Origin of the sequence: Thalassobacter stenotrophicus (genome assembly GCF_001458315.1) — a bacterium.
Lineage (GTDB): Bacteria > Pseudomonadota > Alphaproteobacteria > Rhodobacterales > Rhodobacteraceae > Thalassobacter > Thalassobacter stenotrophicus.
The window spans coordinates 223,320-325,098 of the sequence record NZ_CYRX01000011.1 but is presented as its reverse complement, the minus strand read 5'-3'; the positions used below and the strand labels follow the sequence as shown (position 1 = coordinate 325,098).

Sequence of the window (101,779 nt, the reverse complement as noted above, 5' to 3'; positions counted from 1 at the left end):
AATCCGTCCGGGGTCAGGGGAAACACGTCCCCAAGCGGGTTTGTGCAACAAAGCCAACATGATCGCCTCTGGCTCATATGCTTTGTCTGCCTGCACATCGCCCATTCTAGATTGATAAATATCAAGGTTTCGCGTGGTGGAGCCGCGATAATTGGGCGATGTAATGCGAAGGCTCGACCCAATATGTGGCATGATCAATCACCTCAGCCCTCTAGATTGACTGCTACAGTTACTGAGGTTCTTGATGCCTGCGCCCCACGTGTTTCGATTGGAATGGGTCGGGTGATTACGCGGCCGTTTGCGCGGGACAGGTGGCTTTTGACGCTGGTGCCGGAAGTGGTGGATGGCGCGGGTTTTGGCGGGGCGGCATTGGTGCTTTCCTGCGATCACCGGGCTGCCCGATGCGTACTTTCACCCGGATATTTGATGGAATTTGAGGCCTTTGAACCTGCTGAAACCCCACATGCTGAAATAGAGGCGATCGTGGTTACGCCGGAGGGGATAGACACGTTGATGGCGGGCTCACGCGCCATCCGGGCGTTGATTTTTCAGGCGTACAGCCAGCAGATGAGCGAGTTGCTCTTGGGGCTTGGGTCTCACCGCGACCAGTCTGAGCGGCGCTGCCGTAGCCCTGAACTCAAGGCGCTGCTTTGCGACACAAAACCCTTTGGACGCCCCGTTTGAGCAAGCGAAAAGTGAGGATTGGCAATGCTCGTTAATATGGGCCAAATCTACCAATTTTTGCGTCTACTTTTGGCAAGATTCTGAGTGGATCTATCGTGGTTTTATGCTGCTCTAAGTCCTTGCTGGTGCCACCTTCTGTTTGAAAACGAGGGGGCTTTTCTAGCCGATGCTGAGTGTCAGCCTTGTGGATTGTAAAAGCCGTTTATGTATTCGCAGATTACCGCTTCGGCCTGCAGTTGCGTTTCCTATTGCGATCACTAGATCAGTTTTGATGGTCTTAAAAAAGATTTCGACTGCTGCAACCATCTTGTTTTAGCCATCGAGGTTCTCGCTGTGCTCAGAACCCACAGCTAGAATATAGCGGTTGCGGCGAGTGCGATTGCAGAAAGGAAGGTCTTTGTACTTCTGGTGTAAGGGGTTGCTACGTGTTGCCAGTCCTTCCATCTGCCAAAGCTGATCTCAATCCGGTTACAGCTCTTGTGGTGACGCTTGCCATACTGGATTGCTTTGTATCATGATTTTCAACCTAGAATGCAGGACGGGATACCCGTGCCCACAAGCGCTATGGCTCCCGTATAATCGCTCACCTGACCAGCCGTCATGAAGAACCGGATTGGTCGCCCATTGTGTCAGTCGCAGCACGCAACTTTGTGTTCATACGGCCTCTAGTGTGCCCTATGCGACGTCCATGTTGCGCTTTTTGACCGACAAGTTGGAGGCTGTCCGGTGGGATTTGAAGTAACTTGCCTCAATTGAAACCGTTTTGGCGGGACCGTATTCTTGGGATAAATCAAACCAACGTAAACCATTACGGTCGATGAAGATATGCCAGCTGTGATACGTCAAGTATCAACAAGCGGTAGGCCATGGCTTTTGGAAAATAGGGTCGAAGCCGCTCCGTTTGGTCTTCGTTCAGCTAGTAAAGATTACTCATGAAGTCCCAAGATTGAGGGCCTTAAGTCAAGTAGCCATATCAACATCAAGTGGCCCAATGGCCCTGAGCATAGAACTTGATTTGGCTCGAAAGCGCTGTGATCGTATCTTCGCTTAGCCCCATGGCGCGGCCTACTTCGCGTACCGCCCGTTTTCCACGGTAATGAATGACGGTGACACATAGACCGGCGGGGTGGCGACCATAGCGCTCGTAAATGTGCTGAATGACTTCTTCGCGGCGTTCATGTTCAAAGTCGACGTCAATATCGGGCGGTTCATTACTCGCCTCAGAGACGAAACGTTCAAGCACCATGGTGCCGATTTCGGGTGAAACGGAGGTTACACCCAATGCGTAACAGGTGATCGAGTTGGCAGCTGAACCGCGGCCCTGACACAAGATGCCTCGGTCACGGGCGAAATCTACAATGTCGTGGACCATTAGAAAATAGGGTGCAAAGCCGAGTTTATCAATTAGACGCAGCTCGTGCGCCAACTGGTCAGAGGCTCGTTGAGGGACGCCCGCGGTATAGCTCCATCGTAAACCTGCCGTAGCCAACCGGGCTAGCCGTTCAGCCGCTGTTTCTTGGCCGATCAGCTCTGAAGGGTACTCAGAGCGTAATTCATCGAGGGAAAAGGTACAGGCGCGGGCTAACGCTGTGGCATTTTCAATCGCATCGGGGTGGTCTGCGAATAAACTGCGTATTTCATGTGCACTTGCACTGCGCAGTCGCTGTTCCGCATTGGCCAAGGCCTTGCGGCCAAGATGTTCAATGCGTAGCCCCTCTCGTATAGAGGTTAACACATCTGCCATCTGTCGCCGCCTTCCGTGGTGCATAAGCGGCGCAGTAGATGCGACAGGTAGTACGCCAAGGCGCTGGGCAAGAGCTTTGATCGCTTGAAAGCCTTGGGCATCACCGCTGTCGTATTGTGGAGATAGGATCACATAAACATCGCCAACAAAGCCACATGCGCGCGGACAATTCCAGCTACAGAATTTTCATCCGCAATCGCAAAGGCCTCAATCCCCATCTCCGCCGCACGATGCGCATATTCCTCAGGATGCGAAGCGCCGGTGAGAAAGGTGAAATTTGAGGTGATATGAAGCTCAACGACTCCCATCCGTCATATATTCATGTTTTGTTCTTATTTGTGTAGCCTCAAATTTCTTTGGTTCACAAACATCCCGGAAAGCGCGAGAGGCAGCGCCTCTCGCCTACATTCCACCTGAACTATTCGCCCAGCCCCGCTTCTGCCTCAATCGCTTTGCGGGACTTACGGGCCCGCTCAGTGGCGGATTTTAGCTGACCGCAGGCCGCCATAATATCTTCACCACGAGGCTTACGGATGGGTGACGCATAACCCGCATTGTAAACAATCTCAGAAAACGCACGAATCCTATTGTTAGAGGAGCGTTTGTATGGCGCGCCAGGCCATTCGTTGAATGGGATTAAGTTAATTTTAGCTGGAATGCCTTTGATAAGGCTTACTAGCCGATGCGCATCCTCATCGCTATCGTTCACGCCATCCAGCATCACGTATTCAAATGTAATTCGCTCAGAGTTCGAGAGCCGGGGGTATTCCCGCAACGCGCTGAGCAAAGCTTCGATGTTCCAGCGCTTATTGATGGGCACAAGCTTATCGCGCACCTCATCGGTTGTTGCGTGGAACGATACGGCCAAAAGGCAGCCAATTTCCTCTGCGGTGCGCGCGATCTCGGGCACAACGCCAGATGTTGATAGAGTGATCCGACGCCGCGATAGGGCGATACCCTCGGGATCCATCGCGATTTTCATCGCGTCCCGCACGCCCTCAAAATTATAAAGTGGCTCGCCCATTCCCATCAGGACAATGTTCGACAAAAGCCGAGTTTTATCCCGGGGCGCGCGGCCCAGTTCGGGCCATTCGTCCAGATCATCGCGCGCCAACATAACCTGACCAATGATCTCACCTGCGGTCAGATTTCGCACCAACCGTTGCGTGCCCGTATGGCAAAACGAACAGGTCAAAGTGCAGCCAACCTGGCTGGAAATACACAGCGTGCCGCGCCCTTCTTCGGGGATGTACACCGTCTCGACCTCATGGCCGCCGGCGATCCGCACCAGGTATTTGCGTGTGCCATCCTCAGACACCTGACGGCTCACGACCTCCGGCAGCTCGATGACGAAATGTTCAGCCAGTTTTGCGCGGTAATCTTTGGCGAGGTTTGACATCAGTTCAAACTCGCGCACGCCTTTTTCATAGAGCCATTGCCAAACCTGACCTTGGCGCATCTTGGCCTGCTTTTCCGGGGTGCCCACTTCGATCAGGGCGTCCCGCAGTTGGGTGCGGGTCAAGCCGATAAGATTGCGCTTGCCGCCCTCGGGCAGCTTGCGCGGCAGGGTCAGCATGTCTTGGGTGATCGGCGCAGGGGTCGACGGTGGTGTCGATGCGGTTGTCATGGGGCTCTCCAACGGATGAACCCCCCATATACGGTCGAAATTGCGGTTTCGCTAGCCCTCAGCCGCAGCGGGCTTCGGCATCTTCGATCGAGGCGGTGAAACCCAAAAGTGAGAACGTGTCGCGTGTTTTGGTCCCACGCGATGAAACGCCTGATACAACTGCCTCAGACCCGCGCTTCATCGCGGAGACAATTTTGGCATCGTCGGCAGGGGTGTCGGCCCAAGCCAGTTCACCATCGGTGAACAAAAGGAACTTTTCTGAACCGATTTCGATCTCAACCCGAGACAGCTCTGCAAAGGGGTAGCCCCCGGTGAAACTCACCTCTGCGCGCTTATCACTTTGTGGCCAATAAGAGACAAATAACCGGATGTCGCCGCGCCGCGCGGCCACAACACGACCGTCGCGGGTGTTCACGGTGTCCTTGGGGGCCGAAACAACCCAGCACTGGGTCGGGTTGTCCTGTACGAAAACGCTCCAATCAGTATTGGCGCCAACGCGATTGGACACGTCTGCCTGCGCCCAAACTGGGGCTGCCATTACCGTTAACGCAACAACGGAATAGATCCAAACCATCAATGATTTCATCGCTTTACAGCCTCGCTGCTTTTGCCTCTGCATCCAGCTTGTTGCTTCCCTTGTCGGGGTAAGTCTTGGAGATAAGCGGACGCGTGTTTTCAATTCTGCACAGAAAGGATACCTACAAAGCGGGCTGCGGAAAAGCCCCGGAGCCAAGTTCGTTGGCATAAAATCGCGCAAAAGAGGCAGAAAAATGAAGGCTCAGAAGCTGGTAGAAGTGCATCGCGGTCCTTTTGAGGAGGGCGAGCATTGGGGGCACGCTGTCATCTGTGACGGTGCGGGCGATGTGGTTGAAGCGTGGGGCGACCCGGATGCTGTGATCTTGCCGCGTTCTTCTAGCAAGATGATCCAAGCAATTCCTCTGTTGGAGAGCGGGGCGGGGGCCAATCTGACGACGCAACAGTGGGCTTTTGCGTGTGCTTCACACGATGGCGCGCCCTTGCACCGGGACATGGCACGCCTTTGGTTGAAGGATTTGGGCCTAGGCGATGATGACCTTCGATGCGGCGCGCAGGTGCCGATGTCACGTAAGGTGGCTGATGATATGATCCGCGCAGGTGAGACGCCATGCCAAGTGCATAACAACTGCTCGGGCAAACACTGTGGATTTTTGATGCTATCACAGCACCTTGGCGCGGGGCCCGAGTACGTGGAACCTGATCACCCTGTGCAACGTGCCGTGCTGGATGCTCATGAGCATGTGACTGGGATGACGAGCCCGGGATATGGCATTGATGGATGTTCTGCGCCTAATTTTGCCACGACAATGACGGGTCTTGCGGCGGCGATGGGCCGTTTTGCAGCGGCGCGTGCCGATGGTGATGGGCGGGAACGGGCGATGCATACGCTGACCCGGGCTATGGCCGCTCATCCCGAATACGTTGCGGGCGAGGGGCGTGCGTGTACGGAATTGATGCGCGCAATGAACCACAAGGTTGCAGTGAAAACGGGGGCGGAAGCTGTGTATATTGCGATCGTGCCCGAATTGCAGCGCGGTATCGCGGTGAAGATCCTCGATGGTGGCACCCGCGCGTCCGAGGCCGTTATCACTGCGCTTTTGGTCCGGCTGGGTGTGTTACAGGCCGATCATCCCGTCGCACGTCGCTATATGGAAAGCCCTATCCGCAACTGGCGCGGGATCGAAACGGGCGGACTGCGGACTGTCGCGGCCCTGAGGGCTTAGCCTTCGTCTGGTTGTGTGAGGTTAATTTCTGAGGGCGCGAAACGGTGTAGTGCGTCCATCAGAGCGGACTTTTTGAATGGTTTGGTCAGATAGTGATTGATGCCGGCAGCTTTAATGCGGTCTTCGTCATCCTCCATCGCGTGTGCGGTCATTGCGATAATCGGCGTTTGTGGAAGCCCATGTTCCGCTTCTAGTTTTCGGATTTCGCGCGCAGCCTCCATCCCGTCCATTTCGGGCATCGAGATATCGGTGAAGATAATATGTGGTTTGAGGTCAAGAAATGCCTCAACCGCGTGACGACCGTTTTCGACCATGGTCAGGTCCATCTCGACGGCTTTGAGCATCTTTTGAAACACGAACTGATTGATCATGTTGTCCTCCGCAGCCAGCATGCGCAGGGTTTCTAGCGGGGCTGTGTCGCTTTGTGAGGGCTGGCGCGGTTGGATCGCGGAAATCACGGTCCTAAGGTCGGCGTTCGCGGTGGGCCAAGACAGGTGGGCTTTGCAACGCGCGGCCAATTGTTTTGGCGTGTGGGCGTGTGTGCCGACACAGATGATTGGCAAATCCGTTGGTGCTACTTCGCTGATCTGAATCTGAACTGCTTCTGGCAGGCAGGTGCAAATGAACACCGCATCCGTGTCTAGATCGGCGATTTCGTCTGGCGTAACGGTTTTGACCCTTACACCAAGCGAGGCCAATTCGTTTGTCAAAAACTCTGCGGTAGGCCCGTGATACCCGCACAGCGCCAATGTGCGAGGTGCTGGGGGAAGCGCTGTTGGTGAGGAACTGCGAAGGTCAACTTCAAGCGGGAGGGTGACTGTGAAATGTGATCCTTTGCCCAAGTCGCTCGCGACGGTCAGTGTGCCTTCTAACCGCTCAACGATGCCCTTGGTGATTGCCAACCCAAGGCCGGTGCCCTCAAACTTGCGGTTCATTTCGTCCTCGACCTGATTGAACTCGCCAAAGATATGGGCCTGCATCTCATCCGGAATGCCGATCCCACTGTCCCGGACAGTAATCTTGACCATCGAACGGCCAGCCGCGTCAGGTGTGCCGGGGTCCACATCCACAGTCACGTGACCCTCGGGCGTGAACTTGATCGCGTTGCCGATCAGGTTCGTTAGAACCTGTCGCAGTTTGCCCTGATCAGTGATGAACCCAGTTTGCCCCATGATGGGATAGTGCAGAGCAAGGTTCACGGGCTTACCATCAAGGCTGGCTTCCGACAGGCGCAGCAGTTCTAGCAGCAGGACCTCTAGGTCCATTGGCTCAGGCCGAAACTCCATCTTGTCGGCTTCAAGCTTTGAGAAATCGAGGATGTCATTGATGATGACCAGCAGCGATTCACCTGAGCTGCGGATGGTTTCGGCGTATATCTGATCCTCATTGGTTAGCTCGGATTCTAGCAACAGCTCCGCCATGCCCACCACACCGTTCATAGGGGTGCGGATTTCGTGGGACATCTTCGCGAGAAAGGCGGACTTGGCTCGGTTGGCGGCCTCGGCAGCATCACGAGCCTCTCGCATCGCGGCCTCGCGTTCTAGGCTTTCGGTGATGTCGGTGCACATAGACACCATGCCACCGTCCGAGGACACCTTGTCCTGAAGCTGGATGCTGCGGCCATTATACAGTTTGATGACTGTGGTTTGAACGGGGCGATTTTCCCAGCGGGCAAGCATTTCATCAACCCAATCATCGGGATTGGCATCGCCGATATCCACAAGGCCTTCGTCCATCAGGACTTGCAAAACTAGGTCGTAGGGCGCGCCAAGACCGACATCCTCAATCCCTTCGAACAAGCGCATGTAATGTCGATTTGCGGCGACGAGACACCAATTCCGATCATACACGGCGAACCCATCGCCAATAGCCTCAAGGGAGTCCCACAGGCGCTGTTCCGCTTTTCCGGCTTGTTTGGTCGCAAGATCTAGGTGAGCGAGTACCTTTTGGTTTTCGCCTGCAAGGGTCGCGTTCTCTTCGCGCTGTTCGATCACGGTGTACGACAGTTTGTCCGCATGCGTTGCCAACTGACGATTGGCTTCGAGCAGTTCATTCGACTTTTGTGCAAGCAACCGCTCCGCCGCGAGGCGACGGCGGCGTTCTTGTTGAATAAAGTCATCGTGCGATTGGATTGACATCTGACCCTCTACTAAGGCCCGAGTATTTATCCAAAAAACGTGAATCCCGTCTTAACTTACGACCACATTTCTTTAACGGTTAGGCAGCGTACGCTGGGGTGCGCCGACGCCTAGTTCATGTCAAAGTGTAGGGGGTATTTTCCGCCATCAAACGCACCGAATAGATCGTCGATATCTGGGTGCGAAACAGGCTCACCTGTTTGATCTTCCACCAAGTTTTGCTCTGACACGTAGGCTACGTAATAGCTTTCGTCGTTTTCTGCGAGCAGGTGATAAAACGGCTGATCTTTGCGCGGACGGGAGTGTTCGGGAATGGCGTCATACCATTCCTCGGTGTTCGCAAAAACGGCGTCGATATCAAAAACAACACCGCGAAACGGATGTTTGCGGTGGCGGACAACTTGACCGAGATTGTATTTCGCATGGCTTTTGAGCATAGCGCATCGACTCCTTGCTCGATTTACTATCCCTTGCGCGGACTGATTGTCCATCGGGGTTACCTAAAAATAAGGGAAACAAACTGTGGAATTGGTCTTAACGGTTCTTGAGATCACCTCACCTGTCTTTTTGTTGGCTCTGGTGGGCTACATTTGGGTGCGTGCAGGGTTTGAATATCGGGTGCAATTCGTGACCCGGCTGGCGATGACGCTGGCGGTGCCGTGCTTGATTTTCACGGCCCTCATGAAGACTGAGGTTGAGCCTGCCGCGCTGAGCCTTGTGACCATTGCTGCGATCGTGGCCTATGGCGCCGTGACCGTGGTCACCTGGGCGTTGGTCGCCGGTTTCAGCTTGGACCGGCCAACGTATTTGGCGCCGTTGATCTTTGGCAATACGGGCAATTTGGGCCTGCCGCTGGCGTTGTTCGCATTCGGGCAGGAAGGGTTGGGCTATGCCGTTGTGATTTTCGCGGTCATGGCTGTCATGGCGTTTACGTTCGGGATCTGGCTGGTATCGGGCGGTGGGTCGTTGCTCAAAGCCGTGCAGGAGCCGATGGTTTCTGCTACGCTGTTGGGCGCGCTATTCCTATGGCAAGGCTGGAAAACGCCAGTGTTTGTGACCAACACGCTTGAGTTGATTGGGCAAATGGCGATCCCCTTGATGCTGATTACGCTTGGGGTTGCGGTTGCGCGATTGACACCGGGGGGCATCGGGCGCGCGCTTTGGTTGTCACTGGTAAAGGTCGGAATTTGCGTTGGCTGCGCGCTGGGCGCAGGACTGTGGCTGGACCTGCCGCATGTGGCTTTGGCTGTGTTGGTGTTGCAGGTGGCGACACCGGTTGCCGTGACCTCATACTTATTGGCGGAAAAATATGAGGCAGACGCCGATGCAGTGGCGGGTTTGGTCGTGATCTCGACCCTGTTGTCCGTGGTCAGCATCCCCGTTGTGTTGGCGTTCTTTGTGTAGGGATTGCCGAGGGTCGGGACCATTTTCAAAATGCTCGTTTTGCGCTATACTTTTTCTTAAACAAAACCGAGCAGGTTATAGACATGAGATGGTATTACGCACTGGCCCTTTGCTTGGGCCTATCCGCCTGTGGCGGTGGCTCAAATCAGGCTCCACGCAACCTAGACAATGCGTGTTCCATACTGGAGCAACGACCGGGCTATCTGAGGGCCTTTCGCGCGACAGAGCGGAAATGGGGCGTGCCTGTCTCTGTCCAGATGGCGACGATCTATCAAGAGAGTAAGTTCGTTTCCCGCGCACGGCCACCGCGACGCTATAAGCTGGGCGTGATCCCGATGGGGCGGCAAAGCTCGGCGCTGGGCTATTCGCAGGCGCTGGATGGGACATGGGCGGACTATCGTCGTGAGGCGGGCCGCATCGGCGCACAGCGGACCAACATTCGCGACGCTTCTGATTTCATGGGATGGTACATGAACAAAACCGTGCAGCGGAATGGCATCGCCTTGACCGATGCACGCAACCAATACCTTGCTTACCATGAGGGGCACACTGGGTACTCGCGCGGCAGCTACCGTCGCAAAGGATGGTTGATGCGGGTCTCAAACGAAGTCGCGGCGCGCGCCTACGTCTATCAACAGCAATTGGCCAGTTGTCGCGTGCGGCGCTGATGGCAAAAAGCCCCGCCAGGTCTTGGGCGACCGGCGGGGTGAAGTTGCACGCACCGACATTTCTGCGGTGCGCGCTGGCGGTAAACTTTTGAAGCTCTTAGAACAGCTCTTTGCGTAGCTGTTGGCGCAACTGGTCAATCGGCACGGTTTTGCCGTCGCGCTTAAAATGCCAGTAGGTCCAGCCATTGCAGCTGGGCGCGCCCTCTAGGGCAGCCCCAACCTGGTGGATTGATCCGGTGACATCTTTGCGCACGAGTGTGCCGTCGGACCGCACCTTGGCAGTGTAGCGACCATTCAGTGAGGTCAGGCTCTCGCCGGGGCGCAGCATGCCGCGTTCGACCAGTTGACCAAAGGGAATACGTGGCTCGGCGCGTTTCGATTTCGAGACTTGGATCGCGTCGCTGTCAAACTTGCGCACGCGTGCAAGCCGCGCCTCAGCCACCTTGCGGTATGCCGCTTCGCGCTCAATCCCGATATAATCACGACCCAGCATTTTGGCGACAGCACCTGTAGTGCCAGTGCCAAAGAACGGGTCCAGCACAACATCGCCGGGGTTAGTCGTAGCGACCATCACACGGTGCAGCAGGCTTTCGGGTTTTTGTGTCGGATGAGCTTTGTCACCCTTTTCGTCCTTGAGCCGCTCGTGCCCTGTACAAATCGGCAGCACCCAGTCTGAGCGCATTTGCACGCCTTCGTTCAACGCTTTCAGCGCTTCATAGTTGAAGGTGTATTTCGATTTTTCGGATTTTGACGCCCAGATGAGTGTTTCGTGAGCATTGGTCAGCCGCTTGCCGCGAAAGTTAGGCATCGGGTTGGTTTTGCGCCAAACGACGTCGTTCAGCAGCCAGAAACCTTCGTCCTGTAGGGTCGCACCGACGCGAAAGATGTTGTGATAGCTGCCGATCACCCAGATGGCACCATTTGGCTTGAGCAAGCGGTGCGCTGCCTTGAGCCATGCCTTCGTAAAGTCGTCATAGGCCCGAAAGCTATCAAACTGGTCCCAGTGATCGTTGACTGCATCAACGTGACTGTTGTCGGGGCGATGCAGATCGCCCTTTAGCTGTAGGTTGTAGGGGGGGTCCGCGAAGATCAGGTCAACGCTTTCCGCAGGAAGCGCGTTCATCCGTTCGATGCAATCGCCGTCCAAAATAGTATTGATCGGAAGCGTCGCCGCTACCGTTTTTGATGTATCTGCCATGTCCGCCTCGTGAGTCGCGTTTTGCACGCTTATTGCGACTAGAATGCGCCCGGCGGGAATCGCCGTCAAAGGCTAAAATGTGGCACAAATTGGATCACTTTAGGATCCCAACATGTTGTGTATAGGTTTGAAGGAACGTCTATGGTGTGGGGTCACCCCTAGACTTTGCAGCCCGGCGCGGTGCGCAGCGGTGCCGTATCCGGCGTTTTTTTCCCATCCGTAGCCGGGGTACTGTTGCGCCAATGCCACCATGCCCCAATCTCGCCTTGTTTTGGCCAAGACTGACGCCGCTGCAATCGAAAGGCACTTTCCATCGCCTTGAATGATTGTTTGCGCTGGGCATGGCAGGCCACGCGGCAGGTCGTGACCGTCGATCAAGAGGTAGTCAGGCACTTGGGGTAGTGCGTCGATTGCGCGGCGCATCGCTAGGTGGGTGGCTTGGCGGATGTTGATCTCATCAATCTCTTCTACGCTTGCCTCGCCGTAGCCGATCTCTGCAACCTGTTCGAGCAACGGCACCAGCGTCTCGCGCCGCTTGGCGGTTAGTTTTTTGCTGTCGTTCAACCCTGCGGGGGCCGGGCCACAAAGCCGCACGGCACAGGCCACCACTGGACCCGCCCATGGGCCACGCCCAACCTCATCCACACCAACGATATAGTGGTGCCCGCGCGCGGCGAGCGCCTCTTCGAATTCCAATGTAGGGACTGTTTTCATCCCATCGGAGTGACACAGACCGCCCCAATAAAAAAGCCCCCGAGGTTGAGTTCCCCGGGGGCCGTCGGCTGTGTACATGGGCGTGCGATTTTACCCACGCACCCAGCCGTTCCGCCGCAAGCACCGCTCGCTGTACAGGTTTCTTGTCCCGCGGCGGGTGTCTATTTGGCGGATGCACTGCGGGGGCAGGGCACCGGCGCGGCGCACGGTGTTTTGCATGCAGCGCGCGCCGTACCCGCGGCGAATTTCCCCGCGTGAAACGACCTCGCGAAAGCAACGGTCGGGGATCACTTTGTTGCGGTGTCCCACATGTCTACGGGGTGTCGCGGTCGTTTGACGCTGCACGCGGGGTGTTGCGTTACTGTCATCAATCGCGCGCCCGATTGCGTATAACACGACCAGCCCGCCGAGGACCTTTGCGATGTCTTCGCCGCCCGCCCGAGCAGGTGTTGCGGAAACAGAGGTGAGGATCAGTGACAGCACGAGGGCGCTGGCCATAAGAGGTTTGAGCATTGGACACTTCCTTTCTGGGTCATCGCGTCTGTCTGACCTTCGCCGTAGGGGTGTTCGTCGCTCAATATCGGGGGGCTGATATTGGATAACATGCGCAAGGATATTGAATATCTGCTCGCAGTTGCTCACGATAAAACTATGAAACAGATCCTTCTGACCTTTGCCGTTTTGATGATGGCCGTTCCCGCGACTGCGGCTTGCTTTGCTGACTACAAGGCTAAGCGGGACAACCCCTTACGCCTGCACTACGGTGTGGTTGAGGTCACTGGCGCCTGTACTGTTCAGGCCGCCAGGGCCGAGATTGCCCAGCGGATTGCACGGGATGGGTGGCAGTTGCTGAACGTCGTTTCCATTTTTGGCCCTGAGGGGCTCGCTGAAAGGAAAGAGAGTGCCGGCACCTATTTCCTCCGCTTCTGAGGCTCGCCGCTCAGGTGCGCGCATCGTGGCGTTGGGCATCGCGGCGGTCGTCATCATCCTTGGGGTTGCGGCCGTTGTGTTGTTTCTGACGCTGCCGGACGCAAACGCGTTTAACGCACGGGTTGAGCAGATATTCATCGAAAATGACGATCTTACCGGTGCCGCTGAATTGCGCTTGTTAGAGATCCTCGCACAGTCCGGCACCGCGTTTTCCGATGTCCTCAGCAGTTACCGCATGGTGATTTATGTACTGCTTGTCTTCGCGGCTTCGCTTTTGATTGCTGCGTTGGTGTTTCTGGTGTCCTTGGTTGGTCTTAACCGCCGCATGGGCGAGATTGAGCGTCAGGGATTGCAAGTTTCCTCCCTGATCGTGAGCCGGATGGACCGCGTGGTTTTGCTTAATAACATGGAATTCAAGCTGACAGATGCCGCGTTGGAGACGCTCTCGGTGTTGGCAGAGGCGCGGTTGGATGATGACATCCTGACCGGTGCGCAGATTGAGGGGATGATTTCTGGCCGACCCGCCGAAGATTGCGATGAAGCGGCTGGCGCCACGCGGATCAAGCGGCTCCGTGATACGTTGGGCAACCAGATGGTGAGTGAGATGTTGGTGCGCAACATCGCGCGCCGGGGCTACGTTTTGTCGATCGATCGGGACGTGATCAAGATGATCTGACGGTTGCGTTCAGGCGGGCTTGAGCGCGTTTGTCGCAAGATTTCGCGCCATTTGGTTTTCGCTTGAGCCGGTTTATGTGCAATTGTGAATGATATCGGTGTGTTGCCGCGCCTGCCCTTCGCCCATTCGGGCGTCGTTTTGGCAGTCAGGGTTCTGCGTCGGTGCCAGAGTTTTGCTTGAGGTGACTTTATGAAAAACCATTTGAAAACAGCTTTTGCCGCAATCGCCATGACCGTCGTGAGCATTGCAGGCGCATCGGCCCAAGACGTTGCCAACAACACGCCGTTCGGCGATTGGCGCGTTTCGTGTGATGCGGTCAGCGTTTCACAGACATTTTGCCAGTTGGTACAGCAACAATCGGTGCTTGATACTAATGAACTGGCGGGACGGTTTGCTGCATTTCCAGCTCAAAATGGCGGTGCAATTCTTTTGGCGCAGGTGCCTATCGGGGTTTACTTGCCAGGGGGGGCCGTCTTTCGGTTGGACGATAACGACGCGACCCCGCAACAGGAAATGGTTTGGCAGCGGTGCCTTGGACCCATCTGCGAGGCCGCAATCCTGTTAGATGAGGCGACCGTGTCCCGAATGAGTTCATCGGGGGCGATGTTGTTTGGCTACCGAATGGATTCCGATGCGGAGCCGATTGTTTTGCGCGTGAATTTGAACCGTTTTGGTGAAGGCATCGAGGCATTGCGCGGCGCGCAGTAAGGTAGGCATCGAAGGCCAGTCTTCGCTTTTTTCAGCATTTGGTTGATATCTTAAGATATCAAATGTAAACTATCGTTGAGACGAGTCGATTAAATCAAACCGATATCGACCTCATCCGATCCATTTGCCGCATGCGGAGCGAACTTGAATTGAAGCTGGTCATCAAATTTCAAAGCCACGTCCTGCGCCTCCAGATCGGACGCCGCCGCCAAAATCATGACCTTGCGCTTGCCCTCACGCGTCATCGCGAACTCAAGCAGCGATATCTGTCGACGGCCAACATAAATACATATGGCCAAGTACAGCCCTGTGCCGAACCATGGGTGGATTACAGCGGCGGTCAGCAAAACGCACAATAGGCCGACCAAAGCCTCCCACTGTCGTTGAAACACTAGCCAAAATGGCGGGACGAGCATCGCCCAGAATGAGCGACGCAACTCAACCACATCTGCCTCAGAGCCGCTGCCGACATAGATCGCAAAGCGGGTAAGGCGTTTGTTGTCTTTGGGCAGTTTCGTTGGCTTGATACCGTCTAGCTGGCTTACCTCAGGCTCCTCTAGAACCTCCCATTTGCTATCGAGCGGTGCGTCGGTGAAGATGTTGAACACCTGCCCGTCGCGCCAAACGGTCAGCAGGACCGGGCCTGTGTCACTCTCGATTAGTTTGGAAATGGCTTTCTGTACTGATGCGAGGCGCGTCCACAGGATGCCGTTCACCGCGACCACCAAGTCGCCCTTTTCCAGCAACATGCTGTGGCTCGCGCCCTGCGATCTGGTCTTGGTCAGGCGTATCGGGCCCGGTGGTGGAGGGGATCGATGTGCAGCCTTTTTCGGTGCAAAATCCGACGACCCGTCCATCAGGGGTATTTGATCACATCAGCTTGGGGTGGTGCGGCGCGGCGTCTGGTGGCGGTGGTATTCGCCTCAACAACGCGGTTCAGACGCATGTTCATCTCATTGATACGTGCGTCCAATTTTTCCTGCAATTCAGCCGCGGCAGCCGAACCGCCACTAGTGTCCATTGCGCCCACCGCCTCGGAGATGTCCGCAGCCAGTGCCTTGTAGGCATCCAACTGGACGGCCAGCGCGTCTTGGGTCGCAACAGAAACGCTCATGGCGAGTTCGCCGTTCAAGGTCGCGATGCGATCGGCTGTTGTGTTGTTGATGGTTTCTGCACGAATTTGCGCGGCTTCTTGGGTCTCTAATGCGGGCAAATCCAAGATGATCTGCGCGACATTGGCACGCAAGTCGGTCATTTGCGACGCATCGACGGAGATGGTTTCGAGGCTGGTTTGAATGCCAGCAAGGGTTTCAGATAGTCCGGCGACCTTTTTGTCCATCACGGCCAGCGGGGCCATGCGTTCTTCGAATGCGGTGACGTTTTCGGTCAGGATGGTCAACAACTGGGTGTTCGTCGCGGCGAGCCGTTGCAACCCCAAGGACGAGCGTTGCCAAACCATACCCATGATCACCACAGCCAAAACTGCGATGCTGCCTGCGGCAATCAAACTGATCCGTGAGATTTTCTCTAGCCGTTCAGCCTTTGTCGCGGTCTCCGCGAATTGTGCCGAGATACGCTCAAATTCAGCCGTGACATCCATAGAGGCGTCGGCTGCGTCCAAAGCTATCTGGATGCTTTGATCCAAATCGGCCGTCTGGGCCTTTTTCAGCGGTGTCGTGGCCATTGTCGTCGGTCCTGTCCTCAAGGTTTGGGGCTGCGCCGCGCCCTTGGGGTTTTGTATGCACATTCTGTGCCAGTTTCCCGCAGGACCACGCGCGCCGGAAGCTCTCGCGATTTGAAGCCAAAACGCGTACAACTCCAGGGTTGGTGGGGTTGATAGGTCACGCCCAGATACTTGCAGTCACCGCAAACGCCCTGCGTGGTTCGCTTGGTTGATGCTGTGGGTTTCATTTTCGATAACCCGCCAGTTTCAGCCACAAATTGTGGATGTGAAACCGTAGGCCAGCGGCCACACACAGCACGGCGCACAGCCCCATGGCGCCGCCTTTCAACTGGGCACCCTCATGCCACAAAACACGCGCCTCCCCAGCAAAAAACAGGCCGACAAGGACAAAACAGAACGTGCTGATCATTTCGCCTCGGCTGCGGTGTGCGCGGGGGCGGTGTTGGGGATTTTTCATGAAATGACCTTTCCGTTTTCATCAAAACGCATGTCTTCCGGCAGATCCACATCGGGGGGATCAACCTGTTCGTCGTTGTTTAGCCGATAGATAAACGCGAGCACTGCGGCGACAGCGGTATAAAGCGGCCCCGGAATTTCATCGCCAATCTGACCTGCAAAATAGAGAGCCCGCGCGAGCAATTCGTTGCGAAAGATCGTGACGCCGGCGTCCTTGCCGATCTCGATGATTTCTTGCGCCTGATTTCCGCGCCCCATGGCCAAGATCATTGGCGCGCCTTCGGTGCCAACTTCGTATTTCAGAGCAACGGCAAAGTGGGTCGGGTTGGTGATGATTGCGGTTGCCGTTGGGACGGCCTCCATCGCGGCTTTACGCTCTTTGGCGCGGGACACAGCCGTCATCTGCATCCTGCGAATTTTGGCCTTCACCTCAGGTGAGCCTTCGGTTTGCTTGCTCTCGTCCTTAACCTCTTGGAGGGTCATGCGCAGCTGTTCGTTGTGTTGGTAATGAGACCAGATCACGTCAAAGACAGAGATCGCGGCCAGCACCAACAAGAAGACAATGATCAGCAGCAAAAACACGTCGCCCATGCGTGAAAGCCCCCCCATCAGGTGGGTGCTGGGCGTGGTGAACAGCGCATCAATTGTGGCCATAAAGACCAGCAGCGCAGTCCCGATCAACAACGTTACCTTGCCAATTGCCTTGAGCATCTCGACCAAGGCCTTCACGGAAAACATTCGCTTGATCCCGCTCAGCGGGTTGATGCGGTTGGGCTTGAACGCCAGTGCTGAGCTGGACCAGTTGATCGCGCCCGACATGCCCATTTGGGTCAAAATCACGATGATCAGAAGCGGTATCGCAAAGATCACTGATTTCCAGAACATGAATTGAAAGCTGGCGCCGAGGTTGCGATAAATCTCATCCATGACGCCCTTTTGACCCGCAAAAGAGAAGAGGCTGGACCATTCCTGTAGCAGCGACGGCATCAATGGCATCAGCCCGATGTATAGTAACAGCCCCACCAGCAGCGTTGAGAAAACGAATAGCTCTTTTGAGCTGGCGACCTGACCGTCTTCCTTGGCTTTTTCCAACCGTTTCTGGGTTGGGTCCTCTGTCTTTTCTTGGCCTTCGCTTGCGCCTTCTGCCATCAGCTCGCCCCTGCCACTGTATCGCGCACGAATTCTAGGACGAACTCAACCATGTCTCGGATCGCGTAGCCCATGGGCGTCGTCGCCAAGTAGAGCGCGAAGAAACACGTCAGGATCGTGAGGGGAAAGCCAAATGAAAAAAGGTTTAGCTGCGGTGCTGATCGGGTGACCACGCCCACAGTCACGTTGGCCAGAAGGAGTATTGAAACCACGGGCAGCGACAGAAGGGATGCAATAGCGAACATATGGCCGCCGGAATCCAAACCTGCCGAAATCAAGAACGACATGTCGCGCAATTGCCCCAAGGGGAGGACTTCGTAGGTCATGCGCATGATCGCGATACAGTGCAGATGCCCGTCCATCGACAGGAAGACGGCGATTGCGAATAGGTTGAGAATTTGGCTCACAACCGGGGTTTGTCCGCCTGAATTGGGGTCGACCTGCGCGGCAAAGCCCAACCCCGCCGAGGCAGCAATCTTTTCGCCCGCTAGTGCGACAGAGGAAAACAGCACTGAGAGGATGAGCCCCAGCGACAGCCCAATCGCGACTTCGATAAAGATCACCTCGACCAATGCGAGAAACGGAAGGCTGCGTGGGTCCGGGACTTCGATCAGGCCAAAGAGGGCAGATGAAATCAAGACGGCTACGATAATACGCGCCTGTACCGGGATTGCCGCTGCGCCAAAAAACGGCGCCGACAAAAAGAACGCGCTGAGCCGAATGGTATGAAGAAAGAAAACCAGTCCTAGGTCAAACACCTGCTGCAACTCGATCCCGCCGATCCCCATCAACGCATCAAGACTGGGGGCCTCCGCGATCATTGGAGAAGGCGGATCTGCTCAAAGATGGTCGCGAAGTAATCCACCATCTGCTGCATCATAAAGGTCGATAGACCTGCCATGGCCGCCAATACGATGACCAGTTTCGGCACAAAGCTAAGGGTCATCTCGTTGATCGAGGTTGCCGCCTGCAAAATCCCAATCACCAACCCAACCGCTAGCGCGACAGCCAAAATCGGGCCGGATGCCATGATGATTTGCCAAAATGCGCCGCGGAGGCTTTCGATATTTGCATCAAACTCCATGGGTTAGTTCACGTATGTCGATGCAAGGGAACCGATGGTCATCGCCCAGCCATCCACCAGCACGAACAGCAGCAGCTTGAACGGCAGGGAGACCAACATCGGGCTGAGCATCATCATGCCCAGCGACATCAGGATGGATGCGATGACCAAGTCGATCACAAGGAATGGCAGGAACAACAAAAAGCCGATTTGGAACGCGGTCTTTAGCTCAGACGTGATGAACGCAGGAAAGAGGACTGTATACGGGACTTCATCATTGCTGCCGTAGGGCGCATCGCCCGCCATTTCGGCAAACATCGCCAATTCGGCTTCTCGGGTGTTGAGGATTAGGAAATCGCGTAGGATCGATGCGCTCAGTTCGATGGCGGGCACCGGTCCGAGTTGACCGTTCAAGTAGGGTGAGATCGCCTGCGTGTACATCTGCTCAAACGTTGGGGCCATGATGTAGAACGTCAGGAATAGTGCGATTGAGATCAGGACTTGATTGGGCGGCGTTTGTTGCGTCCCCATGGCTTGGCGCAGGATCGACAGGACGATGATGATGCGGGTGAACGCCGTAATACCCAGTAGGAAAGACGGGAGGATCGTGAGCACCGTCATCAGCGCCAGGATCTGGAGCGAGAGCGAATAGGTCGTCTCACCGTCCTCGCCTGTGCGCACGTTTAGCGCGGGCATTCCGTCAATCACACCTTGCGACAGTGCTGGCCCGGCAAGCGTGATCAGCAGGGCAGCTAGGCCGAATGGTGCGAACGATCTAGGGGGCATCAGCATGCTCGCCCTTCAGAGTGTTCAGGTCGACTGACGCGCCATCCTCTAGTTTGATCATCGCGGCTTGGCCGCGCGCACCGTGTAAAACCGCAACGCGCGAGCCGCCAATATTCAGCAATGACACCTGTAGCGAACGTTCCAATTTATAGGCGTCCAATAGAACGATCTCACGCTCGCTTGTGCCGAGCTTGGCTTTAATTGTTCCTGCCTTTGCGACAATAATTTGACGCACCGCAATCAGCGCACCCAAGAACGCGAGCACGATGAAGATGCTACTTAGATCAGGGGTGACGGTGGCCATGTGCCGGGCTCCGGTTCTGGGTTGGATGGGGGCGTGGGGTGATCTTTGGAGCTCTAGATCCGTTCAACGCGTTTTTCGGGGTCCACAATGTCGGAAAAGCGGATGCCGAAACGTTCACCAACCATGACGACTTCGCCCTTTGCGATCATCGTGCCGTTAACCAAGATATCCAGCGGCTCACCTGCAAGACGGTCCAGTTCAACCACCGACCCCTCGTTCAGGCGCAGAAGGTCCGCGATTGTGATTTCGGTGCGGCCAACCTCAATCGACATCTCAACTTCGATATTTTCGAGGGCGCGCAGTTTGTCGGCTTCGCTGACGCGCGGTAGGGTTTGCTGATCATCATCTGACATATTGAGAACTCACTTTTCTGCGCTGGATTTATCCAGCTTGCGGGTGATCGTGATGGCGCTTGTGCCGCCAACCTCGCCAATATCGGCGACAAACATTTTCTGTCCTTTGACAATCACACTCAGCCCTTCCGTCAGTTTGATCGGAAACACATCGCCGATTTCCATGGCCAACATGCTGCGGAGCGAAAACTTGGGTTTGCCCAGTTGTACATTGAGCGGCAAAGGTACCTGCATGACGGCGTGTTCAAGCCGCTCGCGCCATGTCAGGTCATCGTCGATCACTTCGGACTGCATCCGTGACCGCAGCTGTGCAGCAATCGGTTTGAGGGTTTGTAGCGGATACAAGATGTCGATTGAGGATGGTTCGCTTTTGGGCAATTGGACCACAAATGAACACACGATGATCGTCTCAGTGCCTTCGACGAATGACGCAAATTGCAGGTTTTCTTCGCGGGCGTGTTCCGAGAAGGTGAGGGGCATCAGATCTTGCCATGCCATCAGAAGTATTTTGTTAAGACCTTCGGTGATGATCTCAATGACGCGGGTTTCAGTGGCCGTGAATTCATTGCGGGGCATGTATTTGAGCCCCAAGTCGCCGCCGTAGTATGCGTTCGTCAGCGCCGAGATAAATTCCGGCTGGATTACCATCATCTTGGTGCCGCGCAGCTCATCAATGCGAGAGGTGCTCAGGCTCATCAGCGATGCGGCGCCTTCGCAATACTCGTCAAAGGTTTTGACCGTCGGCATCTGTGCCGAGATACGCGGTTGAACCCGCAGCATCGGTTGAAACACGACCCGGGCAAGGCGGGCAAAGCGCTCATTTATAACGCGTAGGGCGTAGTAATCGCCGAGCAGTGACAGATCGTCTTCACCAAAGGCAAAGTCTCGCACATCCTTTTCGGAAACGGTGCCAACGCCCGACGCGCTGCCGTTTTGATCGAGGCTGCTGATCAGCGCATCGACTTCGTCTTGCGAGAGTTTTTTGGAGGACGACATGCCGGCTTTCTCGGGGCTATTGCATCACATAGGACGTCAGGTGAACGCCCTCGATGCCACCGAAACCTTCTAGCCGTTCCAGTTCAACATTGATTGAATCCCGCAGGTCTTCGGACAACAGCCTGCGTGCCTCGCGGCCAACAACGTCTTCTTCGCCGTAGTCGCTGAGCGTTTCGAGGATCGCGGCCTTGATCGCAGGCAGGTGCATTTCGACGTTACGAAGGATTTCCTCATCGTATTGCGTCGAAACGCCGATCCCCAACTGCAAGAACCGCCGCGAGTCCCGCAGGTTGGTCGTTAGGTTGCCGGGGATCTCATAGTAGAGCGTCTGAAAGACCTCTTCCTTGGAACTTTCCTTGACGACCTTGGAGCGGCGCTCTCCCTCGCCCTCTTCTCCTTCGCCCTCGTCCTCAGGCTCCGCTTCGGGGGCAGTGGCGCCGTTGCGTTCGATGATCTCAGACGCCAACTCCTCTGGGGAATGGGGCTGCGTGCCAAACATAAAATACCCAGCGCCAAGGCCAATGCCCAGCACTGCCAATGCGGCGAATACCATGATCAAGATTTTGACTAGGCCGGATTTTTTCTTTGGCTCGTCTTCTTCTTCGCTCATGTCTGGGTCCTCGTTCGAATTCTTATGCGATGATGCTGATCAGGGATGAGGTGTCCGCAGTGGCCTGCGGTGCCTCATCAACCGTATTTGCGGATGCGGCTATGCCGGTGGTGTCACGACGTTCATTCGGGGTGTCGCCGCCTTTGCCTTGCCCGCCAGTGTTTGCGGAGAACGAGGCAAGCTTCAGGCCCGCCTCATCAAACGCTCCTGAAATCTGCGTCTCGACGCCGCGCAGCATCGAGGCTGTGGATGCGACCTCTGCGGTGATGCGCAGTTCCATGCCCTTGCGCCCTTCGCTCAGCTTGAGCGTGATTTGCCCCAAGTGCTGCGGCAGGATGCTGAGGGTCAGGGTGCCGCCAGCCTGCACGGATTGTGCGGCGCGGTTCACGAGCGTTTTGGTCCAGCCTTGGTGGCGCACGTCCAGCATGGCACCCGCCATCGCGCTTTGCTGCATCGGCCCCTGGGCAGGTGTTGGGCCGGGCGCAGGGGCGCCGGTCGTGCTGGTCGGAACTGGGGCTGAGGTCATCACTGTTGCCTCGCCGTTTGGACGGGTTTCAGGGGGCATCTGAGGTGTGGCGTCACGCGGCAGTGTCCCGCGCAGCCGAGCGGTTGATCGCAGGGTCGCGCCTTGGTCACTTGTTGTTTTGGTGTTCAATCCAGTGGCATCATCAATGCTCAGCCCGATGGTCGGTGCCGGGCCCGAGGGTATGCGCGTGGGGTCTGTTTTGCGGGGTGTCGTCTGGGCCGAGGTTGCCGTCACTGCGGGGACAATTGTCGTTAGTTCCGGGGCCACCAATGTGGCTGGGATGGTAGCTTGTTGCGCAACCTCAGGTGGGATTGCGGTTGTTTGGATGATCGGTCGGGCGACGGTGTCGATTGTGCTGTGTGGCCTTGATGTTTGCAGCGCATCAGTGGCTTCGACTGGCTTCACCTCGACCGAGACGGCGTCTGCCACTGGGCCAAGGTTGGTCAGGGCGGGCGATGGGCTTTGCTGTGGCAGGCCTTTGAATTCCGCCGGAGCAGGTAGGGTCACACCTTCGTTGGGGTTCCCGCCTTGGCTAAGCGGGACAACCTTAGCAGCAGGGTAGGGAAGCATTTCGAAATGAGGTGAGATAGCCTTGGCTGCCATCAATTCGGTAACGGGAACACTGGTGATGGCTTGGCCAACTGGCTGCGAAACCAATTGTGGAGCAGCATCCAAGAGAATGTCGATGTTAGAGACGACCTTGGATGCAGCTTCGGTCAAATCAGTGGGCACATCGGTGGTGTGCAGGGCCAATGTGACTTGCGCCACAGGTAGTGATGCGCCCAGCGTTTGATCGACAGGGGCCAGCATCATCTCGACCTCAGGGGTGTCGATCAATGCGTCGTTTGTTGGCGCCTTGAGCCCTTGGGGTAGCGTAAGTTCGGGTAACGCCTGCGTTTGAGGCGCGGCGTTCAGCAATGCGGTGATGGCTGCGATGTCGACGGTTGGCGCCTCTGGTGCCATCAGAATATTGCCGGGTGCGTCGGGCACTAGATCGGTCAAATCTGCTTGCTGAGATTTCGGAAGGACCTCTGCGCTCTGCGCCACGGCGAGTGCATCTGAGAACACCTCATCCACGCCTTGCGTCGGAATGGCCCCCAACTCAGCGGACACAGATGCAGGTACGACGCGGGGGACGCCCTGTGGGGCAGACATAGGCCGCAAAAAGCCCTGCCCTAAGTCCAAAATTTGTGTTGGTCCGTTCATCGGAGGTGTCGCTTATCCATTTGATCGGAAAAATAATGCAAGCAGGGTGCCAATCCGTGCAGTCTGGGTGGCAAAATCGCGTCAGGTCCGTTTGATCCTGAAAGGTGCCGCGTTTGCGTGCTCCTGCTTGGCTTCGCGGTCTTGTTTCGCGGTGCGCTGGGCGTCTTGGGCTTTTTCAGACACCCGCTGCACTTTGTGTCCGATTTGCGCAATCGTCGCGGTCACTTGCTCCAGCTCGGTGCGTAGAAACTCAAGCTTGTTGTCGAGCGTCTGCATCTCTTCGATTAGGCGTAATTCGTACCAGCGGTTGGTTTGTAATCGGTGTGCCTGCATCACGTCGTTGCTGCGGGCGTCTTCGCGCAGCTTTTTGATCCGTACCAAAAGGTCATCTAGGTGGGTGATTTCTTTGATCAGGCTCTTTTGGCGCTGCACATACTGCGGCATGCGCGCTTGCTCTTTGAGCGCCATGTTCTTGAGCAGTTTGACCTTGCGGTCGCTCATCACACACGCCCAACGATCGCGCTTAGGGTTTGTTGGCTTTCGGACAGGCTTGCGCTTTGGCCGGCGGATTGGCTGATGAAGGACATCATTTTCGGCCATGACGCTACGGCCTCATCCAGATCGCTATCCTGCCCCGAAATATAGCCGCCCATGAGCATCAAGTCTCTGTTTTCGTTGTAAAGAGAGACCATGCGTTTGAATTTGCGCGCCGCGGCTTGTTGTTGTGGTGTCACGATGTCGTTCATCACGCGGCTGATGGATGAGGGAATATCAATCGCGGGATAAATGCCCATTTGCGCGATGGACCGGCTGAGGACGATGTGCCCGTCAAGAATGGCACGGGCGGTATCAACGACTGGGTCGTTGTCGTCATCACCATCGGCCAAAACGGTATAGATCCCGGTGATGGAGCCTGCGTTTTCGCCAACACCCATGCCTGCGCGTTCAATCAGGGTCGGGATCATTGAAACGACAGACGGCGGATACCCCTTGGAGGTCGGTGCCTCGCCCAAGGCCAGGCCGATCTCTCGTTGGGCGTGGGCCACGCGGGTTAACGAATCCATGATGAGCAGTACGTTTTTGCCCCGATCACGGAAATGCTCCGCAAGTGCGGTTGCGCGGCGTGCAGCCCGGATGCGCAATAGGGGTGAGCGGTCGGCCGGAACGGCCACGATGCTGATCCGCTCACGGGCTGCGGGGTCCATGATGCTGCGAACCATTTCGCCAACCTCACGGGCGCGTTCCCCGATCAGCCCCATAACCACGACATCAGCAGACGTATAGCGCGCCATCATGCCCAAAAGCACGGATTTACCAACGCCAGAGCCCGCGATGATCCCGATCCGCTGTCCGCAGCCAATCGTCAGCAATCCGTTGACCGCGCGAACCCCGACATCAAGCGCGCCAGGGATCAGGGCGCGCGCCAGCGGGTTGAGCATCTGGCCATTTAAAGGCACGCTGGATGCGCCCTTTGGGACGTCTTGGTCGTCGAGGGGGCGGCCCAATGCGTCAACAACGCGGCCCAAGTAGGCATCGCCGACATCGACTGAGATGCCCTGATCCAACAACGATACGCGCGCGCCTGCCTGCACAGCTGCACCGGATTCGTATAGGATTAGCTTGTTGCGGCCTTCGTCGTAGCCGATCACCTCGCCCAAAACATCGACACCATGCGCCGTTTGGACCGAACAGACGGAACCGACAGACACGGGAAACCCGTCGCATTCCAGCAGCAGGCCGTCATAGCGCGATACACGGCCGCTCAGCGTTGTTTTTCCCGCCGCATTGCCCACGGGGCGCATGATTTGGTCGGTTAAGTTCATGCCGCTAGGCGTCCGCCTTAATGGGCGGCTCCTCAACAGGCTCGGGGTCTGCCCAATCCAGCGTGTCGCTTATTTCGGCCCCCCCCACCCGGAGGCGCGCGTCGCCACGGTGCAGGGATGGGTCGCTCCGCAATTGCAGAGGCGGTGGATTTTGGTGCGAGTCAAACCCACGTCGCACAAGTTCCAGATCATCGGGTGCGACGAACAATTCTCGTATGCCCGCCAGATGAGCCATGTCCGCGATCAAGGTTTCAATCCGCGTGATCATCACGTCGGGCATGTCCTCTAGCGCAAAGCCAATGCGCTGTGACGCGAGTTCAAGTACCGAGGCATGGATGCGCCCAGATAGCACATCAGTCTCGATCAGGTCGTCTGCACCAAGCCGTGCGATGATCTGCTCGAGCTGTTGAAGCTGCACGCTTAGCTCGTGTTCGCGCGCGCTTTCGGTCATGGCTTTGCCAGCTGACAGACCTTCGGCGTAGGCATCATCGCGGATGCGTTGCAACTCAGCCTCGTCAATCGCGGGAGGGGCGGGCGGCTCATCCGATGGTTGAGCGTCTTCTGCTATTTCGGGGGCTGGGTCCACCTCTGGCTCTGGGGTGGCCTCTGTTTCAACCGGTTCGGACGGATGATCATCCTCTGCCGGTATTTCGGTGGTTTCGTTCGTGTCCTCAGGATCTGTGGTGGTTTCGCCTTCGGGGGTATCTTCGACGGGCACGGGGGGCTGATCGGCCAATGGTACGGCAACGTCGCTCCAAGATAGGGCGCGAAAGGTCGTGTCGCTTGTGCTGCGAACAGTCTTGGCGAATTGCCCGGTGGTGGCAGAGCGACCTAATGCGAGCAGGGCCTCAATATTCGCCGCAGGGGGGGCTTTTTTCTCGCGGATGCGGCTCATTAGACCATCTCATCGCCGCCGCGACCCGCCAGCACGATTGTGCCTTCGTCGGACATTTTACGCGCAACTTCGATGATCTTCTTCTGCGCGGTCTGCACCTCGGTCAAACGCACTGGTCCAAGGACTTCCATTTCGTCTTTGATGTTGGCGGCGGCTCGTGAGGACATACAGCCAAATAGCTTCTCTTGCAGGTCTTCGGGCGCGCCTTTCATTGCCATGATCAGGTCCTCGGATTCCAGTGCCCTGAGCAGGGTCTGAAGCGAACGGTCGTCCGACATGCCGAGGTTTTCGAAGGTGAACATGTTGTCTTGGATCGCGCCCATCAGTTCCTTGTCTTCGCGTTTGATCGCGCCAAGGATGCGTTTTTCCATATTGGCTTTGGTGAAGTTCATGATCTTCGCGGCAGCTTTTACGCCGCCAACTTTTGACGACCGCAGGCTGGTGTTGGCCTTGAACTTCATCTGCATCACGGCTTCCAGTTCGCGCAGGGCTTCTGGGTCGACGGTTTCTAGCGTGGCGATGCGGTGAATGATCTGAGGCTGCAAATCGTGCGGCAATAGGTTCAAAACATCGGAGGCGAGGCTATAGTCCAAATAGGACGACACCAGCGCGATAATCTGCGGGTGTTCGTCCTGAAGAAGTTCGGCGATAGACCGGGCGTCCATCCAGTCCAGAATTTCGATGGGCCGTTCGCTGCTAGCGGGGGTAATTCGACTAAGGACCGATTGCGCCTTATCCTCGCCCAAAGCGCGGTTCAGGACGTTGCGGATGTAGTTGCCTGCGCCCAGACCCAGACTTGTCTGCTGTTTGATAATCGCCAAAAATTCGTCAAGTACGGCATTCACCGTTTCCTGATCAGTCCCGCGCACGGAATACATGGCTGCCCCAAGGTGCTGCACCTCGCGGGGGCTGAGGTGTTTGAGGATTTCGGCGGCTTCTTCTTCACCCAGCAACATCATCAGGATCGCAGATTTTTGCGTTCCGGTCAGTCGTGCGGTGATTTCGGCTGCTTCTTCGGTTGCAGCGTTTGCTCCGTCCATGCGGCTATCCCTCCCGCTCGCGGATCATCCTGCTTGGTCCATGTCTTCTTCCATCATGGCCTTGAACACGTTGGACACGCGGCCTGCTTCGTCGCCGACGATCATGCGAATAAGCCTGATCTTGTCGTCGTAGCTGTTGGCGGTATCCAACATCTCGGCAGAGATGGTTGATTTCTTGGGCTTGAGCTTGGCTTTGATCTCTTCCAGCGTTTGACCTGCCTCCATCTCGATGGATTCCATATCGATAATGTCGCCATCATCAGAGCTAATCTTGCGCGTACTGTAGGCATCGCCCGGCGCGGTCAGGAACTGGGTGAGCAGGGGTTTAACGATCCCCAGCGTGACAACCGCCAGCACCGCAACGCCCAATAGGTTGCGTAACATGTTCCGGACCCAAGGATCCTCATGCCATTTTTGTTCCAAATCACCGGACATGGAGGCGATGACCGCCTCAGGTGAGATAAACGGCAAGCTCGACACGATCAGTGTGTCGCCGCGTGCGCCATTGATGCCGACCGAGCGTTCAACCAGCGCCTTGATTTCCCTAATGCGCGTGGGGTCCACGCCGATTGAGGGCGGGGCGACGGCCTCTTCGTCGTCCTCAGTGATGGGGAGGGGGTCTTGTTCACGCAGCAGGACGGCCACATGGACTCCCGCGAGCATCGCCATGGGGCTGCTTTCGGATGAGACTTTGCGGCTGATCTCATAGTTGCGCAGGTTGTTGGACGACCGCATCGTTGACTCTGGGCTGGAGCTATCTTCGACCGCATCACCTGCCCCTTCCTCAAGGGCGGGTGTGGGGGGAGGGGTGTTGGAAACAGCACCGGGGATGCCGCGGTTGTTCTGTGATACTTCTTCTTCAAGCGCCATCTGCTCGCTCAGCAGGGCGGATTGGTCCGGGACGACCATGTCCTCTGTGATCTCGCGGCGTGTGAAATCAATTTCGAGGCTGACCTGCGCCGACACATTGCCGGGCCCGACGATCGGCGTCAGGAGACTTTCGATCCGTGTGCGGTAGATGTCCTCTAGGCGCAGTTGATATTCTAACTGCCGATCCGCCAATGTTGTGGCGGGGTCGTCCACGGTGTCCGACAAAAGACGGCCATTCTGATCGACCACCGTGACGGCGGTTTTGGGCAAATTTGCGATGGACGAGGATACGAGGTTCACAATCGCCGTAACCTGCTGCGAGCTAAGGCTGCGACCCGCTTTGACCTGTACAAAGACCGATGCAGTGGGGTTCTGCGCATTGCGCGCAAATGCAGACCGTTCGGGGATGGCAAGGTGCACGCGTGATGCCGAAATTACGTCAATCTCATTGATCGAACGAGCCAGCTCAATTTCTTGGCTTTGCTTTAGGCGCATACTCTCAACGGAGCGGGATGTGCCCATCGGCATATCCGCAAGGGCGCTGTAGCCATCCGGCATGGACTGGGGCAAACCCTGCGCAGCAAGCGTCATCCGAGAGTTATAGTAGTCCGAAACGGGCACAGTCACATCGCCGGTTGCGGGGTCGATCTGCACATCGGTGCCTGAGTTGCGTAGCGCGTCCAGCACCGCGGCCTTTTCGGCCTCCGGCAGGGAGGCAAACAGCGTCGTGCGCTGCGGTACTTGCAGCGACATGTAGAGGATCAGACCCAGCACAACGAGCAGTGCCGCAGCGATAACAGGGAACGCTCGCTGAACCGCAGGCTGGGTGTAGACCATACGCAGCTCTTCCAACGTCTGCGTCACACGGGTCGAGAAACCCGCGCGTGCTGGCGCAATAGGAGAGTTGGTAGAGCGGTCGCTCATGTGCCTGTTGTCCTCAATTCTGTTCTACTCGTGGTCTGCCCTAAACAGGCATGTTCATTATGTCTTTGTATGCGCTGAGCGCTTTGTTGCGGACATTCAGGGTCAGCTGAAATCCGAGCGATGACACCTGCTGTGCCACCATAACTTTGGTCAGGTCCGTTTCTGTGCCCATCTCAAAATCGCGGACCAGTTTTGCGGCGTCACCTTGGGCTTCGGCGACATTGTCGAGCGAGTCCTTGAGCCGTTCGCCAAAGCTCGGGCCGTCTGGGCGCATTTCGATGCCGTTGCCGGCCGCGCGCTGTGTCATTTCTTTGGCGCGGTTCAGAGCATCTGTGGCGGTGATCGAAGTCGTGGCTCCGACTGCTGGAACACTTGTCATGTTTACCTCCTATGTCTTGTGGGGCGCGGCTACGGCCTGCCCCATCGCTGCCTGTGGATAGGAAAATTGGGTCGAAAACTGGTCGATCATAATGGCGTCTTCGGTGATGCAAGGACCTGATTTCAGAACCAAAGCCCGTTGCATGACATTTTCCAACTCGCGGATGTTGCCGGGCCAGTCGTAGGCCTCTAGGGCGCGGATCGCGCAGGGTGCCAGATAGGCTACATCGGTAACATCGCGTACGTGACGGACCAAAAACTCTTGCGCGATTGGCAGTATATCGTCTGGCCGTTCGGACAATGGCATCGTTGCCACGGGAAAAACGTTGAGCCGATAAAAGAGGTCTTCACGGAAACGCCCCGCACTACATTCTTGCTGCATATTGCGGTTGGACGTGGCGAGGACGCGGATGTCGACATCAATTTGACGGTTGCCGCCAAGCGGGGTCACGGCCATCTCTTGAATGGCGCGGAGTAACTTGGCCTGAAGCGTCATCGACATTTCCGAGATTTCATCCAGCAGAAGCGTGCCCCCATCTGCCGCGCGGATCAGCCCAACATTTGCGGCGGCAGCGCCAGTGAACGCGCCTTTGGTATGCCCAAACAACATGGCTTCCAGCATGTTTTCGGGGATTGCAGCGCAGTTAATCGCCACAAATTCGCCAGCACTTCGGGTGGAGCGGGCGTGGATGTACTTTGCCATCACTTCTTTGCCGCTGCCGGTAGGGCCGTTGATAAAAACACTGACGTCTGCCTGGGCTACCCGCGCAGCCATATCGAATAGTCGTACAACGTTTGAATTTCGCACGATTGCTCGGCCGGTGCCGTGTAGCAACGCAACTATAAAGAGGGCGGCGTATTCATCGGTTATCTGATTGCCCAAAGCAACGATTGCGATTTTTCCACCCAATTCAGTAGTAATGGAATACTCGGTCGCATTTTCATTGATGACCAAAACCGACCGTGCGCCAATGGCTTTTGCCGCCTCAATCAGACCACCATCTTTAGCCAGTGTTTCTGCGCGATCCTGCGATAGAACTAAGAAATCTGTGCCCGTGCGCTTTTGTGATGTATCAAAATCTGCATATTCAATTGCCTCAACGGAATGCTCCTGCAGTAATTGCAAAATTTTGCCAGCTAGGGCAAATTGTGCTGCATCGATTATAGCGCGTGGCATGCTCAGGCCTCCTTATTGAGGTCTACAAGGCAAGTCTGATGCCAAGAGTCGGTAGCAGAAATATTTTTTCGTAAATTTTACGTGTGGGTGGAAAAAGATGCGGGATGCGTGTCTTTTGTTCACCCTATCTCTTTCGATTGCATTTGTATCCGTTTGATACTTTTGTCGAGATTGCATTGTTAAGTGCCATTGGCAATATTGTTGACAATTAATGGTATTTAAAAATGGATAAAAAAATGTCTCCGTCAATTAATGGGCGTTACCAAGACAATTTGATCGTGGGGCGGTCCCCCGCAATTGCTGGTATGTTGGCTGATATTCAGAATGCGGCACCCTATAATGTCAATATTTTGACGAGTGGTCCAACCGGCGCCGGAAAAGAGCTTGTCGCGCAGACAGTGCACGCAAAGTCAAAGCGAAATGGCGCTCTGGTGAGTGTAAATTGCGCTGCCATTCCCCGCGATCTTTTGGAAGCTGAATTATTCGGTCATGAGAAAGGTGCGTTCACGGGTGCGGCAAGCCGCAGGGTTGGACGCTTCGAGGAAGCCGATGGAGGCACACTTTTTCTTGATGAAATTGGCGATATGCCACTGGATTTGCAGACAAAACTACTTCGTGTTCTCGAAACGCGAGCGATCTCACGCATCGGATCCAACAAAGAAACGGCGGTGGACTTTCGCCTTGTTTGTGCGACGCATCAGGATCTAAAGGCAAAGACTGCCCGTGGCCTTTTCCGCGGAGATTTGATGTTTCGTTTGTCTGTCATTGAGATTCGAGTGCCTCCCCTCAAGGACCGTTTGTCCGATATCCCCGAGCTGCTCAGCAAGATGGCGGAGCAGATGGAAAACGATGGTACTGGGTTGATTGCGCCAGAGATGACACAGGCGGGTCTGGATGAGTTGATGCGCTATGATTGGCCGGGGAACGTAAGAGAACTTAAGAACTTCTTTCAACGCGCGGCCGTCTTGTCACGTGGTGAGCCGATCGATAATGCATGGGTTCGGAGGTTGTTGTTCGGTGAGATCAAGCTGGTCGACGAGCAGGAGCAAATCTGGAATGCAATTCAAGTTCTGCCCCGATCAGAACAAGTCTCTTCCTGCGATTTGATGTCAGAGGCCACTGATGGGCTATCAGTTTCACGCGACGCGATCCGTGCGTTCCTTGAAAATAAGGCTGTCTTTTCCGTCAAGGACCATCTTGCGTCGCAAGAAAAGGATACAATCGAAATTGCGTTGGATTTGGCCGACAATAATGTATCACGCGCCGCACAACATTTAGATCTAAAGCGGACGACGCTCACTGCTAAAATGCGGAAATATGGTATTGGCTGTGATGCGTCTGTAGATGACTAAGTGAGCACTATTGAACAGGAATACTCCACGATATATCCACAATTGAGCAATGGCGAAGTGTATCCGGTTGTAAATAACCGTCTTCTGTCAATATTAGTCGTTCCCTTAACGCCAATAGAACGGACGCTGGTCTCGGTGGCGTGCCGCTTAGTAGGGAAATAAGTGTGTCAAACTGGCTGCGCCCAACAGTGACGCTCGCTTGCATCACGGGCCGATTTTCTTCGATCTCAAGCGTCCCGATGATACCAACAGCTCTGCACTGTGCCGGCTGAAGCGTCAGAACGACATGCCCACGCGCAACGTTCTTAAGCGTCCCATTCACAACCAGATGCGGATCAGTGTCATGTCCTATCAAGGTAATCTCAGCCGATTGAACGGTCACATGCACGATATCAATGTGTTCCACGACGCGTGTCCTTTTCATTCGGGTAAATGAAAGCCGTATTCATTCGGGAGTTACCCCTTCGAAATACTCATGCAGCATGGGCTGCATTCTCTTGAATGCGGCAGACTTGATTTGAGAAATGCGCCCGGGCGACACATCTAGCACCGCGGCAATCTCGTAAATGTTGAGCTCTTCAACGTAGTAGAGCTGTAAAACCATTGCTTCGCGGTCTGGTAGTTGTTTTAGCGCATCAAGCAAAGCTAGCTTGAGGCGTGACCCATCCAACATCTGCTCAATCGGAGCATCTTGGCTGGCAAACCACATCGAGTGTTCGTCATATTCCTCCTCAATAGAGTTTTGGTAACTCGCGTTGAGAATTTGTTCCCATTCGTTGAACTCGTTAAGCGACATTGCTACGGCGCTCGCCAGTTCAGATTTTTCGGGTGTACGTCCAAGCTCTTGCTCTAGCCGATCACGTGCCGCGTTTACTGCTCTATTAATCTTCATTGATTTACGGCTCAGAACCGAATTTTTGCGAAGAAAGTCGTTCATCGCGCCGCGTATGCGGATTACCGCGTAGTTCTCAAATGATACACCCTCCTGTCTAGTGTACCTTTGTGCCGCTTCAATCAGGCCAATTAGTCCGATTTGCAAAAGATCGTCGAACTCAATGATTGAGCGCATACGGGAATGTACGCGATGGGCTATACGGCGAACCAATACCTCATGCTCACGCACGATTTGTTCTATGTTGGTCTGAGAAGAGGTATAGCCATTCATATGGATGGTGTTCAGCTAACGCTGTTAACCGTAGTATCGGCCGCTTTGGCACTATTTCGTGGAGAGGCTAGAATATTTTTGAGCATGGTGTCAAAATCTGCGATTTGTCGCTGCTCACCAGGTAATTGCACAATAGGCTTACAGCGTATGGCGGACTGAGCGATCGCGTCACGCTGTGTGACATGACCACTATAGGATAGAGAAACTGGTAGAAAATTGGCAACTGTGCGCGCGAAATTATCAAAGACTAACTGTGCCTGAGATTTACTGTCGGCAATATTCACCACGACATTAAATTGTGTGATGCGATACTCAAGATATGCATTCTTGATCAGCGCATAGGCATCTACAAAACTCGTGGCTTGTCCAAGTAGAACAATCACAACATGGTCAGAATTGGCCATAGAGTTGAGTACAGAACGACCCGAACCAGCTGGGGCATCAACGACCACAAACTTAGTCCCATCCATAGTGTCGCGAAGTTGTGGGATAAGATCTCGTAGCGGATCACCGTCTTTTTCGACTTTAACACTTGCACCAGTGCGCCCCGGTAAAACAGAAAGCGCGCCCGTAGTATCTTGGATCGCATCGGTTATTCTGCATTCACCGTCCAGAACGCTAATCAGATCCTTTTTCGGTTTATGGCCCAAAAGAATGTGAACATTGGCGGCCAGCAAGTCTGCATCGACGAGCAACGTATTTCCAGCGATGGCTTGCAGTCTGAGCGCGTAATTGATGGCGAGGGACGATTTCCCAACTCCGCCTTTGCCGCTTGCAATTGTTATTACTGTCGTCATTTCAATCTCCGGTGCCGACACGGGAATGCATGAATCAGGCCAAACATCATTAGGTGGAGGAAATATGTATCTTGATGTGCCACAGCCCTAAGCCGACCATCGGCGTAGAGGACCGCTATCGATATGAATAAAGCTTGGATATCGACCCACGCCGCCAGGACATATCCGGCGCGCTGTGCGGGCCAGTGCGGATATCGGGACGTCTGGCAGTGAAAAATCAATTGCCCGCGCTTGCACATGCAGCGAATTTCGAGCGACGTTTTGACTAGACCTGCGGAGGTGATCATTTGTCGCTTTGGACCGATAGCCGGATGTTACTTGAACTCTAACCGGACTGTCGTCGCGTCCGAAGTGGTCACATATTTCAAGGAACGTTTTCAGTATGTTATTATCAATTTCTTTGATTTCATTGCGCCGCCAATCGCGCAAAAATCTGTGAATCTGGCTGGTTTGGGTAACGTTTAAGCCGGCGTTCGCACGTAGCGATACCGTTAGAGATTCATGAGTGTTTGGGTTGTGTAGGGCTATCTGAAACGGATGCGATGCCCGAAATTTAGCTTGGCTTCTATTGGAATCACGGCTCGCTGAAGATGGCTCCCCAAACAAATCAAGAGCACCGCTTTGACCTGATGGCTTGGAAAAAAGCCCACCACCATTGGTCAAATCCAATAATGGGGCGGCTATACCGGTTCCAGGAATTGACAAAGCGCCTGCAAACACCGCCCTACGTGTCAGAACGCTTCGCTGTGTCATGGCCTGTCCCCTTCCAAAAGAGATTGTAAAATTCTGCCGAACCTAGCGGGTCAGTTTTTCGATCATGTCGGTGTAGGCTTGCAAAATACGGGATGAACCAGAGAATTGTTGCTGCGCGCGGATCATACTGGTTAATTCAGTCGTTAGGTCGACGTTGGAGGCTTCAAGTAGGCCTGTTTGGATGCTGCCAAATCCTTCTTGGCCTGAAACACCCAAAACGAGTTGACCAGAGTCTTGGCTTTCCTGAAATTTATTCATCCCAAGCTGACGCATAGATGTGGAGTTGGGAAACACAGCAATCGCCAGCTGCCCAATGAGCACCGGATCGTCGGGACCGTAGGTGGCTAACATTCTGCCATCGGGATCAATGTCTAATGCCGTTAGCTGCACGCCGGCTTCGTTTTGGAAGGGTACCACCATCTGGCTAAGGTTCGTGCCGCCAACCCCGTCATATCCAAAAACGAGGTCGTTCGTGGATGACCTCAAAATGCCATTTCGATCGAGTGAAAATTCGCCGTCGCGCGTAAAGGTCAGCGTGTCCGAAGGCGTTCCATCGGGGTTGGCCGTGTTTGTAATGAACATGCCGTTGCCAGCAATCGCCATATTCAGAACGCCCTCGCGCTCCATGAGGCTACCTTGCTTTGCGCTTTGGCGGGTTTGCTCAATAAGGCTACCAACGCCGGTAGAGGTTCGCGTCACTGTTTCGGGTGAGGCCCCGCTGTAGAGGTCTGCAAAGCTGGCGTTGCTTTTGCGAAATGCGGTCGTGCCTGCGTTGGCCACGTTGTTGGACACAACGGAGATTTCAAACATCGACGTGGACATGCCTGATAAGATTGTCCCGAACATCTGCAAATTCCTCTCATTTCGATCGAGATGATATTGCAGATGTCATGCCAAAACGTGGATTGGCTGCTTATTCACTTCAAATAGTCGAACAATGTCGTTTGTCCGATTTGGGAATAGGCCTGACGGGCCGCGTTTTGCGTCATCAAGAGCGATTGCAGTTCGGTTATGACTTTCTCCAAATCAGCTGCGGACATTTCGTTGACCTGAGATTCAAGCGTCACGGACCGGGACGCCAAAACCTCCTCTTGGACTTCGGCGCGCTGCAATCGGGCGCCGACAGTCGTGCGGGATATGGCGATGTCTTGGCCTGCGTCTACAATTTTGGACAGTTGCGCGGACAGTGTCTGGGCTTTGGGCACCATCGTTACTACGGGGTCCCCTCCGGTTGTGATGGTGAAGGCTGGTTCTTTGGCCGCAAGATCAACACCTTCTACCGCAAGATCTGAGAGTGAGATTTCCCCAGTGGTGGACGTTAACTTCAGTCGGCCCTCGTTAACGCTTCCCGTGATGCCGGTTTCAAAAGTACGCGCATTGATGGCATCTGCGACGCCCGAATGTGATCCATCCACGACATCTGGGACTGTGATGGAGGCGCTTCCCTCTGGCCCGGACAAAACAAACGAAAGGTCGCGCGGTGTGCGATCTGCGTTGATGCGCAGAAACATGCCCTCCCTCTCAGTGGCGACCAAAGTGTCCTCATGGGTCGCCGCAGTGGACAATGCCGCGATGAAACTATCGACAATATCGAACAGGCTTTGTGATCCTGCGTCGGTCGAGATTTGCATAAACACTTCGCCACCGTTCACTGAGGTTGGCAATCGCATGCTTTCTGACGCCGCCAACGTATGCTGCCCGCCATCACCAAGATAGTTAACGTGGCCGTCCGGCCCTTCTCGGAAGGGCTGCAGATCGGTGTTATACCCGCCAAACAACGCCTGACCATCCGGTGTGCGCGTATTCGCAAGTCCAACCAACGCATCGCGCAATTCGCTGACTTCGACACGAATGGCATCCAAATCGGGTTCGGAGAATGTGTCGTTATTGGCGGCAATCACCCGCTCGCGCATTTGGGTCATAATGTTGTCGACGTTTTCCAGCGTCGTATCCGCCATGGTTAGCCGCTCCTGCGCGGTGGCGACGTTGCGCTGAAAGCCAGACAATTGCGTCACCCGCTCTTCCATTGCGGATAACTTCACAGCTTCAATCGGCTTGTCCGAGGCTTGGGTAATTTCCTTGCCCGTTGAGACCTGCGTTTGGCGCAACTGGATCTCTTCGTTCAGCTGGGAAAAGCGGTTCAACATCTGATCCGCGAACATCTTGGTCGAGACTGTCATGGCGATCCTCAGGCGATTTGCAGGAGCGTATCAAACATTTCGCGCGCAGTTTGCAGGATACGCGCGGCGGCTTGATAGGCTTGCTGTTGTGACATCAGTTTGGCGGCTTCTTCGTCCATGTTAACGCCGCTAAATTCGCTTTCGGCGGCGACGGCGGCCTCATGGACAGCCTCGTTGGACAGGCGGGTCAAGCGCGCGGCCTCTAGTGTTGCTCCAACCCCGGCGGCAATCGTGCGGAATTCATCCTGAAAACTGGTTTCACCGGCACGTTGTTGGCCAAATGATGCCAGCACATCCATGTTTTGTGCATTCCCGGCAGAACGTTGGGCCGTCGAAAGGTTAAAGGCATCGCCAGTGTCGGCAAACCCGGACAGCTCAATGTCTTGTCCAGAAATATTGAACCGCGCCAAACCGTTGGAGGTGCGCGTCGCGATGGAAGCGCCAGACGCCCGATCAAAGAGCTCAACGCGGCCCGTTGCGGCATCAATCATCTCAACGCGGAAATGCTCCGGCGCGCGTTCCGCTTCGGCCAAAACCAGGCCAACGTCGAACTGCCCGGCAAGACGCCGCGCGCCTTCACCGCCCATGATGACAATCAACTCTTCATCCGGAATGTTGCTGAGATGGATAAACGAACTGGCAGCACTGGTTCCACCGGCCACGATATCCATCGCGGAACCATCGGTGCTGCGGGCATGTAGAACGCCATCTTCAACACGTAAATCGGCCTGTGCGATTTTGAAACCAAGGGTTTTGGCGTCCTCGCTTGGGGTGATGGCGATTGTGCCGACACCGGCCCGGTCAGCACGCAGCGATAGCGTGGTTGCGCCTGTCGCGTCTGTCCCGAGGTCTACTCTGAGCCGCCCTTGCAAGCTGAGCGGCACGCTGATGTCGAGGTCGCCGTTTAGAGCGGTGACATTGATGCTATGCGGGGCACCTTCAAGCGTCAGGTCGATTGCATAGGTGCCGTCGCTCAGGTCAGCAGAAATGGCGCGACCCTGAACGGATGCGCTTGATTGTACTGTGCTGAGGCCAAATGCGGCTGCGGTTGAATTGGCGACTGGCGTTAAGCCTTGCCCGGACAAATGCCCGCCCACCACCGATAGCGAAAGGGCATAGACGCCGTCCTCGCCGACAAGCGTTGTCGCAATACGGTCCGCTTCGGGGCCGGTTACCTCAAAATCGAGGGGGCTGACGCGCGCAGGGTCTGTCTGTGCGATGCGTGTCAAAGTGTATTCGGCATCGCCTAACATAAAGCTGGCGCTTGTGCCCACATCGGGAAAGCTCTCAGAAGGCATTGAGGCGCCAAGCAACATCGGCACAGGCGCTTGCGCGCGCATTTGGCTTGCGGTTTCCAGTGCGCCCCCTTCGGCCGAAGGTATCGCGCCACCGGGTACATTGGCGTCAAAGACAGTCCCATCGGCCAAGATTAATGTGGTCTCAAACCGCGCAGATGGCGCATGTGTGCGTGTGCCGTCGGCGTTGGTTCCTGCACCGTCGAGGACTGTATCGATGTTATATTTCAATGCGGCTTCTGTGCCACCGTCACTGAATTCCCGCTGAACCAATCCGCCGACCATCGGATCGGTGGCTGAGGTCATAATATGCCCGACCTCACCCGTACGGTCGCTGCTAAGCGTGAATTCTTGGCTGCTGATGAATTGGACCGTGCCACTGATCCGCAGATCACCGCTTAACGCGATTGCAGTTTCGGGCGGGTCACCATCGTCGAGGGGAAGCGGCTTGAAGTCTTGGCCAAGAGCTGCGGCCTGAACGGCGACATCCGTGGTGGACGCATTGCTCAGCCCAATGTCGAAACCATCTGCTTGGATAAGCGTGAGCGCGCCGGGTGTTGCAGACAGTTGTGCCTGCACGCCGGTTTCATAGCTGCGGTTGTTGATCGCGTCGGCCAGCGCGCTCAGATCGCCGCTGCTCACTTGTGCACTTATGTTCAGCGGGTCACCATTGCGCCCTGTGAGGTCAAATTCAACCGCGCCACTTCCGAGCTCTTCCAGCGTCAGTCGAACCGCGGTTTGCGCCTGAGCTGATACACCGACGGCTGCGAATTGAGCGTTGGCCATTTCCGCGACATAGGCCGCATCCACGGCTGCTGGAATTGTCAGGGACCGGGTGTAGCCTTCGGACATTTGCAGTCTGAGCGTTTGGTCTGTGGTATTATTCACGCGGCTGTCGGTTGAGATCAGGCCTACGTTACTGCCGCGCAAACCGACCAAGCTGGTGGACACAGTGCTCAGCCCGCTTTGCATTGGCTCAGCACCGGTGCGGCTTTGCGTGATCTCCATCCCACGGTAGCCGGTCCCACTGCTGAGTGTGCTGTAATCGGCACGATACTCAGCCTCAGCGTTAAATCCGTTGCCGGTGGTTATGAACCGCTCAACCTCGTTCGGGGCCAGGGGCGGGCCGGAAATCTGGCGGCCTTCGCGGGTGAATATCCGCAATTCGGATGCGGCTTGTCCCAACTGCACATCGGTGGTCAGCGTGTTTCCTTCGGCGGACACAGCAGTCATTGCTGTCAAAACCCGCGACCCGTCTGAGGCCAGCGAAAGCCCGCTTTCAAACCCGGACACGCTTAACCCAAGATCGCGGATCGTTTGCCCATCTGCCGTCGCGAGCACACCCATATTCAGGTATTCCGCGATTTCGGTGCCGGACTGCCAACTGTCTGCGCTGACGGTCTGGGGGTCTAGGGCAAAGCTATAGCTCTCACCGTCCAACACCAGCGTGATTGCAGCGATATCCGCGCCTTCTGTGGCCGATACGGTTGCGGTGGTTTGCGTCGCAAGGCTTGCGAGTTTGATATCCGTGGTGCCACGCGGAATGCTACCCACGACGCCGCCGCGCAAAAAGTCTTGGGCAGCTACGGGGGATAGATTGTTGGCCAGTACATCCGTTAGGGCAGGCACACCCGATCCCGCATCCGCAGCGCGAAATGTCTCAAGTTTGGCCGTGCCCAAATTTGATGTCTCGGGGTAAATCGCCACTGTCGAGGCTGCGGCGATTTCCTCTGGTCGGCGCAATAGAAAACTGATCCGCGAGGCGTCGCCTGCCGCGCGCTCGAACACGATTTTATCGCCGTCTTTTGGGGTGCCGGTTACGTCAATGACCGCGCCGTTGGCTTCAATCTTGGAGCGGCCGGTGGCCAGAACGTTGCCGGTGTCATCCGCTAGCGTCCATTGATCTGTGCGCGCGTTGAACTGCATCGACATTTGCTGCAACTGGTCTGCACGCCCAGGCACCAAGCGAATAGCGGCCTCGGCGGTGCCTTGGTTGGTTTGGCTGGCTTGCGGGGTAAAACTGGCGGCAGTGAACAATTCCTTGCCAAGCTGCCCCTCCAGATCAATGCCTTGTGCATGCTGGGTATTCATCTTTGCGGTGAAGGACCGCGCAAGCGTGTCCAGTTCCGACAGTGCCCGGTTGGTCGTGCCATGTGCATCGACCAAACCCCGCAAAGCGCCGCTTTCAAGTTGCGGCACGATCTGCCCTGACCCAATCCGGAACATGATGCTGCCTTGCTCGGACCGCACGACGCTTAACGTTTTGCTGTCCTCACCCCGCAGGATCAACGCCCCCGCCTCAGATGTGCCTAACCGCAGTTCGGCCTCATACCGCTCACCTATCGTGACACTCAGCGGGACCATCTTTGAGAGATTGTCGATCAGCCTGTCACGCTCATCTAAAAGGGCATTGGGTGGTGAGCCGCCAAGGTTCGACGCCTGTAATTGCCCGTTCAGGGTCGCAAGCGCATCAAGGTTCTGGTTCACGCCGACCAATCGCGTCTCGATTTCACTCGCGGTGCCGTCAGCCAGATCGCCCAGCAGCAATGCGGTTGTGTTGAACGCGTTGCTGACGGTGTGCCCCATGTCGATCGCTACGGCGCGGGCAGCCAAATCGCCGGGCTGTGCCGCGACCTGTCCAAGCGTTTCAAAAAACGCAGTCATCGCGACGCCCAGATCGCCATCATTGGGTAGAATGCTGTTTTCTAGCCGCTCTAGCTTGGTCACAAATGCATCCGAACTTTCGAACCGGCCCGCCGCTGCGCGTTTGCTGTCCGTCAAAAACGAGTCGTAGGCGCGCCGCACGTCGTCCAAACGCACGCCCATGCCGGTCTGCGCCGTCAATGAGGTCAGCTCGCTTTGCACGCCCGAAACTTCGCTCAGCGTTGCGTCGCGGCGGCGGTACCCTTCGGTGTTTGCATTGGCGATGTTCTGGCCGGTGACGTTCAGCGCCTCTCGTTGCGCATGGATTGCACTACGGCCGATATCCAGCAGGCTTGCCATGTTCAGTCGTCCCCGTTTGAAACCCGATGCTCGAACTGCCGCACAAGTGCATCAGCAATTCCGAGGGACTCGCGCTTGGACAGCGCGGTCGCGTATTCTTGGTCCAGCATAGAGTTAAACGTCTTTAGGCCGCCGCTGTTTAGCAATGGATCGGCCAGTTGTGCGGAACGCGCGCTCGACAGGATGGATTGGACGAACAAAGCTTCAAATTGTTCTGCGACCTCGCTCAGCTGCTGTTGGCCGCTGGATTGGCGCGCTTGTAGGGCGTCAGCTTGTGCGGCTGGCCCAACGGCGAGCTTGAGGGCAGAGGCGCTGATGGTTGTCATGTGGGTCGCCTCCGGGGTCCGGTTAAATAATGATCAACTGAGCACGCAGGGCACCCGCGACCTTGAGGGCCTCTAGGATCGCGACCAGATCGGACGGTGTGGCGCCAATTGCGTTGATGGCATCGACCACGTCGCTTAGGTTCACGCCGGGATCGAACAAAAAGGCGCGGGCCTCTGGTTCGTCCACAATCAACCCGGTGTCGGGGGTGATGATGGGCGCTGCAGGCGTGTTGATAATGGTGTTGTCGTTAATGATCGTCTCAGACGTGGGGGTGACCTGCGCGTCCTCACGTATGCGGACCGTCAAACTGCCGTGGGTGATCACGGCGGGTGTCACGCTGACGTTGCCGCCGATAACAACGGTGCCTGTGCGTGAGTTGACGATCACCTGCGCGGGCGGCGCTGCGGGCTGAACCTCGACCTGTTCGATCAGGCTCGCGAAGGAGACTTTTTGCGACGGGTCGGTTGGGGCCAGCACTCGGATGGACGAGGCATCAATCGGCACTGCGGTCTCGCCCCCAAAGACGACATTGATCGCCTCGGCCACATTCGCAGCGGTTGAGAAATCTGCACGGTGCAGGTTAAGGACAAGGTATTCGCCCGTAATGAATGGGTTTTCGACCATCCTTTCGACGGTCGCCCCCTGTGGCACCCGTCCAACTGTCGGTACGTTCACCGTCAGGGAGGAGCCATCTTCACCCGATACGCCCAAGCCGCCAACCACGAGATTTCCCTGCGCAATCGCATAGGTTTCGCCGTCAACGCCAAGCAAGGGTGTCATCAAAAGCGTGCCGCCACGCAAAGACTCGGCAGAGCCAAGAGTAGAGACAGTAACATCCAACTCCTGCCCCGGTTTTACGAAGGCGGGCAAGTCAGCCGTGACAATAACGGCGGCTGCATTCACCCCGTCTAGGGCATCTTGCTCGGCCACCATTCCAAAACGAGAGACCATGGATTGCAGCGATTGAAGCGTGATCCCCAAGTCTCCGTCGCCCGTGCCCGAGAGGCCAACGACCAGCCCGTAGCCGACCAATTGGTTGCTGCGCACACCTGCAACGCTGGCCAGATCCTTGATCCGATCCGCACTGGCCACACTGGCCCAAAGCGCTGCGATGAGCACAAGGCATAGCCGGAGAAAAGAGGGGGCGCGCATATCGATGCAGCCCCTAAACCGGGTTCAAGGCGTTAAAGACCTTGGAGAAGAGGCCGCGTTTGGATGTGTCCGCAACATCTCCGGCACCGATGTAGGTTATCTCTGCGTTGGCGAGACGGTTAGAATTAACCACGTTTGCAGGGCTAATATCGCGCCTGCGCACAATCCCGCTGACGCGGACATATTCGTCACCGTTGTTCAGCGTTAGCTTCTTTTGGCCCAGAACCTCTAGGTTGCCGTTGCCCAAAACCCGAACAACGCTGACTGTCACAAGCCCGGTAAAGGAGTTTGACTGCTCAGCGGCGCCAGTGCCCTCAAAGGTTTGTTGCGACCCAAAAGACGGATCCGTGAGCTTTAGAAAACCGGGCAGCTGTGCTGAGATGTTTTCGGATTTATCGGCCGAGGCGGATTGGGACTTGGTCGCTTGGAACGATTCATCCAGCGCGACGGTCACGACATCACCTACCTTTGAGGCGCGCTGTTCGACCGCGAATAGGCCAGTGGCACCGGGGTGATAAATAGCGCCATCTGCGGGGCTGGTCCGACCTGTCGGCTCGGGCATAACGGGGTAATACGCCCGCGAGGCCTGATCTTCCACATAGGTGGAACACCCGGCGACGGCGCAAAGGCAGGTCACGATAGCGAGTTTGTACAAAGTGCACATTACGGACCTCAGAGGTTATTCGAGATGTAGCGCATCATCTCATCCGATGATGAGATTGCCTTGGAACTGACCTCATAGGCGCGCTGGGTTTCGATCATCTCGACCAGTTGCTGGACGACGTTCACGTTCGACGATTCAAGAGAACCTTGCATCAGCTTACCGATACCTTGTGCCTGAGGTGTGGCGACAGTGGGCAGGCCACTTGCAGCGGTCTCAACGAGGAAGCTCTCGCCCACGGGCTGCAACCCACGTGGATTGGCAAAAACCGCAAGTGTCAGCTGGCCGATTTCCTGTGGTGTGTTCTGGCCCGGTGAACGGACCGAGACGATGCCGTCCTGCGATATGTTTACCTCAAGTGCGTCATCGGGGATCTGGATTTCGGGCTGCACCACATAGCCGCTGGCCGTTGTAAGCGTCCCTTCTGCACTGCGTGAGAACGACCCGTTCCGTGTGTATCCGACCCGGCCATCCGGCATCAGCACCTGAAAGAAACCCTGACCGTCAATCGCAAGATCAAACGAGTTGTCGGTGTTCACCATGCCGCCCTGCGAATAGAGCTTTTGCGTGTTAACCGCGCGCACACCCGTCCCGATCGCCAACGCAGAGGTCAACTGCGTGCCCTCTGACGTTTGATCCCCACCAGAACGATGGACCTGATAGAGCAGGCTTTCAAAATTAACGCGATCGCTTTTGAAACCGACGGTGTTCAGGTTTGAAAGGTTGTTGGCAATGACCTGCATCCGCGTTTGCTGCGCGTTCAGGCCCGTCTTTGCGACGTGCATGGCGTTGGACGACATTTGCCACTCCGTTGTTTATTTGTTCAGTCTAGGTTTGCAACTGATGTGCCAAACTGAACCGGAGCAGCGAAACTAATCCATCAACCGTTGGGCAGGCGCATCAATTGGCTGGTGCCTTCGTCAAGTTCTTGGGCCACCGAAATGAACTTGACGCTCATTTCAAATTGTCGCTGATTTTCAATGTTTTCCACCAGCGCAGTGATGGTGTTAACGTTGCTGTTTTCCAAAAAACCTTGGGACAGGCGCGCGCGCTGATCAGGTTCTGGCAAGCCGCCGGGGGCTGCGGGACGGATGTGCCCATCCACGGATTTGATCAGCTGGGTGTCTTCCGCAACTGTGGTTGCAATGATCGGGCCGGGGACAAATGTGCCCTCGGGCAGGCCCTGCAGCTCTAGCTGGATTTGGCCGGTTTCCTCAATCACAACGCGGCGGGCATCGGGCAGTTGGATAGGCTCCAGCTCGGTGTCCAGTAGGCGATTGCCTGCGCCATCGATTACAAAACGGTCCGCATCCAACCCAAAATCACCGCGCCGCGAAAGCGCAGCATCACCGCCGGCGGTGGGGGCAATGTAGAAATATCCGTCGCCACGGATCGCTACATCCATCGTCTCACCGGTGCTTTGCAGGCCACCTTGTTCTGAGGAAAACAGCGCGCCGTCGCTTTGCTGGCTGAAGACCCGCGATCGGAACTGATCAAAGGCTTCCAGAAACTTTGCCTCACGCGTGACGGACAGGTCAGCCCGGTAGCCCGGAACGTTCAAGTTCGCCATGTTCTGGGCATTTACGCTCAGTTCAGTCGAGACATTGCGCATGTTGTTCAGCGCGATGTGGATATTACGGTCCATGACTGCTCTTTCCTGAAATAAGGCCCGCGCTGTACGCGAGCCCTATGATTTACGTCCGGATGTTGATGATCGTCTGGGTTAGCTGCGTAGAGGTCTCAATCGCCTTAGAAGACGCCTGGAAGTTCCGCTGCGCCGTGATCAGGTTCACCAACTCTTCGGTGATATCCACGTTTGAACGTTCCAACGCGCCGGACTGGATAGAGCCAAATCCCTCGGTCCCGGCCTCACCAATCAATGGCTCACCAGAGGATGCGGTTTCAACGAACGTTGCGTTCCCCACCTGCTTCAGGCCGTTTTGGTTGTTGAAGTTCGCCAGCACCAATTTGCCCAAGGGCTTGTTTTGACCGTTCGTGTAGTTGGCGCGCAAAAGGCCGGTGGCATCGATGCTCAACCCGTCCAAGCGGCCGGAGGTGAAACCGTTTTGCTCAAGGTTGTTCACGGCAAACGGCGTCGCGAGCTGGGAGGACGCACTGTAGTCAATGTCCAGCGAGATTGAGAACGTATCGCTTTGGGACTCGTAGCGCGTCAGGCCCTGTGGGCTGATCAACTTACCGGTCTTGTCGAACGTCAGCTCACCCTCATCAAGGTAAAGCGGATAGTAATCTTCGACCAAGTTATCGGGCTCGGAGTCGACGATCTCTCCACGTTCATTGACGAACAACGGGATGCCATTTTCGTTGGTGGCCTGCACCAGATTGGCAATCGTCGGGACGCTGCCCACGCCCAGTGGCACGTCATCCAGGCCCAGCTTGACCGGACCCTTGATCCGAATGGTCGAAGTGTCGCCTGTCGTGCCGGTGGTGAACACAAAGTTGTTCTCGGTAGGTTGGTATTTGACAGTCACACCGCCGATGGTTTGGCCGGTTTCGGGGTCCCGCATTTGGTTGATCCGCTGTTCCAGCAGTTCGGCGAGTGTTGTCCCAATGTAGTTGCCGCCGGGGATTTCGATGATCGCGTTCACCCCGTTGACCGACACGTTAAAGGTCGTCTCGCGGTTTGCGGCGTTCAGGAAAATCGGTTGGCTGTTTAGTGGGTCTTTAGCGGGGCCGCCAACGGCCATCGCAGGCTCAGACTTTAGGCCGGTGCCTTCACGGAAGCTGACGTTGCGACCAAAACCGACGCCCATGACGTGGCTGTTGCCGTCCGCCAGCACGCGTGAGGTGATATCGACGGTGTTATCACCCACAATCGCAAGACCGGTCGCGGAGTCGATTTCATACCGTCCGACCTGAATGTTGGATGCTTGTTGGTCTGTCTCAACACCCATCGCCTTGTTGGCCCGAACTTCTTTGCCGGTTGTGCCGCTTTCAAAGGTAAAGGCACCGGTATCACGGTCGTAGCGGACTTTTGCGCCAAACCGATCCGGGCCGCTGCCCACAACGCCGCCGTCAAACACAAACGGCTCACCTATGACATTGGTTGCGGCAGTGATGCTGACTTTGCTTGCGTTGGTGGTGCCTGCAAGGCCTACGCCATTGATGCTATCGGCATAACCAGAGGAAATCTGGAGAGCGGAGACATCGCTGATCGCGCCACCGGGTCCAAGCGCGGTGTGGTCCACTTTGAACACAATGCTTTGGGTTGCAGCATCGTACTGCACTTTCACGGGGGGATTACGCTCATCCACCCACTCCATTTCGATGGCCGAGTTGCTAAGCCCAAAATCCGCTGTGCCGGGGTTATCGGTGCCGGTCAGCTGTGCGGAGAATGTGCCAAACACGCTTTTGCCGGAGCCGTCGACGTTAACGTCCGTATAAGCGTGGCGGGCGGCATCGGTTTCGCGCAGAACGATCCGCTGGTTGTTAAAGCTGAGCGGCGAGCCATCAACCGTGAGGTCCTCGCCTTCAAAGAACGCTTCTACGTCCTTTGCGGGATCCGACAGCACGATAAAGGGTGTGTTCGCATCGACATTCACAGAGATGTTTTCATCCGGCAGACCAAGATCGCCGGTGGCGACCTGCAACACGTTGCCGACTACGGACGTGATCCGGTACGTGCGGCCGTTCAGGTCAGCGGCCTCAGGATCAGCGCCGAGCAACATGATTGTATCGCCCGCGCTAAAGCCCGCGACAGAGTCCATCGTGATCGAGAGCCGATCTGCTTCGGCGTCATATTCGATTGTGGGAACGGTGTTGTCCTCAGCGACGCTGCTTTGGCGCCCGAATGTGCTGACGGATGGCCGATTATCGAGGTTGCTGTACGCAAGGTAGCGTTGCTCGCTGACGGCGAACGATAGGTTCGTGCCGCTGATTTCACTGTGCACCGTTTTGGGGCCGGAAATTTTTAGAGTGGTGGCGTCGTTACGGTCCGTTGTCACAGAAAGACCCAAAATACCTGCGTCTTGCAACGCCGTTTTGATCTTGGCGGCAACGTCGGCATCTGTCTCATTCGCGTCAGCTTCGACCGACAGGGACACGCCAAATGCATCCAGCGTTAGCGTTTGGGCTTGGGTGGTGTTTGCGCGGGCCACAACAAGTGACCCATCACTATTAAACGTCATGTCCGCTGATCCGGGCTGCACCGAGATCAGCTTGTTCACCTCAGCCTCGATCAAGGCAAGAACGTCGGCCGATGAGTTCAAGCCGTTCGCGGGGATCGTCACGACCACATCGCGGTCATCAATGGCGAAGGTCAGGGTCTTATCGCCAGTCTGCGTCGCATCAGCCACGGCAGTCGCGGTGAACTTCCCTTCGGAGTAGTCAAACTCCCACAACTCAGACGTATTGGTCAGGCCTGTCACACCCAAGTCCCGCGTCGTGTATTCAAATTCAAACGACTGCGGCAGTTCGGGTGGATTTGTCAGTTTGGTCGTTGTGGTGATCTTTGCAAACTGGTTGTCTTTGATGTTTGGAACCGCTGGCGTGTTCTCACCCAACTCGCTGTTCAGGGCATCATTGATCCGCGCCTGCGCGTGGGCCAAGAATGTGTCCAACTCAAAGTTGGGCGCAGTCAGGTTGGCAACGTCAATTCCGGCTTGGGTCGACACAAAGCTCGGCTCCAACAGGTCGATAGACACGCTGCTCGGTACAATCGCGTCGCCTTCGTCAGTAGCGGTGAACATCTGAATGTTGATTTGGTCCTCCGCGCCCTTGCGGATCTCGACCTTTTTCTCATCGTCGTAGGCTTCGTTGATCGCACGCTCAACTTCGGCGGCAAGTTCTTCGGCGTTATAGCTGCCGGCACGGATGTCGACACTAACGGGGCGGGTGCCATCGTCGATGTTTACAAGCAGGAAATCGTTGCCCCAATAGACGCCCTGATTGGCAGGATCAGCCTCATGGGTGGCCCCAAACAGCATGGGGTTGGTGACGATTTCGATTTCACGGGTGCCTTCGTCGCCAAAATCAAAGCCGCTGGTTTCACCGGATAAAGCCGCAGGTTGCGATGGCACGCGGGTGCGCAATTCGTCCAGCTTATACAGCGGGGCGCTGCGCCCGGTGTCAAAGTAGCTGGGATCAGGTACCGACGTTGTTTGGTTGCCGAATTGATCGATATAGATTTGGCTGCCTTTGTCATTCACCGCGGGCACAAGGTCGGGGGCGACCACTTCGTCATTAATGACCAGTCGTGTTTCATACTTGTTGGTGGGGTCTTCGGTCGAGGAGCCTTGGGTCTTGATGAAGTACACGGTCGCAATGGTCGGGTTGCCGAGATCATCAAAGATTGTGAACGAGGTCGAGTTGGTAAAGCTCTCGGAGTCGTTGGGGTCAAACGTATAGCCGTCTGCGAACTTGTCCTTAGTGGTGACAACTTCGGCGTTGGCGGGCAGGTTGACGGCCAGATCAACCATCGTCGTCGCCTGTGGATCACCTGAGGTGACTGGCAGCCGCAAGGGCACGGCGCTGTCGATGTCTTTGGCGGTGACAGAGCCGTCTTCGTTCACTGGATAGGTCAGCAGGAACTGGCCTGAACTGTCCACAACGTTGCGGTTATTATCCACGTTGAACGAGCCGTTGCGGGTGTAGACGACTTGGGTCGAGGTCAGGCTTGGCTTGAGGGCAAAGAACCCTTGCCCCGAGATCGCCATGTCCAGCGCGTTGAGCGACGATGCGATGTTCCCTTGGGTGAACTGTTGCTTCACTCCCTTGAGGATCGCACCAGAGCCGATCGACGATGTGCTGTTTTGCAAGGGCGAGGTGGCAAAGATGTCACCGAATTCCGCCCGTGAGCGTTTGAAGCCCGTGGTGCCAACGTTCGCAATGTTGTTGGAGGTCGCGGAAATATCGGATTGTGCGCCATTCAGGCCGGTCAAAGCGGTATAGAAAGACATGTTTCTCTCCCAAAACTATTTTTAAATCGGCGCAGTCGTTACAGACGGAAGCGCAGGATATCAGCGGTGCTGAGGTTGCCGTAATCCTCGACTTCGAGGGTGCCAGCGCCGGTAGCGGAGGCGCCAATGACGTCAGCAAAGACATTCGGCGTCAGGCTTTCGGGCCCGTCACCATAGTTGATCGAAACATCCATCCGCACACTGCGCGCGCCGTTGCGATAGGCCTCTGGCAGGTCTTTCCAGGCAAAACCGGACATGCCGCTTGCCTGACTGCCCAGATCAATTGAGTGTAACATTTCGCCGGTTTCGGCGTCCGCGAAATTGATCTGCGTCGCGAGCGAGGTCCGCTCTAGGTCGATGACGCCGTGGATTTCTCCGTTGTCGTCAGCGCGGGCGATATTGCCGGGCACCAGCACAGAGTGGCCCAGCATATTTACGGATGAAGCTACACGAAACTGATCCATTTGTTCCGAGATGCTGGTCATGGTTTGGTTCATGTCGCTGATCCCAGCCACGGACGAAAACTGCGCCATCTGGGCGATGAAATCACCGTTATCCATGGGGGCGAAGGGGTCTTGGTTCTGGAGCTGCGCCGTCATCAACTTTAGGAAATCCGCCTGACCCAGTTCATCCTTTGGCTCGGCATTTTTCGCTTCGGTCGTGCTGATCCCCAGCTTGGAAAGCAGTGCGTTTTGCGCGCTTAGGCTGTTGTTGTTCACGTCCATCGCTTAATCTCCTACGACTTGCCCATGTTCACGGTGCGCACCATCAGCGTGCGAAGCGTCGTGACCACTTCGAGGTTATTTTGGTACTGGCGGCTGGCCTCTAGCATATCGACCAGCTCTTCGTTCACATCGACCGGGGCGACGTAGACAAAGCCTTCTTCGTCGGCCAACGGGTGTCCGGGTTCGTGCACGCGCTGGGGGTCTCGGTTCAGGGCGACAACATCGCGAACCTCAACCGAGGCGCGCTGTGCGTTGCGCATGCCATCTTGGAAAACGGTCTGAAATACGGGGCGTAGGGGGCGATATGCGCCCTCGGCCGATCCCGCGCGGGCGTCGGCGTTCGCGATGTTGGACGCGACCGTATTGAGCCGCACCATCTGAGCGGCCATAGACCGTCCTGCGATGTCGAAAACGTTCTTAAGCTCCGCCATCATTCCCCCTTAATCGCGGTCATGAGACCGGAAATGCGTCTGTTGAGAAACGTGAGCGTGGTCATGTAGCGCAGAGAGTTTTCGGAAAACTCCATCTGCTCGACCGAGATCTCAACCGTGTTGCCATCAAGCGATGGGTTCAGGGGCTCCCGATATTGGACCATATCCGCGCCAACCCCGACCAAGTTATCGAAGTGGCGCGTATCCGTTTTGCGCACGGGGCTTTGGCCCATTTCGCGTGCGATTTCCCGATCAAAATCCAGATCGCGCGCCTTGTAGCCAGGTGTTGCGGCATTGGCGATGTTTGACGCCAGCATCGTGTTGCGCTTGTCACGCAACGCCAAGGCCGACGCCTGGAAAGAGATATGTTCTTTAAGTGCATTCATGATTTTTCGACCACGGGCATCCTTTTCTGGTCCGAGATTTGCAAGATGAGTGCCAAACCTCCGGCGGAGATGAAAATGTCGAAAAAAACATTGGCGCCCTATCAAGCGCGGCCCCAACCCAGCCCAAAAACGCTTGCGCGTCAGGCGGATGCATTGTGCGAGCGGGTGCATGCGTTCCTTGCGGATACGCCAGCGCTAAAGGCTGCGGGCGTTTTGTCGGGGTTGCTGGCGGAGACCACGGATCCTGCGACGCGGCTTGCGATTTTGACGACACGGATACAGGTATTGCGGGCGCGGACAATTGCTTGCCAATCGGGCCGTTCGGTGGATGAAGGTCTGACATTGGGCGCGATGTTAGAGGAGCAGAAAGCCAAGCCAGAGCCGCCTCCACCGCCGCCGGAATCAGAGCCGGAGCCGGAAGTGAGTGAGGCTTCTGCCCCCCCCGAAGATCCAAGTGAAGAGCAAGATCAACCTATCGCCCAAGGCGAACAATTGGCACAGATCAAGTTGCTGCAAAGCTATGAGCACGAAGGCATTACCCTACCCGAAGGTGCGGTGTTTGCCGTCGCTGCCGCTAAGGCTGAAGAGTTGGTCTCCAAGGGGATTAGCGTCCTTATGCCCTCTGTTGAGGAAGACGGCGCCGAGCAGAAGCCGGAGGATCAGGGCAGTGATGCGGAGGAGAATCCCCTCGGTGCTCCTCCCGAAACCGATGATGCGAAACCGGCGGACTAGGCGCAGAAAGGTATCTGGATGCACACCACACTTGTTGTTTTTTCGTTCGCGAGTGTCCTGCTGGCAGGCTCGTTGCGAGACTGCGCAAGCCTGACCCGGTTTGAGCAGGAATCCTATGATTGCTCAGCGACGCAGGCGCCGTTCAACAAGCTGACATTCCAAGATATCGCGATTGGTGAAGGCGGCGTCATAGATGGGGCCGAGCCGACACGTGCAACGATTTCTCAATACGGAGGGGATCGTTTGATCGTGGAATGGGGCCGCGACCGATTGGTTATCAATCGCAAAACCGGCGGTGTGACGGTGACCAGAAACGGTGTGCTGCGCAGCTATGCGTGCAAGCGCGCGCAGTTTCAAATGTAGCAAGGAATTGTAGTCAGCGACTAAACTTTGAATGGTTCTGGACGTTAATATTTGTAGTGAAAAAGGTGTGTTATGGCTGAAATCAAACCCGACATTCTGTCTGCGCTCAGTCAAAATGGCAGTGGGCTGCAACTGCAAAGCCTTGCTTCTAGCCTTGTTGAAGCAGAAACCAGCGGTGAGCGGGTCCTGACAGAGCGCCGAGTTGAGGATGCAAATACCTCGATTTCTGCAATGGGGCAGCTGTCCTCACAGATCGGTTTGTTCAAGGCGGGAATGACTCGGGCCGCAGAGACCGCGTCGCGTTCTGCTTCGTCCACTACCAGCGCGGTGTCCATCGAAGTCACCCAAGAGGCGATTGCGGCAGATGTTTCCGCGGTTGTTGAGGTCACGACATTGGCGTCCCCGCAGGTCACAACATTCCGTTTCGCGCAAGGCACCAACAGCAGTTCTGCGATTGAGGCGGGATCGTTTTCGGTGTCTGCGCCTGGTTGGGATGATCGGGCCTCTGTCTCGGTTCCCAGCGATAATGCGACGTTGAATGGCTTGGCGCGTGAATTGCATGAGATTGAGGGGCTGACCGTGTCCTTGATCGATACGGGCGATGGCATGGCGTTGATCGTCAAATCGCAAGATGGAACTCAAAATGGATTGGATGCCACATCCATCACTGCCATTGAGGCCGCCCTCGGGCTGACCGCAGATGGCAGTCAAGGTACCAGCGATGCAGATGAAAACCCATTGGGGGTATCGACGACGACGAGTGCCGCAACGGACGCCAACTTTACTGTGGACGGTGTGGCCGTCACCCGCGGTTCGAACGTCGTGGACGATCTGTTTGTCGGGCACCGTGTGACGGTTAACTCGCTCGGAACCGCGACGCTGACCTCAAGTGAAAGCAGTGGTTCGGTCCGTGAGCGGATCACCTCCTTCCTCGGTGAGGTGAATGCGTTGAAATCTTATCTCAACACAGCCACGCAGCGTGGCCTAAACGGGGCAGAGGCTGGGCCGCTGGCGGGTGATATCGCTGCCCAGTCGGTGCTTGGTAAAATTCGCGGGATCACGACGCGGCCGATTCCTGGCTTTGGGGCCGAGCCTGTGTACCTTGCTGAATTGGGTATTATGACAGAACGGGACGGCACCTTAAGTTTGGACGAGGATCGGTTCGAGCGAGTGATGGAGGAGAACCCAGATATTGCGCAGGCACTTTTTGCGACGCAGTTCGGGTCGGATCAATCTGGATTGACCGTTACAGGGTTGTCGTTCGCGCCGCCAAAGCCGGGCAACTACGCGTTGGAGTATGATCCGTCGACATCCCCCGCGACCGCTACACTAGATGGTGCATCGATGAATGTAAGTTCAGATGCGCAGGGTCGGCCGGTCCTAAGTTCGAGCGAAGGTGACACCTATGGGATGCGCATCACACTTGAAAGTGCTGCCGCGATGTCGACCACGGTCCGCTATGGCATCAGCCTTGCGGACATGATGGCCGAATATAGCGACCAATTGGTGGGTGCTGGGGGCATGCTTGCGCGGCGGGAAACCGAGTTGGCACAGGACTTGGAAGATTTTGAAGATCAACTGACAGCGATCGAGGACAAGGCCGCCGCGTTGACGGAGCGGTATAATGTTCAATTTGGCCGCATGGAGGCGGCAATCGCCAGCCTCAATAAGACTGGTGAATATATGGAATCGCTGATGGAGGCCTGGAACGCCGACAGATAGGGTCAGCGCTCAATCGGCTTGCCTGCTTCGTGATGGGACTAGAGCAATGACCGTTCACGACTGATGATCGCGGCATGAGCACGGTTGCGGGCACCGAGCTTTTTACAAATCGCGCGCATGTGCATTTTCACGATCACTTCGGTCGCGCCCATCGCGCGGGCGATTTCCTTGTTGGTCATACCGTCGGCAGCAAGGCGCAGGACGTAGATCTCTTTGTCGTTCAGCCCGTGGTTGTCGGCGTCTGTGGTCGAAGACCCCGGAAAGTCGGTTCCGACGGGTACGAAGATTTGGCCGGAGTTGATCAGTTCAATGATGCTGCCAAGCGACCGCAGTGGCATCGTCTTAGCAATCAGGCCGCGCACACCAAGGGCAAGAGCCTTATCCAAAACATGGCGGTCAATCTGCCCGGTGAATAGTACAACGTTCCCGTCACGAGCGGCTTTGACAACTTGGCCCACGCTATTAAGTCCGGTCATGCCGGGCATGCGCAGGTCCAACAGCACAACATCGTAGTTGTCTTGGCCCAATAATTTCAAAAGGCTGTCGAGGTCATAGCAAGAACTGACGTCAAAAGTACCCTCGCTGCGCAGCATCGAGGCGACGGCGTCCGCGAGCAGCTTGTGATCATCTGCGATGGCCAACTTCAACGTTGAGCCTGTATCGTTCGGTTCCGAAGCTCGTTCTTGCAACATCGTCATCCCGTTCACTTTTCATATTCGGACAGACCGCCGATACCTTCCAACATCTTGAAGGGTATGCGACATTCCACACATTGTACTGCCTAGCGGTGTCAATATTTCGCCGCTACTTTAGCGCTACAATAGTGACATCCCGCCATTGTGACAGTCCATCTGATCAAAAATATCCGATGATCAGTTAATTTATCGTTAGATACTGTGAGATTGCTGCAAGAAGTATCTATTAGTTTGGATATCAAATATTTCAAACGAATGGTTATCCCATGAAGCACTTCCGATTTGCCTCCCTTTTCCTCGCGCCTTTGTTTGCTGCTGCCGTCACGACAGCAGCGTCTGCCGATGCGGTTCTGACAGTTACCAATGGCGAAAAAGTCTTGGAAATGAACGCCGCTACGCTGAACGCGTTGCCGCAGGTGTCTTTTGAGACGTCGACGATTTGGACGGATGGCACGATCTCGTTCTCTGGTCCTTCGCTGCGGTCCTTGATGGATCAGGCGGGTATCTCAGACGGGCAGCTGACGCTGACTGCAATTGACGCTGACTGCAATTAATGACTATGCGATCCAAGTGTCTGTCGATGAGATTGAGGACAATGCTCCGATTGTCGCTACCTTGATGAACGGTGAGCCTATCAGTAGGCGCGAAAAAGGTCCTTATTGGCTTGTCTACCCATACGATGTTGATGCTAAGTATCAGTCTGAGGTAATTTACGCGCAAAGTATTTGGCAGCTTGTGTCTATTGAGCGAGACGCCGAAAATTAAGGACTGAAATGAGTTTTAAACTTCGCATGCGGCGGACATTCATGCGTCAAGGGGTGGCATTGCTGCTCCTGACGTTTCTTCTCGCCGCATTTGCTATCCTTTTTATAGCTGCGCGTTCGATGAAAATTGAACTCGATGCTCTGGCTTTCGCTGACTCAGATAACTTGGGTTGGAATATCTCTCAGCTCGATGTCGACTATCGAGGCTTTCACCTCGCCTTACTCGAGCCATTGGTTGAGACATCGGACGCTGGTACGGAAATCACATCAGCGGAAATGGAGAATATTCGGCGTTCATTCGATATATTCTACAGTCGAGTTTCCGTTATCAGCGCCACTTTTAAGCGCGTCGGCCAACCTGATGAGATTAGCGGGCAAATGCAACGGGTTGAGACGTATCGAGACGACGTTGCCGATTTAATTGATGCAATAGAGATCCCGACTTCCGCTGACATTGATGCTTTGGTGCAGGCGACCAAGGCCTTGGGTGCGGATGTTCGTCGTCTGACGACAGCCGGAATTCAGTCTTTGGGGGAAGTAGCGTCCAATGCTCGAGTAGTTGAGCATCAAATTTTCCAGCGCTTTTATGTGAAGCTCTTCACTATACTTGGCTTTGTATTACTGTCCTGCATACTCGCTATCCGTTTATGGCGCGATCTTGAAAATCGCAATCGCAGGATCGAAATGGCAGCGACCAACGTCAATAATGCAATTGAAACGGCCTTATCGGCTGTCATTTTCCTCGACACCAATGGTATGATTGTCCAATGCAACCATGCAGCGGAAACCCATTTCGGTAGCGATCGAAAAGAGTTGATTGGGGTGGATTTCATCCACGCCTTTATCGATCGCGATAGCTTGCCGAAATTTTTTGCCTATCGAGACGCTAAAGATACAAATCCCATCCGGTTGAAGGCCCGAACTGCTGAATATCGCGCCTTTCCTGTTGAGTTATCAGGCTCGTGGCAAAAAGATGTCGAAGGCAATGATATTTATATCATCTACCTGCTCGATATCTCTGAAAAGTTGGAGGCTGAGGAGAAATTGAAGGCTTCTCGGGATGAGGCCAAGGAAGCTTCTCATGCCAAAAGTCGTTTTCTTGCCACCATGAGCCACGAAATGCGGACGCCGCTTCATGGCCTGATTGCTTCGATGGATATGATCCAGACATCGTCCCTGAGCGATGCTGACCAGCAGCTATTTAAAACAGCCCGTGAATGTAGCACCCGGGCGCTGGAACAAGTTAATGGTATTTTGGATCACACCCGCACGACCCAGATGGAAGAGCGAGAGCATCCCTTCCGCCCCTGCCGGGTTATCCGAGATATCCGCAAGTCTTTGACGCCGCTTGCCACCGCCAACGGTACGTCAATCGAATTTTCGTTTTCCGGTGATGGGGCTGAGGCACGTTTCATTGGTCTGCCGGACTCGTTTTCGCGGGTCATGTACAACCTGATTGGCAATGCGATTAAATTCACGAAAAACGGGGCCATCTTAATTGAGCTGATCGCCATGCAGGGGGACACGCCGGGTGCGCGGCGTCTCAATATTGTGGTGAAAGATACAGGCTCTGGTATTGCTGTCGAAGATCAAATTCGCATCTTTGAGCAGTTTGAAACTGCCACGTCTTTTGCCGATGAAAATGCCAAGGGTACGGGCCTTGGCTTGGCCATTGTGAAGCACTCTTTGGCGCAGATGAACTCCACGATCGAACTGCGCAGCGCCCTTGGTCAGGGCAGCCGATTTAGCTTTTCGCTCCACCTTGAGATGGACACGGCACAAGAAGAAACACCTGGCGCATCGATGCCGCAGGCAGAAACAGTTGTTGAGAATGCAGTGTCCGGCAAAAAGCACGTTCTCATCGTGGATGATAACGCGGTTAACCGTAGCGTTTTGCGCGAAATGGTGTCGCGATTGGGGCTTAGTCCTGAGTGCGTGACGTCGGGCTTTGAGGCGGTAGATGCTGCAGAAAAAGTGGCTTACGACCTTATTTTGATGGACGTAAACATGCCCGGGATGAGCGGGCATGACGCAACCCGTATTATCCGCGCTTCTAGTGGACGTTCTGCTGAAACAGTGATCTTGGGGGTGACTGCCTTGATCCCAACGGATCACGATAAACAGACAGATTCGGGTATGAATGCCATGCTCGCAAAGCCGCTCACGTCAGAGAGATTGTTGGCTGCAACACGTAAGCATTTACAGGCGACAGACGAAGCGGATGAAGAAGAAAGCATTATCGATCTTCTAGATCCAGATACCGCGCGCGAGCTGAAATCTCAAAGCCTTGCAGACGCCAAGAATGCATTGCAAGTCATGACAGATCCGGGCAGCAGTTGGGATGCGCGCGTCGATAAAATTCACTACGCGGTGGGCTCGACCGCTGTTGTCGGGTTCAATTCGCTTAGCCAGTTTCTTGCTCAAGCTGAAAGCGCGGCTAAAGCGAAAGATCAAGCGACGCTCGACGCATGCGCTGAGCAAATCCGCAATACGATTTCAGCCTAGCATTTGCCTGCATCATGCGGTGGTTTTGGGGTGCTTTGGGCGCGGAGCAATTAACCATGAGGGCCCGGATGTATCTAAAGAGGTGGTTTGAGCCCAAAGGTGCACTGCATTGTGGCCGCTTGAATGGGCTATGATATTCCCAAGTTGGACGTGTTCGATTGCGCGAAACACTGGAGTGATCAAATGCAAATTAAAACTGTCAAAGGCGAATTTGTCACCGTTATGGTAACGCCCTACCAGACAGCACGCGGTCGCCTCGTTTCTTTCGTACCTCAGTCCAATAGCGCGACTATCGATGTGAACGGACAGCTCATACGTGGTGAGTGCCTGTCCTCAATCCATGATGCTAGCGACGTGGTTCCTCAGTTAGCCTGCGCCTAGTCTGCGCTAGGCGATTAATTTTGGGGTTCATATATTGGCTCCACATTCAGTCGAACCATCCTTTAGATAGGTGTTTGCGAAACAGGCTTTTTGTACTGTGAAAACGGACTTAAATCGCGTCCGAAAACCCTACCTCTACATTTAGAACGTTGTTGAGCCACTTGAGCTCTGGCACTTTGGCGAGTGACCACCCAAAGGGTTCTGCCAGAGTTGAATCGTTGCGAAGGCGAAAAACAAACGCCCGAAATGCAAGTAGCACGGCTTTACTGCTCGTTCCCTGTTTTACTGGGGCAAGGGGGTCAAAAAATAGACCCTTCATTTTGCGCGGCTTTCCAGCACGATCCAACATTATGGAATTATAGATGAAAGCGTTGCAGTAAGTGATCGTGTTTTCTTCTTCGATCTCCGCTAGGAAAAACAACATGGCCTCAGCCGCGCTATGCAGTTTCTCCGGGGAGCAATCACTGTACACCTCACTGAACGGCTTTGCCATTTTATTGGCGTAGGCTTGGATTGGAAGATTACCTTCAACGTAGCGCAGCGCGATTGTTGCGCAGGCTGCATTGAGGATCCAATCAGGAGCGTGGGACATACCTACAAGGCCTAACTAGCCGCACCCATGGCGACGCGGTGTCGAATTTCTGATATGCGCTGCACTCGATATGCTTCTCAATTCGTATCTTGAGGGTTGATTCCTCTAAGTACGCTATTTTGTTTGAGTTGACGCACGTACCGAGCGCTAAGAAACGCTATTTATGTGACACTGCAAAATATGCACCTAAGTGCCCAGAGTGTCTTTCGCTTGCCGGCGTTATCAAAAGAGCGAGCGGGCATGTGGAGTGATCCCTAGTCGATACTCACACGCCGCTCTCGCTCACGTTTACAGAAACATGATTTTCGCTACGGTACATTTCTTCGATAGCCTGATATTGCCTTTTGACGTTTGCGCCCGACTGTTTGGAATTGTTGCAAAGCACTGGTGACTTGATCTGACATTTCTCGATGGGTTTTGGCCAAGGCGGCAAGATTTTCAGATTGAGCTAAATTACCATGTGCCGGAAGGGATGTCGCAAGGCGATACATCGCCTCGCTCTCAACTATGGCTTCAGCATAGCTGCCAGATCTAAGTAGCTGGTTAACTTCGATCTGGATGGCCTTAAGCTTTTGCAACGTTTGATTAACGGCCTCCTCCATCAATGCCTCAGGCAATCTGCTGCCATGCATCAAGGATTTCGCGCATCGCAAAGTGAGCTTGCTCAAGGTTAGCGGTTTCATCTTTGCGCATGTCCTTAAGGACATGTTGCCGGCAATACTCGTAAAGTTGGAACAAGTTCGTTGCGACTGCGCCACCGGTATCAAAGTCGAGACTGCCTTGAAGGATATAGATCGCCGTCAGTGAGCGGGCCGTGTGCACCTTGTAAAGTTCCGGCTCGGCTTTGGGGGTTGCAGCTAGAATGGCGAGGCTTTTTGTTAAATATTCCAGCGTCGCCTTAATGAGTTGGTGGTTATTATCAACATCGAAGTCAGGCTTGCTCTGCTGTCGTTTGTAGATAGCGGCTGGGCTTTGCATCGTCATTTTGTGGCCTCAATTTTTTGCTCAATCACAATAGGTAACGACCAGCGGACACTCGGTTTTAGAGCGCAAAGCCGACATTAGGCATCTGATTCGCGATTGTTGAAAGCCTCACGCATAAGCGCGGCAAGAGATGGTGCATTCGTGAGTGATGCGCCGTCCGAAACGGCTGGGTCATTCATCGTCGATATAACGCTCACCCCGTTCGCACTGAGGGCACTCAGGCCTCGAATGCTGACCCCGCCAATTTGCATGTGGGTGATGATGGCCCCGAGCCCGGGCAGCGCCATATCGCGTGTAAACTTGTTGATAGCGTTAGCAGACCATGCGCCCGGAATGGTCATAATCGCTTGAACGCGAGTGCTGGGGAAATTGTCTTGCACCGCGGCTAATGCCTGCCGGATTTGTATGGGATCTGTGTGGTCGCAATCAACAATCAGGGGCAATTCTGCCCCTGAAAGCGTGTCAGCGTAGGGCGTATTCAGAAAGCTGGCGTGGCGGCGTAGCCTATCATCAGTGAACAGCCCACTCTTGCTAAGCGACAACATAGATGGGCGGCTTTGGCTGGTTTGAATCCTGTGGAACGCGATCTTGGCGGCCGTGGTTGTTTTGCCAGAGCCGGGTGGGCCAAAGACAAACACAATGTCGCTTTCCAGGGGCGCCGGCGCGCTCGACGCCACCGCGAGACGCTCTGCCAATAAGTCCGAAGCACGCCGTAGCTGTCCGGCCAGATCGCTTGGGCCCGATGGGTCTATGCTGGCTGTGACAATATCAGAGGGAAACCCATTTCGCGCCAAAACATGGTTTTCTACCGTCCGGATCGATGGATTAACCCTAACGCCGCCCTGTGATTGCGGGACATAAGGACGTAGCACCGGCTTGGCGTTTTTTTCGGGCTTTGCCTCTATCTCGCTGTCCGGAACATTTGCGTTGGGGTTAAAGGGCTTAAGAACCAGCGGCTTTTTATCCGTGCTGGGCGTTGCTGTAACCACGGGCGCGGGCTTTGTCGCGAGCACGGGCTTGATCGGTTTGTGCGCGACGCGTGACGGCGGTAAAACCTTGGGCTGAACCTGTGCGGCGGCTTCAGGCGTCGGTTTCACGACAACTGCTGGCCTTGGCAGGCGAGGCGCAGGTGCAACAGGTTCAGCCGCCCTGAATTCAGGTTCGGCTGGGGTGTCACCCCCAAGCTGATCTGGCGCGTCATCGCTTTCATCAAGGAAAATATTAATGGGCGCAGGTTCAATCGGCTCCTCCCGGCGGGAGCGCGCTTGGCGCATGGCAGTTGCCAGATCGATCTGTTGCGCCCCAGCGCTCTTTGTGACGGTGGTTTGCTTTCGAATACGACGCGGGGCGGCGGTGTCTTTCATCGCGCGCACCTCGGTCGTGTCGCCCACGCGTTTGACCGACAGGATCATAGCGTCATCACCCAACTCGCGGATGGCTTTTTCCATCGCGGTGTCTGAGTCTGCTGCTCTGAAGACGTGTTCGGTCATTTGTTTCCGGCCTTGGGCTGCGAGGGTTTAGGAGGCATCGATCAGTTGGCGGGTTCGTTTTGTTCCTCACCCGAGACGCTGGCAACGACATCGACCTTTCGGCCGTCCGGCAGCTCGGTAAAGGAGAGAACGGCGAAATCAGCCACGTGTTGAAGTAGGAAATTGGCCAGCTTGCGCCGAATTTGCGGTGAGACCACAAGGAACGGCTTCTTGCCCAGTTCTGTTTGCTCTTCGTTAACTTTGACTAAGGCGAGGACGAGCCGTTCGGCCAGCCCCCCATCCAACAGCAACTGATCGCCGTCCGACTGCTTGGCGGAGTTGATCAGCAAATGTTCAAAGCTGCTTTCTAGAGTGACCACAGGTAGTGGTTCATTCAGTGGTGCGCTTTGTTGGATTAGCAAGCCGACCAGATGGGGGCGCAAAGTTTCGGCTGTTTCGGCAATGGACAAATTGCGTCCCGACATCTCAGACAGCAATTCAAGAATGCGGCGCAGGTCGGATATCGGAATGCGTTCTCGTAGCAGGTGCCGAAGGACAGCGGTTAACGTGTGCAGCGGCATCAGCTTGGGGATGACCGATTGCACCAGTTGCGGCACCACTCCGGATAAGTTGTCGAGCAGTTCCTGAACATCGTCCTGCCCAATCAGTTCCGAGGCGTGCTTGTATAGGATCTGATTTAGGTGCGTAGCCAAGACCGTTTCCGGTTCAATGATGACATAGTCGTTGGCCTCGGCCTCGATTTCACGCTCGGGCAGGATCCATGTTGCGTCGATGCCAAAGGATGGGTCCTTGACGTCGATCCCTTTGACCTTGATCCGAGAGGTGCCGCTGGGAAGGGCCAGTTTGTGATCGGGATACACCTTGTTTTCGGCCACCACGGTTTGCCCAATTTTGATCCGGTAATCATTGGCGCTAAGCGCGAGGTCATCACGCACGCGCACCCCGGGCAGCACAAACCCTAGCGCCTGCGAAACCTCTTTTCGGACGGTCGTGATCCGCCGCGCCAGTGGGCCGCCATCATCGGCATCAACCATCGTTAAAAGCGGATAACTGAGCAGTAGCGTCACGGCGGACAAGTCTGCCACATCGGTTACCTTCAGGGTATTGGGGTCGCTCGGTTCCTCTGGCTCAGCGGTTTCATCGGGGGCCTCATCGTCGCCGCGCAATTCCGCTTGTCGGAATGCATAGCCGGCTGCACCCGCGGCACCGGCCATCCCCACAAACAGTACCGTCGGCATGCCGGGTACCAACCCGATCAGCCCCAACACACCCGCCACGGGAAACCACGCGCGGGACATGCTGATTTCACCCTTGATGTGTTGGGCCATGTCTTGGCGGGATGACACACGGGTTACGATGATCGCGGTGGCAATGGATAACAACAGCGATGGAATTTGCGCGACCAGACCATCGCCGATCGACAACAGAATATACAACTCGGACGCTTCACCCACCGATAGGTCGTGTTGCAGCATCCCGATGGCCAATCCGCCGATCACGTTCACTGCCAGGATCAAGATGCCCGCAATCGCGTCACCTTTGACGAACTTGGAGGCACCATCCATTGCGCCGTGAAAATCGGCTTCGCGTGCTACGTCTTCGCGGCGCAGGGTGGCTTCCTCGGCCGTCAGAACGCCTGCGTTGAGGTCGGCATCGATGGCCATTTGCTTGCCCGGCATGGCATCCAGCGTGAACCGCGCCGATACTTCGGACACACGGCCCGCACCTTTGGTAATCACCACAAGGTTAATAATCACGAGGATCGCAAACACGAAAATCCCGACCACATAATTGCCCGCGATGACAAAGGCCCCAAAGGCTTCGATAACCTTGCCAGCGGCTTCGGTGCCTGTGTGGCCTTCGCTCAGCACGATGCGGGTTGAGGCCACATTCAGGCCCAGTCGGAGGACCGTCGCCACCAGCAGCAAACTCGGAAATGAGGAAAAGTCCAAAGGACGATAAGTATGCAGTGCCACCATCAAGATCAGCAGGGACATGAGGATGTTGATGGTAAACAGAAAATCCAAGATGAACGCAGGCAGCGGCAATACCATCATCGCCACAAGCATCAGAATGCCCAAAGGCAGCACTAGACCGGTCAGCGAACGTCGAATGCCCGCGCCGTTCGTCATGGGTTCTGACAGGCTCATATATGCGTCCTTTGCGGCTGGCGTGCCGTACCCCGTGACACAGGCAAGTATCATGCCATCTTGCTCAAAAATGGTGATGTTTCGGTGGTGGACCGGGGCTGGCACGCCATGTGCATAACGCTGGTCAACAAGACCATCTCAGGAGACCACCGTGCGCAAACCTATCAGACAAAGCGTTATCACCATGCTTGCGCTGACCGGAGCCCTGTTCGGGCTGAGCGGGTGCAATACCTTTAACGGCCACGCGGCTATGTTGGGCAATGTAGATCCCGCTGTCCGCGACGTGGTGGCGGTTGAAGCTGCGCTTGATGCGTCAGACGTGGCCGTGACCAAGCAAGTCGTTCCAGCGATCACGGGCGTGGGCTATGCGACGATTTCGGTTCAGCCTGCGCGCAACGCCAACCAAAAGCGGTTGATGGCGATCCGGGCGGCGCGTTTGGATGCGATGCGTGATCTGACTGAGCAAGTGCATGGGCTGCAAATGTCCTCTCGGACGACGGTCATCGACACGATCGTGCAAAATGACACCACCCGCGCATCGGTGGCCGGGACCATCCGAGGCGCGCGCACCGTTCGGATCAACCCCGTTGGCAGCGACACCTATGAGGTCGTGCTGGAACTGGACCGCGATATGATCGCACGTATCATGAAGGCTTTGCGGTAGCCCGTGTTTAGACGGCGTTCCATGCTAATGCGCTTGCTGCTTGTGATGGGGGCGGTCTTTCTGCTCGCGACCCAGCCAGCGCTGCCTGACATGGTGCGGGTCACAGGGCGCGCATTTGTTGAGGCGGGAAAACAGGATCTAGCCCGCCGCACCGCGCTTGAGGACGCATTGTATCAGGCGGCCTTGGCGGGTGGTGCGCAGGTGGATGGTTTTTCGGTGGTGGACCAGGGTGTCCTCACGGGGGATAGCATTTTGTTGCGCCCCTCAAGTCGCATCTTGGACTTTGTCATCGTTGAGGAATACGCGGCGGGGTCTCAGTACGAAGTGGTCATCGACGCCTATGTCGGCACCCAGCCTGATTTGGGTTGCGCAGTTCGTCCGGATGTTGAGCTGATAGCTGTTCGCCCACACATCCACGCCAGCATGCGCACACCTTTATGGATGAAGGGCGCGCTTGAGTTGGCCCATGATCAGACCTTGGATGCGCTGGGCCGGACTGCCAAGATCAAGATCACCCGTAGTAGTATTGATATCACTCCGCGCGGTCGGCAGGCTTCGGCTGTGCAGGACGATTTCGATTATCAAACGCTGTTGACCGGTCGGGCTACAAGGGCGACGGCGCCTGTTTCTCAACTGCCCAAGGATGCGCGCGGACTGCAATTACGCTGGTCGTCGGATGCGGCCCGTGTGAATGCGACCCGCGTTACGGTCACGGTTGAGGCGCGGATCATTGATCCCGCAGCTCCGTCACGGGCGGGGGATCAACGCCTGCGTCACACCATTCGGCTAGCTCCTGATACGCCTTGGCGCGCGCTAAACGTCGTCGCCCGCAAGGACCAAGGGGCGGTCGCGGACGCGCTGGCTGAACACATCAGCGCAGGGTTGATGCCCTTGCTGGCCCGACTGCCTTGCGCGCCTTTGGTTGCACAGTTGGAACCGGCGGGTGAGGGCCGCTTTCGTGTGTCTCTGGGGGCGCGCGATGGGCTGACGAAACAAAGCCTCGCGTTCGCCGAAGGCCGTGGCCAGGCTTGGACAGTGTTTCGCGTGACGGAATTGGCACAGAGCAGCGCCATCATTTCGCCTATGAATGCGGCTCGCGCCCCGGATGGCTTGGCGGGTGTTTCTGTACGATTTTCAGGGGGCATGCAGTGATATGAAGCTTTTTGTAGCCTGTGTTTTGGCGTGCATGATGTCAGGCACCGCCACCTTCGCGCAGGAGCCGTTTATTGTGTTGCAATACGGGCCCAGCGACGGCCCCGCGACGCAAAGCACCGAAGGCCATACCATCCGCAAGGGTGAAACCCTCAACGGTATTTTGCGTCACTATTTTGGAGCCGATGCGCACCTAAAGGATTTGGTGCGTGAAACGGTGCAGGGCAATCCGCATGCTTTTCGTGGCGGGAATGCGGACCGGATGCTGATGGGGCAAACGCTGCGGCTTCCGTCTGGATACGGCGGCACAGGTGAGGTTGATGATATCTATTTCTTCTAATCTCATTCGCTGCGTAGTCCTGATCATCGTTGCAATGTTTATGCCCGGCCTTACTGGGCTGGCGGCCCAAGAGCGCATTGTTGATGGCCGTGAAATCCGTGAAGCAATTGGCGCGCGCCTTGCCCAAGCGGGTGAAATTGCGGCCCCCAGCCTGATGCCACAAAAGAAGTTCTTTCTTTGTGACGGACCGCTGCGCGTAGAGCCTGCGTTTGGCGGGTGGCGCAGTGTGAATATCATCTGCCCATCACCTGCGGAATGGCGCATTGCCGTGCGGGCACAAGTGAAGGGTGCTGCGCCGCTTGCTGCCACACCGGCTGAAGTGTCAGCAACCCAAGCAGTTTTCTTGACCCGTCCATTGCGCCGCGGAGACCGTATTCAGGCCATGGATGTAGAGCTACGCCCAGTTGATCCGCTGTCCTCGGCCAGTGTGTTTGGCCGCCTCTCGGATGTGATCGGCCGCGCGCTTAACCAATCCATGAGCCCCCATATGCCTGTTATGGCCCGTCACCTTGCACGGGAGTGGAGCGTTGAGGAAGAAGACCCGCTAGAACTGGTTGTCGTGCGCGGCGGTATCGAAATCCTATCGAGCGGGATTGCATTGGGTGCGGGCCAATTGGGCGATACCATCCGAGTTGCAAACACCCGTAGTGGAACGCCGTTGCTTGGGCGGATCGTCGGTGAAAAAAAAGTTGAAGTAATTGCTAAAGGTCGCAACTCGGGGGCCGTTACCTCCATTAGCAGGAGATAGAACATGGTTGATGTTACACAAAATCTGACGGGTACCGTTACCTCGGTCAAAGTGCCTGACGCGACTGCTGCGCCTAAAGTGAGCGTTTCACAGGGTGATGCGTCTCAGGTTGCGAACTTGGGCACGGGCGCGCCGGTTAATCCGGTGCCGTCTGCTGGAAAGGCATCCGTTGAGGTAAACTCAGCGGCGGCTGACGTGCTTGCGTCTATGCAAAACCAGCCGGCACCGATTGATATTGATGCGGTCACACGGATCCGGGAAGCCATCAGCGCGAATGAATATCCGCTGAATTATTCCAAGATCGCGGATGGCCTTGCAGAAGCGTTCGAGTCGCTGACCTGACGATGAATGAGGCTGCTGAAACTGCCCTTAGTGAGCTGGAGCAGTTGTTGACGCAGTTGAACACGTCTCGACGTGAACCCGATAGGTTTGCGCGGATTTCAGAAGCAGTCTTAGCAAAGCTAGAACATGCGACTGGTTTGGTGGACCCCGACCACCCGGAACTGACAAAGCTGAATAGGCTTTTGGTCAGTGAATTTTTGTTTGCGGCCAGATCGGCTGAGCTACGCTCGCCTTTGTCCGTGGCCAATTTGTCAAAATATGACCAACCCAAAACTTCATCGTCAAAATACTGACATGACGCAGGCTGTGTTCGCCCATTAGGAATCCGCAGGCGGAACCGCAAATCGTTCCGCCAATTTTTCTTCGACAAACATATCGCGTGCCGCGTCTTGGACCTTTGCTATTGTTTTGATCTCTAGCTCGCCTGCGATATCATCGCGTTCAGCCGCAGCGTCTGGCAGCCCGAGGGCTGAGCCGAGCAGGGTCCATAGATATGCTTCTTCTAGGTCGGGCTTTTGCAACACCTCCCGCGTTAGCTGCACATACGGCATCACTGCATCGCGGTCGCCGCGAGCAAGGCGGTCTTGCATCCGTTCTTGGATACGGCCCTCAATCTCACGCAGGGCTGCGGGCTGCACTATGTCAATCAAGTCAGCGCTTAGGGTTGAGGCGCGCGCCACGCCGCCCAGTTGCGCAAGCAGCGCCCACTCGAGTGCTTGGGCAAAATGCTGGGGGCGCCCTTTTCCGGATTTTAGCAACACGGCAAAGTTGAATTGCGCGTCATGGTCCCCGGCTTGCGCGAGAACTTCAAACAAATCTGCGGCCTGTGCAAAATCCTGCGCCTTGGCGGCCTGAACTGCGGCCTGGAACGGGTCAGGTGTTTCTTCAGCATCTAGCGAAAGCGGGTGCACGGCCAATGTGCAGGCAGTCAGCACGCTCAGCACGCAGCGCCGTATGGGGATAATCTTCATGGGGTCACGTCTCCCGAAATCAATTGGAGCAAAGCCTAAAAGCAAAGCGTTCGCGCGACAATTGCCTTTGTTTACAAAGTTTTTTGCCTTGGCGCTAAAATGCGCCGCCGCGGGCCGTTACCTTATGAGGCTAGAGGGCGGTACCAATTTGCTCGCTGGTCTCAGAGGCGGTGTGACCCAATGCAGCGCCGCTCTTAATTTTGAAACAGGAGAAGTGTGATGGTACTCGCAATTGCAACGAATTCTAGCGCCTTGATGGCCAGCGCTGCCGCCTCGAGCGTGAATAAAGACATGGAAACCTCCATGGAGCGTCTCGCAACCGGCAAGCGCATTAACTCTGCCGCCGATGACGCCGCTGGTGTCGCGATTGCCTCACGCATGACATCCGAGATCAACGGTTTGAACCAAGCGATCCGCAACGCAAGCGATGGTCAGTCGATGGCTGCCACGGCCGAAGGCGCGATGGTTGAAATCTCTGACATGCTGCAGCGTATGCGCGAACTGGCCGTTCAATCGTCGAACGACACGCTCAACACAAACGACCGTCAGAACCTGAACGACGAAGTGACTCAGCTGAAGGCGGAAATTGACCGCATCGCGACCACGACGCGCTTCAATGACGTTAACATGCTGGACGGCACCGCTGACATCACCCTGCAAATCGGTGCCAAGGCCGGTGAGAGCCTGAACTTTAAAGTTGGCAACCTCGGCACCACAGCACTGGGTACGTCCCTGACGGCTTTGACCTCAAGCGCGGCCACCTCGAATTCTGCTGAGGGCGTTGCTGCCACGAAATCCGTCTCGCAGATGGCGTTCAACGGCAATGACACCTACGGCTTTACGCTGACTGTTGGTGAGGGCGACGGTTCAACAACCGAAGCGCTGACCATCGCCAACGCGTCGGTAACTGGCAATTCGGCCTCTGACGTTGCAAGCAAAATCAACACAGCAATTTCTGCGGCTGTGACAGCAGGCACCTTGGCCGCTGACACAGTTTCGGCAACAGCCAACGGCAACGTTGTGACCATCGAAAACAAACTCGGTGACAGCATCGCAGTGTCCAGCTTCTCTTCCGCAGGCAACGGTACGGCTTCCTACGCGTCCATCTCTGGCGCTGGCGAAAGCAAGCTGCTGACAGATACAGGTGCGACGACAGCCATCACAAACAACGGTGGCGGCGCGGCATCCACTGCCAGCTCGACCCTCGCGCTGCAGGCTGGCAAAGACTACAGCTTCAACGTGAACGGTACGGATATCACGGTTTCCAATCTCGGGACCGATACGACCGAAGCCGATCTGCTTGCTACTTTGAAGCTTGCGATTGGTGATGGCGCTGCTGGCTCGACGGTCACAGGTCAAAACTTCTCGCTGCAAGACACATCCGGCAAAGAGATCGAAATCAAGAATTTTGTGGCGGCATCCTCGCCGGTTGGTTCCGCGGGTTCGATGGTGATGACTGTTCGCGTCGATGCCAATAGTGACACGCCAAGTAACACCTTTGCAGTAGGTGGCTCTGACGCCTCTAGCATTGGTGCCAGCGATATTGTTCAGCTTTCTTTCACTGAAGCAGAAGCTAACTACGGGTTTGAACTTGATGGTCAGGCGTTCACGGTTGCAACTGCATCCGCAGGCGTATCGTTGCAGGAAGCTCTTGCGACAACGCGTGATGCAATTAACGCCAATACCAGCCTGACAGACGTTGAAGCACGTTTGGTTGACGGCAAGCTGGAGATTGAAAACGCTGCTTCGGCCGCTATCGATCTCGACACCTTCACATCCACTGGCAAACCCGCCGTCGTTGCTGGCACTGCAACCTTTGCAAACGTTAACCTAACGTCGCAGGGCAGCGCTTCGACCACCAACGGTACAGAAGCAACGCCATCCGAGATGACCATGAGCTTCTCCGAGGACGATACTTATTCGTTCAAGATCGGCGGCACACAGGTCACTGCAGAAGTGTCCGGTGGCAACCTTGATGGAATGGTCTCGGCGATCAATTCGCAGTCGGCGACAACAGGCGTAACAGCGGCTCTGTCGAACGGCGATGTCTTGCTGTCGAATGCTGCTGGCAGCGCCATCACCATCACCGATTTTGCTTCGACAGGAACGGGCATCGTTAATGCGGCCAACGCAGCGGGCCAGGGTTCGTCTGCAACGCTGACTGATGCGGCTGCCGTGACGGGTGCGTCTACAGCTGCCGCTGGCACCGCGACCGCGACGACAATGGCACTGAGCATGGATGCGACGGATAATGTCACATTCCAAGTGTCTGACGGCCAGACAACGGCAACCGTACGTTTGACCAGCTTTGACACGACCGACAACTCGGCAATGCTGGCTGAAATCACATCTGCTTTGTCTAACGCGGGTTCGAACATCACGGCGGCTGCTACGAACGGGACGTCACCGATCGTACTGACTAATGCGACAGGCGGTGAGATTGATTTGACCAACTTCACCTCTGACGGTGCTGGCGTCATGACAGCGTCGCCCGGTGCGCAGCAAGGTGTCGGCAAAATGCTGGACGATACCGGCGTATCGGCTTCCCAAAATGCGGTGTCGGCGATCGACATCTCTACGGATGCCGGCAGCCAGGACGCGATCTCTACCATTGATCGCGCGCTGGAATCGCTGGGTGGGGAACGTGCCAATTTGGGTGCAGTTGTTAACCGCCTCGATCACACTGTTAACAACCTGACCAACATCGTCGTCAACACTGAGGCCTCCAGAGGTCGTATTGAGGACGCTGATTTCGCAACAGAAAGCACAGCACTGTCCAAGGCACAAATTCTGCAACAGGCATCCACAGCGATGCTGGCGCAGGCGAATGCTTCTAAACAAGGTGTGTTGAGCCTCCTGCAAGGTTAATCGACTCTCAAAAGTTAAAGGCAGGCTCGGGTTTTCCCGGGCCTGTTTTCTTTTGGGCGGTCACTTTTCTTGACCGTTAATTTTGGTATACCAAGTGGCAACAGTCGGGGAGCGATGACATGACAACTGCCTTTGGTAAACCTGTGGCGGGTGATGACGCTCTCGCTATGCGCCGGGTCACGACGATCGGGGAATGTATGGTAGAATTGGCGCCCGAGCAGCAGGCGGGCTTGTTTCAGCAAGGTTTTGCCGGAGATACGTTCAACACGCTTTGGTACCTCAAATCCTTGAGGCCAGACTGGACCGCCCGCTATTTCACGCGTGTCGGGGATGATGCGATTTCGGCCCAGATGCTGGAAATGATGGTTAATGCCGGGATTGATGTTGACCACATCGCAAGGGATCCGCTGCGGTCTGTTGGGCTATACCTCATTTCACTTAACCAAGGTGAACGGAGTTTTACCTATTGGCGCAACCAGTCTGCCGCACGGCAGTTGGGTGCGGACCGTGCTGCACTGGAACGCGCAGTTGAAGGCATGGATCTAATCTACCTGTCGGGTATCACGCTAGGTATCTTGGACGACGCGGGCCGTGCAACATTGCTGAACGTGCTGCGGCAGGCACGCGCTGCAGGGGCGACCATCGCGTTTGATAGTAACCTAAGGGTGCGTTTGTGGCCGTCCGAAGATGCAATGTGCGCCGCAACTATGCAGGCAGCAGCTGTCAGTGACATTGTTTTGCCCTCCTACGATGATGAGGCGGATTTCTTCGGGGATGCCGATCCGCAGGGGACTATTGACCGCTACCTAAGGGCAGGGGCCGGGTCGGTTATCGTCAAGAATGGCGCGGGTTCGGTGCACTACAATCACTTTGGTGCGTCTGGTGTTGTGATCCCCAAAGTGCAATCCGAAATCGTTGATACGACCAGTGCGGGCGACAGCTTTAACGCAGGCTTTTTCGCTGAGTTGGGGCGTTCAGGCGACGTTGAGGCCTCGATCCGATTGGCCTGTGAAGTCGCGCATCAAGTTATTGCGCGGCGCGGTGCGCTTGTCCCATTGGATTTGGGCAAGCTAAGCCTTGGTGCATCCGTGTAAGGCGGATCGCGTTACTTGTGAACGAAACCCAAGGCAAAAGCGATGCTCGTGCGGTTGACACTTGGGATGGTCAGGCTCAACATCAGAAATGGTATACCATTTGCCAAGATTGCGTATGAAGGGTGAAGCATGACACATACATTGGCGATTGGGCCATACAATGACGATGAAAAACAGGGTCTAACGCGGGAACTTTCGCCGATTTACCTTGATGGGCCAGCTAGCGTGGCGAACCTAGATGCAGCGCAGCGTGAGGCGATTAAGGCCGTTGCCTACAAGGGTCATCATGCTTTTGGCGCGACTGAGATGGACCTTTTGCCAAACGTTGGCGCGGTCGCTAACTATGGCGTTGGCTACGATGCGATCGACGTCAAAGAAGCCTCCGCGCGGGGGATCAAGGTATCCAACACACCCGGCGTTTTGAACGATGATGTGGCTGACCTCGCGGTCGCGATGTTGATCATGCAGGGCCGTGAGATGGAGCATGCAAGCGCATGGGCGCGGTCTGGAAAATGGGCTGAGCAGGGCGAATATCGGCTGAATCGCAAGGTCAGCGGTGGGCGTGTGGGTATCGTTGGTCTGGGTCGGATTGGTCGCGAAATTGCCGATCGCTTGGCCGCGTTCAAAATGGATATTCACTACTGGTCCCGCTCCGAAAAGGACACGCCCGGTTGGACGCATCACGCTGATCCTGTCTCTTTGGCCGATGCTGTCGATTATTTGATCGTCGCGTTGGTTGGCGGTCCGGATACGGAACAGTTCGTCTCAAAAGAGGTGATCGCGGCACTTGGATCGCGGGGCGTGTTGGTTAACATCTCGCGCGGATCAACCGTGGATGAGGGCGCACTGCTTGACGCTCTTGAAAGCGGTGCAATCGCTGGCGCGGCGTTGGACGTTTTCCTAAACGAACCCAAAATCGATGCCCGGTTTTACGCATTGGACAACGTTGTGATCCAGCCGCATCAAGGGTCCGGTACAGTTGAGACACGCGCCGCGATGGCCAAACTGCAGCGTGACAATGTGCTCGCGTTCTTGGGCGCTAAGGAGTTGCTCACACCTGTGAACTAGTCAGGCCCCGGGCCTTCCCGCCTGAGCGATGTATGTTCGCTCAGGCGGAGTTCATCTGTGCTAGAATGTGGCGAGGACGCTGGCGTTTTACGCGCTCGGCTTATCGTCTTCTAGATAGTAGCGGATATTGTCTTCGAAGCTGTCGTCAGCCGTTAAGCCTAATTTAATGGACTTTTTAGGCGCCTGATCAAATCTCCAGCCCTTGACGATGTACTGGATGGCCGCGTCCGCTTCCCAACGGATAAGCTTGGCCGGTTCCAGACCCACCACGGCGGTCATCGCGTCAATCAATTGGCGCACAGACCAGATCTTGCCCGGCATCATCATGTTCCGGTTTTGACCAAGGTCTTCTTCCGCCAGTTCGGCACCTTTGATCAGGTTTTCTACGCATTTACGCGGGCTGAGGTAATAGTGAAGGAAGTCTTCCTCAACCGGGCATACGGCCTCTTGGCCGTTCAGTGGCTCGCGCAGGATGGATGACATAAATGACGACGCAGCACGGTTTGGCTTGCCCGGCCGAACCGAAATGGTCGGAAGCCGGAAGCCGCGACCATCGATGAAACCTTTGCGGCTATAGTCGGTTAGCAAAAGCTCGCCGATAGCCTTTTGTGTGCCATACGAGCTTTGCGGATTGAGAAGGGTGTGATCCACGATGGGGTCGGGCACTTCTCCACCAAAAACAGCCAGTGAAGATGTGAAAACAACGACCGGTTTCGTGCCCAGTGCGCGGGCGCGCTCTAGCACATTGATCGTGCCGGTCATGTTGATTTTGTAACCTAAATCAAAGTCTTCTTCGGCATGCGATGACACAATTGCTGCCAGCACATAGATCACGTCTGTATCGGCATCGATACAGGCTGTGACAGAGGCTGGATTGGCGATATCGCACGTCGTTGTTTCAACCGGAAAGGGCGCACTGACAGGCGCCGGAGTGACGATATCAGCTAGGACGATCTTGGTTAATTCCTTGCCGCGTAATTCGCCGCGTAAAGCAAGGCTTTGAGCCAACTTTTGGCCAATGACACCACCGCCACCGAGGATTAAGACTTTCATGGGGCTCTCCGTTAATTTTGGTTTACAGCAAGGCGCGTGATGCGAGGTTCCGCATCAGCGCAGCGGTGCCGAATGTCCATTCCGGACATTCTGTGGACAGGCGCACGGTGTTGCGCAGGGTGCCTAGGTTTGGTTCGGTAATCTCAACGACATCGCCAACATGATGGGTGAACCCCTGGCCCGGCGCATCTCGATCTTTGGTTGGCGCAAACATTGTCCCGCAAAATAGGACGAAACCGTCAGGATATTGATGGTGTCGCCCGATAGTTTGCGCCGCAAGGTCGGTGGGGTCGCGGCTAATCTGCGTCATCGACGACTGCCCATCGAGAGTGAACCCATCTTCTCCGGTGATCTTCATAGTTAATTCAGCGCGACGTACATCGTTAATGGTAAAGGTGTCGTCGAAGAACCGGATAAAGGGGCCAAGAGCGCAGGAGGCATTGTTATCCTTAGCCTTTCCCAACAGTAGAGCAGAGCGTCCTTCAACATCACGAAGGTTAACATCATTGCCAAGGGTCGCACCGATAATCGCGCCTTTCGATGTCACGCAAAGCACGACTTCGGGTTCAGGATTGTTCCAATTGCTGACCGGATGCAGTCCTACATCAGCGCCGTAGCCAACAGCTGACATTGGTTGAGATTTGGTGAACACCTCTGCAAAGGGTCCGATCCCGACTTCTAGATATTGTGACCACAAACCCTCGGCTTGAAGGACTTCCTTAATCTTTTCGGCGGCCTCAGATCCGGGTTTCACGCCCGAAAGACTATCACCGATGATTTTGCTGACACGTGCCCGAATGGCGTTTGCCCGCTCTGGATCACCATCGGCTTGCTCCTCGATCACGCGCTCTACCATACTATCGGCAAAGGTCACGCCACAGGCCTTGATCGCCTGCAAATCTACGGGGGCAAGCAGCTGGTCCGTCAATTCACTCAAGCTACCAATATCTTCCCCATCCGCGTCATGAATTAACGCCAGCGGGTCGTCCGCCTCACATAAATCGCGCATCGTCGGGATCGTTTTTGAGGTGATATCAATCACCCGCTCCCCTCGGATTGCAACAACGCAGGGCCCCACATCAGGGCGCCAGATGCGTCCGGCAAGAGCCGCATTCGGAACTGGATTGGACAGTGGCAGCATGATCTATTTCTCGTTTGTCGGCGGTAACATTTTGTCTGGGTTGAGGATATTTTTAGGGTCTAACGCGGCCTTTATCGCACGCATTGGGGTCAAGGCGTCGCCATGTTCGGCCTGCATGTAGCGCTGTTTTCCAAGACCGATGCCGTGCTCGCCCGATACGGTCCCGCCCAATCGCAAGGCTGTTTTGCACAGGTCCCCGGTGAACTGTTCGGCGCGCTTCATCTCAGCCGGATCATTGGGATCGACTGAAAGGCCGGCGTGGAAATTGCCATCCCCGACATGGCCCACGATCGTCGCGGTTAACCCTAACTTTTCGGCATCTCGCTGTGCCTGACCAACCGCTTCGGCCAGTTTTGAGATTGGAACACAGACATCTGTTGGCCAAATGTGTTTGCCGTTGCCCAATGCAGCGGAAGCGTAGTGCGCGTCGTGGCGCATCGCCCAAAGGGCGGTTCGATCCTCGGTGGTGTCGGCGGTTTTCCAGCCAGAGGCGCCGTATTCGTGTGCGATTTCGGAGAACGCTGTGCGTTGATCTTCGACAGCGGCGGGGGACCCGTGAAATTCTAGGAAAAGATGTGGCACTTCGGGCAAGCCCGCATCGGAGTATTTGTTGAAACCCCGCACCATCATGTGGTCCAGAAGTTCGATCCGGGCCATCGGAATGCCGCATTGGATTGTCGCGATCACGCAGTTAACCGCATCGTCCACTGTTTCAAACCTGCAGGTGGCGGCAGTGGTCGCCTCCGGTAATCCGTGTAACTTTAGCGTTAATTTGGTGATGATACCGAGAGTGCCTTCGGAACCAATCAGCAAGTGCGTCAGGTCATAGCCATTTGAGGCTTTCCGCGCGGCCGAGCCCGTGCGGATCACGGTGCCATCCGCCAACACGGCCTCAAGCGCGAGAATGTTCTCACGCATCGTACCGTAGCGCACGGCGGTCGTGCCGCTGGCCCTGGTCGCGGCCATGCCGCCCATGCTCGCGTCTGCGCCAGGATCTACTGGGAAAAACAGGCCAGTGTTACGGATGTACTGGTTTAACCCTTTCCGCGTGACACCGGCTTGAACCACGCAGTTTAGGTCCTCGGGGCTAACCTCAAGCACTTGGTTCATATCACGAAAATCGAGGCTAACGCCGCCTGCAGTTGCGAGGTGCTGGCCCTCAAGCGACGATGCTGCACCGACCGGTGTGATGGGGCAGCTATGATCCGCGCAGGTTTTGACGATCGTGCAAACGTCCTCCGTTGAAGCCGGGTAGGCCACGGCATCGGGAGGCGTGTTTGGGAAATAAGTCTCGTTCTGACCATGCAAAGTCAGGTCCGCCTGCGACGTGCTGATCTTGTCACCAAGTTGCGCTGTAAGCGCGTCTATTGCGGATTTGATGCTCATGTTGTGGCGGTCCATGTGGCTAGGGCGACAACAGCCAGCATTGCTAGGGCCATGCCGCCATTAATCGCACGTTGGGTGCGTTGATTAAGGTTCAGCTCGTGCAAAGCCGTGCCAGCCCAAAGCCAAGCCAGATGAATTGGAATCCAAATTGCGTTCATAATCAGGACTTTGGTCAATAGCTCAAAGGGCAGATTATCGGGCGCAAAGCTGAACCCAGAAATAAGAGACGTGTTAACCACGTAGGCCTTTGGGTTAATCGCTTGTAAGGCGAGGCCGCCGCCAATGCCGGGTGGGGTCTTGGCCGCAATGAAAGCAATCTTGGACCCCGCGAATGCGATCCGCGCAGCGAGATAGAGTAAATATGCGATTGAAGCTGTCATCAAAAGCGTTCGCAGCCAGGGCACTGACAACACGATCGCGGCCATCCCCGTTACGACTGCCAAAAGAACAAGGTTTGTGCCGATGAACAGGCCCAGCACATACCTTAACGATGGCCGAAATCCGTACGCCGCGCCAAAACCCGCAGTGGTTAACACTCCTGGACCGGGCGTTATGATTAGTAAAATAACAGCAAGTGTGAACGTACCCATCAGGAAAAATCCAACTGCACTTTCATAGCCTTGGTCCGATCATTTGCGGTATCAAATGCATCTTGAAATTGGCCCAAAGGAAACCTGTGGGTGACGAGCGGGGCGACATTGATCAGGCCCTTTTGCATAAATGCGACGGCCTGTGCGAACTCTGAATGAAAGCGAAATGAGCCTTTGATCGATAGCTCTTTTGCCGTGATTTGCATCATCGGGAGTGTCATATCGCCCGAGAGGCCGAGCTGGACTAGGGTCGCGCGTGGCTGCAGCGCATTGATCATTGCGCGCAGCGCGGGCTCCGCCCCCGAGCATTCGATCCCGACGTCGAGCGAGCCTTTCCCTATGGTGTACGGGGTTAACGCATCCGGCGTCAATTGGGTGTTTAAGGTTACATCTGCACCAGCGTTTTTTGCGCGCTCAAGCGCAGTGTCGGTTATATCAGTTGCAACGATTTCTGCCGCGCCGGCACGCCGCGCAGCTAGAATGATGAGGATACCTATTGGGCCACATCCGGTCACTAGAACGCGTTTTCCCAACATCGTTCCAGCTTGTTTTATCGCATGCAAACAAACTGCTAGGGGTTCAGCCATCGCAGCTTCCGCAGGGCTTAGTCCATCGGCTTTGGCGCATTGTGACGCGTCCGCAATCAGGCTTTCCCGAAAGGCGCCTTGGATATGAGGATATGGCATCGCCGAGCCATAAAATCGCATATTTAGACACTGGTTTGGCAGGCCGCGCAGGCATTCATCACAACTCGCACATGGGCGTGAAGGGGAGACTGCGACCAGATCACCGATCTTTAGTCCACTGACGTTAATACCCACTTCAGAAATATGACCGGACACTTCATGCCCAAGGATCATAGGTTCACGAAGCTTAACGCTGCCGAAACCTCCATGATTAAAGTAATGCATGTCGCTGCCGCAGATACCGCCGCGAGCCATTTTGATGCGAACTTGGTCGTCCCCCAAGGCCTCATCAGGCGTCTCGATCAGGCGCAAATCCTTGGGCCCATGTGCATAGAGTGCTTGCATCAGATGACCCTCCCCAGCCTCTGAAAACGCGGCTTGCGTTGCGCCGCAAATGGTATACCATTTTTGCTAAGTAAGAGCGTCGGCAGGGATTTGTCAAACACCCAAAGACCACGCAGCACCGGAGGGGACATGCCAAATTTTGATCTAACTGGCCGCGTGGCGCTGGTCACGGGGTCCTCTAAGGGCATTGGGTTTTCCCTGTCCAAAGGCCTTGCGAAGGCTGGCGCGCGGTTGGTCATGAATGGTCGCGACGAGGACGACCTCGAAGCAGCTGCGGGCACTTTGCGCGCGACGGGCGCGCAGGTAGACACGCTTTCCTTTGACGTGACAGATCCTGCCGCAGTGCGCGAGGCGGTTAATGATTATGAACGCGTTGGGCAAATCGACATCTTGATTAATAACGCGGGCATGCAACATCGCGGTCCATTAGAGGACTTTGAGACGGACGCCTTTGATCATCTGATGCGAACCAATGTAAACTCTGCCTTTTATGTTGGGCAGGCGGTGGCAAAGCATATGATCCTGCGTGGTCAGGGCAAAATCATCAACATCGCTTCGGTTCAGACGGCACTCGCGCGCCCCGGTATTGCGCCCTACACCGCCTCAAAAGGTGCGATTGCCAATCTTACCAAAGGGATGGCAACTGATTGGGCTCGGCTTGGGCTGAACTGCAACGCGATTGCTCCGGGGTATTTTGACACCCCCTTGAACGCCGCTTTGGTGGCAGACCCAGAGTTCTCCGCATGGTTAGAAAAACGGACGCCGCAAGGACGCTGGGGCAATGTTGAGGAGCTTCAGGGCGCGGCGGTATTCCTTGCCTCTGACGCGGCGAGCTTCGTTAACGGACACACGCTGTATGTCGACGGTGGCATTACCGCGAGCCTTTAGAGGAAATAGAGATGACTGAAAAATTAACGGTCGGGTTCATCGGCGTTGGGCTGATGGGGCACGGGATGGCGAAAAACATCCTTCAGGGCGGATATCCTTTGGTCATCAAAGGAAACCGAAATCGGGCTCCCGTCGATAGCCTTTTGGGCATGGGTGCGACCGAAGTGCAGACCGCGCGAGAAATGGCAGAGCAGTGTGATGTGATTCACCTTTGTCTGTCCAACTCCCCGCAGGTTGAAGCCATTATTCGTGGCCCTGACGGTATCTTAGCTGGCGCGCGTGACGGATTGATTGTTGTCGATACGACGACTGCTGACCCGACATCTACGATGTCGCTGGCGGTTGAAATGGCGACACATGGTGTGCACATGGTTGATGCACCGTTGGGCCGAACACCCAAAGAAGCTGAGGCCGGGACGCTTGATGCGATGGTCGGCGCATCGGATGAGGCGTTTACTAAGGTTAAGCCAGTTATCGAATGCTGGTCCGGCTCAATTAACCATATCGGTACAGTTGGAGCAGGCCATAAGATGAAGTTAATCATGAACTTCATGGCGATGTCATATGCATCGGTTTACTCTGAAGCGCTGAGCATCGCGGTCAAATCTGGCCTGACACCGCAATCGGTGCGGGATGTCATGGCACCCTCGCGCATGGGGTGCGGCTTTTTCGATACGTTCTTTTCTGGCGCCGTCGGCGGCGATCCCAATGCACACAAATTTGCCATCTCGAATGCGGCTAAAGATGTGCGGTACGTGGCGTCCATGGCCACGGCAGCCGGAGTAATGAACCCAATGGGTGCAGCGGTTCGGAATTACTTTGATCAAGCCGAAGCGGTTGGCAAAGGGCAGGACTATGTACCCACGATTGCCAGCCACATTGCTGAATTGAACGGCTGCAATCTGCCGGAGGCGGTTAAGAAAGGCGAAAGCTAGGATTAACCTTGCGCACACTGGACCTAACTAAGGACTTCCAATTGTCATCCCCCAAGCCCAATGTTGGCGCACCTATCACGCCGATGCAATTCACCACAGTGGACGGTGGTCCAATCACCATTGGTGGCCCCAAGGATCGCTGGACACTGTTGGTGGTTTACCGGGGTAAGCATTGCCCACGTTGCAAACGCTACCTGAACAAGTTCAACGCCATGCTCTCGGACTGGACGGCGTTGATGAATGTCGTTGTTGTTTCTGCGGATAGCTTGGAAAAAGCCCAACTGGATAAGGCTGAGTTCGGTTGGGAATTTGATCTGTGCTACGGCTTGACGGAGCCGCAGATGCGCTCCCTTGGGCTTTATGTTTCCGATCCTTTGTCCGAGGCGGAAACCACCACGCGGTTTGCCGAACCGGGCACCTTTGCGATCCGACCTGATGGAAAATTGATGTTGGTTGATATCTCAAATGGGCCGGCGTCGCGGCCCGATTTGGATGAACTTCTCGATGGAATGCGCTTCAATATCGAAAATAATCGGCCGGTGCGCGGGACCGCTTAATTGGTTAACCATGTGGGCCGCACGTTAATGCGTCCCCTCGCTTAGCTTACCAACTTCGCAGTTCCATCTTTTAGCATTGCTTGGACTTTCGTCATCTCGCAAAAGCCATCTTGGACCTTTGCATCGAGAGTGTCCTCCAACTCCTGAATGGCGGCAAGCTGGGCGATAACCGCATCGATCATCGCAAAAGGAACAACGACAACACCGTCTCGGTCGGCGACAACTATGTCACCAGTTTCGATGTGTCGTCCCCCAACTACAGCACCAAATCCAACCTTGCCGGGGCCGTTCGAGTAAGGCGAATTTGGGCTAAGCCCGGCACACCAAGCAGGCAGGCCCGCAGCCACAATCCCGGAGTAGTCGCGCATTTGGCCATCGGTGACAAACCCAGCAACGCCCTTGTTTTTCATCATTCCACAGAACCTGTCGCCGGCGGCTGCGCAATCCGTGTGACCGTGTGCTGCGGCCACAACGATATCGCCCTCTTGCGCGATGTGGAGCGCGCCCATCGTTGCCAAAATCTCGGCCGGGCCGTTGTCCGCGACCAATGCAGGACCATGGGCATGCAGGGGCAGGCCACCATCTGTGCAAACCGGCTGGATCGATGTGCAAAGCGCGCCTTGCCCCTCCATTGCGTCACACAAGAACCCGGTTGGGATGTTCTTAAAGGCGTCAATCTGCGCTTGGGTCGGTCGCTTGATTTTGGCGCGGATTTGCAGCGTGGCGGGTTCTTCGATCATATTAATCTCCCTTAACGGTGTATTTCGGTGCGGTTCAAAGTATAAATGCTAACGCATAAAAGGTGCCCATTCCGGCGATGATCGCCCCGATCACGGACCCACGAAGCCCAACCAAGAACGCGGCGATCGCGGCGATGATGCGAACTGGATCCATGTCGCCGTCAGTGGCGTCAGGCCACAGGACCAAAGGCGTGAACAGCGCGGGAAAAACCGCCACCCCCACATAGCGCAGATGCAATAGCGCCCATTCCGGCAATTCTCGTCCGCCTAGCAGGCCGAGGAATGAAAACCGGATGGCAAATGTGCCAAGCCCAAGCGCGATGGTCAGTGTCCAAAATGTCGTATTGTCGATCATGAAGCGCATGCCTTGCGGCGCCGCAGGAACAGCTCCGTCTGCGCGCCCACGATCATTGCTATGATCGCAGCAATGAACAGGCCAAGCGACCAAGGCACCCACGCGAAAGCAATCGCCATCGCACAGGACGTAAGTGCCGCGACCACGTGTGATAGCGACCTTAGGAGGGGGGCGGTAAGCGCGATGAAACAAATCGGAACGGCGAAATCTAACGACCAACTTTCGGGTATGGCCTGCCCCAACACGGCCCCCAAAAGCGTGCAAGCGTACCAGATCGGACAGATCAACATCATTGCCCCAAAGTAGTACGCAACCTTGGTGTCAGGGGTCATTTCGGGGCGATCTTCGTATGTTTTGACCGCAACAGCAAAGGCTTGGTCGACCATCAAGTAGGCCATCAAAGCTCGTGTTCCCAGCCGGGCATGGCCCAAGTGCGGGACCAAAGCGGCGGAATACATCGCCATTCGCAGATTAACGGCGAGTGCTGCGAATAGGGCGATAAACACAGGCGCTTGGTCCTGCAACAACGCAAGCGCTGTGAATTGAGAGGCCCCGGCAATCACCAAAATCGACATCGACATGGTCTGTAAAATATCCAAACCCGCGTCGCGTGCGACGACGCCAAACAGCATCGAATAGGGCACAACGATCAGGATGAATGGCGCGCAATCGAGGTAGCCGCGCCAAAAGGCTTGGCGCGCGGTCATTGCAGGCTGCGCGACCGCAACTTGACCCGCAGATATACCAGACCTGCAGCCGAGGCTTCGCATTGCGCGCGCTGCCGGGCGATCTGATCGCCTGTGGCCTCGGATGCGGCCTTTGCCAGCTCTTCCATGCGGTCACATTGCATCAAGTTCCCCAGCATGTCGTACTTCAACTCAACCGCTGCAATCGTCGCGAGCCGCTCATCCGCGGTTTCTTTGATCCGCTCCATGTTGGCGGCGATTCCAATGTTCCACGCCTCTCGGGCTTGGCCAAAACAGAGTATCGCTGAGGCGCTCATATCGCCGGGCATTGTTAAACAGCGCTGGTGCGCTTGATCCACACAAACGGTTGGGTTTTCCCCTTGGGCGAGCCGCTCATTCAGACATGCATCGGTGGTGATCAGATCAACATCAGCTGATGCCCCTGAACCAAAGCTACAAGCCATAATCACGCATGCCGCGCGTAGGATACCGTTTCGCATAGGCTGCTTTCTCTCTCCCTTGGGTGGGCTCATCTTTGCCCTTGCATTTGGTATACCATTTCGGAAAGGTATGCCAAGCGCCCCTTTGTAAGCGGGCAGATTCACATCATGGGAGGGCACGATGTCTGACACCCGCGCCAACAAGCGGTTCCGCTCACAGGAGTGGTTCGACAACCCAAACAACCCTGGCATGACCGCACTATATACAGAGCGGTACCAGAATAGCACCTTTACCCGCGAAGAGCTGCAAAGCGCGCGTCCGGTGATTGGGATTGCACAGACCGGCTCAGACCTTGTGCCCTGCAACAAGATCCACGTATTCCTGATGGACCGCATCAAGGCGGGTATCCGTGAGGCCGGGGGCATTCCAATGGAATTCCCAGTCCATCCTGTTCAGGAAACCGGTAAGCGCCCGACGGCGGCGCTGGATCGCAACCTGCAATACCTGAGCCTTGTTGAGGTGCTACACGGGTATCCTCTGGATGGTGTCGTACTGACCACTGGTTGTGATAAAACCACGCCTGCGATGTTGATGGGGGCGGCCACCATGGACATTCCCGCCATCGCCCTGAACGGCGGGCCAATGCTGGACGGTTGGTGGAAGGGCAAACGCGCTGGGTCCGGCGCAATCGTCTGGGAAAGCCGCCGCCTGCTGGCGGAAGGCAAGATCGACTATGAAGAGTTTATGAAGCGCGTATGCTCCTCTGCGCCAAGCCAGGGGCATTGCAACACGATGGGCACGGCCAGCACGATGAATGCGATGGCCGAGGCGCTGGGTATGACCCTGACCGGTAACAGCGCGATCCCCGCACCGTTTCGTGAGCGCATGGCCATGGCCTATGAGACCGGTAAGCGGATCGTTGGGATGGTCTATGAGGACTTGAAGCCGTCTGACATCCTGACGCGTGAGGCCTTTGAAAACGCAATTGTCGTGAACTCTGCGATTGGTGGATCGACGAATGCACCGCCGCATTTGCAGGCCGTCGCGCGGCATATCGGCGTTGATCTACACGTGACCGATTGGGAAAAAATCGGCTTTGACGTACCCTTGATGGTGAACATGCAGCCCGCCGGTGAATACCTCGGCGAGAGCTTTTTCCGCGCAGGTGGTGTGCCCGCGGTGATGGGTGAGCTGGTTAAGGCCGACCGCCTGCATTTGGGCGTCATGACAGCCACGGGAAAAACGATGGGTGAAAACCTGTCCGGATGGGAGAGTGAAGATACCGACGTGATCACGACCTATGCGGAGCCGATGCGCGTACATGCGGGCTTTAAGGTTTTGTCCGGCAATCTGTTCGACAGTGCGCTGATGAAAACCAGTGTGATTTCATCAGATTTCCGTCAGCGGTTTCTATCAGAGCCGGGCAATGAGGGGGTGTTTGAGGCGCGTGCCGTCGTGTTCGAGGGCCCTGAGGACTATCACGACCGGATCAATGATGCCGCGCTTGAGATTGACGATCACACAATTCTGTTCATTCGCGGTGTCGGCTGCGTGGGGTATCCCGGCTCGGCTGAGGTGGTGAACATGCTGCCGCCGGACGCGATTGTGCGGCAAGGGGTGAACCACCTGCCAACGGTTGGTGATGGCCGCCAATCCGGCACGTCCGAGAGCCCATCGATCCTGAACGCGTCACCAGAGTCGGTGGTGGGGGGTGGGCTTGCCTATCTGAACACAGGCGACCGTGTCCGGTTGGATTTAAACGCGAGCCGAATGGATGCTTTGGTGCCAGGCGACGAGTGGCAAGCCCGTATTGATGCGTGGGAAGCACCTGAGTTAAAGCATCAGACACCTTGGCAGGAGATCTACCGCAAGCATGTTGGGCAATTGTCCGATGGTGGATGTTTGGAGTTGGCGACGGCATACCAAAAAATCCGCCACGATCTGCCGCGTGATAACCACTGATTGGGGGCTCTGCCCCCGCTTCGCTCCCCCGGGATATTTAAGAACCAAAGAAGGTAAGGACACGGGTCCATGACAAAGAGTATCATCATCACCGGCGGCGGACGCGGGATTGGTAAGGCGACGGCTGAGGCGTTTCTTAAGGCGGGCTGGAAAGTTGGTCTTGTGGGGCGTAACGCTGAGGCTTTGGCGGCTGTTGCGGCGACGCATGAGAACGCGTTGGCTATGCCTTGTGACGTGAGTGATGAGGCATCGGTAGTGGATGCGTTTGGGAAAGCGGCGGCGCAGTGGGGCCATCTGGATGTGCTGTTCAACAATGCGGGTGTATCATTGGCGTCGAGCACTGTGGATGAGATCGACGTTGCCGCGTGGCGCAACCTGATCGACATTAACATCACCGGCAGCTTTATCTGTGCGAAAGTGGCCTTTGGCTTGATGCGGGCGCAGGACCCGCAGGGCGGGCGGATCATCAATAACGGTTCGGTTTCCGCCTATGTGCCGAGGTATGGTTCAGCCGCCTACACGACGTCTAAGCACGCAATCACCGGTTTGACGCGTTCTGTTTCTTTGGATGGGCGGGCGTATAATATTGCATGTGGTCAGATCGACATTGGCAACGCTTTGACCGACATGGCTGTGGCAATGACCAAGGGTGTGCCACAGGCTGATGGGTCTATGGCGGTGGAACCTGTAATGGACGTATCCAACGTTGCCTCGTCGGTTCTGCATATGGCGTCGTTGCCGTTGGATGCGAACGTGCAGTTTATGACCGTTATGGCGTCAGCGATGCCCTATATCGGGCGCGGCTAGGCCCAACGTTGGGATTGAGTGGGTGGTCTTTGTCACCCACCTTTCACCTTTCGCTCTCGGGCCCAGATGTACAAACCCGATCCGATGATGATCGCGCCGCCGCCCAGTGTGTAGATCGTGGGCCATGTGCCGAAGATAAAGATACCTGCGAAGGCGGCGAACACGATCTGCGTGTAGAACATCGGTGACAGCAGCGAGGCATCGGCCCAGCGGTGTGCTGTGGTGGCTGCAATATGGCCCGTGGCGCCGAAAAAGCCGATGGCCATGAATACCATCCATGCTTGGATATCGGGTGGCCAGACCCAGCCCTTGACTACGAAGGGCAGCAAAATGGTGGTGGATACGGCTGACGACCAAAGCTGTTGTGTTGCGTTGCTTTCGATGCCGGCCAACATGCGGGTCATCACAAAGTAGAGCGAGGCCACCACCACCGATGCGACCGACAACAGCATCGCGGGATGCCATGCCGCCGACCATGGTTGGGTCACGACCAGCACCCCCGAAAAGCCAACGCAGACCGCAATGATACGGCGAATGCCCACGGTTTCACCCAGCATTGGGATCGCCAATAGGGTCACCACGATGGGCATTGTGAATTGGATCGTCGTGGTGATCGTGATGGGCAGATAGCTGAGTGCGATGAAGTTGAGTATCGTACTGCCGAGTAAAAAGACCGACCGCAGGAATTGCTTGCCTGGGCTTTGGGATCGGATCGCGCTCAATCCTTCTTGGGGGAGGTACACGATCAAGGATACGAGCAGGTGCCCCGCGTACCGGGCAAACACCACCTGTAACGCAGGCAACCCTGCGATCAGCAACCACTTGGCGGACGTGTCGATACAGGTGAACAAGGCCACCGCGAGCACCATGATACCGATGCCCGCAGCGGTTTTGTCTTCGCGGGGGAGAACGCCTACCAAGCGCGGCTCATATCGTCATCCCGCCGTCGATGCTGATGCATTGGCCGGTCATGTATTGCGTCTCATCCGAGCCGAGATAAACCACCAGATCCGCGATCTCAGGTGCGGTGCCAATGCGGCCCATGGGCTGTCGCGCGACAAACGCGGCCATTGCGGCGTCGTAGTCGCCCGTGGCTTTGAGCCGGTCGTGCAAAGATGGACTATCGACGGTGCCGGGGGCGATGGCGTTGCAGGTGATGCCCTTGGTTACAAAGTCCGCCGCAACAGATTTTGTCAGGCCGATTACTGCGGCCTTGGACGTGCCGTATATGCAGCGATTGGGCAGGCCCATTACGCTAGAGGCGACGGAGGCGATATTGATGATCGACCCGCGCCCCTTGTCGATCATTCCGGGCAAAGCGGCCTGAATGGCATGCATCTGCGCACGTACGTTCAGGTGCATCGCAAACGCGAAATCGTCGTCCGATACCTCTAGCACCGAGCCGCCATGCACGTGACCTGCGCAATTAACCAAGATGTCCGGTGATGCGTCTTTGACGGCCGCTTGCAGGGCGTCTTTGTCCAGCACATCAAGGGCAAATGCTTTTTCAGCGTCCAACCCCTCAAGCAAGTCTGCGTTGAGATCGGTCGCAATGACCTGCGCGCCATTGGCTGTTAAGGCCTCGACGCAGGCACGGCCAATCCCTTGGCCGGCTGCGGTGACGAATGCACGTTTTCCAGCAAGTCGTGTCATGCGGGGCCCATGCTTTTGCTCATCCAGTCTACCATCTGTGAGACCATCTTATCGCCGTCGCCGCCTTCGGTCGCGGCCTTCAGCGCGTCGCCTGCACAAGCGGACATTTTGCTGTTCAGGTTCATATCTTGGGTCATCTGACGGTAATAGCCCACGTCCTTCGACGCGTTAGCGATCGAAAACGCGAGATTTTGGTCACCATCAACGGCGTAGTTGCGCACGAATTCCATCATGCCTGACCGCAGGGGACCGGCGGCCATGACTTCGAACAGTTGCTGACGGTCGATGCCGGCGGCGTCGGCAGTGGCAAAGGCTTCGGACATGGCGCAGGCCGTGGTCATGCCGAAGTAGTTGTTGATCAGCTTGATCGTGTGGCCGCTACCCAGTTTCCCGAGGTGAAAGACATTCTCGCCCATAACGTCGAGCACGGGCTTTACGCGGTCAAACGCGGCTTTGTCGCCAGAACACATCAGGTTCAACAGTCCGTCTACGGCGTGCGCGGGGGTCCGGCCGATGGGGGCGTCTAGATAGGTCGCGCCCTTTGCCTCCATGTCCGCTCCGATCTTGAGGGTCGATGCAGGCAGCGAGGTGCCAAAATCAATCACGACTTGGCCGGATTTGACGCCCGCAAGGATGCCATTGTCGCCATAAACATTCGCCTCAACATGGTCTGAGGTGCCGACGCAGATCATCACAACATCAGACGCCTCAGCGACCTCACGTGCGTTGGCGGCCTCTGTCGCGCCGCGGGCCAAAGCGGCCTCAATCCCGGTGCGGTCGCGGTTGCCCAGAACGATGACGTCATAGTCTGCCTTTTGCAGGCATTCGACCATTGCGCGCCCCATCAGGCCCAATCCGATAAAACCAACTTTCATATCTTACTCCCTTATATTCCTGTGAAATTCCCGGGTACGTCGCCTTGACGAACCGGATGGCCGTTGCGCCCAGATAGGGCGGCGGCAAGTGTGATTTCTAGGGCTTTGACGCCCTCTGCACCGCTGCAAATGACGTCGTCCTGACCGCCATTGGCCACATGCGCAAAGCGGATCAGTTGCTCTTTGATTGGGTCGATCTTGGCGAACTCTGGCGCGTCATGTCTGAGCAGTGGTTTGGACCATTCGATTTCGCCCCCGTCAGAACGGCCCCAACGGGTTAACGAGGGGAACGCCAGCGCCCCCTCAGTCCCGGTAAATCGTAGATAATCCTCGCCTGAGCCGGCAATGGCGGGGTTCTCATAGCTGCCGGATTCAAAGGACCAAGGCGAGACCCCTGCATCGGACATCAGCATTGAACCCAACGCGCCTTGTGCAAAGCGGAAGGCCATTGATGCGGTGTCCTCAATCACAAGGTTCCGACTGGCGGAGGACAAAAGCGTCGTCGTTTCGGTGATTTCCCCCACGAGGAAATGCAGCAGGTCCACCTCATGGCTGAGGTTTGTCATCAGCGGCCCTGCCCCGGGTGCCCTGCGCCACGGCGCATCATAATAGCTGGCATGTTTGCGTAAGGACCAAAGCCCCTGAACACCGACCAAATCGCCCAACTCAGAGAGGGCATCGCGGGCAGCAATGGTGAATGGGTGGCAGCGACGGTGGTGACCCGTGAAAAACGGCAAGCCCAGAGTGGTGGCGCGTTGGACCAGGTCATTCGCGGCATCGAGCGTATGCGCGGTCGGTTTTTCGACCAGCACGGCCCAGCCCTTGTCAAAGCACTTAAGCGTGCTTTCTGCATGGTCTGGTGTTGGAGTGGCTATGATGGCTGCCCGTGTGTCGGCAGGTGCCGCATCAATATTAGCGACCATCGGGAGGCCCTGCTGCGCAAGCGTGGCGCGCAGTGTGTCGTCAGGTTCTACCACGCAGACCAGATCAACGGCCGCGCAGGATTGCGCGACACCGATGTGCCGCTGCCCAATGGAGCCCGCGCCAATGATCGTGAGTGGAACTGCCGTGCTCACATCGTTGCACCGATTTGCCACGGCACGAATTCGTAGTCGCCAAGGCCCTGCGCCTCGGATTTCGACAACTCACCCGAAGCCATGCGCAGCCACATCTCATAGATTTCGCGGCCCACGTCCTCAACGGATTTGCCGTCGGACAGAATGGTGCCAGCGTTGATGTCCATGTCATCCGACAGCCGGCTGTACATTTCGGTGTTGGTGGCGACCTTCATTGAGGGGCTGGGTTTGGCACCAAAGGCTGAGCCGCGCCCGGTGGTAAAACACACAAGGTTGCAGCCGCTGGCGATTTGTCCCGTGACAGAGACAGGGTCATAGCCAGGGCTGTCCATAAAGGTGAAACCCTTGGCCGTGACCGGCTCGGCGTATTTGTAGACGCCCATGAGCGGGGTCGTACCCCCCTTTGCGGCAGCCCCAAGCGACTTTTCGAGGATGGTCGTAAGCCCGCCCTTTTTGTTCCCGGGAGAAGGGTTGTTATCCATGCTGCCCATGTTGCGGGCGGTGTAATCCTCCCACCAGTCGATGAGGCCAAGCAGCTTATCACCGGTTGCACGGTCAATCGCCCGGGCCGTGAGGAGATGTTCCGCCCCATAGATTTCAGGCGTTTCAGCCAGCACGCCTGTACCGCCTTGAGCGACAAGCAGATCGCAGGCATGGCCAACGGCGGGGTTCGCGGTGACCCCGGACCATGCGTCCGAGCCGCCACATTGCAGCGCCACCATTAGTTCCGACGCGGGAACCTCTTCTCGGGTCGAGGCGTTGACGACGGGCAGCATTTCTTGGATCTTTTTGATGCCGAGTGAGATGGTTTTTTGCAGCCCGCCCACGTCTTGGATATTCATGCTTTGGAAGAGAGGCCCGGGCTTGAGGCCGTATGCCTCAACCAGCCAGTCGATTTGGTTCATCTCACAGCCCAGACCGGCCATCAGAACGCCACCGATGTTTGGGTTCTTGGCGTAGCCCCACATGACACGCTGCAGAGCTTCGAACCCATCGCCCGAGCCGGCCATGCCGCAGCCGGTGCCGTGCACAAAGGCCACAACACCATCGACGTTTGGATAATCTGCAAGCGTGTCTGGAGTGAAATGCGCGGCAATCATACGCGCAGCGGTGGCCGAGCAATTCACGGACGTCAGAACCGCGATGTAGTTTCGTGTGCCGACGCGCCCTGTGGCGCGCTTGTAGCCCATGAAGGTGTCTTGGGTCGTTGCTTTGGGTGTGGGATGCAGGTTGGTTGAGAACTCGTATTCAGTGTCTACACCGCGAAATTCTAGGTTGTGTGTGTGAACATGCGCGCCTTTGGCGATGTCTTCGGCGGCGTAGCCGATAATCTGAGCGTATTTGCGCACCGGTGCGCCCTTGGCGATGTCCGCGACGGCCATTTTGTGGCCGCGTGGGATCAGTTGGGTTGCGCCATCGCTACCGATTTCGAGGGGCTTGATCGCGGTGACGACGTTATCTTGGTCGGACAGGCGGACGGTGGTCATTGTGGTGTGGTCCTATTTGGGGCTCTGCCCCCGCGCTGCGCGCTCCCCCGGGATATTGGGGAACCAAAGAGAGGGTGTACTAGGCGCATGCGGGGCTGTCGGAGGTCCATCTGTGAATTGGGATATGGGTTTGAGGTGCGAGGGTGGCGCGGGTTTCGTGCCACATGTCTTGCCACGTGTGCCAATCGTGCAGTTCAGTTTGTGGGGTGGCGCGCGACCGTGCGACGAAATCTGGAAAGTGGGCGCGACCTGTGGGTTGGCCCGTGACGTTGAAACGGATGTCGAAGGACCAGCGGAAGCCGTCTGATACGTTGTCGAGGGCGCCGTGGGGGGTGAGGGGATGAAAGATCACGGCGCCGCCGGCTTTGACGGGCAACGGCTGGGCTTTGGAGGTATCAAGAAAGCCGTCGGCAATGGATGTTTGGCGTTGCGGACAATGGGGATACATTTGCGGCTTGCCGGGTATGACTTGGAGGCAGCCGTTGTCGAGGGTGGCATCGGTGATTGCGAGCCAGACTGTGACCATCTGGGTCCGGTCGCCTTCTTCGAGAGCGACAGCGCGGTCCTGATGCCAGTCCGTGGCCATGATGTGTGCGGTTGTCTCGGATGTTCGCAAGGTGCGAGCGGGTGGTTTGAGGCGGACGTGTTGGATGGGGTTCGATGTGATCTCGGGGCCGATCAGATCCTCAACCACGTCTAAAAGGCGCGGTGAGGTCAGCATATCGAACACGGCAGGGCCGGTATGAAACGGTGTGTCCGCCGCGATTTCGGAGCCGGGCAGCGAGATATCCATCGGTTGGAACCATTCGCATCCTGCCTCATAGGCGACGGATAGTTTTTCGAAGAAATCCATGTCGCCTGCGGGAGGGACGCGCCCTTGGGCGTGCCATTGGGAATAAAGCGTATCGAGCAGGGCTGCGTATTCCGCTTTGATCGCGCTGAGGGTCGCGGGGGAAAGGATATCGTCGACGACGAGCACGCCGTCACGTTCAAAAGCTGCGATTTGATCAGGGGTTAGGACGAGTGTCATGCGCGTAGCCTTTCTAGCTTGTCCCAATCAAAAGCGACGCCGTGGCCGGGCGTATCCCGCGCTATGGCGTGGCCGTTTTCGATTTTGAGTGGAGTTTCAACGTAGTTTTCCAGCCCGAACCCATGCGCCTCAAGATAGGAGCGGTTCGAGCAGGCCGCGAGCAGATGGACCGTGATGTCGTGGGCGCCGTGGCTGGTGACGGGCAAGTGGAAAGCCTCGGCCAAGCGTGCGATTTTCATAAATGGCGTGACGCCGCCACAGTTGGTGACATCGGGTTCGGGGAACGTCACACCGCCTTCGATCGCGGTGCGGAACTCCCACAGGGAGCGCAGGTTTTCGCCTGAGGCGATGGGGATGCCCCCCTCGGTCAGGATGCGCTTGTGACCGGCGGGGTCCTCGGGCGGGATCGGTTCCTCGAACCAGACGAGGTCGAAATCGTTGAATGCACGCGCGGCGCGGATGGCTGCGTCCACGGTGTACTTCATGTTGGCATCGACCATCAGCGGCATGTCAGGCCCGAAGACATCCCGCATGGCCGCAATTTTGGCCACGTCTTCGCGCAGCAGGTCACGCCCGACTTTCATTTTGATCGCACGGTGACCGTGGGCGATGTTTTGGTGCGTTTGATCCACCAATTCTTGGGGCGTGAGGTCGATGTCGATCCCGCCCGCGTAGCAGGGGACCGCCGCGTCGAAGCCGCCAAGGAGTTGATAGAGAGGGAGGCCCGCTTTGACCGCCTTTAGGTCCCACAGGGCCATGTCCAACGCGGATTGCGCAAGCACGGTTGGCCCGCCGCGTCCGCCGTAGTGAAAGGCCCACCAGATGTCTTTCCAGATCGCTTCGATCATGGCGGCGTCGCGTCCGATGACCATCGGGGTCATTTCGCGGCCTAGAATGTCTGCAATTGCGCCGCCGTTTACCCCACAAGTGAAGGTATATCCGACGCCGATGGCCCCATCGCTATCTGTGACGCGCGCGGTCACGACCTCAAACCCGGTCATGGTGCCGTGCATCGAATCCTCTAGCGCCCGGGGCAGGGGGATAACGTAGTGGTCTGTTTGAATGCGGTCGATGCGTGCCATGGGGTCTTCCTAAAATGGGGGCACCGGTGAAGGTGCCCCCAAGGGTTGGTTTACAAGAACACCGTCACGATAGGCGGATAGGCCAGCAGCACCGCCAGAGCCAAAAGCTGTAGGGCGATGAACGGCAGGAAGCCTTTGAAGATGTCCGTGAGCGAGATGTGTGCAGGTGCGACCGATTTCAGGTAGAACGCTGCCGGGCCAAAGGGCGGTGACAGAAAGCTGACCTGCATGTTCATACAGAACACCACACCGAACCAAATTGGGATCAAGCGTGGATCGATCGATGCAAAGAACCCGATCTCTTCGGCGGGGAGCCGGATAACTATGGGCAGGAACACCGGCATGATCAGCAGAACAATACCGATCCAGTCCATGAACATCCCCATGATCAAGAAGATCAACATCATCACCAAGATCACGCCCATCGTTGGGAGGTCATAGCCAACGATCAGGTTGGCCACATAGGTCGGCCCACCGACCAGCGTGTAGGCCGCAGCCAATGCCGAGGCACCGATGGTCACCCAGATGATTGTCCCCGTTGACCGCAATGTGCGGACCAGAGCATCCCAGACGATTTCAAAGTTCATCTCACGGCGCAGCAGACCGATGACGAACACAGCGATCACACCCATGCCAGCGGCTTCTGTGATCCCGGTGATCCCGCCATAGATCGAGCCCATGACCACGCCGATCACGATGATCGGAGCGACAAGGCCTTTGCCCATTTCCCAACCTGCGTCCGTGCGCTTTTTGCCGACGATAACATAGGCAATGATGGCAAAGACCACCAAGGCGCCCGCAAGGTAGGGTAGGTCTGCAACCATGCCCAACGGGATCGGATCGGTGTTTTCGACGACTGCGTTGTCACCTGTGACTGTGAAGAACAAGGCGCGTCCTGTCAGGACGCCCGCAATCCACATGCCGGTTTTGGCAAGGAAGCCAAGAAACATCAGACGCTTTTCATTGCCCTCAGGCTCACCAGGGACCGGTTCTGGCAGCGGGGCCAGTGACGGGTTCAGGTTGGTGCGCACGATAATGTAGGTGATGAAGAACGTCGCCAGCATAAAGCCCGGCAGGAAGGACGCAGTAAACAGCGCCTTGATCGATGTCTCAGTGACCAGCCCGTAAAAGATCAACACGATTGAGGGTGGGATCATTGTGCCAAGCGAGCCGGACGCACAGATCGTTCCAATCGCGAGGTTTTGATTATACCCGAGCCGCAGCATCTGTGGCAGCGCGATGAGGCCCAATAGGACCACCTCACCACCGATGATACCGGACATAGCAGCCATGATGACGGCCATGATCGACGTCACGATTGCGATACCACCACGGGTGCGGGACAGCCAAACGTTTAGCGACGAATACATATCCTTGGCGATGCCCGATCTTTCGAGAAGGGCTGCCATGAATATGAACAACGGTATCGAGATGAGGACGTAGTTCGTCATCTGTCGATAGACCGCCTGACCCAGAACAGACAGCGGCCCTTGACCAAAGGTTCTGAACAAAATGTCCACGTCAAACTTTAGCAAAAGCGTGACAACCGCCAGAAAGGCCGAGGCAAAGCCAAGCGGCATGCCAATGGCCAGTAGCGCGAACATGCCCAGCAGGATGATGAGGCTGAGTGTGCCTATATCGACCATGTTATTATACCTCACCCAGTGTTTTTTTGATCTTTTCGATTTCTTCTGCGTCGATATCGTCGGCTGGGGTGTGCTCACCCGGTTCTTTGTTCCAGTCGGCAATCAGGTTCGAAACGGCCTGAATGGTGACGGCTAGAATAATGATCAGAATCGCAGGTTTCAGCGTGCCGGGCAGGGGTGGATCCCATGCGGTACCAAAGGTTTCCATCCGCAGCATCCGACGCATCGCATCGTTGTAGCCACCATAGATCATTGCGAATGTGAACAAGCAGATCAGCGATGTCGAAATGAGGTCACAGATTTTTTGCAGCCAGCGCGGAAACATATCGTAGATGATGTAGATGCGGATGTGGCAGCGTTGCTGCATCGCGTATTGTCCAGCCAGCAGGAAGACAAACCCAGCGATCCACAGCGAAAGTTCATTTGCCCAAAGGGTCGGTCGGCTAAACACGTAACGCGAGACGACCTCGTAGAACATCACCACAACGATGAAGGCGGTGGCGATCATCGCGATGCGCGAGCATACAAGCGAGATGATGTCGAACAGTCCATCGGGTGGCGTTTCAATCGAGACGGCCCAGTCTGACAGGTAGACTGCCGATACCAGTAGCGACCAAGCCACCATGAGCAGCATGACCAAGACCAACGGTTTTCCGGCTGGTCGGATCATTTCGTGCATACCGTAGGCGTCTTCGCCAAAGAGAATACGGTTCACAGCCAGCCATGCAAATAGCGCAAGTGTGATCGCGATGCTGGCAATCATGACTTGCCTGCACGGTTTTCGGTACGACCCAAGCCACAGGCTTTCCTGTGCCATAACGTGTACTCCCCTCACATTTTTATAGAGTTTTTTAGGAGCGGCGGGCCCAGAAACGGGCCCGCCTCACCTCGGATACCCGAGGTGCTCTCAATGAGCCGTCTGGCTTAGTTGATCAGGCCGAGCTGCTTGAGGTAGGCCTTGTGGCTTTCGACCAGCGCACGTGTTTCTGGGTTCTTGTCGGCCCAGCCTTCCCATGCGGTTTGTGCCGCTTGACGGAAGGTCGCACGATCCTCAGAGGACCAGTCATAGAGCGTTACGCCCTGTGCTTGCAGTTCTGCTGCCGCTTCGGAGTTCGCCTTTTCGTTGAACAGCGCGATTTGGAAGCTGAGCTTCTGCCATGCGGTGTCGATGATGCGCTGCTGCTGCTCGGTCAGGCTGTTCCAGACGTCGAGGTTACACGCAAGGTGATCCGACGGCATGGAGTGGAAGCCGGGGTATGTTGCGTGCTTCACGATGTCATAGATGCCGAGGCCAACGTTGTTGGCAAGACCGGATGCGTCTGCACCGTCGATGATACCGGTTTCAAGCGCGGTAAAGATCTCGGTGAAGTCCATAACGATTGGGGATGCGCCCAGCTCGTCAAAGATTTCTGTTTCGAGGCCGGGGGGCGAACGGAACTTCCAGCCCTTCAGGTCTTCGAAGCCAGCAATCGGCTTGGAGGACGACAGGGATTCCTGGCCGTAGATCGACCAGCCGATGAGCTGCATGTTTTGCTCATTGTACAGAGCTTGAGCAGCATCGTAGCCGTCACCGTAGTAGAGCCAGCTGTACTGCTGCCATGGTGTGTCGTAGCCACCCATGATGTCGCCAACGAATTGGAACGCAGGGTTTTTACCGGTCTGGTAGCCACCGCCAGTTGCGTCGCAATCGAGGATGCCGTTGATCGCTGCGTCGAAGGTTTCGACCGTTGCAACAACGGAGGACGAGTAGAACATCTCGATGGTGATGTCGCCGCCGGACATTGTTTGTACGTCGTCGATCCAGCGCTGCAGGAACTGACCTGTGGGGTGCTCTGTGGCGTAGTGCGTTTGGATGCGCAGGGTAACTGGGTCCGCGCTTGCAGTTGTTGCAAGCATGGCAGCCGCAGCTGTCCCCATAAGAATGGACTTGAAGTTCATTGTGATTCCTCCCGTTACGGCTCATTGGCCGCTTGATTTACTCTGGAATAACCAGAGCTATTCCATAAGATGGTATACCATCTTGACGTGACGCTAGCGAAAGCCATGTCGACATTCAACAAATTTTGGTATACCAAAACTGAAAATTCGCACAGGGCCCGTTTTTTGAGCAAATCCAACGATAATTTATCCTTACCTCAGGCCGAGGTAACGCTTCCCGAACAGATCGCGACGGAGCTGCGGCGCGACATTCTAAACGGCAAATTTGCGCCGGGCGCGACCCTCAAAGAGCGAGACAATGCGCTTGAGACGGGCGTCAGCCGCACCCCCATGCGGGAGGCGATTCGTATCCTCGCCAATGAAGGACTGGTGCAGTTGCGGCCTGCGCGTAGTCCGATCGTTGCGCAGCCTACGTTCAAGCAAATCAGCGATAATATCGTCGTTTTGACGACGCTCGAATTGCTGTCTGCCGACCTCGCCTGCCAGACGGCCACAGATGAGCAGATTCAAGACATCGAAGACGCCCAGAACAAGTTCGCGGCAGAAGCCGATTTGGTCGAGCGGGTCGAAGCGTTTGAGTTGGACATGCAGGTGCACCTCGCGATCACGCGGGCGTCAAATAACGACGTTTTGATCGATGCGCACCGATCGATGTTAGAGCGGATGTGGCGGGCCCGGTTCCTATCGGCGCGGCGTGCCGACAGCCGTGCCAACGTGATGAAGCAACACGGCCAGATCATCGACGACCTAAAGCGGCGTGATGCTGATGCGGTGCGCAAAAGCCTGTCTGCCCATCTAGAGCTGCTCGCGGTCAATGTCCGTGGCTATTTCGAAGCTGAAAAAACGGATCAGAACGCTCCTTCGTAACATTTTCATACCTCAAGACCAAAAAAGGACACACCATATGAAACTCTTACGCTTTGGCCCCAAGGGCCAAGAAAAACCCGGCGTTTTGGACGCTGACGGCAACGTCCGTGATGTGTCTGCGCATGTGACCGATTTCGCGGGTGCATCGGTCTCGCTTGAGGCGCTTGAGGCGCTGCGGGCTGTTGATCTGAGCAGCTTGCCTATCGTGTCTGAGCCAGGGCGCATTGGGTCCTGCTTGGCCTCCGTGCCGAACTTCTTTTGCGTTGGCCTGAACTACGCCAAACACGCCGAAGAAACCGGTGCCGAGCCCCCCAAAGAACCGATCCTGTTCTCCAAGGCCTCATCGGCATTGTCCGGCCCCTTTGATCCGGTGATCATTCCACGCGGCTCTGTCAAAGGCGATTGGGAGGTCGAGCTGGGTGTCGTGATCGGGCGCACCGCGCTTTACGTGTCCGAGGATGACGCGCTGGACTATGTGGCAGGCTATTGCACCATCAACGATGTGTCCGAGCGTGAGTTTCAGATCGAAAAGGGCGGCCAGTGGATCAAGGGTAAATCCGCGCCGACGTTTGGTCCCACCGGCCCATACCTTGTGACCGCTGATGAGGTTGCAGACCCCCAAACCCTACGCGTGCAACTGTCGTTGAATGGCGAAACAGTGCAGGATTCGAGCACGGACGACATGATCTTTACGGTGCGCGAAATCGTATCCTACATGAGCCAATTCATGGAGCTTCAGCCCGGCGATATCATCGCGACAGGTACGCCATCCGGCGTGGGCATGGGTATGAAGCCCCAACGTTTCCTCAAGCCCGGCGATGTGATGGAGGTCGAGGTTGAAGGACTGGGCCGCCAGCGTCAGGTTGCGCAAGCCGCTGACTAAGGCGTTGTCTTTTGGCACGTACCATCGAAACACACGGCCTGAAATGGCCGTGTGTTTTGCGTTTTGCGGCCTAGTGGATCAGGGAGCCGCCGTTTACGTCCACCTCGGACCCAGTGACATAGGCCGATAGGTCGGACGCAAGAAACAGGGCGCATCCGGCCACATCCGCGGCGGTACCTGCCCGGCCCATCGGGATACCATCCAACACGGATTGCCGCATTTCGGGGGTGAGTTTGCCAGCGGTGATATCAGTGTCGATAAATCCCGGACAAATCGCATTCGCGCGGATGCCTGCGGGGGCCAGTTCGCGCGCCATAGCTTTGGTCAGCCCCAGAATACCGGCTTTTGCCGCTGAATAATGCGGCCCGCCAAAGATCCCGCCACCCCGCTGCGCCGAGACTGAGGACATGTTCACGATGCTGCCCCGCGCGTGTTCACGCATGTGCGGGATCAGCGCTTGTGACATATAAAGCGTTCCGCGCAGGTTTACGTCCAACACGGCGTCGTAGTTTTCGGGCGCGATCTCCATCAGCTTGAGCGGCTGTGTGATGCCTGCGTTGTTCACAAGCACATCAATCTGGCCGAGCGTGCCGATCAGCTCTTTGATCACAGACAGGCAGGCGGTTCGGTCGGTCACATCGCAAGCGCACCCGATATGGCCTGTGCCGGGCAGGTCGGCGGCGGCTGCTTGGGCTTGGCTTGCATCCAAATCAAGGATCACCACCCGCGCGCCGTGCTCGGCAAACAGGGTTGCCGTCGCTTTGCCCAAGCCGCGGGGACTGGCCGCGCCGGTGATGATTGCGGTTTTGTTGGCAAGCAGTTGGGTCATCTGGTGTCCTTTGGTCGTGGCTTCAAATTCGGTTCACTGAGAAAGCCAGTCTTTGACAGAAGCGCAGACCGCATCCACGGTCAGGCCATATTGCTGGTGCAATGTGGGCAAGGCGCCCGCATCAAGGAATTCATCCGGCAGGCCTATTTGACGGAACGGCACATGTACGCCCGCGCGCATCAAGGTGGCGGCAACGGCTTCGCCCAAACCGCCGGTCACAGAGTGGTTTTCAGCCGTAACGACCAACCGCCCGCCCTTGCGCGCCTCGCGGGTGATGGTTTCGGCGTCCAGCGGCTTGATCGTGGGTGAGTGCAGAACGGCGCACGATATCCCATCGCGGGCTAGCGCTTTGGCTGCATCCAGAACCCGCATCGTCATAAATCCCGACGCGATGAACAAAACGTCCGCGCCATCGTGGATCATCTGCGCCTTGCCGAGCTTGAATTGGTAGTCATATTCGCCCAGCACATTTGGCACCTGCCCGCGCAGCAGCCGCATGTAGACCGGCCCCGGGTGATCGGCGATGGCGTGGGTGGCCTGCATTGTGTCAATCGCATCGCAGGGGTCCAGCACCGTCAGATTGGGCATGCCGCGCATGATCGCCAAGTCTTCGGTGGCCTGATGGCTGGGGCCATAGCCGGTGGTCAGTCCCGGAAGCGCACAGCAGATTTTGACAGGCAGGTTTTCCTCGGCAATTGCCATGCAGATAAAGTCATATGCCCGGCGTGCCGCGAACACGGCATAGGTGGTGGCAAAGGGGGTAAACCCCTCCCGCGCGAGGCCTGCGGCAGCGGATACCATCACCTGCTCGGCCATGCCCATCTGATAAAACCGGTCCGGGTGCGCATGCGCAAAGACATGCAGGTCCGTATATTTTGACAGATCCGCAGACAGGCCCACAATGTCGTCCCGCGTTTGGGCGAGTTCGGCCAATGCGTGGCCAAAGGGGGCTGCAATCGTCTCACGCCCCTCTGCGTCGAGTGAGGCGATCATCGCAGATGTTGCCAGCCGTGTATCGGGTGCTTTGCGCGGTGCGTATTTGGATTTGCGCCGGGAGTGGGGTGGGATCAGCTCGCTCATGTCGGTTTCCCCTCATCCAAAATCTGGAGCGCTTTGGACCATTCCTCGGGCTCGACCCGCACAAAATGAGCCATCTCGCGGGCTTCAAGAAAGGGCACACCTTTACACATCTGGGTGCGGCAGATGATGAGGCGCGGCTTTGGGTCGGTTAGCGCGCGCGCTTTATCAAACGCGGCGGTGAGCGCATCTAGGTCATTGCCGTCCACCTCTTGGGCATGCCACCCGAACGCCTCCCATTGGGGGGCTTGTGGGCCAGAAGCCAAGGCGTCGGTGGTTTTGCCATCGGCCTGCTGGTCGTTGAAATCTACAATGCAGATCAGATTGTCGAGCCGCCATTGCACGGCTGACATGACCGCTTCCCAAGTTGAGCCTTCGCCCAGTTCACCGTCGGACATCATATTGTAGATGAACGCTGGATTATCTTTGCGCTTGAGCCCCATTGCGGCACCCACCGCGATACCCAATCCATGCCCGAGGGAGCCGCCGGTGATCTCCATCCCCGGGGTGTAAGCGGCCATGCCGGACATCGGCATGCGGCTGTCGTCCATGCCATACGTGCCGATTTCGTCCTCGGGCAAAATCCCGGCCTCCATCAGGGCTGCGTAAAGCGCAATCGCGTAGTGGCCGATGGACAGGTAGAACCGATCGCGCCCTTCCCATTCAGGATCTTGGGGTCGGTAGTTCAGGGCGTGAAAGTAGCTGACCGCCAATACATCCGCAGCCCCCAAGGCCTGCCCTATATAGCCTTGACCCTGCACCTCGCCCATCAAAAGGGCATTGCGGCGGATTGCCCAAGCGCGCTGCGCAAGGCTGACATTCGGGAGGTTCGATTGGGGCGTTTCGGTCATGAGGTGGACATTCCGGTTGCCTAAATTCTACGCGGAGGGAACCATCACTCTGCGCATTTGGCAATCAAAATTTGGTATACCATTTGTGATTTAGTGCAGGTTTGCCGCGCTCCTGTTGTTGAGCGGCGGTAGGGGGCAAGCGAAACACCAAGCTGGCGACCCCGGCAGGATTCGAACCTGCAACCTGCCCCTTAGGAGGGGGCTGCTCTATCCAGTTGAGCCACGGAGCCTATATTTTATAACTATTTAACAAATGGTTACACACTCGTCAACGGCTTCGGGTGAGCCTCGCCAAAAGCTCGCCAAAAGCCCTCCTTGATAAGTAATAAAAATCGTTCAGCTTGGGAAGCTGTAACTAGGTTGAGGAGGGCGGTTTCGAGCACAGCACATATTGGCTAAGCGCGCTGGGCAGGCATAGACGCTCGGCACAAAAAATTTTCAATTTTTGGGGTGCAAGCCAGCGTTCAAAGTGACTTTTATTTTGCTAAATTTCGATAATTTTATTATTATAAAACATGAATTTAGCATCAATTGTCTTAACCGAACATACGGCCAGTTTAAGTGAAAAACAGCGTTGGCAAGCATGTCAAGCAGTCGCACGTGATTATCCAGCCATTGGATACCTTCACACTCATCAAAAGCGATCTTTGGGCGGTAAACTTGCCCCACACACGCATTTGTTCATCATGCTACCTGATGAGCGCACAGAGCTCTGGAAGGCGGGAGTAAAGGCAGACCTAGCAAGGCGCTTTGCACCCAGGATCATAGGGCTTTCAGACCCAGACAGATGGGTGCTGAGCCCCAATAATCTTGTGCCGTTGCTTCGGTATGTAATCGGTCAGGACCGTTGGTTCACGCCTAGCCCCATCTATTGGACGCACAGCCGCTTCAAAGAAGAGCAACGCGAGCTCGACGGTCTGCTCGCTCAAGCTCTCAAATCCCGTGCAGCTTAGGCACGGGATCATTCTTAGCTATGCCCGAAGAAAGGAAGTAAATGACAAGAAGAACACTAACTGAAACCGAACTCAAGTTCGCCCGTATCTGTTTGGAACGTATTGAAACTCGCTACCTCAATCACAAACAGCAACGCCTAGTCTGCTCTCTAAGCTCATATATTGAGTGGGATAGTAAGCTAAGCGACAAGCAACTCAGCATGCTTCGCGGCCTCAAACACACCAGCGACCACGCAAAGCGACGCGATGCAATCGCGCGTGGTAAGCTCTCGCCGGACGTTAATGAGCGCACCACTGCAAAGCTCAACACTGTATACAATCCGATTAGCCGGTGAACACATTATGTGATATTATAAGTTATTGAATTTAAGTTATTTTTAAGGAAAAAATTTTTGGATCATACCTCACGAAACGCCTACGTAAACACCGACAAAACTAAAATACTGAACTTCGTTCAACACCTGCAACCAACTCGTGAAGAGCAACCTTACCTGGCCTGCATTCTTAGAAAATCCAGCTACAGCAACCGCGATTTAAAGATGTTGTTCGAGCTAGTGGTCCGTAGAGCCTCAGAAACACCCCTACGGAGCGATGCCATCGCAGCGCTGGGCCTTCCTTCACTACCCGCGCGCACCCCTTCAGCGGTCAGCAGCGCGCCTTCAGGGGCAATTGATTGAAAAACGTTATCATAATCAAGACGAG

102 protein-coding genes, 1 tRNA gene and 2 pseudogenes (1 of these 105 running past the window's edge) are annotated in these 101,779 nt (G+C 56.1%); 30 read left to right on the top strand and 75 right to left on the bottom strand.

Annotated features, from left to right (window positions below; genetic code table 11):
- Positions 1-192 (bottom strand): hypothetical protein (locus THS5294_RS18535; protein WP_072936771.1); only part of this gene is annotated, 192 nt, incomplete at its 3' end.
- Positions 193-216: 24 nt separating this feature from the next.
- Here THS5294_RS18535 and THS5294_RS06140 point away from each other — a divergent pair.
- The gene (locus THS5294_RS06140; RefSeq protein WP_133244402.1) at positions 217-684 is read left to right on the top strand and encodes a hypothetical protein; all 468 of its coding nucleotides are present in this window, start codon (positions 217-219) and stop codon (positions 682-684) included.
- A 350-nt stretch (positions 685-1,034) separates the two neighbouring features.
- On the opposite strand, the pseudogene THS5294_RS17925 reads toward THS5294_RS06140, so the two are convergent.
- The 4 genes and pseudogenes from THS5294_RS17925 to THS5294_RS06120 form a co-directional block, all read right to left on the bottom strand.
- Positions 1,035-1,600, bottom strand: a pseudogene (locus tag THS5294_RS17925) (transposase family protein).
- Between the two features lie 96 nt (positions 1,601-1,696).
- A pseudogene (locus THS5294_RS06135) lies at positions 1,697-2,736 on the bottom strand (hypothetical protein); the annotation flags it as partial.
- A gap of 110 nt (positions 2,737-2,846) precedes the next feature.
- Positions 2,847-4,055: a dual-specificity RNA methyltransferase RlmN gene (rlmN, locus tag THS5294_RS06125; protein WP_058123026.1), complete on the bottom strand. Its 1,209-nt coding sequence runs from the start codon at positions 4,053-4,055 to the stop codon at positions 2,847-2,849.
- Positions 4,056-4,113: 58 nt separating this feature from the next.
- Positions 4,114-4,629 carry an invasion associated locus B family protein gene (locus tag THS5294_RS06120; RefSeq protein WP_233486418.1) on the bottom strand — a complete coding sequence of 172 codons (516 nt, stop codon included), beginning with the start codon at positions 4,627-4,629 and terminating at the stop codon, positions 4,114-4,116.
- Between the two features lie 196 nt (positions 4,630-4,825).
- Here THS5294_RS06120 and THS5294_RS06115 point away from each other — a divergent pair, with 196 nt between their 5' ends.
- Positions 4,826-5,815, top strand: coding sequence for an asparaginase (locus THS5294_RS06115; RefSeq protein WP_038005377.1), 990 nt, complete (start codon positions 4,826-4,828; stop codon positions 5,813-5,815).
- Here THS5294_RS06115 and THS5294_RS06110 read toward each other — a convergent pair.
- Together THS5294_RS06110 and hspQ are read right to left on the bottom strand one after the other, a co-directional pair.
- Positions 5,812-7,953: an ATP-binding protein gene (locus THS5294_RS06110; protein ID WP_058123024.1), complete on the bottom strand. Its 2,142-nt coding sequence runs from the start codon at positions 7,951-7,953 to the stop codon at positions 5,812-5,814. The two genes, THS5294_RS06115 and THS5294_RS06110, sit on opposite strands and share 4 nt — an antisense overlap.
- 110 nt (positions 7,954-8,063) lie before the next feature.
- Positions 8,064-8,390: a heat shock protein HspQ gene (gene hspQ / locus THS5294_RS06105; RefSeq protein WP_038005383.1), complete on the bottom strand. Its 327-nt coding sequence runs from the start codon at positions 8,388-8,390 to the stop codon at positions 8,064-8,066.
- 85 nt (positions 8,391-8,475) lie between these two features.
- Between hspQ and THS5294_RS06100 the strand changes: the two genes are divergently transcribed.
- A complete protein-coding gene (locus THS5294_RS06100) occupies positions 8,476-9,357 on the top strand; it encodes an AEC family transporter (protein ID WP_058123023.1) in 882 nt (293 codons plus the stop codon).
- A gap of 83 nt (positions 9,358-9,440) precedes the next feature.
- Positions 9,441-10,025: a transglycosylase SLT domain-containing protein gene (locus THS5294_RS06095; protein WP_058123022.1), complete on the top strand. Its 585-nt coding sequence runs from the start codon at positions 9,441-9,443 to the stop codon at positions 10,023-10,025.
- 97 nt (positions 10,026-10,122) lie between these two features.
- On the opposite strand, the gene THS5294_RS06090 is transcribed toward THS5294_RS06095, so the two are convergent.
- The 3 genes from THS5294_RS06090 to THS5294_RS06080 form a co-directional block, all read right to left on the bottom strand.
- Positions 10,123-11,223 (bottom strand): site-specific DNA-methyltransferase, encoded by a 1,101-nt coding sequence (locus THS5294_RS06090; protein ID WP_058123021.1) that lies wholly within the window; start codon positions 11,221-11,223, stop codon positions 10,123-10,125.
- Between the two features lie 99 nt (positions 11,224-11,322).
- Positions 11,323-11,937: a ribonuclease HII gene (gene rnhB, locus THS5294_RS06085; RefSeq protein ID WP_058123020.1), complete on the bottom strand. Its 615-nt coding sequence runs from the start codon at positions 11,935-11,937 to the stop codon at positions 11,323-11,325.
- 90 nt (positions 11,938-12,027) lie between these two features.
- The gene (locus THS5294_RS06080; RefSeq protein WP_058123019.1) at positions 12,028-12,450 is read right to left on the bottom strand and encodes a hypothetical protein; all 423 of its coding nucleotides are present in this window, start codon (positions 12,448-12,450) and stop codon (positions 12,028-12,030) included.
- Positions 12,451-12,588: 138 nt separating this feature from the next.
- Between THS5294_RS06080 and THS5294_RS06075 the strand changes: the two genes are divergently transcribed.
- The 3 genes from THS5294_RS06075 (at position 12,589) to THS5294_RS06065 (ending at position 14,251) form a co-directional block, all read left to right on the top strand.
- Positions 12,589-12,867, top strand: coding sequence for a hypothetical protein (locus tag THS5294_RS06075; RefSeq protein ID WP_058123053.1), 279 nt, complete (start codon positions 12,589-12,591; stop codon positions 12,865-12,867).
- Positions 12,839-13,543, top strand: a complete 705-nt coding sequence (locus THS5294_RS06070) for a winged helix-turn-helix domain-containing protein (protein ID WP_058123018.1) — start codon at positions 12,839-12,841, stop codon at positions 13,541-13,543. Before THS5294_RS06075 ends, THS5294_RS06070 begins: the two co-directional genes overlap by 29 nt.
- 189 nt (positions 13,544-13,732) lie before the next feature.
- On the top strand, positions 13,733-14,251 hold the full coding sequence (locus THS5294_RS06065; RefSeq protein WP_058123017.1) for an invasion associated locus B family protein: 519 nt from the start codon (positions 13,733-13,735) through the stop codon (positions 14,249-14,251).
- Between the two features lie 89 nt (positions 14,252-14,340).
- Here THS5294_RS06065 and THS5294_RS06060 read toward each other — a convergent pair whose 3' ends face one another.
- From THS5294_RS06060 to THS5294_RS05970, 19 genes are all read right to left on the bottom strand, one after another.
- Positions 14,341-15,000: a DUF2628 domain-containing protein gene (locus THS5294_RS06060; protein WP_058123016.1), complete on the bottom strand. Its 660-nt coding sequence runs from the start codon at positions 14,998-15,000 to the stop codon at positions 14,341-14,343.
- A 107-nt stretch (positions 15,001-15,107) separates the two neighbouring features.
- Complete coding sequence (locus tag THS5294_RS06055) at positions 15,108-15,935, bottom strand: hypothetical protein (protein ID WP_058123015.1); 828 nt, start codon at positions 15,933-15,935, stop codon at positions 15,108-15,110.
- 223 nt (positions 15,936-16,158) lie between these two features.
- Positions 16,159-16,392, bottom strand: coding sequence for a hypothetical protein (locus tag THS5294_RS06050; protein WP_058123014.1), 234 nt, complete (start codon positions 16,390-16,392; stop codon positions 16,159-16,161).
- Positions 16,389-17,540, bottom strand: coding sequence for an EscU/YscU/HrcU family type III secretion system export apparatus switch protein (locus THS5294_RS06045; RefSeq protein ID WP_038005410.1), 1,152 nt, complete (start codon positions 17,538-17,540; stop codon positions 16,389-16,391). Before THS5294_RS06045 ends, THS5294_RS06050 begins: the two co-directional genes overlap by 4 nt.
- Positions 17,540-18,361 (bottom strand): flagellar biosynthetic protein FliR, encoded by an 822-nt coding sequence (fliR, locus tag THS5294_RS06040; protein WP_058123013.1) that lies wholly within the window; start codon positions 18,359-18,361, stop codon positions 17,540-17,542. Before fliR ends, THS5294_RS06045 begins: the two co-directional genes overlap by 1 nt.
- The gene (gene fliQ, locus THS5294_RS06035) at positions 18,358-18,624 is read right to left on the bottom strand and encodes a flagellar biosynthesis protein FliQ (protein ID WP_038005414.1); all 267 of its coding nucleotides are present in this window, start codon (positions 18,622-18,624) and stop codon (positions 18,358-18,360) included. Before fliQ ends, fliR begins: the two co-directional genes overlap by 4 nt.
- Before the next feature lie 3 nt (positions 18,625-18,627).
- Positions 18,628-19,299 carry a flagellar type III secretion system pore protein FliP gene (gene fliP / locus THS5294_RS06030; protein WP_503169814.1) on the bottom strand — a complete coding sequence of 224 codons (672 nt, stop codon included), beginning with the start codon at positions 19,297-19,299 and terminating at the stop codon, positions 18,628-18,630.
- A gap of 79 nt (positions 19,300-19,378) precedes the next feature.
- Entirely contained in the window at positions 19,379-19,693 is a 315-nt protein-coding gene (locus THS5294_RS06025) for a hypothetical protein (RefSeq protein WP_058123012.1), read from the bottom strand.
- Between the two features lie 53 nt (positions 19,694-19,746).
- Complete coding sequence (fliN, locus tag THS5294_RS06020) at positions 19,747-20,046, bottom strand: flagellar motor switch protein FliN (protein WP_038005419.1); 300 nt, start codon at positions 20,044-20,046, stop codon at positions 19,747-19,749.
- A gap of 9 nt (positions 20,047-20,055) precedes the next feature.
- Positions 20,056-21,042, bottom strand: coding sequence for a flagellar motor switch protein FliM (gene fliM / locus THS5294_RS06015; RefSeq protein ID WP_038005421.1), 987 nt, complete (start codon positions 21,040-21,042; stop codon positions 20,056-20,058).
- Positions 21,043-21,058: 16 nt separating this feature from the next.
- Entirely contained in the window at positions 21,059-21,652 is a 594-nt protein-coding gene (locus THS5294_RS06010) for a flagellar basal body-associated FliL family protein (RefSeq protein WP_058123011.1), read from the bottom strand.
- A gap of 22 nt (positions 21,653-21,674) precedes the next feature.
- Complete coding sequence (locus tag THS5294_RS06005; RefSeq protein ID WP_058123010.1) at positions 21,675-23,333, bottom strand: flagellar hook-length control protein FliK; 1,659 nt, start codon at positions 23,331-23,333, stop codon at positions 21,675-21,677.
- Between the two features lie 132 nt (positions 23,334-23,465).
- Positions 23,466-23,885, bottom strand: coding sequence for a hypothetical protein (locus THS5294_RS06000; protein WP_072936768.1), 420 nt, complete (start codon positions 23,883-23,885; stop codon positions 23,466-23,468).
- Positions 23,885-25,207: a FliI/YscN family ATPase gene (locus tag THS5294_RS05995; RefSeq protein ID WP_058123009.1), complete on the bottom strand. Its 1,323-nt coding sequence runs from the start codon at positions 25,205-25,207 to the stop codon at positions 23,885-23,887. The genes THS5294_RS06000 and THS5294_RS05995 overlap by 1 nt, the downstream gene beginning before the upstream one ends.
- 4 nt (positions 25,208-25,211) lie before the next feature.
- Positions 25,212-26,102 carry a FliH/SctL family protein gene (locus tag THS5294_RS05990; RefSeq protein WP_058123008.1) on the bottom strand — a complete coding sequence of 297 codons (891 nt, stop codon included), beginning with the start codon at positions 26,100-26,102 and terminating at the stop codon, positions 25,212-25,214.
- Positions 26,102-27,142, bottom strand: coding sequence for a flagellar motor switch protein FliG (gene fliG / locus THS5294_RS05985; protein ID WP_038005432.1), 1,041 nt, complete (start codon positions 27,140-27,142; stop codon positions 26,102-26,104). The genes THS5294_RS05990 and fliG overlap by 1 nt, the downstream gene beginning before the upstream one ends.
- 24 nt (positions 27,143-27,166) lie before the next feature.
- The gene (gene fliF / locus THS5294_RS05980; protein WP_058123007.1) at positions 27,167-28,936 is read right to left on the bottom strand and encodes a flagellar basal-body MS-ring/collar protein FliF; all 1,770 of its coding nucleotides are present in this window, start codon (positions 28,934-28,936) and stop codon (positions 27,167-27,169) included.
- Positions 28,937-28,976: 40 nt separating this feature from the next.
- Positions 28,977-29,315 (bottom strand): flagellar hook-basal body complex protein FliE, encoded by a 339-nt coding sequence (fliE, locus tag THS5294_RS05975; protein WP_038005437.1) that lies wholly within the window; start codon positions 29,313-29,315, stop codon positions 28,977-28,979.
- A 9-nt stretch (positions 29,316-29,324) separates the two neighbouring features.
- Positions 29,325-30,491, bottom strand: a complete 1,167-nt coding sequence (locus tag THS5294_RS05970; protein WP_058123006.1) for a sigma 54-interacting transcriptional regulator — start codon at positions 30,489-30,491, stop codon at positions 29,325-29,327.
- Positions 30,492-30,715: 224 nt separating this feature from the next.
- On the opposite strand from THS5294_RS05970, the gene THS5294_RS05965 reads away from it, so the two are divergent.
- Positions 30,716-31,843: a sigma-54 interaction domain-containing protein gene (locus THS5294_RS05965; RefSeq protein WP_233486417.1), complete on the top strand. Its 1,128-nt coding sequence runs from the start codon at positions 30,716-30,718 to the stop codon at positions 31,841-31,843.
- A gap of 7 nt (positions 31,844-31,850) precedes the next feature.
- On the opposite strand, the gene THS5294_RS18200 is transcribed toward THS5294_RS05965, so the two are convergent.
- From THS5294_RS18200 to flgB, 16 genes are all read right to left on the bottom strand, one after another.
- Complete coding sequence (locus THS5294_RS18200; RefSeq protein WP_139278659.1) at positions 31,851-32,249, bottom strand: hypothetical protein; 399 nt, start codon at positions 32,247-32,249, stop codon at positions 31,851-31,853.
- A gap of 39 nt (positions 32,250-32,288) precedes the next feature.
- Complete coding sequence (locus THS5294_RS05960; protein ID WP_058123005.1) at positions 32,289-33,008, bottom strand: sigma-70 family RNA polymerase sigma factor; 720 nt, start codon at positions 33,006-33,008, stop codon at positions 32,289-32,291.
- 11 nt (positions 33,009-33,019) lie between these two features.
- Entirely contained in the window at positions 33,020-33,805 is a 786-nt protein-coding gene (locus THS5294_RS05955; protein WP_058123004.1) for a P-loop NTPase, read from the bottom strand.
- 87 nt (positions 33,806-33,892) lie between these two features.
- The gene (locus tag THS5294_RS17915; protein WP_072936766.1) at positions 33,893-34,558 is read right to left on the bottom strand and encodes a YcbK family protein; all 666 of its coding nucleotides are present in this window, start codon (positions 34,556-34,558) and stop codon (positions 33,893-33,895) included.
- Positions 34,559-34,600: 42 nt separating this feature from the next.
- Positions 34,601-35,404 (bottom strand): flagellar hook-basal body protein, encoded by an 804-nt coding sequence (locus tag THS5294_RS05945; RefSeq protein WP_038005445.1) that lies wholly within the window; start codon positions 35,402-35,404, stop codon positions 34,601-34,603.
- A gap of 71 nt (positions 35,405-35,475) precedes the next feature.
- Positions 35,476-36,738 carry a flagellar hook-associated protein FlgL gene (flgL, locus tag THS5294_RS05940; RefSeq protein WP_058123003.1) on the bottom strand — a complete coding sequence of 421 codons (1,263 nt, stop codon included), beginning with the start codon at positions 36,736-36,738 and terminating at the stop codon, positions 35,476-35,478.
- 8 nt (positions 36,739-36,746) lie between these two features.
- Positions 36,747-41,036, bottom strand: a complete 4,290-nt coding sequence (flgK, locus tag THS5294_RS05935; protein WP_058123002.1) for a flagellar hook-associated protein FlgK — start codon at positions 41,034-41,036, stop codon at positions 36,747-36,749.
- A 2-nt stretch (positions 41,037-41,038) separates the two neighbouring features.
- Entirely contained in the window at positions 41,039-41,362 is a 324-nt protein-coding gene (locus THS5294_RS05930) for a rod-binding protein (protein ID WP_058123001.1), read from the bottom strand.
- A gap of 22 nt (positions 41,363-41,384) precedes the next feature.
- Entirely contained in the window at positions 41,385-42,515 is a 1,131-nt protein-coding gene (locus tag THS5294_RS05925) for a flagellar basal body P-ring protein FlgI (RefSeq protein WP_058123000.1), read from the bottom strand.
- Between the two features lie 13 nt (positions 42,516-42,528).
- The gene (locus tag THS5294_RS05920) at positions 42,529-43,179 is read right to left on the bottom strand and encodes a flagellar basal body L-ring protein FlgH (protein ID WP_058122999.1); all 651 of its coding nucleotides are present in this window, start codon (positions 43,177-43,179) and stop codon (positions 42,529-42,531) included.
- An 8-nt stretch (positions 43,180-43,187) separates the two neighbouring features.
- Positions 43,188-43,976, bottom strand: a complete 789-nt coding sequence (gene flgG, locus THS5294_RS05915; protein ID WP_038005453.1) for a flagellar basal-body rod protein FlgG — start codon at positions 43,974-43,976, stop codon at positions 43,188-43,190.
- A gap of 80 nt (positions 43,977-44,056) precedes the next feature.
- Complete coding sequence (locus tag THS5294_RS05910) at positions 44,057-44,821, bottom strand: flagellar hook-basal body complex protein (RefSeq protein ID WP_058122998.1); 765 nt, start codon at positions 44,819-44,821, stop codon at positions 44,057-44,059.
- Between the two features lie 49 nt (positions 44,822-44,870).
- Positions 44,871-49,091, bottom strand: a complete 4,221-nt coding sequence (locus tag THS5294_RS05905) for a flagellar hook-basal body complex protein (protein WP_058122997.1) — start codon at positions 49,089-49,091, stop codon at positions 44,871-44,873.
- Positions 49,092-49,129: 38 nt separating this feature from the next.
- Positions 49,130-49,816 carry a flagellar hook assembly protein FlgD gene (locus THS5294_RS05900; RefSeq protein ID WP_058122996.1) on the bottom strand — a complete coding sequence of 229 codons (687 nt, stop codon included), beginning with the start codon at positions 49,814-49,816 and terminating at the stop codon, positions 49,130-49,132.
- An 11-nt stretch (positions 49,817-49,827) separates the two neighbouring features.
- Positions 49,828-50,247 (bottom strand): flagellar basal body rod protein FlgC, encoded by a 420-nt coding sequence (gene flgC / locus THS5294_RS05895; RefSeq protein ID WP_058122995.1) that lies wholly within the window; start codon positions 50,245-50,247, stop codon positions 49,828-49,830.
- Positions 50,247-50,633: a flagellar basal body rod protein FlgB gene (gene flgB, locus THS5294_RS05890; protein WP_058122994.1), complete on the bottom strand. Its 387-nt coding sequence runs from the start codon at positions 50,631-50,633 to the stop codon at positions 50,247-50,249. Before flgB ends, flgC begins: the two co-directional genes overlap by 1 nt.
- Before the next feature lie 75 nt (positions 50,634-50,708).
- On the opposite strand from flgB, the gene THS5294_RS05885 reads away from it, so the two are divergent.
- From THS5294_RS05885 to fliD, 3 genes are all read left to right on the top strand, one after another.
- Positions 50,709-51,365, top strand: a complete 657-nt coding sequence (locus tag THS5294_RS05885; protein WP_072936765.1) for a hypothetical protein — start codon at positions 50,709-50,711, stop codon at positions 51,363-51,365.
- 18 nt (positions 51,366-51,383) lie between these two features.
- Positions 51,384-51,728: a hypothetical protein gene (locus THS5294_RS05880; RefSeq protein ID WP_058122992.1), complete on the top strand. Its 345-nt coding sequence runs from the start codon at positions 51,384-51,386 to the stop codon at positions 51,726-51,728.
- 72 nt (positions 51,729-51,800) lie between these two features.
- The gene (gene fliD / locus THS5294_RS05875) at positions 51,801-53,450 is read left to right on the top strand and encodes a flagellar filament capping protein FliD (protein ID WP_058122991.1); all 1,650 of its coding nucleotides are present in this window, start codon (positions 51,801-51,803) and stop codon (positions 53,448-53,450) included.
- A 38-nt stretch (positions 53,451-53,488) separates the two neighbouring features.
- Here fliD and THS5294_RS05870 read toward each other — a convergent pair whose 3' ends face one another.
- Positions 53,489-54,148, bottom strand: coding sequence for a response regulator transcription factor (locus tag THS5294_RS05870; protein ID WP_233486416.1), 660 nt, complete (start codon positions 54,146-54,148; stop codon positions 53,489-53,491).
- 263 nt (positions 54,149-54,411) lie between these two features.
- Between THS5294_RS05870 and THS5294_RS18530 the strand changes: the two genes are divergently transcribed.
- Together THS5294_RS18530 and THS5294_RS05855 are read left to right on the top strand one after the other, a co-directional pair.
- Positions 54,412-54,699, top strand: coding sequence for a hypothetical protein (locus THS5294_RS18530; RefSeq protein ID WP_058122990.1), 288 nt, complete (start codon positions 54,412-54,414; stop codon positions 54,697-54,699).
- Positions 54,700-54,918: 219 nt separating this feature from the next.
- Positions 54,919-57,414 carry a hybrid sensor histidine kinase/response regulator gene (locus tag THS5294_RS05855; protein WP_058122988.1) on the top strand — a complete coding sequence of 832 codons (2,496 nt, stop codon included), beginning with the start codon at positions 54,919-54,921 and terminating at the stop codon, positions 57,412-57,414.
- 490 nt (positions 57,415-57,904) lie between these two features.
- Here the strand turns inward: THS5294_RS05855 and THS5294_RS05845 are convergent, their stop codons facing one another.
- From THS5294_RS05845 to flhA, 5 genes are all read right to left on the bottom strand, one after another.
- Complete coding sequence (locus tag THS5294_RS05845; RefSeq protein ID WP_233486415.1) at positions 57,905-58,387, bottom strand: hypothetical protein; 483 nt, start codon at positions 58,385-58,387, stop codon at positions 57,905-57,907.
- 308 nt (positions 58,388-58,695) lie between these two features.
- Complete coding sequence (locus tag THS5294_RS05840) at positions 58,696-58,989, bottom strand: hypothetical protein (RefSeq protein WP_058122986.1); 294 nt, start codon at positions 58,987-58,989, stop codon at positions 58,696-58,698.
- A gap of 7 nt (positions 58,990-58,996) precedes the next feature.
- Positions 58,997-59,371 (bottom strand): flagellar protein FliS, encoded by a 375-nt coding sequence (locus THS5294_RS05835; RefSeq protein ID WP_072936763.1) that lies wholly within the window; start codon positions 59,369-59,371, stop codon positions 58,997-58,999.
- Between the two features lie 77 nt (positions 59,372-59,448).
- A complete protein-coding gene (locus tag THS5294_RS05830) occupies positions 59,449-60,861 on the bottom strand; it encodes a hypothetical protein (RefSeq protein ID WP_058122985.1) in 1,413 nt (470 codons plus the stop codon).
- A gap of 41 nt (positions 60,862-60,902) precedes the next feature.
- The gene (flhA, locus tag THS5294_RS05825) at positions 60,903-63,011 is read right to left on the bottom strand and encodes a flagellar biosynthesis protein FlhA (RefSeq protein WP_058122984.1); all 2,109 of its coding nucleotides are present in this window, start codon (positions 63,009-63,011) and stop codon (positions 60,903-60,905) included.
- Between the two features lie 151 nt (positions 63,012-63,162).
- On the opposite strand from flhA, the gene THS5294_RS05820 reads away from it, so the two are divergent.
- The 5 genes from THS5294_RS05820 to THS5294_RS05800 are packed head-to-tail and all read left to right on the top strand — an operon-like array spanning position 63,163 to position 66,257.
- Complete coding sequence (locus tag THS5294_RS05820) at positions 63,163-63,675, top strand: LPP20 family lipoprotein (protein WP_038005492.1); 513 nt, start codon at positions 63,163-63,165, stop codon at positions 63,673-63,675.
- A 21-nt stretch (positions 63,676-63,696) separates the two neighbouring features.
- Positions 63,697-64,827: a flagellar assembly protein T N-terminal domain-containing protein gene (locus tag THS5294_RS05815; RefSeq protein ID WP_072936762.1), complete on the top strand. Its 1,131-nt coding sequence runs from the start codon at positions 63,697-63,699 to the stop codon at positions 64,825-64,827.
- Position 64,828: 1 nt separating this feature from the next.
- Entirely contained in the window at positions 64,829-65,167 is a 339-nt protein-coding gene (locus tag THS5294_RS05810; RefSeq protein WP_058122983.1) for a type IV pilus assembly protein FimV, read from the top strand.
- Entirely contained in the window at positions 65,148-65,915 is a 768-nt protein-coding gene (flgA, locus tag THS5294_RS05805; RefSeq protein ID WP_058122982.1) for a flagellar basal body P-ring formation chaperone FlgA, read from the top strand. The genes THS5294_RS05810 and flgA overlap by 20 nt, the downstream gene beginning before the upstream one ends.
- A gap of 3 nt (positions 65,916-65,918) precedes the next feature.
- Positions 65,919-66,257, top strand: coding sequence for a flagellar biosynthesis anti-sigma factor FlgM (locus THS5294_RS05800; RefSeq protein WP_038005499.1), 339 nt, complete (start codon positions 65,919-65,921; stop codon positions 66,255-66,257).
- A gap of 317 nt (positions 66,258-66,574) precedes the next feature.
- On the opposite strand, the gene THS5294_RS05790 is transcribed toward THS5294_RS05800, so the two are convergent.
- On the bottom strand, positions 66,575-67,228 hold the full coding sequence (locus tag THS5294_RS05790; RefSeq protein ID WP_058122980.1) for an SEL1-like repeat protein: 654 nt from the start codon (positions 67,226-67,228) through the stop codon (positions 66,575-66,577).
- A 219-nt stretch (positions 67,229-67,447) separates the two neighbouring features.
- Between THS5294_RS05790 and THS5294_RS05780 the strand changes: the two genes are divergently transcribed.
- The 3 genes from THS5294_RS05780 to THS5294_RS05770 all read left to right on the top strand — a co-directional run bounded on the left by THS5294_RS05780 (position 67,448) and on the right by THS5294_RS05770 (position 72,258).
- Complete coding sequence (locus THS5294_RS05780; RefSeq protein ID WP_058122978.1) at positions 67,448-70,096, top strand: flagellin N-terminal helical domain-containing protein; 2,649 nt, start codon at positions 67,448-67,450, stop codon at positions 70,094-70,096.
- 119 nt (positions 70,097-70,215) lie between these two features.
- The gene (locus THS5294_RS05775) at positions 70,216-71,190 is read left to right on the top strand and encodes a sugar kinase (RefSeq protein WP_233486414.1); all 975 of its coding nucleotides are present in this window, start codon (positions 70,216-70,218) and stop codon (positions 71,188-71,190) included.
- A gap of 129 nt (positions 71,191-71,319) precedes the next feature.
- Positions 71,320-72,258 (top strand): 2-hydroxyacid dehydrogenase, encoded by a 939-nt coding sequence (locus tag THS5294_RS05770; protein WP_058122977.1) that lies wholly within the window; start codon positions 71,320-71,322, stop codon positions 72,256-72,258.
- A gap of 87 nt (positions 72,259-72,345) precedes the next feature.
- Here the strand turns inward: THS5294_RS05770 and denD are convergent, their stop codons facing one another.
- From denD to THS5294_RS05745, 5 genes are read right to left on the bottom strand one after another with little or no spacing between them, the layout of a single operon-like run.
- A complete protein-coding gene (gene denD / locus THS5294_RS05765) occupies positions 72,346-73,311 on the bottom strand; it encodes a D-erythronate dehydrogenase (RefSeq protein WP_058122976.1) in 966 nt (321 codons plus the stop codon).
- Positions 73,312-73,333: 22 nt separating this feature from the next.
- A complete protein-coding gene (locus THS5294_RS05760) occupies positions 73,334-74,452 on the bottom strand; it encodes a fumarylacetoacetate hydrolase family protein (RefSeq protein ID WP_058122975.1) in 1,119 nt (372 codons plus the stop codon).
- A 3-nt stretch (positions 74,453-74,455) separates the two neighbouring features.
- Entirely contained in the window at positions 74,456-75,838 is a 1,383-nt protein-coding gene (locus tag THS5294_RS05755; protein WP_139278658.1) for an FAD-binding oxidoreductase, read from the bottom strand.
- On the bottom strand, positions 75,835-76,428 hold the full coding sequence (locus THS5294_RS05750; RefSeq protein ID WP_038005521.1) for a LysE family translocator: 594 nt from the start codon (positions 76,426-76,428) through the stop codon (positions 75,835-75,837). The genes THS5294_RS05755 and THS5294_RS05750 overlap by 4 nt, the downstream gene beginning before the upstream one ends.
- Positions 76,428-77,459 (bottom strand): L-idonate 5-dehydrogenase, encoded by a 1,032-nt coding sequence (locus tag THS5294_RS05745; protein WP_058122973.1) that lies wholly within the window; start codon positions 77,457-77,459, stop codon positions 76,428-76,430. Before THS5294_RS05745 ends, THS5294_RS05750 begins: the two co-directional genes overlap by 1 nt.
- A gap of 129 nt (positions 77,460-77,588) precedes the next feature.
- Between THS5294_RS05745 and THS5294_RS05740 the strand changes: the two genes are divergently transcribed.
- The 3 genes from THS5294_RS05740 to THS5294_RS05730 are packed head-to-tail and all read left to right on the top strand — an operon-like array spanning position 77,589 to position 79,839.
- The gene (locus THS5294_RS05740) at positions 77,589-78,347 is read left to right on the top strand and encodes an SDR family oxidoreductase (RefSeq protein WP_058122972.1); all 759 of its coding nucleotides are present in this window, start codon (positions 77,589-77,591) and stop codon (positions 78,345-78,347) included.
- Positions 78,348-78,358: 11 nt separating this feature from the next.
- A complete protein-coding gene (locus THS5294_RS05735; protein ID WP_058122971.1) occupies positions 78,359-79,282 on the top strand; it encodes an NAD(P)-dependent oxidoreductase in 924 nt (307 codons plus the stop codon).
- Between the two features lie 8 nt (positions 79,283-79,290).
- Positions 79,291-79,839, top strand: coding sequence for a redoxin domain-containing protein (locus tag THS5294_RS05730; RefSeq protein WP_233486413.1), 549 nt, complete (start codon positions 79,291-79,293; stop codon positions 79,837-79,839).
- A 41-nt stretch (positions 79,840-79,880) separates the two neighbouring features.
- On the opposite strand, the gene THS5294_RS05725 is transcribed toward THS5294_RS05730, so the two are convergent.
- From THS5294_RS05725 to THS5294_RS05710, 4 genes are read right to left on the bottom strand one after another with little or no spacing between them, the layout of a single operon-like run.
- The gene (locus THS5294_RS05725; protein WP_058122970.1) at positions 79,881-80,579 is read right to left on the bottom strand and encodes an RraA family protein; all 699 of its coding nucleotides are present in this window, start codon (positions 80,577-80,579) and stop codon (positions 79,881-79,883) included.
- A 34-nt stretch (positions 80,580-80,613) separates the two neighbouring features.
- The gene (locus THS5294_RS05720) at positions 80,614-80,934 is read right to left on the bottom strand and encodes an AzlD domain-containing protein (protein ID WP_058122969.1); all 321 of its coding nucleotides are present in this window, start codon (positions 80,932-80,934) and stop codon (positions 80,614-80,616) included.
- On the bottom strand, positions 80,931-81,641 hold the full coding sequence (locus tag THS5294_RS05715) for an AzlC family ABC transporter permease (protein ID WP_058122968.1): 711 nt from the start codon (positions 81,639-81,641) through the stop codon (positions 80,931-80,933). The genes THS5294_RS05720 and THS5294_RS05715 overlap by 4 nt, the downstream gene beginning before the upstream one ends.
- On the bottom strand, positions 81,638-82,120 hold the full coding sequence (locus tag THS5294_RS05710; RefSeq protein WP_058122967.1) for a hypothetical protein: 483 nt from the start codon (positions 82,118-82,120) through the stop codon (positions 81,638-81,640). The genes THS5294_RS05715 and THS5294_RS05710 overlap by 4 nt, the downstream gene beginning before the upstream one ends.
- Before the next feature lie 121 nt (positions 82,121-82,241).
- Here THS5294_RS05710 and THS5294_RS05705 point away from each other — a divergent pair, with 121 nt between their 5' ends.
- Together THS5294_RS05705 and THS5294_RS05700 are read left to right on the top strand one after the other, a co-directional pair.
- Positions 82,242-84,023, top strand: a complete 1,782-nt coding sequence (locus THS5294_RS05705) for an IlvD/Edd family dehydratase (RefSeq protein WP_058122966.1) — start codon at positions 82,242-82,244, stop codon at positions 84,021-84,023.
- A 69-nt stretch (positions 84,024-84,092) separates the two neighbouring features.
- Positions 84,093-84,830 carry an SDR family oxidoreductase gene (locus THS5294_RS05700; protein ID WP_058122965.1) on the top strand — a complete coding sequence of 246 codons (738 nt, stop codon included), beginning with the start codon at positions 84,093-84,095 and terminating at the stop codon, positions 84,828-84,830.
- 32 nt (positions 84,831-84,862) lie between these two features.
- Here THS5294_RS05700 and THS5294_RS05695 read toward each other — a convergent pair whose 3' ends face one another.
- From THS5294_RS05695 to THS5294_RS05650, 10 genes are all read right to left on the bottom strand, one after another.
- Positions 84,863-85,750 (bottom strand): DMT family transporter, encoded by an 888-nt coding sequence (locus THS5294_RS05695; protein WP_233486412.1) that lies wholly within the window; start codon positions 85,748-85,750, stop codon positions 84,863-84,865.
- 7 nt (positions 85,751-85,757) lie between these two features.
- Positions 85,758-86,483, bottom strand: coding sequence for an SDR family oxidoreductase (locus THS5294_RS05690; RefSeq protein WP_058122964.1), 726 nt, complete (start codon positions 86,481-86,483; stop codon positions 85,758-85,760).
- Positions 86,480-87,358: an NAD(P)-dependent oxidoreductase gene (locus THS5294_RS05685; protein ID WP_038005547.1), complete on the bottom strand. Its 879-nt coding sequence runs from the start codon at positions 87,356-87,358 to the stop codon at positions 86,480-86,482. The genes THS5294_RS05690 and THS5294_RS05685 overlap by 4 nt, the downstream gene beginning before the upstream one ends.
- A gap of 11 nt (positions 87,359-87,369) precedes the next feature.
- On the bottom strand, positions 87,370-88,434 hold the full coding sequence (locus THS5294_RS05680) for a Gfo/Idh/MocA family protein (protein ID WP_072936747.1): 1,065 nt from the start codon (positions 88,432-88,434) through the stop codon (positions 87,370-87,372).
- Positions 88,431-89,921, bottom strand: coding sequence for a UxaA family hydrolase (locus tag THS5294_RS05675; RefSeq protein WP_058122963.1), 1,491 nt, complete (start codon positions 89,919-89,921; stop codon positions 88,431-88,433). The genes THS5294_RS05680 and THS5294_RS05675 overlap by 4 nt, the downstream gene beginning before the upstream one ends.
- A gap of 79 nt (positions 89,922-90,000) precedes the next feature.
- On the bottom strand, positions 90,001-90,951 hold the full coding sequence (locus THS5294_RS05670; protein ID WP_058122962.1) for a phytanoyl-CoA dioxygenase family protein: 951 nt from the start codon (positions 90,949-90,951) through the stop codon (positions 90,001-90,003).
- Positions 90,948-92,033 (bottom strand): mandelate racemase/muconate lactonizing enzyme family protein, encoded by a 1,086-nt coding sequence (locus THS5294_RS05665; protein WP_058122961.1) that lies wholly within the window; start codon positions 92,031-92,033, stop codon positions 90,948-90,950. Before THS5294_RS05665 ends, THS5294_RS05670 begins: the two co-directional genes overlap by 4 nt.
- Positions 92,034-92,083: 50 nt before the next feature.
- Complete coding sequence (locus THS5294_RS05660) at positions 92,084-93,679, bottom strand: TRAP transporter large permease (protein WP_038005560.1); 1,596 nt, start codon at positions 93,677-93,679, stop codon at positions 92,084-92,086.
- A 4-nt stretch (positions 93,680-93,683) separates the two neighbouring features.
- Positions 93,684-94,496, bottom strand: a complete 813-nt coding sequence (locus THS5294_RS05655; RefSeq protein WP_058122960.1) for a TRAP transporter small permease subunit — start codon at positions 94,494-94,496, stop codon at positions 93,684-93,686.
- Positions 94,497-94,603: 107 nt separating this feature from the next.
- Positions 94,604-95,617 (bottom strand): TRAP transporter substrate-binding protein, encoded by a 1,014-nt coding sequence (locus tag THS5294_RS05650; protein WP_038005562.1) that lies wholly within the window; start codon positions 95,615-95,617, stop codon positions 94,604-94,606.
- A 165-nt stretch (positions 95,618-95,782) separates the two neighbouring features.
- Between THS5294_RS05650 and THS5294_RS05645 the strand changes: the two genes are divergently transcribed.
- Both THS5294_RS05645 and THS5294_RS05640 read left to right on the top strand, forming a co-directional pair.
- Entirely contained in the window at positions 95,783-96,484 is a 702-nt protein-coding gene (locus tag THS5294_RS05645; RefSeq protein ID WP_058123041.1) for a GntR family transcriptional regulator, read from the top strand.
- A gap of 37 nt (positions 96,485-96,521) precedes the next feature.
- Complete coding sequence (locus THS5294_RS05640; RefSeq protein WP_058122959.1) at positions 96,522-97,367, top strand: fumarylacetoacetate hydrolase family protein; 846 nt, start codon at positions 96,522-96,524, stop codon at positions 97,365-97,367.
- 70 nt (positions 97,368-97,437) lie between these two features.
- On the opposite strand, the gene THS5294_RS05635 is transcribed toward THS5294_RS05640, so the two are convergent.
- The 4 genes from THS5294_RS05635 to THS5294_RS05620 all read right to left on the bottom strand — a co-directional run bounded on the left by THS5294_RS05635 (position 97,438) and on the right by THS5294_RS05620 (position 100,354).
- A complete protein-coding gene (locus tag THS5294_RS05635) occupies positions 97,438-98,196 on the bottom strand; it encodes an SDR family NAD(P)-dependent oxidoreductase (protein WP_058122958.1) in 759 nt (252 codons plus the stop codon).
- A gap of 33 nt (positions 98,197-98,229) precedes the next feature.
- Positions 98,230-99,276: a transketolase family protein gene (locus THS5294_RS05630; RefSeq protein ID WP_082644951.1), complete on the bottom strand. Its 1,047-nt coding sequence runs from the start codon at positions 99,274-99,276 to the stop codon at positions 98,230-98,232.
- Complete coding sequence (locus tag THS5294_RS05625; RefSeq protein ID WP_058122957.1) at positions 99,273-100,124, bottom strand: transketolase; 852 nt, start codon at positions 100,122-100,124, stop codon at positions 99,273-99,275. The genes THS5294_RS05630 and THS5294_RS05625 overlap by 4 nt, the downstream gene beginning before the upstream one ends.
- Before the next feature lie 153 nt (positions 100,125-100,277).
- Positions 100,278-100,354, bottom strand: a tRNA-Arg gene (locus tag THS5294_RS05620).
- Between the two features lie 764 nt (positions 100,355-101,118).
- Between THS5294_RS05620 and THS5294_RS05615 the strand changes: the two genes are divergently transcribed.
- Positions 101,119-101,412 carry a hypothetical protein gene (locus THS5294_RS05615; RefSeq protein ID WP_058122956.1) on the top strand — a complete coding sequence of 98 codons (294 nt, stop codon included), beginning with the start codon at positions 101,119-101,121 and terminating at the stop codon, positions 101,410-101,412.
- A gap of 338 nt (positions 101,413-101,750) precedes the next feature.
- Positions 101,751-101,779 carry the beginning of a hypothetical protein gene (locus THS5294_RS05610; protein ID WP_058122955.1) on the top strand. It continues 349 nt past the right edge of the window, so the window shows 29 of its 378 coding nt (coding positions 1-29); its start codon is at positions 101,751-101,753; the stop codon falls past the right edge of the window.

What these genes read in the sequence shown, in the direction of transcription:
- rlmN (WP_058123026.1), bottom strand. Translation starts at nt 4,055, where the DNA reads ATGACAACCGCATCGACACCACCGTCGACCCCTGCGCCGATCACCCAA.
- THS5294_RS06120 (WP_233486418.1), bottom strand. Translation starts at nt 4,629, where the DNA reads ATGGTTTGGATCTATTCCGTTGTTGCGTTAACGGTAATGGCAGCCCCA.
- THS5294_RS06115 (WP_038005377.1), top strand. Translation starts at nt 4,826, where the DNA reads ATGAAGGCTCAGAAGCTGGTAGAAGTGCATCGCGGTCCTTTTGAGGAG.
- THS5294_RS06110 (WP_058123024.1), bottom strand. Translation starts at nt 7,953, where the DNA reads ATGTCAATCCAATCGCACGATGACTTTATTCAACAAGAACGCCGCCGT.
- hspQ (WP_038005383.1), bottom strand. Translation starts at nt 8,390, where the DNA reads ATGCTCAAAAGCCATGCGAAATACAATCTCGGTCAAGTTGTCCGCCAC.
- THS5294_RS06095 (WP_058123022.1), top strand. Translation starts at nt 9,441, where the DNA reads ATGAGATGGTATTACGCACTGGCCCTTTGCTTGGGCCTATCCGCCTGT.
- THS5294_RS06090 (WP_058123021.1), bottom strand. Translation starts at nt 11,223, where the DNA reads ATGGCAGATACATCAAAAACGGTAGCGGCGACGCTTCCGATCAATACT.
- rnhB (WP_058123020.1), bottom strand. Translation starts at nt 11,937, where the DNA reads ATGAAAACAGTCCCTACATTGGAATTCGAAGAGGCGCTCGCCGCGCGC.
- THS5294_RS06080 (WP_058123019.1), bottom strand. Translation starts at nt 12,450, where the DNA reads ATGCTCAAACCTCTTATGGCCAGCGCCCTCGTGCTGTCACTGATCCTC.
- THS5294_RS06075 (WP_058123053.1), top strand. Translation starts at nt 12,589, where the DNA reads ATGAAACAGATCCTTCTGACCTTTGCCGTTTTGATGATGGCCGTTCCC.
- THS5294_RS06065 (WP_058123017.1), top strand. Translation starts at nt 13,733, where the DNA reads ATGAAAAACCATTTGAAAACAGCTTTTGCCGCAATCGCCATGACCGTC.
- THS5294_RS06060 (WP_058123016.1), bottom strand. Translation starts at nt 15,000, where the DNA reads ATGTTGCTGGAAAAGGGCGACTTGGTGGTCGCGGTGAACGGCATCCTG.
- THS5294_RS06055 (WP_058123015.1), bottom strand. Translation starts at nt 15,935, where the DNA reads ATGGCCACGACACCGCTGAAAAAGGCCCAGACGGCCGATTTGGATCAA.
- THS5294_RS06050 (WP_058123014.1), bottom strand. Translation starts at nt 16,392, where the DNA reads ATGAAAAATCCCCAACACCGCCCCCGCGCACACCGCAGCCGAGGCGAA.
- THS5294_RS06045 (WP_038005410.1), bottom strand. Translation starts at nt 17,540, where the DNA reads ATGGCAGAAGGCGCAAGCGAAGGCCAAGAAAAGACAGAGGACCCAACC.
- fliR (WP_058123013.1), bottom strand. Translation starts at nt 18,361, where the DNA reads ATGATCGCGGAGGCCCCCAGTCTTGATGCGTTGATGGGGATCGGCGGG.
- fliQ (WP_038005414.1), bottom strand. Translation starts at nt 18,624, where the DNA reads ATGGAGTTTGATGCAAATATCGAAAGCCTCCGCGGCGCATTTTGGCAA.
- fliP (WP_503169814.1), bottom strand. Translation starts at nt 19,299, where the DNA reads ATGCCCGCGCTAAACGTGCGCACAGGCGAGGACGGTGAGACGACCTAT.
- THS5294_RS06025 (WP_058123012.1), bottom strand. Translation starts at nt 19,693, where the DNA reads ATGGCCACCGTCACCCCTGATCTAAGTAGCATCTTCATCGTGCTCGCG.
- fliN (WP_038005419.1), bottom strand. Translation starts at nt 20,046, where the DNA reads ATGTCAGATGATGATCAGCAAACCCTACCGCGCGTCAGCGAAGCCGAC.
- fliM (WP_038005421.1), bottom strand. Translation starts at nt 21,042, where the DNA reads ATGTCGTCCTCCAAAAAACTCTCGCAAGACGAAGTCGATGCGCTGATC.
- THS5294_RS06010 (WP_058123011.1), bottom strand. Translation starts at nt 21,652, where the DNA reads ATGAGCGAAGAAGAAGACGAGCCAAAGAAAAAATCCGGCCTAGTCAAA.
- THS5294_RS06005 (WP_058123010.1), bottom strand. Translation starts at nt 23,333, where the DNA reads ATGTCTGCCCCACAGGGCGTCCCCCGCGTCGTACCTGCATCTGTGTCC.
- THS5294_RS06000 (WP_072936768.1), bottom strand. Translation starts at nt 23,885, where the DNA reads ATGAGCGACCGCAAGGTCAAACTGCTCAAGAACATGGCGCTCAAAGAG.
- THS5294_RS05995 (WP_058123009.1), bottom strand. Translation starts at nt 25,207, where the DNA reads ATGAACTTAACCGACCAAATCATGCGCCCCGTGGGCAATGCGGCGGGA.
- THS5294_RS05990 (WP_058123008.1), bottom strand. Translation starts at nt 26,102, where the DNA reads ATGAGCCGCATCCGCGAGAAAAAAGCCCCCCCTGCGGCGAATATTGAG.
- fliG (WP_038005432.1), bottom strand. Translation starts at nt 27,142, where the DNA reads ATGGACGGAGCAAACGCTGCAACCGAAGAAGCAGCCGAAATCACCGCA.
- fliF (WP_058123007.1), bottom strand. Translation starts at nt 28,936, where the DNA reads ATGAGCGACCGCTCTACCAACTCTCCTATTGCGCCAGCACGCGCGGGT.
- fliE (WP_038005437.1), bottom strand. Translation starts at nt 29,315, where the DNA reads ATGACAAGTGTTCCAGCAGTCGGAGCCACGACTTCGATCACCGCCACA.
- THS5294_RS05970 (WP_058123006.1), bottom strand. Translation starts at nt 30,491, where the DNA reads ATGCCACGCGCTATAATCGATGCAGCACAATTTGCCCTAGCTGGCAAA.
- THS5294_RS05965 (WP_233486417.1), top strand. Translation starts at nt 30,716, where the DNA reads ATGGATAAAAAAATGTCTCCGTCAATTAATGGGCGTTACCAAGACAAT.
- THS5294_RS05960 (WP_058123005.1), bottom strand. Translation starts at nt 33,008, where the DNA reads ATGAATGGCTATACCTCTTCTCAGACCAACATAGAACAAATCGTGCGT.
- THS5294_RS05955 (WP_058123004.1), bottom strand. Translation starts at nt 33,805, where the DNA reads ATGACGACAGTAATAACAATTGCAAGCGGCAAAGGCGGAGTTGGGAAA.
- THS5294_RS17915 (WP_072936766.1), bottom strand. Translation starts at nt 34,558, where the DNA reads ATGACACAGCGAAGCGTTCTGACACGTAGGGCGGTGTTTGCAGGCGCT.
- THS5294_RS05945 (WP_038005445.1), bottom strand. Translation starts at nt 35,404, where the DNA reads ATGTTCGGGACAATCTTATCAGGCATGTCCACGTCGATGTTTGAAATC.
- flgL (WP_058123003.1), bottom strand. Translation starts at nt 36,738, where the DNA reads ATGACAGTCTCGACCAAGATGTTCGCGGATCAGATGTTGAACCGCTTT.
- flgK (WP_058123002.1), bottom strand. Translation starts at nt 41,036, where the DNA reads ATGGCAAGCCTGCTGGATATCGGCCGTAGTGCAATCCATGCGCAACGA.
- THS5294_RS05930 (WP_058123001.1), bottom strand. Translation starts at nt 41,362, where the DNA reads ATGACAACCATCAGCGCCTCTGCCCTCAAGCTCGCCGTTGGGCCAGCC.
- THS5294_RS05925 (WP_058123000.1), bottom strand. Translation starts at nt 42,515, where the DNA reads ATGCGCGCCCCCTCTTTTCTCCGGCTATGCCTTGTGCTCATCGCAGCG.
- THS5294_RS05920 (WP_058122999.1), bottom strand. Translation starts at nt 43,179, where the DNA reads ATGTGCACTTTGTACAAACTCGCTATCGTGACCTGCCTTTGCGCCGTC.
- flgG (WP_038005453.1), bottom strand. Translation starts at nt 43,976, where the DNA reads ATGTCGTCCAACGCCATGCACGTCGCAAAGACGGGCCTGAACGCGCAG.
- THS5294_RS05910 (WP_058122998.1), bottom strand. Translation starts at nt 44,821, where the DNA reads ATGGACCGTAATATCCACATCGCGCTGAACAACATGCGCAATGTCTCG.
- THS5294_RS05905 (WP_058122997.1), bottom strand. Translation starts at nt 49,091, where the DNA reads ATGTCTTTCTATACCGCTTTGACCGGCCTGAATGGCGCACAATCCGAT.
- THS5294_RS05900 (WP_058122996.1), bottom strand. Translation starts at nt 49,816, where the DNA reads ATGGACGTGAACAACAACAGCCTAAGCGCGCAAAACGCACTGCTTTCC.
- flgC (WP_058122995.1), bottom strand. Translation starts at nt 50,247, where the DNA reads ATGGCGGAGCTTAAGAACGTTTTCGACATCGCAGGACGGTCTATGGCC.
- flgB (WP_058122994.1), bottom strand. Translation starts at nt 50,633, where the DNA reads ATGAATGCACTTAAAGAACATATCTCTTTCCAGGCGTCGGCCTTGGCG.
- THS5294_RS05885 (WP_072936765.1), top strand. Translation starts at nt 50,709, where the DNA reads ATGTCGAAAAAAACATTGGCGCCCTATCAAGCGCGGCCCCAACCCAGC.
- THS5294_RS05880 (WP_058122992.1), top strand. Translation starts at nt 51,384, where the DNA reads ATGCACACCACACTTGTTGTTTTTTCGTTCGCGAGTGTCCTGCTGGCA.
- fliD (WP_058122991.1), top strand. Translation starts at nt 51,801, where the DNA reads ATGGCTGAAATCAAACCCGACATTCTGTCTGCGCTCAGTCAAAATGGC.
- THS5294_RS05870 (WP_233486416.1), bottom strand. Translation starts at nt 54,148, where the DNA reads ATGACGATGTTGCAAGAACGAGCTTCGGAACCGAACGATACAGGCTCA.
- THS5294_RS18530 (WP_058122990.1), top strand. Translation starts at nt 54,412, where the DNA reads ATGAAGCACTTCCGATTTGCCTCCCTTTTCCTCGCGCCTTTGTTTGCT.
- THS5294_RS05855 (WP_058122988.1), top strand. Translation starts at nt 54,919, where the DNA reads ATGAGTTTTAAACTTCGCATGCGGCGGACATTCATGCGTCAAGGGGTG.
- THS5294_RS05845 (WP_233486415.1), bottom strand. Translation starts at nt 58,387, where the DNA reads ATGTCCCACGCTCCTGATTGGATCCTCAATGCAGCCTGCGCAACAATC.
- THS5294_RS05840 (WP_058122986.1), bottom strand. Translation starts at nt 58,989, where the DNA reads ATGGAGGAGGCCGTTAATCAAACGTTGCAAAAGCTTAAGGCCATCCAG.
- THS5294_RS05835 (WP_072936763.1), bottom strand. Translation starts at nt 59,371, where the DNA reads ATGACGATGCAAAGCCCAGCCGCTATCTACAAACGACAGCAGAGCAAG.
- THS5294_RS05830 (WP_058122985.1), bottom strand. Translation starts at nt 60,861, where the DNA reads ATGACCGAACACGTCTTCAGAGCAGCAGACTCAGACACCGCGATGGAA.
- flhA (WP_058122984.1), bottom strand. Translation starts at nt 63,011, where the DNA reads ATGAGCCTGTCAGAACCCATGACGAACGGCGCGGGCATTCGACGTTCG.
- THS5294_RS05815 (WP_072936762.1), top strand. Translation starts at nt 63,697, where the DNA reads ATGCTAATGCGCTTGCTGCTTGTGATGGGGGCGGTCTTTCTGCTCGCG.
- THS5294_RS05810 (WP_058122983.1), top strand. Translation starts at nt 64,829, where the DNA reads ATGAAGCTTTTTGTAGCCTGTGTTTTGGCGTGCATGATGTCAGGCACC.
- flgA (WP_058122982.1), top strand. Translation starts at nt 65,148, where the DNA reads ATGATATCTATTTCTTCTAATCTCATTCGCTGCGTAGTCCTGATCATC.
- THS5294_RS05800 (WP_038005499.1), top strand. Translation starts at nt 65,919, where the DNA reads ATGGTTGATGTTACACAAAATCTGACGGGTACCGTTACCTCGGTCAAA.
- THS5294_RS05790 (WP_058122980.1), bottom strand. Translation starts at nt 67,228, where the DNA reads ATGAAGATTATCCCCATACGGCGCTGCGTGCTGAGCGTGCTGACTGCC.
- THS5294_RS05780 (WP_058122978.1), top strand. Translation starts at nt 67,448, where the DNA reads ATGGTACTCGCAATTGCAACGAATTCTAGCGCCTTGATGGCCAGCGCT.
- THS5294_RS05775 (WP_233486414.1), top strand. Translation starts at nt 70,216, where the DNA reads ATGACAACTGCCTTTGGTAAACCTGTGGCGGGTGATGACGCTCTCGCT.
- THS5294_RS05770 (WP_058122977.1), top strand. Translation starts at nt 71,320, where the DNA reads ATGACACATACATTGGCGATTGGGCCATACAATGACGATGAAAAACAG.
- denD (WP_058122976.1), bottom strand. Translation starts at nt 73,311, where the DNA reads ATGAAAGTCTTAATCCTCGGTGGCGGTGGTGTCATTGGCCAAAAGTTG.
- THS5294_RS05760 (WP_058122975.1), bottom strand. Translation starts at nt 74,452, where the DNA reads ATGCTGCCACTGTCCAATCCAGTTCCGAATGCGGCTCTTGCCGGACGC.
- THS5294_RS05755 (WP_139278658.1), bottom strand. Translation starts at nt 75,838, where the DNA reads ATGAGCATCAAATCCGCAATAGACGCGCTTACAGCGCAACTTGGTGAC.
- THS5294_RS05750 (WP_038005521.1), bottom strand. Translation starts at nt 76,428, where the DNA reads ATGGGTACGTTCACACTTGCTGTTATTTTACTAATCATAACGCCCGGT.
- THS5294_RS05745 (WP_058122973.1), bottom strand. Translation starts at nt 77,459, where the DNA reads ATGCAAGCACTCTATGCACATGGGCCCAAGGATTTGCGCCTGATCGAG.
- THS5294_RS05740 (WP_058122972.1), top strand. Translation starts at nt 77,589, where the DNA reads ATGCCAAATTTTGATCTAACTGGCCGCGTGGCGCTGGTCACGGGGTCC.
- THS5294_RS05735 (WP_058122971.1), top strand. Translation starts at nt 78,359, where the DNA reads ATGACTGAAAAATTAACGGTCGGGTTCATCGGCGTTGGGCTGATGGGG.
- THS5294_RS05725 (WP_058122970.1), bottom strand. Translation starts at nt 80,579, where the DNA reads ATGATCGAAGAACCCGCCACGCTGCAAATCCGCGCCAAAATCAAGCGA.
- THS5294_RS05720 (WP_058122969.1), bottom strand. Translation starts at nt 80,934, where the DNA reads ATGATCGACAATACGACATTTTGGACACTGACCATCGCGCTTGGGCTT.
- THS5294_RS05715 (WP_058122968.1), bottom strand. Translation starts at nt 81,641, where the DNA reads ATGACCGCGCGCCAAGCCTTTTGGCGCGGCTACCTCGATTGCGCGCCA.
- THS5294_RS05710 (WP_058122967.1), bottom strand. Translation starts at nt 82,120, where the DNA reads ATGCGAAACGGTATCCTACGCGCGGCATGCGTGATTATGGCTTGTAGC.
- THS5294_RS05705 (WP_058122966.1), top strand. Translation starts at nt 82,242, where the DNA reads ATGTCTGACACCCGCGCCAACAAGCGGTTCCGCTCACAGGAGTGGTTC.
- THS5294_RS05700 (WP_058122965.1), top strand. Translation starts at nt 84,093, where the DNA reads ATGACAAAGAGTATCATCATCACCGGCGGCGGACGCGGGATTGGTAAG.
- THS5294_RS05690 (WP_058122964.1), bottom strand. Translation starts at nt 86,483, where the DNA reads ATGACACGACTTGCTGGAAAACGTGCATTCGTCACCGCAGCCGGCCAA.
- THS5294_RS05685 (WP_038005547.1), bottom strand. Translation starts at nt 87,358, where the DNA reads ATGAAAGTTGGTTTTATCGGATTGGGCCTGATGGGGCGCGCAATGGTC.
- THS5294_RS05675 (WP_058122963.1), bottom strand. Translation starts at nt 89,921, where the DNA reads ATGACCACCGTCCGCCTGTCCGACCAAGATAACGTCGTCACCGCGATC.
- THS5294_RS05670 (WP_058122962.1), bottom strand. Translation starts at nt 90,951, where the DNA reads ATGACACTCGTCCTAACCCCTGATCAAATCGCAGCTTTTGAACGTGAC.
- THS5294_RS05665 (WP_058122961.1), bottom strand. Translation starts at nt 92,033, where the DNA reads ATGGCACGCATCGACCGCATTCAAACAGACCACTACGTTATCCCCCTG.
- THS5294_RS05660 (WP_038005560.1), bottom strand. Translation starts at nt 93,679, where the DNA reads ATGGTCGATATAGGCACACTCAGCCTCATCATCCTGCTGGGCATGTTC.
- THS5294_RS05655 (WP_058122960.1), bottom strand. Translation starts at nt 94,496, where the DNA reads ATGGCACAGGAAAGCCTGTGGCTTGGGTCGTACCGAAAACCGTGCAGG.
- THS5294_RS05650 (WP_038005562.1), bottom strand. Translation starts at nt 95,617, where the DNA reads ATGAACTTCAAGTCCATTCTTATGGGGACAGCTGCGGCTGCCATGCTT.
- THS5294_RS05640 (WP_058122959.1), top strand. Translation starts at nt 96,522, where the DNA reads ATGAAACTCTTACGCTTTGGCCCCAAGGGCCAAGAAAAACCCGGCGTT.
- THS5294_RS05635 (WP_058122958.1), bottom strand. Translation starts at nt 98,196, where the DNA reads ATGACCCAACTGCTTGCCAACAAAACCGCAATCATCACCGGCGCGGCC.
- THS5294_RS05630 (WP_082644951.1), bottom strand. Translation starts at nt 99,276, where the DNA reads ATGAGCGAGCTGATCCCACCCCACTCCCGGCGCAAATCCAAATACGCA.
- THS5294_RS05625 (WP_058122957.1), bottom strand. Translation starts at nt 100,124, where the DNA reads ATGACCGAAACGCCCCAATCGAACCTCCCGAATGTCAGCCTTGCGCAG.
- THS5294_RS05615 (WP_058122956.1), top strand. Translation starts at nt 101,119, where the DNA reads ATGACAAGAAGAACACTAACTGAAACCGAACTCAAGTTCGCCCGTATC.